The organism is Variovorax sp. PBS-H4, from assembly GCF_901827205.1.
Lineage (GTDB): Bacteria > Pseudomonadota > Gammaproteobacteria > Burkholderiales > Burkholderiaceae_C > Variovorax.
Map to the genome: position 1 here is coordinate 777943 of NZ_LR594675.1, position 112845 is coordinate 890787.

The 112845-nt window shown below is 65.6% G+C and carries 106 protein-coding genes and 1 pseudogene (2 of these 107 cut by a window edge); 69 read left to right on the forward strand and 38 right to left on the reverse strand.

All coding sequences use genetic code 11. The features are described from left to right. Positions 1–199, reverse strand: partial view of an ArsR/SmtB family transcription factor gene (locus E5CHR_RS03715; RefSeq protein ID WP_162578431.1) — the start only. The gene continues 491 nt to the left of window position 1, outside the view; the window shows 199 of its 690 coding nt (coding positions 1–199); the start codon lies at positions 197–199; its stop codon lies beyond the left edge, outside the window. A 52-nt stretch (positions 200–251) separates the two neighbouring features. Between E5CHR_RS03715 and E5CHR_RS03720 the strand changes: the two genes are divergently transcribed. Then, positions 252–1406 carry a cytochrome P450 gene (locus tag E5CHR_RS03720; protein ID WP_162578432.1) on the forward strand — a complete coding sequence of 385 codons (1155 nt, stop codon included), beginning with the start codon at positions 252–254 and terminating at the stop codon, positions 1404–1406. A 15-nt stretch (positions 1407–1421) separates the two neighbouring features. Here E5CHR_RS03720 and E5CHR_RS03725 read toward each other — a convergent pair whose 3' ends face one another. Continuing rightward, complete coding sequence (locus E5CHR_RS03725) at positions 1422–2378, reverse strand: pyridoxamine 5'-phosphate oxidase family protein (RefSeq protein WP_162578433.1); 957 nt, start codon at positions 2376–2378, stop codon at positions 1422–1424. A gap of 58 nt (positions 2379–2436) precedes the next feature. Next, positions 2437–3081 carry a glutathione S-transferase family protein gene (locus E5CHR_RS03730; RefSeq protein ID WP_162578434.1) on the reverse strand — a complete coding sequence of 215 codons (645 nt, stop codon included), beginning with the start codon at positions 3079–3081 and terminating at the stop codon, positions 2437–2439. Positions 3082–3188: 107 nt separating this feature from the next. Between E5CHR_RS03730 and E5CHR_RS03735 the strand changes: the two genes are divergently transcribed. From E5CHR_RS03735 to E5CHR_RS03745, 3 genes are all read left to right on the forward strand, one after another. Next, a complete protein-coding gene (locus tag E5CHR_RS03735; RefSeq protein WP_162578435.1) occupies positions 3189–4073 on the forward strand; it encodes a LysR family transcriptional regulator in 885 nt (294 codons plus the stop codon). A gap of 275 nt (positions 4074–4348) precedes the next feature. Next, the gene (locus E5CHR_RS03740) at positions 4349–5284 is read left to right on the forward strand and encodes an ATP-binding cassette domain-containing protein (protein ID WP_162578436.1); all 936 of its coding nucleotides are present in this window, start codon (positions 4349–4351) and stop codon (positions 5282–5284) included. A gap of 192 nt (positions 5285–5476) precedes the next feature. Then, positions 5477–6304 carry an ABC transporter permease gene (locus E5CHR_RS03745; RefSeq protein ID WP_162578437.1) on the forward strand — a complete coding sequence of 276 codons (828 nt, stop codon included), beginning with the start codon at positions 5477–5479 and terminating at the stop codon, positions 6302–6304. Between the two features lie 250 nt (positions 6305–6554). Here E5CHR_RS03745 and E5CHR_RS03750 read toward each other — a convergent pair whose 3' ends face one another. The 3 genes from E5CHR_RS03750 to argE form a co-directional block, all read right to left on the reverse strand. Beyond that, entirely contained in the window at positions 6555–6827 is a 273-nt protein-coding gene (locus tag E5CHR_RS03750; protein WP_162578438.1) for a hypothetical protein, read from the reverse strand. Between the two features lie 412 nt (positions 6828–7239). Further along, entirely contained in the window at positions 7240–8466 is a 1227-nt protein-coding gene (locus E5CHR_RS03755; protein ID WP_162583550.1) for a DUF445 domain-containing protein, read from the reverse strand. Beyond that, on the reverse strand, positions 8463–9674 hold the full coding sequence (gene argE, locus E5CHR_RS03760; protein WP_162578439.1) for an acetylornithine deacetylase: 1212 nt from the start codon (positions 9672–9674) through the stop codon (positions 8463–8465). Before argE ends, E5CHR_RS03755 begins: the two co-directional genes overlap by 4 nt. A gap of 75 nt (positions 9675–9749) precedes the next feature. On the opposite strand from argE, the gene E5CHR_RS03765 reads away from it, so the two are divergent. Next, a complete protein-coding gene (locus E5CHR_RS03765; RefSeq protein WP_162578440.1) occupies positions 9750–10961 on the forward strand; it encodes a M20 aminoacylase family protein in 1212 nt (403 codons plus the stop codon). Next, complete coding sequence (locus E5CHR_RS03770; RefSeq protein ID WP_162578441.1) at positions 10958–12070, forward strand: M14 family metallopeptidase; 1113 nt, start codon at positions 10958–10960, stop codon at positions 12068–12070. Before E5CHR_RS03765 ends, E5CHR_RS03770 begins: the two co-directional genes overlap by 4 nt. 104 nt (positions 12071–12174) lie before the next feature. Here the strand turns inward: E5CHR_RS03770 and E5CHR_RS03775 are convergent, their stop codons facing one another. Continuing rightward, positions 12175–13299, reverse strand: a complete 1125-nt coding sequence (locus tag E5CHR_RS03775; RefSeq protein WP_162578442.1) for an ABC transporter substrate-binding protein — start codon at positions 13297–13299, stop codon at positions 12175–12177. A gap of 71 nt (positions 13300–13370) precedes the next feature. On the opposite strand from E5CHR_RS03775, the gene E5CHR_RS03780 reads away from it, so the two are divergent. The 3 genes from E5CHR_RS03780 to E5CHR_RS03790 are packed head-to-tail and all read left to right on the forward strand — an operon-like array spanning position 13371 to position 16881. After that, positions 13371–15401 (forward strand): molybdopterin-containing oxidoreductase family protein, encoded by a 2031-nt coding sequence (locus E5CHR_RS03780; protein WP_162578443.1) that lies wholly within the window; start codon positions 13371–13373, stop codon positions 15399–15401. A gap of 9 nt (positions 15402–15410) precedes the next feature. Further along, entirely contained in the window at positions 15411–16553 is a 1143-nt protein-coding gene (locus E5CHR_RS03785) for an aminopeptidase (RefSeq protein ID WP_162578444.1), read from the forward strand. Beyond that, on the forward strand, positions 16546–16881 hold the full coding sequence (locus E5CHR_RS03790; protein ID WP_162578445.1) for a polyhydroxyalkanoic acid system family protein: 336 nt from the start codon (positions 16546–16548) through the stop codon (positions 16879–16881). Before E5CHR_RS03785 ends, E5CHR_RS03790 begins: the two co-directional genes overlap by 8 nt. 27 nt (positions 16882–16908) lie before the next feature. Here the strand turns inward: E5CHR_RS03790 and E5CHR_RS03795 are convergent, their stop codons facing one another. The 4 genes from E5CHR_RS03795 to E5CHR_RS03810 form a co-directional block, all read right to left on the reverse strand. Beyond that, positions 16909–17166, reverse strand: coding sequence for an acyl-CoA-binding protein (locus E5CHR_RS03795; protein ID WP_162578446.1), 258 nt, complete (start codon positions 17164–17166; stop codon positions 16909–16911). Between the two features lie 64 nt (positions 17167–17230). Further along, on the reverse strand, positions 17231–18061 hold the full coding sequence (locus E5CHR_RS03800) for a hypothetical protein (protein ID WP_174255689.1): 831 nt from the start codon (positions 18059–18061) through the stop codon (positions 17231–17233). A gap of 7 nt (positions 18062–18068) precedes the next feature. After that, complete coding sequence (locus E5CHR_RS03805; RefSeq protein ID WP_162578447.1) at positions 18069–18743, reverse strand: TetR/AcrR family transcriptional regulator; 675 nt, start codon at positions 18741–18743, stop codon at positions 18069–18071. 110 nt (positions 18744–18853) lie between these two features. Then, the gene (locus E5CHR_RS03810) at positions 18854–19348 is read right to left on the reverse strand and encodes a phasin family protein (RefSeq protein WP_162578448.1); all 495 of its coding nucleotides are present in this window, start codon (positions 19346–19348) and stop codon (positions 18854–18856) included. Between the two features lie 150 nt (positions 19349–19498). Between E5CHR_RS03810 and rfbB the strand changes: the two genes are divergently transcribed. The 10 genes and pseudogenes from rfbB to E5CHR_RS03860 all read left to right on the forward strand — a co-directional run bounded on the left by rfbB (position 19499) and on the right by E5CHR_RS03860 (position 28983). After that, positions 19499–20560 carry a dTDP-glucose 4,6-dehydratase gene (rfbB, locus tag E5CHR_RS03815; protein WP_162578449.1) on the forward strand — a complete coding sequence of 354 codons (1062 nt, stop codon included), beginning with the start codon at positions 19499–19501 and terminating at the stop codon, positions 20558–20560. Further along, entirely contained in the window at positions 20557–21447 is an 891-nt protein-coding gene (gene rfbD, locus E5CHR_RS03820) for a dTDP-4-dehydrorhamnose reductase (RefSeq protein ID WP_162578450.1), read from the forward strand. Before rfbB ends, rfbD begins: the two co-directional genes overlap by 4 nt. Before the next feature lie 20 nt (positions 21448–21467). Then, positions 21468–22355 carry a glucose-1-phosphate thymidylyltransferase RfbA gene (gene rfbA, locus E5CHR_RS03825; RefSeq protein ID WP_162578451.1) on the forward strand — a complete coding sequence of 296 codons (888 nt, stop codon included), beginning with the start codon at positions 21468–21470 and terminating at the stop codon, positions 22353–22355. Then, a complete protein-coding gene (gene rfbC, locus E5CHR_RS03830) occupies positions 22352–22900 on the forward strand; it encodes a dTDP-4-dehydrorhamnose 3,5-epimerase (protein WP_162578452.1) in 549 nt (182 codons plus the stop codon). Before rfbA ends, rfbC begins: the two co-directional genes overlap by 4 nt. A 135-nt stretch (positions 22901–23035) precedes the next feature. Next, positions 23036–25003 carry a glycosyltransferase family 61 protein gene (locus E5CHR_RS03835; RefSeq protein ID WP_162578453.1) on the forward strand — a complete coding sequence of 656 codons (1968 nt, stop codon included), beginning with the start codon at positions 23036–23038 and terminating at the stop codon, positions 25001–25003. Continuing rightward, positions 24997–25425, forward strand: a complete 429-nt coding sequence (locus E5CHR_RS03840; RefSeq protein ID WP_232061940.1) for a sugar 3,4-ketoisomerase — start codon at positions 24997–24999, stop codon at positions 25423–25425. The genes E5CHR_RS03835 and E5CHR_RS03840 overlap by 7 nt, the downstream gene beginning before the upstream one ends. Further along, positions 25422–26527: pseudogene (locus tag E5CHR_RS03845) on the forward strand (DegT/DnrJ/EryC1/StrS family aminotransferase). The gene E5CHR_RS03840 and the pseudogene E5CHR_RS03845 overlap by 4 nt, the downstream one beginning before the upstream one ends. Before the next feature lie 14 nt (positions 26528–26541). Next, complete coding sequence (locus E5CHR_RS03850; RefSeq protein WP_162578454.1) at positions 26542–27492, forward strand: glycosyltransferase family 2 protein; 951 nt, start codon at positions 26542–26544, stop codon at positions 27490–27492. A gap of 1 nt (position 27493) precedes the next feature. Then, positions 27494–28408: a GNAT family N-acetyltransferase gene (locus tag E5CHR_RS03855; RefSeq protein WP_162578455.1), complete on the forward strand. Its 915-nt coding sequence runs from the start codon at positions 27494–27496 to the stop codon at positions 28406–28408. Between the two features lie 17 nt (positions 28409–28425). Continuing rightward, the gene (locus E5CHR_RS03860) at positions 28426–28983 is read left to right on the forward strand and encodes an acyltransferase (protein ID WP_197893838.1); all 558 of its coding nucleotides are present in this window, start codon (positions 28426–28428) and stop codon (positions 28981–28983) included. 78 nt (positions 28984–29061) lie between these two features. On the opposite strand, the gene E5CHR_RS03865 is transcribed toward E5CHR_RS03860, so the two are convergent. The 7 genes from E5CHR_RS03865 to E5CHR_RS03895 all read right to left on the reverse strand — a co-directional run bounded on the left by E5CHR_RS03865 (position 29062) and on the right by E5CHR_RS03895 (position 39890). Beyond that, complete coding sequence (locus E5CHR_RS03865) at positions 29062–30177, reverse strand: acyltransferase family protein (RefSeq protein WP_162578457.1); 1116 nt, start codon at positions 30175–30177, stop codon at positions 29062–29064. Positions 30178–30331: 154 nt separating this feature from the next. Then, positions 30332–31369: a GDP-mannose 4,6-dehydratase gene (gene gmd, locus E5CHR_RS03870; RefSeq protein ID WP_162578458.1), complete on the reverse strand. Its 1038-nt coding sequence runs from the start codon at positions 31367–31369 to the stop codon at positions 30332–30334. Positions 31370–31438: 69 nt separating this feature from the next. Then, a complete protein-coding gene (locus tag E5CHR_RS03875; protein WP_162578459.1) occupies positions 31439–32917 on the reverse strand; it encodes a glycosyltransferase family 2 protein in 1479 nt (492 codons plus the stop codon). Continuing rightward, positions 32914–36693: a rhamnan synthesis F family protein gene (locus E5CHR_RS03880; RefSeq protein ID WP_162578460.1), complete on the reverse strand. Its 3780-nt coding sequence runs from the start codon at positions 36691–36693 to the stop codon at positions 32914–32916. Before E5CHR_RS03880 ends, E5CHR_RS03875 begins: the two co-directional genes overlap by 4 nt. 191 nt (positions 36694–36884) lie before the next feature. Next, positions 36885–37598: an ABC transporter ATP-binding protein gene (locus tag E5CHR_RS03885; RefSeq protein ID WP_162578461.1), complete on the reverse strand. Its 714-nt coding sequence runs from the start codon at positions 37596–37598 to the stop codon at positions 36885–36887. A gap of 7 nt (positions 37599–37605) precedes the next feature. Beyond that, the gene (locus E5CHR_RS03890) at positions 37606–38472 is read right to left on the reverse strand and encodes an ABC transporter permease (RefSeq protein WP_232061941.1); all 867 of its coding nucleotides are present in this window, start codon (positions 38470–38472) and stop codon (positions 37606–37608) included. After that, a complete protein-coding gene (locus E5CHR_RS03895; RefSeq protein WP_162578462.1) occupies positions 38469–39890 on the reverse strand; it encodes a mannose-1-phosphate guanylyltransferase/mannose-6-phosphate isomerase in 1422 nt (473 codons plus the stop codon). The genes E5CHR_RS03890 and E5CHR_RS03895 overlap by 4 nt, the downstream gene beginning before the upstream one ends. Positions 39891–40055: 165 nt before the next feature. Here E5CHR_RS03895 and E5CHR_RS03900 point away from each other — a divergent pair, with 165 nt between their 5' ends. The 3 genes from E5CHR_RS03900 to E5CHR_RS03910 are packed head-to-tail and all read left to right on the forward strand — an operon-like array spanning position 40056 to position 44916. Next, the gene (locus E5CHR_RS03900) at positions 40056–42074 is read left to right on the forward strand and encodes an acyltransferase family protein (RefSeq protein WP_162578463.1); all 2019 of its coding nucleotides are present in this window, start codon (positions 40056–40058) and stop codon (positions 42072–42074) included. Next, positions 42071–43933, forward strand: a complete 1863-nt coding sequence (locus E5CHR_RS03905; protein ID WP_162578464.1) for a glycosyltransferase family 2 protein — start codon at positions 42071–42073, stop codon at positions 43931–43933. The genes E5CHR_RS03900 and E5CHR_RS03905 overlap by 4 nt, the downstream gene beginning before the upstream one ends. Next, positions 43933–44916: a glycosyltransferase gene (locus E5CHR_RS03910; protein ID WP_162578465.1), complete on the forward strand. Its 984-nt coding sequence runs from the start codon at positions 43933–43935 to the stop codon at positions 44914–44916. Before E5CHR_RS03905 ends, E5CHR_RS03910 begins: the two co-directional genes overlap by 1 nt. Here E5CHR_RS03910 and E5CHR_RS03915 read toward each other — a convergent pair. Next, complete coding sequence (locus E5CHR_RS03915) at positions 44913–45677, reverse strand: glycosyltransferase family 2 protein (protein ID WP_162578466.1); 765 nt, start codon at positions 45675–45677, stop codon at positions 44913–44915. The two genes, E5CHR_RS03910 and E5CHR_RS03915, sit on opposite strands and share 4 nt — an antisense overlap. 58 nt (positions 45678–45735) lie before the next feature. Between E5CHR_RS03915 and E5CHR_RS03920 the strand changes: the two genes are divergently transcribed. After that, complete coding sequence (locus E5CHR_RS03920) at positions 45736–46830, forward strand: glycosyltransferase family 4 protein (RefSeq protein ID WP_162578467.1); 1095 nt, start codon at positions 45736–45738, stop codon at positions 46828–46830. Positions 46831–46976: 146 nt separating this feature from the next. After that, on the forward strand, positions 46977–47870 hold the full coding sequence (gene argB / locus E5CHR_RS03925) for an acetylglutamate kinase (RefSeq protein WP_068680954.1): 894 nt from the start codon (positions 46977–46979) through the stop codon (positions 47868–47870). Between the two features lie 27 nt (positions 47871–47897). On the opposite strand, the gene E5CHR_RS03930 is transcribed toward argB, so the two are convergent. Both E5CHR_RS03930 and galE read right to left on the reverse strand, forming a co-directional pair. Next, positions 47898–48851, reverse strand: a complete 954-nt coding sequence (locus E5CHR_RS03930; protein WP_162578468.1) for a hypothetical protein — start codon at positions 48849–48851, stop codon at positions 47898–47900. A gap of 132 nt (positions 48852–48983) precedes the next feature. Further along, complete coding sequence (gene galE / locus E5CHR_RS03935; RefSeq protein ID WP_162578469.1) at positions 48984–50000, reverse strand: UDP-glucose 4-epimerase GalE; 1017 nt, start codon at positions 49998–50000, stop codon at positions 48984–48986. A 117-nt stretch (positions 50001–50117) separates the two neighbouring features. Here galE and slmA point away from each other — a divergent pair, with 117 nt between their 5' ends. Beyond that, positions 50118–50771, forward strand: coding sequence for a nucleoid occlusion factor SlmA (gene slmA / locus E5CHR_RS03940; RefSeq protein WP_162578470.1), 654 nt, complete (start codon positions 50118–50120; stop codon positions 50769–50771). A gap of 63 nt (positions 50772–50834) precedes the next feature. Here slmA and E5CHR_RS03945 read toward each other — a convergent pair whose 3' ends face one another. The 3 genes from E5CHR_RS03945 to fusA form a co-directional block, all read right to left on the reverse strand. Beyond that, positions 50835–51359, reverse strand: a complete 525-nt coding sequence (locus E5CHR_RS03945) for a BON domain-containing protein (RefSeq protein ID WP_162578471.1) — start codon at positions 51357–51359, stop codon at positions 50835–50837. An 11-nt stretch (positions 51360–51370) separates the two neighbouring features. Further along, positions 51371–51628 carry a hypothetical protein gene (locus E5CHR_RS03950; RefSeq protein WP_162578472.1) on the reverse strand — a complete coding sequence of 86 codons (258 nt, stop codon included), beginning with the start codon at positions 51626–51628 and terminating at the stop codon, positions 51371–51373. Between the two features lie 122 nt (positions 51629–51750). Then, complete coding sequence (fusA, locus tag E5CHR_RS03955) at positions 51751–53811, reverse strand: elongation factor G (protein WP_162578473.1); 2061 nt, start codon at positions 53809–53811, stop codon at positions 51751–51753. 146 nt (positions 53812–53957) lie between these two features. Between fusA and E5CHR_RS03960 the strand changes: the two genes are divergently transcribed. Beyond that, positions 53958–54590, forward strand: a complete 633-nt coding sequence (locus E5CHR_RS03960; protein WP_162578474.1) for a LysE family translocator — start codon at positions 53958–53960, stop codon at positions 54588–54590. A 55-nt stretch (positions 54591–54645) separates the two neighbouring features. On the opposite strand, the gene E5CHR_RS03965 is transcribed toward E5CHR_RS03960, so the two are convergent. Further along, positions 54646–54846 carry a hypothetical protein gene (locus E5CHR_RS03965; RefSeq protein ID WP_232061942.1) on the reverse strand — a complete coding sequence of 67 codons (201 nt, stop codon included), beginning with the start codon at positions 54844–54846 and terminating at the stop codon, positions 54646–54648. An 89-nt stretch (positions 54847–54935) separates the two neighbouring features. Here E5CHR_RS03965 and E5CHR_RS03970 point away from each other — a divergent pair, with 89 nt between their 5' ends. Then, on the forward strand, positions 54936–55304 hold the full coding sequence (locus tag E5CHR_RS03970; protein WP_162578475.1) for a VOC family protein: 369 nt from the start codon (positions 54936–54938) through the stop codon (positions 55302–55304). 14 nt (positions 55305–55318) lie between these two features. Here the strand turns inward: E5CHR_RS03970 and ydiK are convergent, their stop codons facing one another. Next, positions 55319–56395 carry an AI-2E family transporter YdiK gene (gene ydiK, locus E5CHR_RS03975; RefSeq protein ID WP_162578476.1) on the reverse strand — a complete coding sequence of 359 codons (1077 nt, stop codon included), beginning with the start codon at positions 56393–56395 and terminating at the stop codon, positions 55319–55321. Positions 56396–56539: 144 nt separating this feature from the next. Here ydiK and E5CHR_RS03980 point away from each other — a divergent pair, with 144 nt between their 5' ends. The 5 genes from E5CHR_RS03980 to E5CHR_RS04000 all read left to right on the forward strand — a co-directional run bounded on the left by E5CHR_RS03980 (position 56540) and on the right by E5CHR_RS04000 (position 60440). Continuing rightward, entirely contained in the window at positions 56540–57214 is a 675-nt protein-coding gene (locus E5CHR_RS03980) for a response regulator transcription factor (protein WP_162578477.1), read from the forward strand. Further along, positions 57201–58613 (forward strand): sensor histidine kinase, encoded by a 1413-nt coding sequence (locus E5CHR_RS03985; RefSeq protein ID WP_162578478.1) that lies wholly within the window; start codon positions 57201–57203, stop codon positions 58611–58613. Before E5CHR_RS03980 ends, E5CHR_RS03985 begins: the two co-directional genes overlap by 14 nt. A 123-nt stretch (positions 58614–58736) precedes the next feature. Beyond that, a complete protein-coding gene (locus E5CHR_RS03990) occupies positions 58737–59456 on the forward strand; it encodes a TerC family protein (RefSeq protein ID WP_162578479.1) in 720 nt (239 codons plus the stop codon). 10 nt (positions 59457–59466) lie between these two features. After that, entirely contained in the window at positions 59467–59904 is a 438-nt protein-coding gene (locus E5CHR_RS03995) for a universal stress protein (protein ID WP_162578480.1), read from the forward strand. A 56-nt stretch (positions 59905–59960) separates the two neighbouring features. Next, positions 59961–60440: a VOC family protein gene (locus E5CHR_RS04000; protein WP_162578481.1), complete on the forward strand. Its 480-nt coding sequence runs from the start codon at positions 59961–59963 to the stop codon at positions 60438–60440. A 64-nt stretch (positions 60441–60504) separates the two neighbouring features. Here the strand turns inward: E5CHR_RS04000 and E5CHR_RS04005 are convergent, their stop codons facing one another. Beyond that, a complete protein-coding gene (locus E5CHR_RS04005) occupies positions 60505–61281 on the reverse strand; it encodes an SGNH/GDSL hydrolase family protein (protein ID WP_162578482.1) in 777 nt (258 codons plus the stop codon). A gap of 347 nt (positions 61282–61628) precedes the next feature. Here E5CHR_RS04005 and E5CHR_RS04010 point away from each other — a divergent pair, with 347 nt between their 5' ends. From E5CHR_RS04010 to E5CHR_RS04025, 4 genes are all read left to right on the forward strand, one after another. Beyond that, complete coding sequence (locus E5CHR_RS04010) at positions 61629–62288, forward strand: nitroreductase family protein (protein WP_443083059.1); 660 nt, start codon at positions 61629–61631, stop codon at positions 62286–62288. A gap of 56 nt (positions 62289–62344) precedes the next feature. Next, complete coding sequence (locus E5CHR_RS04015; RefSeq protein WP_162578484.1) at positions 62345–62887, forward strand: carboxymuconolactone decarboxylase family protein; 543 nt, start codon at positions 62345–62347, stop codon at positions 62885–62887. A 78-nt stretch (positions 62888–62965) separates the two neighbouring features. After that, positions 62966–63883 carry an NADP-dependent oxidoreductase gene (locus tag E5CHR_RS04020; RefSeq protein WP_162578485.1) on the forward strand — a complete coding sequence of 306 codons (918 nt, stop codon included), beginning with the start codon at positions 62966–62968 and terminating at the stop codon, positions 63881–63883. 95 nt (positions 63884–63978) lie between these two features. Further along, positions 63979–64935: an AraC family transcriptional regulator gene (locus E5CHR_RS04025; RefSeq protein ID WP_162578486.1), complete on the forward strand. Its 957-nt coding sequence runs from the start codon at positions 63979–63981 to the stop codon at positions 64933–64935. Positions 64936–64986: 51 nt separating this feature from the next. On the opposite strand, the gene E5CHR_RS31635 is transcribed toward E5CHR_RS04025, so the two are convergent. Further along, positions 64987–65628 (reverse strand): LapA family protein, encoded by a 642-nt coding sequence (locus E5CHR_RS31635; protein ID WP_232061944.1) that lies wholly within the window; start codon positions 65626–65628, stop codon positions 64987–64989. A 72-nt stretch (positions 65629–65700) separates the two neighbouring features. Here E5CHR_RS31635 and E5CHR_RS04035 point away from each other — a divergent pair, with 72 nt between their 5' ends. Together E5CHR_RS04035 and E5CHR_RS04040 are read left to right on the forward strand one after the other, a co-directional pair. Continuing rightward, complete coding sequence (locus E5CHR_RS04035; protein WP_162578487.1) at positions 65701–66006, forward strand: hypothetical protein; 306 nt, start codon at positions 65701–65703, stop codon at positions 66004–66006. A gap of 37 nt (positions 66007–66043) precedes the next feature. Further along, positions 66044–66697: a glutathione S-transferase family protein gene (locus E5CHR_RS04040; protein ID WP_162578488.1), complete on the forward strand. Its 654-nt coding sequence runs from the start codon at positions 66044–66046 to the stop codon at positions 66695–66697. A gap of 5 nt (positions 66698–66702) precedes the next feature. Here E5CHR_RS04040 and E5CHR_RS04045 read toward each other — a convergent pair whose 3' ends face one another. Together E5CHR_RS04045 and E5CHR_RS04050 are read right to left on the reverse strand one after the other, a co-directional pair. Continuing rightward, the gene (locus E5CHR_RS04045; protein ID WP_162578489.1) at positions 66703–68193 is read right to left on the reverse strand and encodes a flavin-containing monooxygenase; all 1491 of its coding nucleotides are present in this window, start codon (positions 68191–68193) and stop codon (positions 66703–66705) included. A 117-nt stretch (positions 68194–68310) separates the two neighbouring features. Further along, positions 68311–68631 (reverse strand): hypothetical protein, encoded by a 321-nt coding sequence (locus tag E5CHR_RS04050; RefSeq protein ID WP_162578490.1) that lies wholly within the window; start codon positions 68629–68631, stop codon positions 68311–68313. A 213-nt stretch (positions 68632–68844) separates the two neighbouring features. Here E5CHR_RS04050 and E5CHR_RS04055 point away from each other — a divergent pair, with 213 nt between their 5' ends. Then, entirely contained in the window at positions 68845–70359 is a 1515-nt protein-coding gene (locus tag E5CHR_RS04055; protein WP_443083060.1) for an ATPase domain-containing protein, read from the forward strand. Then, the gene (locus tag E5CHR_RS04060) at positions 70356–71891 is read left to right on the forward strand and encodes a hybrid sensor histidine kinase/response regulator (RefSeq protein ID WP_232061945.1); all 1536 of its coding nucleotides are present in this window, start codon (positions 70356–70358) and stop codon (positions 71889–71891) included. Before E5CHR_RS04055 ends, E5CHR_RS04060 begins: the two co-directional genes overlap by 4 nt. A gap of 16 nt (positions 71892–71907) precedes the next feature. Here the strand turns inward: E5CHR_RS04060 and E5CHR_RS04065 are convergent, their stop codons facing one another. From E5CHR_RS04065 to E5CHR_RS04090, 6 genes are all read right to left on the reverse strand, one after another. Continuing rightward, a complete protein-coding gene (locus E5CHR_RS04065) occupies positions 71908–72966 on the reverse strand; it encodes a malate/lactate/ureidoglycolate dehydrogenase (RefSeq protein WP_162578491.1) in 1059 nt (352 codons plus the stop codon). Between the two features lie 96 nt (positions 72967–73062). Further along, on the reverse strand, positions 73063–74589 hold the full coding sequence (locus tag E5CHR_RS04070; RefSeq protein WP_162578492.1) for a UxaA family hydrolase: 1527 nt from the start codon (positions 74587–74589) through the stop codon (positions 73063–73065). Positions 74590–74611: 22 nt separating this feature from the next. Further along, positions 74612–76006, reverse strand: a complete 1395-nt coding sequence (locus E5CHR_RS04075; protein WP_162578493.1) for a TRAP transporter large permease — start codon at positions 76004–76006, stop codon at positions 74612–74614. A 33-nt stretch (positions 76007–76039) separates the two neighbouring features. Continuing rightward, positions 76040–76597: a TRAP transporter small permease gene (locus E5CHR_RS04080; RefSeq protein WP_162578494.1), complete on the reverse strand. Its 558-nt coding sequence runs from the start codon at positions 76595–76597 to the stop codon at positions 76040–76042. Positions 76598–76634: 37 nt separating this feature from the next. After that, complete coding sequence (locus E5CHR_RS04085) at positions 76635–77624, reverse strand: sialic acid TRAP transporter substrate-binding protein SiaP (RefSeq protein ID WP_162578495.1); 990 nt, start codon at positions 77622–77624, stop codon at positions 76635–76637. Further along, positions 77621–78355, reverse strand: coding sequence for a FadR/GntR family transcriptional regulator (locus tag E5CHR_RS04090; RefSeq protein ID WP_162578496.1), 735 nt, complete (start codon positions 78353–78355; stop codon positions 77621–77623). Before E5CHR_RS04090 ends, E5CHR_RS04085 begins: the two co-directional genes overlap by 4 nt. Before the next feature lie 128 nt (positions 78356–78483). Here E5CHR_RS04090 and E5CHR_RS04095 point away from each other — a divergent pair, with 128 nt between their 5' ends. The 3 genes from E5CHR_RS04095 to E5CHR_RS04105 are packed head-to-tail and all read left to right on the forward strand — an operon-like array spanning position 78484 to position 80831. Next, complete coding sequence (locus E5CHR_RS04095) at positions 78484–79218, forward strand: SDR family oxidoreductase (protein ID WP_162578497.1); 735 nt, start codon at positions 78484–78486, stop codon at positions 79216–79218. Then, a complete protein-coding gene (locus E5CHR_RS04100; RefSeq protein WP_162578498.1) occupies positions 79215–79961 on the forward strand; it encodes an SDR family NAD(P)-dependent oxidoreductase in 747 nt (248 codons plus the stop codon). Before E5CHR_RS04095 ends, E5CHR_RS04100 begins: the two co-directional genes overlap by 4 nt. A 21-nt stretch (positions 79962–79982) precedes the next feature. Then, on the forward strand, positions 79983–80831 hold the full coding sequence (locus E5CHR_RS04105) for a fumarylacetoacetate hydrolase family protein (RefSeq protein WP_162578499.1): 849 nt from the start codon (positions 79983–79985) through the stop codon (positions 80829–80831). Between the two features lie 124 nt (positions 80832–80955). Here the strand turns inward: E5CHR_RS04105 and E5CHR_RS04110 are convergent, their stop codons facing one another. Further along, positions 80956–82494: a CoA-acylating methylmalonate-semialdehyde dehydrogenase gene (locus E5CHR_RS04110; RefSeq protein ID WP_162578500.1), complete on the reverse strand. Its 1539-nt coding sequence runs from the start codon at positions 82492–82494 to the stop codon at positions 80956–80958. Positions 82495–82612: 118 nt separating this feature from the next. Between E5CHR_RS04110 and E5CHR_RS04115 the strand changes: the two genes are divergently transcribed. From E5CHR_RS04115 to E5CHR_RS04235, 25 genes are all read left to right on the forward strand, one after another. Continuing rightward, complete coding sequence (locus E5CHR_RS04115) at positions 82613–83551, forward strand: LysR family transcriptional regulator (protein WP_162578501.1); 939 nt, start codon at positions 82613–82615, stop codon at positions 83549–83551. Between the two features lie 158 nt (positions 83552–83709). Continuing rightward, on the forward strand, positions 83710–84492 hold the full coding sequence (locus E5CHR_RS04120) for a GntR family transcriptional regulator (protein WP_162583557.1): 783 nt from the start codon (positions 83710–83712) through the stop codon (positions 84490–84492). An 18-nt stretch (positions 84493–84510) separates the two neighbouring features. Then, positions 84511–85713 carry an ABC transporter substrate-binding protein gene (locus E5CHR_RS04125; protein ID WP_162578502.1) on the forward strand — a complete coding sequence of 401 codons (1203 nt, stop codon included), beginning with the start codon at positions 84511–84513 and terminating at the stop codon, positions 85711–85713. Between the two features lie 485 nt (positions 85714–86198). Continuing rightward, positions 86199–87071, forward strand: a complete 873-nt coding sequence (locus E5CHR_RS04130; RefSeq protein WP_162578503.1) for a branched-chain amino acid ABC transporter permease — start codon at positions 86199–86201, stop codon at positions 87069–87071. Then, positions 87068–88039 carry a branched-chain amino acid ABC transporter permease gene (locus E5CHR_RS04135; RefSeq protein ID WP_162578504.1) on the forward strand — a complete coding sequence of 324 codons (972 nt, stop codon included), beginning with the start codon at positions 87068–87070 and terminating at the stop codon, positions 88037–88039. The genes E5CHR_RS04130 and E5CHR_RS04135 overlap by 4 nt, the downstream gene beginning before the upstream one ends. Beyond that, entirely contained in the window at positions 88032–88808 is a 777-nt protein-coding gene (locus E5CHR_RS04140; RefSeq protein ID WP_162578505.1) for an ABC transporter ATP-binding protein, read from the forward strand. Before E5CHR_RS04135 ends, E5CHR_RS04140 begins: the two co-directional genes overlap by 8 nt. Beyond that, entirely contained in the window at positions 88805–89515 is a 711-nt protein-coding gene (locus E5CHR_RS04145; RefSeq protein WP_162578506.1) for an ABC transporter ATP-binding protein, read from the forward strand. Before E5CHR_RS04140 ends, E5CHR_RS04145 begins: the two co-directional genes overlap by 4 nt. A 35-nt stretch (positions 89516–89550) precedes the next feature. Beyond that, positions 89551–90507: a tripartite tricarboxylate transporter substrate binding protein gene (locus E5CHR_RS04150; RefSeq protein ID WP_162578507.1), complete on the forward strand. Its 957-nt coding sequence runs from the start codon at positions 89551–89553 to the stop codon at positions 90505–90507. Continuing rightward, positions 90504–91778 carry a 3-isopropylmalate dehydratase large subunit gene (locus tag E5CHR_RS04155; protein ID WP_162578508.1) on the forward strand — a complete coding sequence of 425 codons (1275 nt, stop codon included), beginning with the start codon at positions 90504–90506 and terminating at the stop codon, positions 91776–91778. The genes E5CHR_RS04150 and E5CHR_RS04155 overlap by 4 nt, the downstream gene beginning before the upstream one ends. After that, positions 91775–92266: a LeuD/DmdB family oxidoreductase small subunit gene (locus E5CHR_RS04160; RefSeq protein WP_162578509.1), complete on the forward strand. Its 492-nt coding sequence runs from the start codon at positions 91775–91777 to the stop codon at positions 92264–92266. Before E5CHR_RS04155 ends, E5CHR_RS04160 begins: the two co-directional genes overlap by 4 nt. Then, positions 92256–93626 (forward strand): MmgE/PrpD family protein, encoded by a 1371-nt coding sequence (locus tag E5CHR_RS04165; protein ID WP_162578510.1) that lies wholly within the window; start codon positions 92256–92258, stop codon positions 93624–93626. Before E5CHR_RS04160 ends, E5CHR_RS04165 begins: the two co-directional genes overlap by 11 nt. Positions 93627–93628: 2 nt before the next feature. Continuing rightward, the gene (locus E5CHR_RS04170) at positions 93629–94600 is read left to right on the forward strand and encodes a tripartite tricarboxylate transporter substrate binding protein (protein WP_162583558.1); all 972 of its coding nucleotides are present in this window, start codon (positions 93629–93631) and stop codon (positions 94598–94600) included. Position 94601: 1 nt separating this feature from the next. After that, positions 94602–96290 carry a hydantoinase B/oxoprolinase family protein gene (locus E5CHR_RS04175; RefSeq protein WP_162578511.1) on the forward strand — a complete coding sequence of 563 codons (1689 nt, stop codon included), beginning with the start codon at positions 94602–94604 and terminating at the stop codon, positions 96288–96290. Further along, a complete protein-coding gene (locus tag E5CHR_RS04180; RefSeq protein ID WP_162578512.1) occupies positions 96287–98353 on the forward strand; it encodes a hydantoinase/oxoprolinase family protein in 2067 nt (688 codons plus the stop codon). Before E5CHR_RS04175 ends, E5CHR_RS04180 begins: the two co-directional genes overlap by 4 nt. 119 nt (positions 98354–98472) lie before the next feature. Continuing rightward, on the forward strand, positions 98473–99087 hold the full coding sequence (locus tag E5CHR_RS04185; RefSeq protein WP_162583559.1) for a cysteine hydrolase family protein: 615 nt from the start codon (positions 98473–98475) through the stop codon (positions 99085–99087). A 916-nt stretch (positions 99088–100003) separates the two neighbouring features. Continuing rightward, positions 100004–101416 (forward strand): FAD-dependent oxidoreductase, encoded by a 1413-nt coding sequence (locus E5CHR_RS04190; RefSeq protein WP_162578513.1) that lies wholly within the window; start codon positions 100004–100006, stop codon positions 101414–101416. Next, positions 101413–102279: an isocitrate lyase/PEP mutase family protein gene (locus tag E5CHR_RS04195; protein WP_162578514.1), complete on the forward strand. Its 867-nt coding sequence runs from the start codon at positions 101413–101415 to the stop codon at positions 102277–102279. The genes E5CHR_RS04190 and E5CHR_RS04195 overlap by 4 nt, the downstream gene beginning before the upstream one ends. A gap of 141 nt (positions 102280–102420) precedes the next feature. After that, a complete protein-coding gene (locus E5CHR_RS04200; RefSeq protein ID WP_162578515.1) occupies positions 102421–103107 on the forward strand; it encodes a TetR/AcrR family transcriptional regulator in 687 nt (228 codons plus the stop codon). 61 nt (positions 103108–103168) lie between these two features. After that, entirely contained in the window at positions 103169–104965 is a 1797-nt protein-coding gene (locus E5CHR_RS04205; RefSeq protein ID WP_162578516.1) for an acyl-CoA dehydrogenase C-terminal domain-containing protein, read from the forward strand. Positions 104966–104967: 2 nt separating this feature from the next. Beyond that, positions 104968–105402, forward strand: coding sequence for a DUF2147 domain-containing protein (locus E5CHR_RS04210; protein WP_443083061.1), 435 nt, complete (start codon positions 104968–104970; stop codon positions 105400–105402). 23 nt (positions 105403–105425) lie between these two features. Then, a complete protein-coding gene (locus E5CHR_RS04215; protein WP_162578517.1) occupies positions 105426–107825 on the forward strand; it encodes a 3-hydroxyacyl-CoA dehydrogenase/enoyl-CoA hydratase family protein in 2400 nt (799 codons plus the stop codon). A 10-nt stretch (positions 107826–107835) separates the two neighbouring features. Then, positions 107836–108117: an endonuclease domain-containing protein gene (locus E5CHR_RS32110; RefSeq protein ID WP_162578518.1), complete on the forward strand. Its 282-nt coding sequence runs from the start codon at positions 107836–107838 to the stop codon at positions 108115–108117. Further along, entirely contained in the window at positions 108114–109310 is a 1197-nt protein-coding gene (locus E5CHR_RS04225) for an acetyl-CoA C-acyltransferase (protein WP_162578519.1), read from the forward strand. The genes E5CHR_RS32110 and E5CHR_RS04225 overlap by 4 nt, the downstream gene beginning before the upstream one ends. A gap of 73 nt (positions 109311–109383) precedes the next feature. Next, positions 109384–110214 (forward strand): acyl-CoA thioesterase, encoded by an 831-nt coding sequence (locus tag E5CHR_RS04230; protein WP_162578520.1) that lies wholly within the window; start codon positions 109384–109386, stop codon positions 110212–110214. A 53-nt stretch (positions 110215–110267) separates the two neighbouring features. Then, positions 110268–111032 carry an enoyl-CoA hydratase gene (locus E5CHR_RS04235; RefSeq protein ID WP_162578521.1) on the forward strand — a complete coding sequence of 255 codons (765 nt, stop codon included), beginning with the start codon at positions 110268–110270 and terminating at the stop codon, positions 111030–111032. Between the two features lie 29 nt (positions 111033–111061). On the opposite strand, the gene E5CHR_RS04240 is transcribed toward E5CHR_RS04235, so the two are convergent. After that, entirely contained in the window at positions 111062–111478 is a 417-nt protein-coding gene (locus tag E5CHR_RS04240; protein WP_162578522.1) for an acyl-CoA thioesterase, read from the reverse strand. A gap of 41 nt (positions 111479–111519) precedes the next feature. On the opposite strand from E5CHR_RS04240, the gene E5CHR_RS04245 reads away from it, so the two are divergent. After that, positions 111520–112845: the 5' portion of an ABCB family ABC transporter ATP-binding protein/permease gene (locus E5CHR_RS04245; protein ID WP_162578523.1), read on the forward strand. 510 nt of this gene lie beyond the right edge of the window; only the first 1326 of its 1836 coding nucleotides appear in the window; its start codon is at positions 111520–111522; its stop codon lies beyond the right edge, outside the window.

The window sequence follows — 112845 nt, forward strand, 5'->3', positions numbered from 1 at the left end:
CCGATTCGACCAGCCGCTGCTCCTTCAGCCTTGCCAGGTGGGCGCTCGCGGTCGATGCCGCGACCTCGCCGACCACCGCCAGTTCGGTGGCTGTGCGGGCATGGCCGTCCAGCAGGCAACAGAGCATGCGCGCGCGGGCAGGCTCGGCGATCGCGCCGGCCAGGCGCGCCAGGTGGGTGTCGGCATTCGATGCATCCATACTTCGATGCTAAGCGAAGTATGGATGTGCTAGAAGTCCGACACTGCGCCCCATGGAACAACCGCACATCGACCCACCCGCCGACGCCGTCGCGGCCGTCACCCATCCCGACCCCTATGCCTGGTACGCCCGCTTGCGGGAAGGCCCGCCGCTCGCGCGCGACGAGCGCCTGGGCCTCTGGGTCGCGACCCGGGCCGAGGTGCTGCAGGAGGCCTTCGCCAACCCCGCGTTGCGGGTGCGCCCCGCCGCCGAGCCGGTGCCGCGCGCCATTGCGGGCGCGCCGGCCGGTGAACTCTTCGGCCGTCTGGTGCGCATGAACGACGGCGCCGCGCATGCCGCCCACAAGCCAGTGCTGCAGCGAGCGCTGGGCAGCCTCGATCTGGGCAGCGTGCGCGCGGCCATGCCGCGTATTGCGGCGCAGGTTCCGGCGGCCACCGCGGCGCAGGCCTGCTTCGACTGGCCGGTCGCGGCCGTGGCCCATCTGTTCGGCTTCGCGTTCGAGGAACTGCCCGTTCTTGCGGAGCGGACGCGCGATTTCGTCGCCTGCCTGTCGCCGCTGTCCTCCGAAGCCCAGCTGGAGGCTGCCAGCGATGCGGCGGCGGCGCTGATGGCGCGCTTCGAAGCCGTGGCGGCACGGCCGGCACGTGAGGGCAGCTTGCTGGTGGCGGTGCGCGCGCAAGCGCCGGGCGACACGTCGCGCCCGCTGCTGGCCAACCTGGCGGGCCTGCTCTCCCAGACCTGCGAAGCCACCGCGGGGCTGATGGGCAACAGCCTGCTGGCGCTCGCCCGCGAGCCTGGCGTCCACCATGCGATCGCCGCGCGCCCGGAATTGCTCCCGGCGCTGGTGGAGGAAACGGCGCGCCACGATCCCTCGGTCCAGAACACCCGCCGCTTCGTCGCGCAGCCGACCACGCTGGCGGGGACGCGGCTCGAAGCGGGCGAGGCGGTGCTGCTGGTGATGGGTGCGGCGAACCGCGATCCGCATCTGAACGCCCACCCGGATCGCTTCATGCTCGAGCGCGACGGTCGGCGCATGCTGGGCTTCGGCAGCGGTCCGCACGCTTGCCCCGGCCAGGCGCTGGCCTGCGCGCTGGCGGTGGCAGGGGTCGAGACGCTGCTGGCGCGTGGCCTCGATGGGGCCGCGCTGCGCGAGCGCGGCTGGTACTACCGGCCCTCGGTCAATGCGCGCATCCCCGTCTTCCGTTGAGAGGCGCGCTTTCCGTCAGCGCTCTTCCGGCCAGCGGCCCGTCGCCTCCAGAAAGGGCGAGAGGCTCGCCGGCCCGAAGCGCAAGGGCAGCGCGGCCGGGGCACGCTGCGCGGTCAGCACCTCCATGCGCAGCAGGCGTTCGGCACCCGCGAAGGCGTAGACCTCCGGACCCTCCCAGAGGATTGTGGCGCTCACCGTCAACTGCAGCAGATCGCCGGTGGCGAAGTCGACGAAGAGCAGTCCGGCCTTCGGATTCAACGCGATGTTGCCCAGCGTGTTGAAAAAGGCGTTGCCGGTGAAGTCCGGCACGGTGAGCGTGCCTTCGCCTTCGAACCTCACGAAGCCCGGCCGGCCGCCGCGGTGCGAGACGTCGACGCCTTCGGCCGGGGAGCGAGCGTCGCCGGCCGAAGGGTGCGCCGTGGCAATGAAGAAGGTATCGGCCGCGCGCACCATGCGCCGCGCTTGCGCGTCCAGGCCGTGCATGCGCGGGCCGAAGCCCGGCGCCGCCGCACCGCCGACGAACACCGGTTCGCGCGCCTGGATGTACTTCGGACAGTTGCCGAAACTCTGACCCACCTCGACCGAGAAGCCGCGCGCATCCAGCGCATCGACCGTGCCATTCATCCGGTTGCGCCGCCGTGTCTGCGGCTCGATGCCGAGCAGCCCGATGGGCGCGCCTACCGCCAACGCCGTCGCGAGCGGATCGTTGGCCTGCGGCAGCGCGTCGATGCGCAGATGCCGGGGGTCCGGCGAATGCGCGAAGCCGGGCGCGGCGGCCAGCACGCTGGCCCAGGGCTGGCCTGCGCTGTCCAGGCTGCCCGCGATCAGGAAAGGCAACTGTGCGAAGAAAGTGCGGTGCTGCTCGGGCATGTGGTCGCGCAGCACGCGCGGCCCGATCTCGGCCATGCGATGGGCGATGCCGGCGCGCGCCTGCAGCACGCGCTCGCCCTCATGCCATGCGAGCGCGGTCATCGGGCAAGCTCCGCACCATGCGCTGCGGCGCTGTTCGACCGGGGAGGGGCGCGGCGTCTCATGCCGCCAACCCGATGCGAGACGCGGCCATCGGCACGAAGCCTGGCAAGGCCTCGATGCGCTGCAACCACTGGCGCACCTTCGGATAGTCCTGCAGCGACACATTGCCTTCGGGAACATGGGCCACGTAGGTGTAGTTGGCAACGTCGGCCAGTGTCACGCTGTCGCCCGCGAGGAACGGGCGGTCGGAAAGCTCGCTGTCCATGACGCGCAGCAGGTTGTGCGAGCGCGCGATCACGTCGGACGGGTCGGTGGCGAGGCCGAACAGCACGATCACGCGCGCCATCGACGGGCCCTGCGCCAGCGGCCCGGCGGCGACGGAGAGCCAGCGCTGCACGCGGGCCGCGCCCAGCGCATCGCGCGGCATCCAGCGCGCCGGATCGGGTGCGTAGCGCTCGTTGAGGTAGTGCAGGATCGCGTTGGAGTCGGCGAGTGTCACATCGCCATCCTCGATGACCGGCACCTGGCCGAACGCATTGCGGCGCAGGAACTCGGGCCGGCGCTGTTCGCCGGCCTTCAGGTCGAGCTCGACGATCTCGAAAGGCAGACGGAGCAGCGACAGGAACAGCCGGACACGGTGGCTGTGGCCGGAAATGGACGAGCTGTACACGGTGATCGGGCGGGCAGGATGGACGGCGGTCATCGGCTTTCTCCTGGTGAGTGTGGATGAGCCATTGTTCTTCGATCCATCAGCCGGAGTAATGGTGCTGGTTGCATTTCACTGCTGCGCAATGCGGTCTAATCGTGCGCATGGACCGTCTCAAAGCCATGCAGACTTTCGTACAGATCGCAGAACAAGGCAGCCTGACCAAGGCCGCCGGTGCGCTCGAGAGCTCGCTGCCCGCGGTGGTCCGCTCGCTGGCCGCGCTGGAGGCGCACCTGGGCGTGCGCCTCTTCCACCGCACCACGCGCCGCATCTCGCTGACCGAAGAGGGGCGTCAATACCTGCAGAGTGCGCGCGAGGTGCTGGCTGCAGCCGATGCCGCCGACCGGGCGCTGAGCCAGGAGGCGGCCGAGCCCGCCGGGCAGCTCACCGTCACCGCGCCCGTGCTCTTCGGGCACATGTACGTGGCGCCGGCCATCGTGCGTTTCCTGAAGCGCTACGACAAGGTGCGGTGCAGCGTGCTGCTGCACGACCGCACGGTGAACCTGCTGGAAGAGGGCATCGATGTCGGCGTCCGCATCAGCCCGCTGGAGGACTCGTCGCTGGTCGCCCTGCAGCTTGGCACCATCCGCCGCGTGGCGGTTGCGAGTCCGGCCTACCTGCGCGCCCACGGCACGCCGCGGCACCCGCGCGAACTGCTCGAGGCGAATTGCGTGCGGGTCCAGCCGGGCGCCCCCGTGCAGTTCCGCGAGAACGGCCGCAACTTCACGGTCGCGGCCCGCGGCAACCTGGAGTTCAACCACATCGCACCCGCAGTGGAAGCTTGCGCCGCCGGCCTGGGCTTCGGATTCTTCTTCTCCTATCAGGTGCTGCCGCTGGTGCGGGAGGGGCGGCTTCGCATCGTGCTCGACGACTTCGAGCTGGCGCCGCGGCCGGTGAGCGTGATCTATCCGCACGCGCGGCTGCTGCCGGCGCGCACGCGGGCCTTCATCGACTGGATGAAGAACGAGTTCGAGGGACTCCATTTATAGCTCGCCCCCAGGTTGGCTCACTTCGTGTAGCCGCCCACCCCCTACCGGGGGCAACACAGCGGCCCGGCAAAGCCGGTTCCGCGGTGGGGATGTTGCTCGCCCCCAGGTTGGCTCACTTCGTGTAGCCGCCCACCCCCTACCGGGGGCAACACAGCGGCCCGGCAAAGCCGGTTCCGCCGTGTTCCTCGATGTTTGCCCGCTTCCAGCGTCGCGAAGATGCGTAGCGTGATGGAGCAAGGGCCGATGAATTTGATCGCTTGCGCCACAATGACCCGGTGCCAAGCCCTTCCGTTCCTCTCTTTCAAGCGAGCCGCCTGCACAAACGTTACGGCACGACCACCGTGGTGGACGACCTCTCGTTCAGCATCGCGCCCGGCGAGTGCCTGGGCGTGATCGGCCCCAATGGCGCCGGCAAGACCACCACCATCCGCATCTGCCTGGGGCTCACTGCGCCCGACGGCGGCAGCATCGAGGCGATGGGGGGCTTGTCAATGCCGCGCGACGCGCGCGCGATCAAGGCGCAGCTCGGCGTGGTGAGCCAGTTCGACACCCTCGACCCCGACTTCAGCTGCGCCGAGAACCTGATGGTCTACGCCCGCTACTTCGGCATGAGCCGGCGCCAGATCGCGCCGCGAATTCCGCAGCTGCTGGAGTTCGCGGCGCTGTCGCACAAGGCCGACGCCAAGCCGGGCGAACTGTCGGGCGGCATGCGGCGCCGGCTGTCATTGGCGCGATCACTGGTCAACGATCCGAAGCTGCTGATGCTCGACGAGCCCACCACCGGCTTGGACCCGCAGGCGCGCCATCTCATGTGGGAGCGCCTGCAGCTGCTGCTGCAGCAGGGCAAGTCCATCCTGTTGACCACGCACTTCATGGACGAAGCCGAGCGCCTGTGTTCGCGTCTGATCGTGATCGACCATGGACGCAAGATCGCGGAAGGCCGGCCGCGTGACCTGATCGCCGAGCATCTGGAGCCCGACGTGGTCGAGGTCTACGGCAACGGCGCGCTGGGGTTGGCGCAGTCGCCCCTCAAGGACTTTGCCGCGCGCGTCGAGGTCAGCGGCGAGACGGTGTTCTTCTACACGCAGGATGCGCGCGGGCTGCTGAATGCGCTCGACAGCCACAAGGGCCTGCGTACCTTTCATCGGCCCGCGAACCTGGAGGACCTGTTCCTCAAGCTGACAGGCCGGCAGATACGCGAGGACGGCTGAACATATGGCTCTCCCCCAGGTTGGCTCACTTCGTGTAGCCGCCCTGCGTGCTGCCGCCAGAGGCCTTGCCCTTCAGGCCGTCCAAGCCTGCGCAGGCAGGCTTGGAGCCGCGCCCCTCAGCCCCCTCACCGGGGGGCAACACCAGCGGCCCGGCAAAGCCGGTTCCGCGGTGTTCCCCGCATGGAGAAAGACATGAGCGCCTCGATCAATGACGCACTACAAGCCGTGCCCTCGGTGTGGCGCCCGCCCGAGCTCTCGATGCGGTGGTGGCCGGTGTTCCTGCGCAATTTGCTGGTGTGGCGCAAGCTTGCCATCCCCAGCCTCATCGGCAATATCGCCGAGCCGCTGATCTGGCTGGTGGCCTTCGGCTATGGCATGGGCGCGCTGGTGGGGCAGGTGACGGTTGACGGCGCGCGGGTGCCCTACATCCTGTTCCTTGCGAGTGGCTCTATCTGCATGAGCTCGATGAATGCTGCGTCTTTCGAGGCGCTCTACTCGGCCTTCTCGCGCATGCACGTGCAGAAGACCTGGGACGGCATCATGAACGCGCCGGTGGGGCTGGACGACGTGGTGCTCGCGGAGATGCTGTGGGCGGCCTTCAAGGCCATCTTCACCACCACGGCGATCCTGTTCGTGATGCTGGGGCTGGGCATCAGCCACAGCCCCAAGCTGCTGGTGGCGTGGCTGGTGCTCGCGGGCGTCGGCGTGACCTTCTCATGCATTGCGCTGATCTTCAATGCGCTGGCGAAGGGGTACGACTTCTTCACCTATTACTTCACGCTGTTCATGACGCCGATGATGTTTCTATCGGGTGTGTTCTTTCCGCTGGACCAGTTGCCCGGGCTCGTGCATCGGATCGCGAACTGGCTGCCGCTTGCGAATGCGGTTGCGCTGGTGCGGCCGTTGTTCATGGATCAGTGGCCGAGGGATTGGGTATGGCCTGCGGTTGTGCTGGTGGTGTATACGGTGGGAGCGTTCTGGGTGGCGTTGGCGTTGACGAGAAAGCGGTTTCGGGCTTGATGTTTTCTTGGCTCCCTCTCTCCTTTGGAAGAGGGCTGGGGTGAGGGCCCTCGGGGCCTTCGACGGGTACGTTGCGCCTTGTTTGAAGGGGGAGCCGGGATGTCGTCCCGGCAGCCGAGTCACTTTCTTTTGCTTCGCCAAAAGAAAGTAACCAAAGAAAAGGCGACCCCACTGCGCGCGTCCCTCCGCTTCGCTACGGGCAACCTGCGGTGCTCGCTTTTCGCGGGGTCCGCGCAAACTCGCCTGCGGCTCAAACACGCGCGGCCCTGATCCGCGAAAAGCTCCGCTCCTCGGCACGCGCAGAGGGGATAGGAACGGGCCGTTGCTTCGCTCGGCCACCAACGGCCTCGCTTCGCGAGGCCTGGAACAGGTGCGTGCGTATGCGCTCGCATGCGACCGTGATTGCGAGCACGAGCACGAGCACGAGCACGAGCACGAGCACGAGCACGAGCACGAGCACGGCACGGCACGGCACGAGCACGGACACGGACACGGACATGGACATGGACATGGACATGGACATGGACAGGCGTGTCCATGTGTGTGTGCGTGTGCGTGTGCGCGGAGTGCTAGCGTGAGCAAGGATCCAGAGCTCACGCCCATCTGCACACCACACAGGGACGCGCCATGGCGCGTTGGATTCCGGGTCCCCTCTGGCCGTAGCCGAGGAGCGGAGCTTTTCGCGGATCAGGGCCGCGCGTGTTTGAGCGAAGCGAGTTTGCGCGGACCCCGCGAAAAGCGAGCACCGGAGGCTTCCCGTAGCGAAGCGGAGGGCTGCGGCCAGTGGGGTCGCCTTTTCTTTGGTTACTTTCTTTTGGCGAAGCAAAAGAAAGTGACTCGGCTGCCGGGACGACGCCCCGGCCCCAGCCTCGACTGAAGCGCACCTTTCAAGTCGATCAATCCCTTCTCGTCATCTCTTTCAAGGAAAGAGCGACTCAAGCCAAAGCCTGGGTAATCGTATGAATCAACAGCCCCACCAACCCCCCGACAAGCGTCCCATTGACCCGTATGAACTGCAGATCCCGCCCGATGTGCTTCTCCAGTTCCACGCTCATCTCCTCGGCATTCCATTGCCCCACCCGCTCCACGATGTAACGCCGGATGTCCTCCCGGTACCGCTCGATGGCGCGCGGTGCCGCATCCACGATCTGCTCGTTGATCCAGCGCCGCATCGCCTCGTCGGCCTCCAGGCGGGCACCCAGCGTCCCCGCCATTGCGACGATGCGCCGCCGGATCTCCGAGTCGCTCTTCGCCAGGTCCTCGTGCAGCCACCCCAGCAGTTCACTCCAGAGCCCATGCAGGTATTCGCCGATGGCCGGATGCGCCTGCAGTTCCGCCCGGATGGCTTCGCCGCGGCGCTTGAACTCGGGATCGGTCTTGAGCTTGTGGACGAACTCGTGCATGAATGCATCGAAGCGCTGCCGAACCGAGTGCGCAGGGTCCCCCGCCATCTCCGTGACAGTGCGCGCAGCCGCGGCCACGATCTTGCGCGTGGCCAGGCGGGCCGTGACCTGGTCGAGGCCGACGTAGCGCAGCGCCCGGACCTCGCGCGCGATCGCCTCGGTGATCTGCACCTGCACCTCCTCGCCCTCCACCGCTGCCGCGACCTGGGCCAGCAGGTCGTCGAGCAAGGCCTGGTGCCGTCCATTCGCCGTCAACGCGTCCAGGGCCTGACCCGACAGCCGCGCAATGTCGACCTGCGCCAGGCCGGCGGCTGCAGCGCGGCCCAGGAATTCGCGCACCCGCGCGTCGTCGAAGGCCGCCAGGCCGTAGCGGGCCGCGCTCACCAGGTGCGCGCCGACTGTTGCGGCATGGGCCGGCTGCGCGAGCCAGCGGGCCAGCCGCGCGGCCGGATCGAGCTGCTCCAGCTTGGCCAGCACCTGCTGCGTGCTCAGGAAGTTGTTGCAGATGAAGCCGGCCAGACGCGCGCCGATGCGGTCCTTGTTCGACGGGATGATCGCGGTGTGCGGAATGGGCAGGCCCAGCGGATGACGAAACAGCGCGACCACGGCGAACCAGTCGGCAATCGCGCCCACCATCGCGGCTTCGGCGAAGGCCGCGACATAGCCCCAGGCCGGGTTGGGATGACGCGCCCCGAGCACCGTCGCCGCCGCATAGAGCAGGGCGGCGGCGCCGAGCAGGGCGAGGGCGAAGCGCTTCAGCGGATCTCCCGGGTTTCTGCGAGCCCTTGCAGGAACTGCTCGCAGCGTGCGAGCTGGGCCAACGTCACGTACTCGTCGGGCTGGTGTGCCTGGGTGATGCTGCCGGGCCCGCACACCACCGTCGGGATGCCGGCCTGCTTGAAGAGGCCGGCCTCGGTGCCGAAGGCCACGAGCGTGGTGCCCGCCTCGCCGGCCAGGCGTTGCGCGAGCCGCGTGACGGGATCCTCGGCCGTGGTCAGGAAGCTGGGGATCTCGCAGATCGTCTCGAAGCTGAAGCCCGCCTCGGGCGCGATCTTCTTCATGCCGGCCTCCAGGCGGTTGGCGTGCAGCCGCATTTCCTTCTGCATCTTCTGGGCGTCGGCCGTGGGCAGGTCGCGGAACTCGTAGCGGAACTCGGCGTCGCGCGGTACCACGTTGTCGGCGATGCCGCCATGGAACTGGCCGACGCTCGCGGTACTGAACGGCACGTCGAACCCGGCGTAGCGCGGCTCCTCGCGCTCGAAGCCCTCGGCCATGTCGCGCAGCTTGCCGACCAGGCGTGCCGCCATCTCGATCGCGTTGACCGAGCGCGGCGTGAGCGAGGAATGCGCCTCCTTGCCCCGAACGCAGCAGCGATAGCGGTAGACGCCCTTGTGCGCGATGGCCGGCACCATCATCGTCGGCTCACCGACGATGCAGGCCAGCGGCCGGATGCCCTGCTCCTTCATGTCGGCGATCAGCTCGCGCACGCCGAAGCAGCCGACCTCCTCGTCGTAGCTGAAGGCGAAGTGCACCGCGAAGGGCGAGTCGCTCTCGATGAAACGCCGGGCGTTCGCCAGCGCGATCGCAATGAAGCTCTTCATGTCGGCCGAGCCGCGGCCGTAGAGGCGGGGCTCGACCTGCATCGCCTCGCCGTCGTGCTCGTCCTGGGGCCAGTCCTGGACCAGGGCCGAGAGCGGGTCCACGCTCCAGGCCTGCCCGTCCCAGGGCACGGTGTCGGTGTGGCCGGAGACGATCACGCCTGCCGGCTTGCCCGCGCCCAGCGTGGCGAAGAGGTTGGCCTTGGTCCTGTCGGCGTTGTAGGTGAGCCGGCTGCGCACGCCCAGGCCGGCCAGGTGGTCGCGGGCGAAGTCGATCAATTCCAGGTTGCTCCGGGTGCTCACCGTGTTCATGCGCACCAGGCTCTGAGCGAAATCGAGGCTGCGGGTGGAAAGGTGGGGGAACGGCATGCGGGGATTGTCACGGAAGCTCTGCATCGACGCTTGGTCTGGCATGTGCTTTCCGCTGAGCCTAGACTCACTCATATGAAACTCATCGACTCATTGGTCACCCAGGCGGGCGGCATCGCCGCTGTGCGGCGTGACCTGCATGCCCATCCCGAACTCTGCTTCCAGGAGCAGCGTACCGCCGACGTGGTGGCGGCCAAGCTCACCGAATGGGGCATTCCGATCCACCGCGGCCTGGCCACCACCGGCGTGATCGGCATCGTGAAGAACGGCAGCAGCTCCCGGGCCGTCGGCCTGCGCGCCGACATGGACGCGTTGCCCGTTACCGAGCTCAACACCTTCGCCCATGCCAGCAAGCACCCCGGCAAGATGCACGCCTGCGGCCATGACGGCCACACCGCGATGCTGCTCGCCGCGGCGCAGCATTTGGCGAAGCACCGCAACTTCGACGGCACGGTCTACCTGATCTTCCAGCCGGCCGAGGAGGGCGGCGGCGGGGCGCGCGAGATGGTCAAGGAAGGCCTCTTCGAGCAATTCCCGATGGAGGCCGTGTTCGGCATGCACAACTGGCCGGGCATGAAGGCCGGGCAGTTCGCCGTCAGCCCCGGGCCGGCGATGGCCTCGAGCAACGAGTTCACCATCACCATCCATGGCAAGGGCGGCCATGCGGCGCTGCCGCACACCGGCATCGATCCGGTGCCGATCGCCTGCGAGATGGTGCAGGCGTTCCAGACCATCATCACGCGCAACAAGAAGCCGGCCGAAGCCGGCGTGATCTCGGTCACCATGATCCATGGCGGCGAGGCGAGCAACGTGATCCCCGACCGCTGCGAGCTCAAGGGCACGGTGCGCACCTTCTCACTGGAGGTGCTGGACCTGATCGAGTCACGCATGAAGAAGATCGCCGAGCACGTGAGCGCCGCGCACGACGCGGGATGCGACTTCCATTTCCATCGCAACTACCCGCCGACCATCAACACCGCCGCCGAGGCGAACTTCGCGCGCCGCGTGATGGCCGGCATCGTCGGCGAGGACAACGTGCTGGTGCAGGAGCCCGCCATGACGGCCGAGGACTTCGCCTTCATGCTGCAGGCCCGGCCCGGCGCCTATGCCTTCATCGGCAACGGCGACGGCAGCCACCGCGACCTGCACCACGGCGGCGGGCCCTGCATGCTGCACAACGCAAGCTACGACTTCAACGACGACCTGATCCCGCTCGGCGCGACCTGCTGGGTGCGCTTGGCCGAAGAGTTCCTCGCAGCGCCAGCGCTGGGGGAGCGGGGCGCATGATCGGCGTCGGCGAAGCCTTTGCGGGGCGCTACTTGCTGGCCCGCCAGAAGTTCCTGGAAGGCTGCGCCGCGGCCGGGCTGGCGGTACGCTCCCACGTGCACCCGCTCCGGGGCCGCGACGGCGAGGAACTGGCCATGGATGTCGCGCTCGACGGCGACCCGCAGGCCGAAAGCCTGCTGATCGTGAGCAGCGGCTGCCACGGCGTGGAGGGCCACTGCGGCAGCGGGGTGCAGGTGTTCGCGCTGCACGACGCCGAGTGGCGCGAGAAGGCGCGGGACCAGGGCGTGTCCGTGCTGTATGTGCACGCGCTGAACCCCTACGGCTTTTCCCACACCCGGCGCGTCACGCACGAGAACGTGGACCTGAACCGCAACTTCCTCGACTTCTCGCAGCCGCTGCCGGTGAACGAAGCGTACGCAAGCCTGCATGCGCTGCTGCTGCCCGAGCAGTGGCCACCCTCGGCGGCCAACCAGGCCGACATCGACGCCCTCATCGCGCGCGAGGGGCTGGGCTTCTACCAGGCCGCCGTGACCCGCGGCCAGTACCAGTTTGCCGACGGCCTGTTCTACGGCGGCAATGCGCCGACGTGGAGCAACAAGACGGTACGCGAGGTGCTTCGTACCCACGCGCGACGGGCGTCCCGCCTCGGCTGGATCGACATGCACACCGGGCTCGGGCCGAACGGCATCGGCGAGCGCATCTTCGCCGGGCGCGACGACAAGGCGGCGTACGCAAGGGCAAATGCGTGGTGGGGCACCGCAGCGGCGCCCGTTACCTCGATGTACGACGGCTCCTCGACCTCGGCCTTCCTGACCGGATTGATGTGCTACGCCCTGGACGAGGAATGCCCTCAAGCCGAGCACACCTCGATCGCACTGGAGTACGGCACCGAGCCGATGCTCGAGGTCACGGCGGCGCTGCGCGGGGACCACTGGCTGCATTGCCATTCGGAAGCGCCGGCGGAGCTGGCCGAGGCCATCCACGCGCGCATGCTCGCGGCCTTCTACAGCGACACCGACGCGTGGCGCGGGCAGGTGATCAGCCAGGCGCGGCAGGCAATGTTCCAGGCCGTGGATGGCCTGTCCGGGCTTGCTCCCGCTCCCGCTTGAGAGGGCAGGGGTGAGGGAATGCAGCGGTCGATGAAGCGCGGCGCCGGACCGACGGCCCGGTGCCCTCAACCCCACCCCCTCCAAGAGGGAGAGGGGGCGATACCTCAAGTCCTGATGCGGCCGTCGCCCGTGATCATCGACAGCTCCACGAACTTCGACGCCACGTGGTTGCGCGGCGAAAAAGAGACCTCGAAGCCACCGAACTGCTGACGGTCGATGCTTTCCAGCCCCGCGATCAGGCTCTCGCGCGTGAGCTTGCCGGGCGCGCGGCGCAGGCCCTCGGCGAGCACCTTGGCGGCCAGGTAGCCTTCCATGCTGGAAAAGTTGGACTGCACCGTGCCGCCGCTCTTCTTCACCGCTTCGTTGAACTCGCGCGTGATGCCGTTCGCCGCGTAATAAGGCGAGGGCACGACCTGGGTGACGACCACGCCCGCGCCGTCCTTGCCCAGTTCGTCGGCCAGGGCCTGCGTGCCGACGAAGGACACGTTGTAGAAGGTGCCCCCGTAGCCGGCCTTGCGCGCCTCGCGGATGAAGGCGGCACACGACTTGTAGGCGCTGACCTGGACCACGGCGTCCGGCCCGGCCGCCACGATGGTCTTCACCGCCGCCGTGACATCGACCGTGTTGCGCTCCACCGTGCCCAGGGCCGCCGGCTTCAGGCCGAGCTGCGAGAGCGCGAGCGTCACGCCGTCCAGGCCGGCCTTGCCATAGGCATCGTTCTGGTAGAACACCGCGATCTTCTTCAGCCCCAGGTGGGTGAGCTGCTTCACGATCAGCGCCGTCTCGTCGTTGTACGAGGCCCGCAGGTGGAACACGTTGCGGTGGAAGGGCTCCCGCAGCGCCATCGCGCCGGTAAAAGGTGCGATGAAGGGCACCTTCGCATTCACTGCCAGCGGCAACGCCGCGAGGCTGGTGGGGGTGCCGATGTAGCCGAAGAGCGCGAACGCTTCCTCGTCGATCAGCTTCTTCGTGTTGGCAGCGCAGCGCTCGGGCTCGTATCCGTCGTCGAGAAACTTGATCTCCACGTCACGATGGCCGGGCTGCGCGTTGTATTGGTCGAGGTACAGCTTTGCGCCCTGGTGGAACTGGATGCCGAGCTGTGCCGCCGGGCCGCTGAAGGGCGCCGACTGGCCCAGCAGGACGGGGGCTTCGCTCTGCGCCCTCGCGATGCCGAAGCCACCGAGTGCTGCAGCACCCGCCGCAACCGAAAAGTGCCTGCGATGAATCATCGTGAAAACTCCAGAGCGCCGCTGCGGCGCAGAACTTAGACTTGACCGGTCCACCCACTGCCCGGCCGCCCATGAACTCCCCGACCCAGGTGCTCGGCGCCTGCCCCCACGATTGCCCCGACACCTGCTCCCTCGTGACCACCGTGCAGGACGGGCGGGCCGTCAAGCTTCAGGGGAATCCGGCGCATCCCCATACCGCCGGCGTGCTGTGCACCAAGGTCTCGCGCTATATCGAACGCAATGAGCACGCCGAGCGGCTGCTGCACCCCATGAAGCGCGTCGGCCCCAAGGGCAGCGGCCGATTCGAACCCGTGAGCTGGGACGCGGCGCTCTCCGACATCGCCCATCGTCTGAATGTGCTAAGCGAGAACAATTCGTCAGAATCGATTCTGCCCTACAGCTATGCAGGAACGATGGGTCTTGTGCAAGGCGAGTCGATGGATCGTCGTTTTTTCCACAAGCTCGGGGCCTCGCTGCTGGATCGAACGATTTGTTCGACCGCCGGGGGTGAGGCCTTAAGTTTTACCCTTGGCGGAAAGGTTGGGATGCGGGTCCAATTCTTTGCCGAGGCACGACTGATCCTGATCTGGGGCAGCAACTCGATCGCCAGCAACCTGCATTTCTGGCGCCATGCGCAGGCCGCGAAGCGCGCCGGTGCCAGGCTGGTGTGCATCGACCCGCGCCGGACCGAGACCGCGGACAAATGCGACGAGCACATCGCGCTCCTGCCCGGCACTGATGCGGCGTTGGCATTCGCGCTCATGCACGAGCTGATCGTCAACGACTGGCTGGACCATGACTACATCGAGCGCCACACCCTCGGCTGGCAGCGGCTGCGCGAGCGCGCGTTGCAGTGGCCGCCCGCCCGCGCCGCCGCCGTCTGCGGTGTGCCGGAGGCGCAGATCGTCGCGTTGGCGCGCGCCTATGGCACGACGAGGCCGGCCGCCATCCGGCTCAACTACGGCATGCAGCGCGTGCGCGGGGGCGGCAACGCCGCGCGCGCCATCGCCTGCCTGCCGGCGCTGGTCGGCGCCTGGCGCGAGCGTGCGGGCGGGCTGCTGCTGAGCAGCTCGGGCCAGTTCCCGGTCGACCGCGCCACGTTGCAGCGGCCCGACCTGCTGGCGGGGCGGCGCCCGCGCACCATCAACATGAGCGCCATCGGCGATGCGCTGCTCGACACCGCGAAACCGATCCGGGCGCTGGTGGTCTACAACAGCAACCCGGTGGCCGTCGCGCCGGACTCGTCCAAGGTGGTGGCGGGGTTCGCGCGGGAGGATCTGTTCACCGTGGTGCTCGAGCAGTTCCAGACCGACACGGCAGACTATGCCGACTACCTGCTGCCGGCGACCACCCAGTTGGAGCACTGGGACGTCCACACCAGCTACGGCCACACCGATGTGCTGCTCAACCGGCCCGCGCTGGCGCCGCGCGGCGAGGCGCGCAGCAATGCCTGGGTATTCCGCGAACTGGCCCGCCGCATGGGCTTCGACGAGCCCTGCTTCTCCGACGACGACGAGGCGCTGTGCCGCAGCGCCTTCGCGCCCGGCGCGATCGATGTCGAGGAACTGCAGGCCCAGGGCTTCACGAGCCTGAAGCTTGCGGAGGCGCCGTTTGCCGAAGGGGGTTTTCCCACGCCCTCGGGTCGCTGCGAATTCTTCAGCGCGCGCCTCGCGGCCCAGGGCCAGGACGGACTGCCCGACCACGTCCCCAACTACGAGCCGGCCGGCAGCTCGACGGAATTTCCGCTCGCGATGATCTCGCCGCCCGCGCGCAATTTCCTCAACTCGACTTTCGTGAACGTGAAGAGCCTGCGCGCAATCGAGGGCGAGCCGCTGCTCGAGATCCACGAGGACGATGCCGCCGCGCGCGGCATCGTCGACGGCGCGATGGTGCGCGTCTTCAACCGCCGCGGCGAGCACCGCTGCCGCGCCGAGGTCTCTCGCCGCGCGCGGCCCGGCGTGGTGCACGGGCTGGGCGTCTGGTGGCGCAAGCTCGGCGCCGACGGCACCAACGTCAACCAGCTCACCAGCCAGCGACTGACCGATATCGGCCGCGGGCCCACCTTCTATGACTGCCTGGTCGAGGTGGCGCCGGATGTTTGAGGTGCTCGAATGAGCAAAGGGCGCGCTGCTCTGGCTGCCGTGGCCGCGCTGGCCGTGGCCGGCTGCGCCGACCTGGGCTACTACTGGCAGTCGGCCAGCGGCCACCTGGCGCTGATGCGCGCGGCGCGGCCGGTGCCGCAGTGGCTGCAGGACCCTGCCGCCAGCGACGCGCTTAAGGCCAAACTGGCGCTGACGCAGCGCATCCGCCGCTTCGCAGTCGCCGAGCTCGGCCTGCCGGACAACCCGAGCTACAAGGCCTACGCCGACCTGCACCGGCGCGCCGCGATCTGGAACGTGGTGGCAGCGCCCGCGCATTCGCTCACCCTCAAGACGTGGTGCTTTCCGGTCGCGGGTTGCGTCGGCTATCGGGGCTACTACGACGAGGCGGCGGCGCGCGCAGAGGCCGCCACCCTGGTCGCTCAGGGCCTGGAAGCGGCCGTCTACCCGGTGCCGGCCTACTCCACGCTGGGGTGGATGAACTGGGCTGGCGGCGACCCGCTGCTGTCCACCTTCATCGGCTACCCGGAAGGCGAACTGGCCCGCATCGTGTTCCACGAGTTGGCGCACCAGGTGCTTTACGTGTCGGGCGACACGATGTTCAACGAGTCCTTCGCGACCGCGGTAGAGCGCATCGGGGGCGCCCGCTGGCTGCAGACGCAGGCCGGCGAGGCGGCGCGCCTCGAATACGCACAGTTCGACAGCCGGCGCCAGCAGTTCCGCGCCCTCACGGCCGCCACCCGCCGGGTGCTTTGGGACATCTACGCTTCGAAGGAGGCGCAGGCCGGCGACTGGGCCACGGTCGATGCGCAGAAGAAGGCTGCGATGGAAGATTTTCGCCAGCGCTATGCGGCCCTGCGCGCCGGCTGGAGCGGCCCGCGGCAGGGCGCCTACGACGGCTGGGTGGCACGCGCCAACAACGCGCTGTTCGGCGCGCAGGCTGCGTACGACGAACTGGTGCCCGGCTTCGAGGCGCTGTTCGAGCGGGAAGGACACGACTGGCCGCGCTTCTATGCGGCAGTCAAGCGCCTGACCGCGCTGCCCAAGGACGAGAGAACGCTGGCGCTGCGGACTGGGGATGCCGTAGCGCCCTCGGCCCGCAGGCCGACCGAAGAACCCGGCCGAGGCGGCCGACAGGGAGGGCCCGGTGCCTGAAATCCACATCGAACGCAGCCATCGACTCGGTATCGAGGCCGCACGCGCAATTGCGCGCAAATGGGTCAGCGAGGTCGAGCAGGACTATGGGCTTTCTTGCAGCTACGAGGAAGGCCAGGCCCTTGACATCGGCCGCTTCAGCCGCGCCGGCATCGACGGCAGCGTGGAGGTCAGCGGCGACAGCCTCAAGCTGCGGGCGACGCTCGCCGGCCTGTTCGCGGGCTTCAGCGGGCAGATCGAGGAGCGCCTGCGGCAGAAGCTGGACGACCTGCTGGGCCGCCCCGACGACGAGGTCGACGACGGCTACAACGACAAGGACTGGCGCTGAGGGCCGCGCCGGCGCTGCTGCTGGCGCTCAACCGCGCAGCGACTCGATCAGGTCGATGTATGCCTGCTTGGCCTCGTCCGCACTCAGGCCCTTCCGGGCGGTCCAGGTGTCCCACTTGGCGCGCGCAACGATGTCGCTGAAGCTGGGCTTCTTTTCGGTGTTGTCGCCCAGTGTCGCCTGCTTGAACAGGCCGTAGATCTTGAGCAGCGTCGGATTGTCCGGGCGCTCCGCAAGCAGTTTGGAGTTGGCCTGGGCGGCTTCGAACTGGGCGTTCAGGTCGGACATGGTGTGGATGGGTTGCCTGGGGCCCGCATCTTAAGTGACGAGTTCGTCGATAAAGACGAGAGCCTCAGTCGGACAACCCTGCGCGCGCCAGTTCGACGTCCAGCCGCTCGCGCGCATCGGCCGGGTCCACAGTGGCCGCCGTTTCATACAGGCGGGTAGCGTCGGCCAGGCGCGCATCGCCTTCGAGCATGAGCAGGCCGCGGGCATATTCCATCAGTGCGCCGGGCGAGCGCGGGTGAAGCGCCAGGCCGCGCTCGAAAAGCACCAACGCGGTCTCGGCGCGCACGCCGTAGGTCATGCGGCCGACCAGCGCACCGACCTTGTCGATGACCTCGGCATGGAAGGCCGCGAGCGCCACATGGGCTGCGGCGTGCTGGGGCTCCAGTGCAATCACGCGTTCGAGCGCGCCCTTCACCTTGGTGCCCAGGCCCTGTGCCAGCGCCCGTGCCACGCTGATGCCCTGGCTGTAGCGGCCCAGGGCATAGGCTTGCCAGTAGAGCGCGTGGCAGTTGTCCGGCTCCTCGGCCGCCTGGGCGGCGGCACGCTCGGCCACCTGCTTGAACAGCGTCTGCCGCATCGCCTCGCGTGGCTCGAGGTAGTTGGCATAGATGGCCGTGGCCTGGTTGGCCAGCATCAGCCCGTCGCCGCCGTGCCGCAGTCCCAGGTTGGCCGCGCGTTCGAAGTCGCCGCTGTGGTAGAGCGCCCACCCCTCCGCCAGCGGGCCGGGTGGCGGTGGCGGCAGCGCATGCGCGACGTGCAGCTTCGCCCAGTGCTGCAGCACGCTGGCCGCATCGAAGCGCGGCGTGTCCCTGTAGGGCATCTGGACCCATGGCTCCCAGGCAGGCACCGCGCCGGTCGCCAGCAGCGAGAGGGGTTGCAGATCGGGATGGGCCATGCTGTGCTCAGACGGTTGTCGGCTGATCTTCGCCTGCGTAGGCGTCGCTCAGCGTAAGCAAATGCCGCCGCTGCTCGGCGTCGAGATAGGGCGCGAGCAGATGCAGCGTGTGGTGCGCGCCGCGCAGCAGGGCGCTCTGGGCATGGCCGGGCTCCAGGGCTTCCCGCGGGTTGCGCACGTACTCGTAGCTCAGCCAGTAGGTCAGCACCACGACCATGCTCTGGGCGAGTGGATCGACCTCGGGCGCGTCGATGTCCAGGTGACCCGACCGGCTCATGCCTGCGAGCAGCGCCCGGATTGCGCGCGCCTTGTTCTGGAGCACCAGCTGGAACTGCGTCTCCAGATGCCGGTTCTTGGAGAGCAGGTCGTTGAGGTCGCGGTACAGGAATCGGTAGCGCCAGATCAGCTCGAACAGGCTGTGCATGAAGAACCAGGCGTCTTCCACGTCGCGCACGCCGTCGCTCGCGTGCAGCAGCTCGTTGAGCTCGGCCTCGTAGTTCTCGAAGAGCCGGTTGATCAGCTCATCCTTGGCGGGATAGTGGTAGTAGAGATTGCCGGGACTGATGTTGAGCTCGCCGGCCACCAGGGTGGTCGAGACGTTCGGCTCCCCGAACCGATTGAACAGGTCCAATGCGGCTTCGAGGATGCGTTGTGCAGTGCGGCGTGGCGCCTTCTTGGCCATGAGCTCGTAGCCCCCGGTTTGTCTCCTGAAGCCACTCTAGCGCAAGTCCCCGCCCCCGGGGCGATTGCTGCACTGCAGTGCGTGCCGCGGCCGATCAAGGCCGCCTAGGATCAGGCGTCGCCGCTCGGCTTGCGCCGCCGCGAAGGCTTAGCCGCGGCTCCGGCCGGATGGCGCGCGGCCGTCTTCCGTGGCGCTCGCGCGGGCCGGGCGGCCGGTTCCTTGCGCATGAGCTGGGCTTCGAGCGCTTCGACCCGCGCCTGCAGTGCCGCGACCTCCTGGGCGGAGGGCATGCCGAGCTTCTCGAGCGCGCGCGCCACGCGGTCTTCGAAGATGGACTCGAGCTTGCCCCATCCACCTGCGGCGCGGCTGCCGAATTCGCTGGCGAAGCCGGCCATCCGGGCCTGGGCCTGGGCCAGTGTTTCTTCGGCGGCGTGCTGGGTTTTCTTCTGCACGCCAACGCCGTCCTTCACCAGTGCCTCGAAGGCCTTGCTGCCCTCCTGCTGCATCTTGGCGAAGGCACCGAGGCCCGCGAGCCAGATCTGCTGGGCGGAGTCCTTGATGCGGTCGGTCTTGTCGTCGGGTTTGTCGTCGTCCGTGCTGGCCATGGGTTTTCCTCGAAATTCAAGGAGGCACTCTAGCTGCGCAGGGCGCACTCCGTTAGGCACGGGCCTCTAGGTGTGTCGTGACGTTGTGCAGTGGGATAATCACCGCATGACCGCCTCTCGGCGGTCTTTCTCCACAACAAGGGAAGATTCATGATCCTGGTTACCGGCGGCGCCGGATTCATCGGCGCCAACTTCGTGCTCGATTGGCTCGCCCAGGGCGACGAGGCCGTGGTCAACCTCGACAAGCTCACCTACGCCGGCAACCTCGAGACCCTGGCCTCGCTCGAGAACGACCCCAGACACATCTTCGTGCAGGGCGATATCGGCGACAGCGCCCTGGTGGACCGCCTGCTCGCCGAGCACCGCCCGCGGGCGGTGCTCAACTTCGCGGCCGAGTCGCACGTGGACCGCTCGATCCACGGACCTGAGGATTTCGTGCAGACCAACGTGCTGGGCACCTTTCGCCTGCTCGAATCCGTGCGCGGCTACTGGAGCGCCTTGCTCCAGGAGCAGAAGACCGCCTTCCGCTTCCTCCATGTCTCGACCGACGAGGTCTACGGCTCGCTGTCGTCCAGCGACCCCGCTTTTACCGAAGAGAACAAGTACGAGCCCAACAGCCCCTACTCGGCCAGCAAGGCCGCCAGCGACCACCTGGTGCGCGCCTGGCACCATACCTACGGTCTGCCGGTGCTCACCACCAACTGCTCGAACAACTACGGGCCCTTTCATTTCCCTGAAAAGCTGATCCCGCTGATGATCGTCAACGCCCTCGCCGGCAAGCCGCTGCCGGTTTATGGCGACGGTATGCAGGTGCGCGACTGGCTCTACGTGAAGGACCATTGCAGCGCCATTCGCCGCGTGCTCGAGGCCGGCAAGCTGGGCGAGACCTACAACGTCGGCGGCTGGAACGAGAAGCCAAACATCGAGATCGTGCACACCGTGTGCGCACTGCTCGACGAATTGCGCCCGCGTGTCGATGGCCGCGGCTACAAGGAGCAGATCACCTTCGTGACCGACCGCCCCGGCCACGACCGGCGCTACGCCATCGACGCGCGAAAGCTCGAGCGCGAGCTGGGCTGGAAGCCGGCCGAGACCTTCGACAGCGGCATCCGCAAGACCGTCGAGTGGTACCTGGACAACGCCGCGTGGGTGCGCAACGTGCAGAGCGGCGCCTACCGCGACTGGGTGAAGAAGCAGTACGAGGCCGCATGAAGGTATTGCTGCTGGGCAAGACGGGGCAGGTGGGCTGGGAGCTGCAGCGCAGCCTGGCGCCGCTCGGCGAACTGGTCGCGCTGGACTCCAAGAGCACCGAGTTCAATGCCGACTTCCGCGACCCGGAACGCGTGGCGCAGACGGTGCTCGCGCTGCGCCCCGACGTGGTCGTCAATGCTGCCGCGCACACGGCCGTCGACAAGGCCGAGAGCGAGCCCGAGCTTGCGCGCACGCTGAATGCCACCGCGCCCGGTGCCATCGCCCAGGCCGCCCAGCAGGTCGGCGCGCTGATGGTCCACTACTCCACCGACTACGTGTTCGATGGCAGCGGCGAGCGGCCCTGGCAGGAAGACGATGCCACCGCACCCCTCAGCGTGTACGGGCGCACCAAGCTCGAGGGCGAGCAACTGGTCGCCGCCCATGCCTCGAAGTACCTGATCTTCCGCACCAGCTGGGTCTATGCCGCGCGCGGCGGCAACTTTGCCAAGACCATGCTGCGCCTGGCTAAAGAGCGCGAGCGCCTGACCGTGATCGACGACCAGTTCGGCGCGCCCACCGGCGCCGAACTGCTCGCCGACGTGACGGCCCATGCCGTCCGCGACACGCTGCGCGATCCGGCGAAGGCCGGGCTGTATCACCTGGCGGCCGGCGGCGAGACCACCTGGAATGGCTATGCGCGCTTCGTGCTTGCGCAGGCCGAGGCGGCTGGCGTCGCGCTGAAGGCCGGGCCCGCCATGGTCGACGCGGTGCCGACCAGCGCTTTTCCCACCCCCGCCACGCGGCCGCACAATTCGCGCCTTAGTACCCTGAAGCTGCAGTCCACTTTCGGCCTCAGCCTGCCGTCCTGGCAGACCGGCGTCGCGCGCATGCTGCACGAGACGCTCTAACTCACCACCGGAAAGAATCCATGACGCAACGCAAAGGCATCATCCTGGCTGGCGGCTCCGGCACTCGCCTGCACCCGGCCACGCTGGCGATCAGCAAGCAGCTGCTGCCGGTTTATGACAAGCCGATGATCTACTACCCCTTGAGCACGCTGATGCTGGGCGGCATGCGCGACGTCCTGATCATCAGCACGCCACAGGACACGCCGCGCTTCCAGCAATTGCTGGGCGACGGGAGCCAATGGGGCATCAACCTGCAGTATGCGGTGCAGCCGAACCCTGACGGGCTGGCGCAGGCCTTCATCATCGGCGACAAGTTCGTGGGCGATTCACCGAGCGCGCTGGTGCTGGGAGACAACATCTTCTACGGGCACGACTTCTTCCACTTGCTCTCCGACGCCGACCAGAAGCAGAGGGGCGCGACGGTGTTTGCCTATCATGTGCACGACCCGGAGCGCTATGGCGTGGTTGCCTTCGATACGAAGGGCAAGGCCAGCAGCATCGAGGAGAAGCCGGCCAAGCCCAAGAGCAGCTACGCGGTGACCGGGCTCTATTTCTATGACAACCAGGTCGTCGAGATCGCGAAGGCCGTGAAGCCAAGTGCGCGTGGCGAGTTGGAGATTACGGCGGTCAACCAAGCCTATTTGGAGTTGGGCCAGCTCAACGTGCAGATCATGCAACGGGGCTATGCGTGGCTGGACACCGGTACGCACGAAAGCCTGCTGGAAGCGGGCCAGTTCATTGCGACGCTGGAGCATCGGCAGGGACTTAAGATTGCATGCCCGGAGGAGATCGCATGGCGGAATGGCTTTATCGATGGGGAGCAACTGGCTCGACTTGCCGCGCCATTGCAGAAAAGCGGGTATGGCAAGTATCTCAGTCACTTGCTTGCTGAAGAGGTGCGCCTGTGAAAGTGACGCCGACGGCCATTCCGGATGTGCTCGTGATAGAGCCTAAGGTGTTCGGCGACCCTCGTGGCTTCTTCCTCGAAAGTTTTAACCAAAAGGCTTTTGATCAGGCTGTTGGAAAACACGTAGAGTTTGTCCAGGATAACCATTCGCGTTCAGTTAAAAGGGTGCTGCGGGGTCTGCATTACCAGATTCAGCAGCCGCAGGGCAAGCTCGTTCGAGTGATCCGCGGGGCTGTCTACGACGTGGCGGTGGACATTCGCAAATCGTCGCCTACGTTTGGCAAATGGGTGGGTATCGAACTCAACGAAGACAACCAAAGGCAGTTATGGGTGCCCATTGGCTTTGCACATGGTTTCATGGTGTTGAGTCAAACTGCGGATTTTCTCTACAAAACGACTGACTACTATGCACCTTTGCATGAGCGATGCATCGTATGGAATGATCCGGATTTGGCGATCATTTGGCCAAGCGTCGGTGGTGAGCCTCAGCTTTCTAAAAAAGATGCAGCTGGTTCAGCGTTCGCCGCTGCGAGCGTTTTCGAGTAGCAGCAATCATCGACCCTGGAACTACTTTCCTGCTGAATGTGGCAAGGTAGATGGTTTTTTAAAAAAGAGAGACAAGCCTTGACGATATTGAGTCGGCTCAGAAATCGAATCCTTGGGTGGAGAATTTCTGACGAAATGAAAAACGCAGAGTCGGTGCGTTTGGTGGAATTGCAGCGCGTCGCTGAAGAGGAGCGTCTTGAGTCGGAGCGAGTGGCAAATCTGATGCGTGAGATTTTTAACTCGAAGTGGTACGTTTTTAGATATTCTGATATCAGAGATGAGGGCGCTGCACTAGGTCATTATTTGGAGTATGGATGGCGCGAAAGGCGATGGCCGCATCCCCTGTTTGATCCCGACTTCTATACGGCACAACTACCTCCGGAACTGCAGGAAAATGCGAATCCCCTGCTTCACTACCTCGAAGCCGACTCACTTCTGGACCCTCATCCTCTTTTCAATTCCGCTTGGTACAAGCAAACCTACATGGGGACGGCTGAGTTATCGATCAAACCGCTGGTCCATTTTTCCCAAAAGGGAGGACCTGCAGGCAACAATCCGTGCTTGTTGTTCGACAGCAAATGGTATGGTGAGCAGCATCCCGATCTTGCAGAACTGGGATGGCTTCCTGTCTACCACTATGCGCATTTTGGTTGGCAAAAACTGACCCGGCCTCATCCGAGATTCGATTCGCGGTGGTATTCCGATAAATACTTAAACGGCCGTTCGATGGATCCCCTTGCGCATTATCTGCGCAAGGGTCTGCACAGCGCGAACGTCCCCCTGCAGGATTTTGACCCGCAAACATACTTGGATCTCAACCCTGATGTTCGGGACGCCGGGATCGATGCATATCTGCATTACGTAGAGTGGGGATCTAAGGAAGGCAGGCTGACACGTCAGCCAGCTCATTCCTACATGTTTACGGACTTCGGTCTCTTGACTCAGGCTATTCAAGGGGTTGGCGCCAATTGCCGGAAGAACGAAATTCGATTTTCCCTGCCGCTACGCAGGACCTGGGAGGCCGATGGTTGTCCGGGAGCGCTTGTGTATGAGTCTAAGGAAGAAGGAGTCGAAGGTATTTCAGACCCTGTGCCGTTTATATTGCGTCCGCGCGTTCTGGCGTTGAACTCCTCGTATGCAATCGGAGGAACTCGTTACGTAATCGATGAACACGGAATGCTGTTGAACGACGAGGAAAGCTATTTCTTTGACGATAAAAAAGTTGGAGTCAAATGGGGGGGGGCCACACGTGGCGACGGTTCGCGGATGAACATCCGCGCGCATCTGCGTGCGGGTAAATACATGGAAAGCGGCATCAATCTCATGCACGAACATTCGGAAAACTATTTTCACTTTATTGCAGAAACGTTGCCACGAATGATATTGGTAGAGGAGGCTGACATCTCCGCCGAAGTGCCTTATCTTTTTGAGACAGGGCTGCACGAGAATCTTCGTCAGCTGATCGATCTTGTCAATGTCAAAGGGCGTCCAATTGTTTGGCTGGAGCCTGGTTGCCTAGTGTTTTTCAAGACCATGTATTTGCCGGACAATGTATCTTGCGTTCCCAACGCATATGGCGGTGGAGCCGCTGCGACCAAAACCGCACTCGACATCAATAGAATCTCCGTCGCCGTACAGAGGTGCAAGCGTGCGCTAGTGCCTCAGGGTGATTTGCGGCGTCGAAAAATGTATGTCAGCCGGCGTGGGCGATATCGCAATATAGTAAACCAACAAATGATCGAACGTGTACTCTCGCGCTTGGATTTTGATTTGCGCTCGGTTGATCATCTGGATCTAAAGGATCAAGTCTCGCTATTTGATTCAGCCGAAGTGATTATTTCGCCTACAGGAGCGCAGCTGACCAATATTGTTTGGTGCAGACCGGGAGCTGTATTGAATTATCTTGTCGCCGATCATCCCAGTATGCAGCTTCATCTTTGGGGATTGCTCGGACTGGTTTCCGGCACTAAGGTCGTTTGGACAAAAGGTCCTCGCGCTCGACGTATCGAAGGCGAACACTCCGTGCACGACGACTATTTTATCGATGAAAGCTCGATTTTGAGATCGTTGGAAAATTTGGACCTAGGAGTTGAGAATTGTTAAAGTCGCTGGATGAGGAAATTTCCATTGTCGATCTGACCAAGATCACTGACCCTCGGGGAAGTCTTACCTTCATTGAAGGCGAGGTTCACATTCCCTTCCCGGTGCGTCGTGTTTATTACTTATACGACGTCACTTCTGGATCTGCAAGAGCCGGGCATGCGCATTTTGCTCTCGAGCAATTGGTGATTGCGGTTTCGGGTAGTTTTGATTTGGTGCTTGACAATGGGTACGACAGACGAACTATAACGTGCAATCGCCCTTGGATTGGTGTGCATATGAAATCGTTGATATGGCGAGATTTGAACAACTTTTCATCAGGTGCTGTTTGCCTGGTGCTTGCCTCCGAGCGATACGCAGAGCCCGATTACATCCGCAACTACGACAGTTTTTTGGAAGTCATTAAACAAAGAGACGCCAGATGATACCATTTGTGAATTTAGTCCAGCAAAATGGCGAGATTGCCACGCAGTTGCGCGAGGTGTTCTCTTCGGTTCTTAGCAAGAGCAATCTGATACTCGGCGACGAATTGAAGCTGTTCGAAGAAGAATTTGCCGCCTACTGTGGGGCAAGGTTTTGCGTCGGTGTTGGTAATGGACTTGACGCCCTCGCGCTTTCTCTCCGGGCAAAAGGAATAGGACCGGGCGACGAGGTCATTGTGCCCACCTGCACATTCATCGCCACATGGTTGGCAGTATCAATGGTCGGCGCTACCATCGTGCCCGTTGAAGTCAGTTCCGACACCTTGCTTTTGGACCCGGTCGCCGTCAAAGCTGCTCTGACGGAGAGAACGGCAGCTATCATACCGGTGCATCTGTTCGGACAGGTGCCGATATGGACGAAATCGCCAAACTGGCCAGCTCGAAAGGTGCCTTTGTTCTTGAAGATGCTGCACAGGCACATGGCGCAAGATACAGGGGCCGGGTTGCCGGTTCTCTGGGGCATGCTTCAGCATTCAGCTTCTACCCAACGAAGAATTTAGGTGCGCTTGGGGACGGAGGCGCAGTCGTAACTGACGATGCAGAACTCGCATCGGCGTTGAGGAAACTACGGAATTATGGCTCCTCGGTGAAGTACATTCACGAGTCGCCAGGAGTAAATTCAAGACTTGACGAGGTGCAGGCAGCGTTCCTAAGAGTTAAGCTTCGAAACTTGGATGCGCAGAATGCCCAGCGCCTCGAAGTCGCATCTGCATACAGCACTGGTCTTGCTGGAATTCCTGGGCTGGAGCTGCCGGTGACTCGGCCCGGAAACCAGCATGTTTTTCACTTGTACGTTATTCGCACGGCTCGCCGGGATGACTTGGCAGAGTACCTGCGGGTACATGGTGTGCAAACCGCTGTTCATTATCCGATACCCCCCCACGAACAGGCTGCGTATAAGGAATTCAGCGACGCGCACGGTGTAATCGCCCACCGCGCTGCTCAGACTTGCCTTTCGCTGCCTCTGTGGCCAGGGATGTCCTTGGCTAACGTACAGCACGTGATTGACACGATCCAGGGGTATTTTACGCGCATTGGCAGCTAATTGAGTTGTGTTATATGAATCAATTGCTCTCTGTCGTAATCGCAGCATTCAATCATGTTGAATATATCGACGATGCAATCAAATCGGCCCTAGCACAGTCTTATGACGAGTTCGAGGTCATCGTCGTGGACGATGGATCCGATGACGGCACACGGCAGGCAATCTCCAAATATGCATCTGCATTGACCATTGTTGACGTCGAGCGTGGAGGGCCGAGTGCCTGCTTGAATGCTGGCCTGAGAGTTTGCCGAGGCTCGTTCATCGCGGTGATGAGCGGGGATGACTTGTCCGAGCCCGACAGACTGACAGTTCAGTTGAATACCGCCTTCCGCTGCAATTCGGACATTTTGTTCTGCGTGCCGAATGTTGTAGATGGTTTGGGAAGGCCATTAACGGATTCACAATTTCCAGCTTTTTTGCCGCGATCAGCTTCATCGGACATTGATTTGTCAGATCTTTTTTACAATGGTAATTATCTATGCGCTACAAGCGCATTTATCCGTACTTCACTCCTGCAAGACGTAGGATTTTTTGATGAATCCTTGGTTCAGTTAAGTGACTACGAGTATTGGATGCGCGCCATGGGTTCGGGGTTTCAATTGAATCTTTCTTTGAATCGAAACGTGAAATATCGAAGACACAATCAGAATCTTTCCGGACCGAACACTATTTCAGGCTCGGATGCGGAGGCGCCCTATATTCTCGACAGAGTTCTAAAGTCGGCGAGGCCCGGCGTATTTCGAGATTCTTTTGCGAATTTTCTGCCTCCAGGGGAGAAGGGCGGGGCCCCTCTTTCGAATTTCGAGGCGGCTTTGATTCTTTTCGCTCATGATTCGGCGGCCGTCAGATCCATGGGGATCCCATACTATGATGCCGCCCGCCGGTCGGGGGAACTTGATGCGCTGCCGAACTTCTGCCGAACGAGCTTTCTTATCAATTCCCTGAAAAGGGACCCTTCAGCATGACATGCTAGTCGTCAACGATTTTCTTCCTCACTCAGACATTTCACTTTTCGATACACCTGAATTTTTCAGGTTGCATCAAGGTGACTCCGATGGCTTCTATTTTCAGTGGGTGAAAAAGGGTCGAGCTTTGGCCGGTGTTCATTTCACGGGTGCCGGTGATGGTCGCTTCATGAGCCCGCGCCGCGGGACATTTGGTGGCCTATTCTTTGGTTCCGATTTCGAGTCCAAGGACTTGAGCCAAATGATGATTGCTGTAATTGACCACTTGAAGCAGGCGGGGGCCTCTTCAGTGCATGTTGCAATGGCTCCTGAATGGCACGATCCAAGAGCGTTTGCTGTCCAGTTCTATGTTCTCAATGCATTGGGCTTCAAGGTGTCAAAATGCGATCTGGACTTTGGACGCAGACTGGCCGCCGCGCCATTTCTCGCCTCAACGTCTGCAGATATTAGGCGAAGAAACAGTTGCGAAAAGGCTGAAGAAGTCGAAGTCCGTCGTGTTGAAGACCGAGAATTTGCGGCTATATATTCGTTCATTGCAGAGCAGCATTTGCTGAAGGGTTATCCGATCAGCATGACCTTGGAGCAGCTAGAAAAGATGAGGAATTTGTTTCCCGGTCGCATTAGTGCGTATGCTGCGCAACGAAATGACGAATTGATTGCTGCCGCGATCTGCATTCAAATCCGCGAGTCGATGCAGCACATTTTTCTCATGAACAACAAGTCAGACAACGCAATGTACAACGCGGTCGCGCTTGTTGTGCAGCGAATTTACGAAGACTGTTTGAGCGATGAAATTTCGAAGCTAAGCTACGGAACGGCGACAGCCGACCGGGTCGCCAACGACGGATTGATCAGGTTCAAGCGTTCCCTTGGTTTCATCGAATCTTTAAAGATTTCTGTCAGTCTGACAATTTAGGGGACACAATGGCTTTCATGGCTCAAGAAGAACTTCGCCGGTTCGGCTTCCTGCAGGTGGGGGAGAACGTCAAGATAAGTACGCGTGCCGCAATTTATCATGCCGAGCGCATTGCGCTGGGCGATGGTTGCCGAGTTGACGACTTTTGCATTTTGTCAGGTTCAGTTAATATCGGCAAGCATGTTCACATTGCGGCCCATTCTCTTGTCGATGGGGGCGACGAAGGGATCGAGTTTCACGACTATGCGGTGTTAGCGTACGGGTGCTATGCCTTTGCCGTGAGCGACGACTATTCTGGCGAATCACTTACCAGCCTAACGGTTCCGGAGAAGTACAAAACAAATCTGATTCGAGGAAAGATCGTTTTCGGAAGATATTCGATTGCTGGGACCGGTACTATTATTTTTCCCGGCGCGTCGTTGGGCGAAGGAAGCGCCGTTGGTGCTGGTTCGATCGTTACAAGACCGACGGAGCCATGGTCTATGTATCGGGGCCGCCCTGCCAAAAAAACAAAAGATCGGAGCAAGAATATGTTGCATCTGGCATCCCGGTTGGCAGAGGATCAGCAGCAATAGCAGGCGGTGGATGACGGGGAACGTTCATACTATTCGCCAGCGTGCTGACGAAAGCGAAGGTCTAGACGGGAAGGCCGGTTACAAGGACAGACCCATGCGCGGTTGTTGACCCCTGTACCGTCTGATTAGGCGACGTGCAGGTTCTTCGATCAAGTGATGACTGAGCGCGGAGATGAGAAGGAGGACAACGAAAGTGACAATGGCAAGCAGAAGGTTGTTTTCCAACATCGAAAAGCGACGTACCCAGCGGTCGTGATAGTTGACCAGCATAAGAATGACCAAGGCTTGAAAAGAATAGAAGCTGTAACTGATTTTGCCAAGCCAGACGAACGGCCTTGTAGAAAGCAGGGCAGCCAAATAGCTCTTGCCATGTGCCACATTGAGAGTCACGAGAGCGATGACTGGAATGGAAATCCAGTTATGGCCTACGTATAGTGGCAACATTGGGCCGGCAATACCGAGATATATGCAGAACAGGAGAATCAAGACAAATTGACCGGCATTGCCGATGGGTTTAAGGCGCCCACTTTGCCAAGCAAGGCACACGCAGCAGCCGAGCAAAAACTCGGGCAGTCGAAATATAGGCATCGAGTAAAAAACCCCCGCCGAGGTCGTGGGGAACAGTTTAGCCGAGAGGCCTGGTAGGGCGGCGAGGACAACGCAAGCGAACATGATAAGCTTCTGTAGCCGCCATGAAAGCTTCACCAGTGTCGGTAAGAAGAATGGCAAAATCACGTAGCAAAACGCTTCGACTGAAATTGACCAACTGCTTCCGACATTCCAGAGCGGAAAGAGCTGAACGAACCAAGCCTGGATCAGCAAGATGTTGGCGAGAAGAAGAAATGCTCCGCGGGCGAACGAGGCCAAGATATCGCTCCAAGCACTGCCGTCGGAGGCTACGCCAAACCAAGGTAAGGTGACAACCGCCGCCGCAACATAAACTGGGTAGATGCGCGCAAAGCGATTAAGAAGATAGGAGCGAATGCTGGTGCTCCCATCTTGATAGCGATAGGTCAGAACAAAGCCCGAAAGCAAGAAAAATATGCTCATGCCGACGGCTCCTTGGTTGAGCATATTCTTGATAAGCAGGTTGTCCGACAGCGGCCACCGAATGTGTATGTGGAATAGGAAAACGTACAACGCAGCCACAAAGCGCAGTCCGGTCAGTGCAAGTATTTCTTTGTCTTCGTTCAATGGATTGACTCACGCCCAAGCAGCGATGCCGGCCAACGGAGCAGAAGAGGCGCAGCGGCCGTCGCGTACGACCGATCGGGAGCAGCGCTAAGATCACTGCTCCTGGATGGGAGTCGGATACCCGCCGCCAATATGGGGGTTCGGGGCCGTGCCTTCAAAACGATGTGCCCAGGGCGTTGCGCCGCAGATCGGCCTCGACCATCATCCGGCAGAGTTCCTCCAAGGTTGTTACGGGCTCCCAGCCGAGCTTGGCCTTAGCTTTGGAAGGATCACCGATCAGCAAATCAACTTCAGCCGGCCTGTAGAACTTCGGATTGACCCGGACGAGTGTTTTGCCAGTTTGACTGTCGATTCCAACTTCGTGCTGCTCATTGCCCTCGAAGCGAAGCTCGTAGCCGGCTGCCTTGAATGCCATGTCGACGAATTCGCGGACCGTCTCGGTACGATTGGTCGCTAGCACGAAGTTGTCGGGCTGGGTTGCTTGCAGCATTAGCCACATGCCCTCCACGTATTCTTTAGCAAAGCCCCAATCACGCTGTGCACTCAGATTACCGAGTTCCAGGGCGGCGAGCTTCCCCAGTTTGATCTTGGCCACGCCGTCTGTGATCTTCCTCGTCACGAACTCTCGTCCACGAAGCGGGCTCTCATGATTGAAGAGAATTCCGCTGCAGCCGAAGATGTCGTAGCTCTCGCGATAGTTGATAGTCATCCAATGGGCGAACAACTTCGCGACTCCGTAAGGGCTTCGAGGATAAAAAGGCGTTTCTTCGACCTGAGGAATGGCTTGCACTTTGCCAAACATCTCGGAGGTAGAGGCCTGATAAAAGCGGATAGCGCGATTGGTCAACCGAATAGCTTCAAGCAGATGTAAGGCCCCCATGGCGGTGATCTGTGCCGTTGCGTCGGGCTGGTTGAAGCTGACTCCCACGAAGCTCTGAGCTGCGAGGTTATAGACTTCGTCGGGTGCTGCATCCTTGATGAGAGTGAGGGAACTACCGAGGTCGGTCAGATCGTATTCGATCAGATGCAGATCAGGATTGTCTTGAATGCCTAGCTCCTCGATGCGCCAGAAATTAACTGAGCTGGTACGGCGATAGGTCCCGTAAACCACGTATCCCTTGGTCAGCAGCAGTTCTGCGAGGTAGGCCCCATCCTGACCGGTGATGCCTGTAACGACAGCGCGCTTCTTCATGGGTGTCTTTCTTGAAAATGTTTCGGAAAAGTGAGTGTGAGGAGTCAAGAACGCTTGGTTTTCAGACGCTCAAGCATCTACTTGCCACCATTCGTTGCGAAACTCAACAGGTTGAATTTTGTGGTGAATCTTTGAAAGTTTTGGATGAAAGGAGGGGTCATCTTCGAGAAAGCGCCCCCATCTGCTCAAAAACAACGCTAGCTCGCTTGCGGGCCAAGATGCTTCACCTCGTGAGCCTTTTTCGTGATGAACAAGCTCCGCATGCGGCGTGTAAACAATCCTGTAGCCGAGCATTCTCAGTTTTAGACAGAGGTCGATATCATTGAAGTCGAGGCGAAATCTTTCATCAAACCCATTCACTTCCTCGAGCAAGCTCTTGCGGGTTGCAAAAACCGCGCCTGTCACCATCGACCATTCGCGGTGAACGGATGCCCAATCCTGGTAGGTGGAGGCCGATGAGGGCTCCCCGATCCACGCATGGGTGACGAGTCCGAACACTCCGCCAGGCATGCCAGCATGCTGGATCTCTCCCGTGGGATACAGCAGTCTTGCCCCGACTCCACCCACATCGTTTTGCGTCGAGAACGTCAGTAGCGCCTGAATCCAATCGGAGGAACGTATTGTGATGTCGTCGTTCATGAGAATCACATACTCCGTTGTCGACTCGCGCCAGAGTTGATTCATTTTGGCGGCATAGTTGAAGGGTTCGCCGTCCGCTCTCCGTGTCACCATTCGCCGCAATCTGAACGGCCATTGGCGCCCCACATAGATGTCGTCACTTTCGACATCATCGCCGAGCAGGACGTGGATCCTGTCCATGGGGTATATCGAACTGGTCAGACTCTCGAGGAACTTGATGACGAATGGAACCCTCCCGTTCACCTCGGACCCACTGGCAGTCTGTCGTGTCGGAACCACGAGGGTGACCTCAGGCAGATCGGAAAGGTGCCGATCCACTCTGAGAGTTTCCGGTTTCAACCCTGGCAACACGTCGATTGGAAGGTCGGAAGTGCTCGCCGACCACGCCTTTATGGCAGACACGCGATCCTCAAGGGCGGCACGAACACGCTGTGTACCGATTTTCGCAAGGACCTCCGGGATGCGCGCAATGGTGATACCCGTTGCGCGCGCGCGTAGAAGCAGGTCGTAAGATGCAGCTGTACCTTGTTCTCCGTCGATATAGCCAAGTTGCTTCGCAGCAGCGGACCTGATGAACAGGGGCAATCCCACGTAGTCACTGGCTAGGAGCAGGGTGAAGTCCCAGTCGGGCTTCAAAGCAGCTTCCCAAGTATCGGAATGTGCGTCCAACGCAACATCGTCACCATAGAAGATGCCCACGTCAGGGCGCTGGTGCGTTGCCTGCGCCAGAATGTCCCAGACATGAGGATGAAGTTCTGTTTTCCGCGGACCGATTACGAGCCATTCGTCTGTTGGAATGCCGACGCTGAATTTTTTTGCCTCCTTTTGCGATATGACTCCATTCGCGCTGGTCAGAATTGAGTGAAAACCCTCGCGGTCCGATTGGCCGAGAATTACTATCTTGCTCATGACTGAACAACTTTCGCGATTGCTGAGGCTGAAATTTCGCCTGGGAGCAGTTGACGCAAACTCGCCTCCATGTATCCAGCGACTGATTGCGGAGAAAGTCGGTTTCGGATTCGTGTCCGAGCTGCGTCGCTCTTGGTCTTATCACCGATGTCAATCATTCTCGCGGCGCTGAGCAGGGCCTCAGCCAGCTTGTCTTCGTCTATCGCCGCCCAGGTACTGCCACTGTTATAGACCCCTTGGTCGTCCTTTAATGCACGCATTTGATACTCGACCGGGAATCCGCAGGTCGAATCCACGAAATCCCGAGTCCCGCTGTAGTCGGTCGAAATCACCAGCTTACCCATGGCCATTGCTTCAGCAACCGTCAACCCGAACCCTTCGGCGCAATGGGGAGAGGCATAGATGCTCGCCGCGGACATCAGGGCATTCATCGCCTCCTTGTCGAGTGATCTATTCAACATGATTGTACCGGGTGTGCGATCGACCAGATCGGCCAGCAAATTACCTTGTAACTGCGAGTCAAACACGTGCTTTGTCTTTAGGACGAGCGACCATCCTTCTTCATAAAGGCGCGCTTTGCCGAACGCACGGACAAGCGCAAATGGGTTTTTTCTCACCAAATAGCTGCTGCCGTCAAACGCATAAAGGATGATTTTCTCGGTTGCCACGTTGCCCAGCGCTTGGCGAACTGATTTTGGTTGCGCATCGAGCATCGAACTTTGACGCGCGGGAACCACATAGGGAACGACATGCACAGGCACGCCGATGGCTGCAGAGAAGGCGTCCGCGCAATACTGGGTTGGAGCCCATATTGCATCGACCTGGCTCATGACTTTCAGCCAACCGGCTGGTACCGTCGGAGTTTCCCAGACCCACAACCCAATTCTCACGCGAGCCTTGCGAATGACGTTCAACTGAGATTCGGTGAGCAACGACTCCCAGCCGTCCGGATTGAGTTGGATCAGTGCAACGTCGGTGTCCTCATTGAAATCGCAAATGTCGATCGGTGGCGTAATTTGCCGATGGACGTGAAAGGGGTGCTTGATCGGATGAAGATTCAGAAGAAATCCAGAGTGTCGCAATGCAGAAATGTACGATCTGCTGGCGACGCCGAGTCCGTTGTCAAAGTTCCATGGCGCAATGAGAGACACGCGTAGTGAAGTGCGTGACTGCACGACTGGCGTGGACGGCGCAGTGGAGAGTGGTGCTTTGGATCGTTCCGTTTGAAACTTCCTTCTCGCCTCCTTGAGCGTCTGAACCGCAATCGCTGGGTCAAAGCCGCGTGTGCGCAGGACCTCTGGCCAACCACTGACATCCACTCCTTCGAAGGTGTCTCGCAAGACCATGACCTTCACAAAAGGAAAGCCATCATCGATCAATTTGCGCCACTTGTAGATGGTGGGATTGCTGAGGCCCTCCGCAGGGAAGAGCGCTTCGCAACTGAGCCCGGCGACTCGCAACTTCGGTGCGAATTGCAGTTCGAATTGATTGATGATGTCGTCCTTATCCTGGAGAACGGTCACATCATTTATGAATGATTGAAAGACTACGGACGCCAGCGCTTTCTTCTTCAAGGCCAAAAAGAAGCTCTGGAGATGCCATCCTGTGCGCTCGTGATTCTCAGTCGCACCGACCAGATCCGCGGCGCTCCTGCGCACCCGGCTAAGCATGAGGTCAAAATCAGCCTGATTGAACGGCCCTATCAAACTGTCGTTGAGCAGATACAAGATGTCGGAATCCAGCAAATCTGGCCGAAGCCGGAGCACATGCGCCCATGCGGCAAAGTCGTATCCCTCGTTTCGCCGGACGAACAAACCGGAAACGATCGATGTCAGATTGGGAAGAGCCTCGAAAGGTGCATCTGCAGCAACAATCAAGGTGACGGCGATGTCGCTCTTTTTCAGGCTTTCAAGGTAGTGAGTGACGTGTGGTTTCAGACTTCCATCTGGTGAGTGCGCAACAAATAATGCATTCTCCTTGCCGAGCTTAGGCGGCATCACGCAGTGAATCTCTGATCTGAGGACAGAAATTCCCTGGCGTGCTGCGAAGGCTGCTACTGACGGACTACGGCCCTCGGCTAATCCGTGGGACAGAAAGTGAGCAAGGGGGTTGGCCCCGCTCTGTGCAACGTCGGGGTTTCTTTCAAGATACCATTTCGTCGCAAATTTTGGCGACGGATCTCTGCCTTCGGATGCGCCGAATTCAAAATAGTGAAGAAGCGGATTGATATTAGATGCTTCCACATCTGGGTATCTCTCGAGGTACCACTGCCCATCGAAAAAGGGATTGGGGCTCGAGTTCGGATTCTTCAGGTAGTGGGTGAGGGGGTTGATCCCCTTTGCAACTAGGAATGGGTACCTAGAAAGATACCAGCGCCCGTCGAATAGGGGGTGGGGATTGCGTCCCTCGACTCCTCCACGCATTACATAGTGCAGCAAGGGATTGCCGAGCGGAGCGACATCGGGATACTGTGCGCGATAATAATCTGCATCGAATAATCTGGACTCGGCCAGTTCGGCGGCAATTCCCTTGGCCTGGTGCCTCAGCTTGATTTCTCGATAAATCTGGGCGAACTGCATGGTAACGAGCAGTTTGACTGTTTTCGCCGATCTCCAGCCAAATCGGCTGAGCCGAGGAAATTTTTCGGCCACTAGTCTCAATTTCAGTGCAATGCGCCACGTGCGAGAAGCGGTGATCGCAGTCCGAGCTTCTTTGGCGGCCCTTAGTTCGTCCGCAATTTGGTCGAATCGCGCGCGTAAGGCCACGAATTCTCTTCGTTGCTTGCTGTTTGCAAGTTCAAGCTGTCTTCGGTCGCGGGCTTGGTCGGAGGTTTCACGGGTATGCTGTTCTTTCAAGCCCGCCATTTCCACGATCTGTCGTCGAAGATTTTCTTCGGCAGCTTGCATGGACTCTCGAAGCGTCTTGGCTTCGGTTCGAAGTTGTGCAAGCTCGACCTCGGGTAGAAGCCGCAAATCGCTCCATTGGTTCCTGCTCTCATCGACAGCCATGACCTCCGCGATGGTTAAACCGTTCAACGGGCGTTCTTGCGCAGAAATTAGGTCGATCTTTCCCGCGACTACGCGCGGGCCAAGTATCGTTTGAATCGCCGGCTTCTTGCGGATCAGGCACATCGAGTTTCGGAACTCGACTGAGTAGATGCCTTCCAGGTTTGCTGCGTCAAACGAACAACCATAGATCTGGGAAAATGCAGTGAGCGCGTCAGTGCGGCTGCCCCCGACTCCCCAGTGCTCGAAATTGATGACATCGGCCAAGCGCTTGAAGAAGCTCATCGAAGAATGGGGGTCGAACAACCCGCCTCCAAAGGCTTCCCAGTAGCTGCAATGAAGATCTTCTACGACGTACAATCCGTCATCTGTGAGGCACGGAAAGTAGCGAGCAAAGCTCGACACAATGTCGCGTGACTGATGAGAGCCATCGTCAAGAATGATATCGTATTGCTCTGAACAGGCCAGTATGTTCTTCTGAATGGCATCATTGTTCGCATCGCCGATAACTACATGAATTCGCTCGTCGTCATACTTCAGTGAGCGGCATGATTCATTGATGTCGCAGCCGACAAGCAGCTTCGAATTGAAGAAGTATTTCGACCAGATCTCGAGCGACCCGCCGTTTTGAATGCCGATCTCGAGAAGTCTTACCCGGCGGTCGCGGTAGTTGCAAAAAATATCATCGTAAGCATCCAGGTACAGGGACCATTTGTCGGAAGTCTTGTTTTCATGATCGCTATAAAGCTGACGTAGTGTAGGTAAACGCATATGCTCTTCGATTCGTGGAGGTGCTCAGCCCGGTCGGCTTGTAGCTACTTCAAGCCGAGGCCGGACCGCAGAACAGATGCGACTCCGAAACGCCTCAGATCGGCTCAGATCCTAAATCCCGTGCTCTCACAACGGGTGTCAGTTGCAAGTGGACTCGGGCTCAGAGCGACGCCTCGAATCTCGCTAGGCAACTAGCAAGAAATACTCATTTCGATGACTCGGCCATGCTCCAGGTGGATCACTCGGTTGCATTCCTTCGCGATCAGATCCGGCGAATGCGACGCGAGCACCAGGATGCCCGATTTGGATACTACGTCCTTCATTCGACGCTCTGCCTTCTCGGTGAACTCAGCGTCGCCGACGGACAGCCATTCGTCCATCAACAAGATGTCGGCTTCGACGCTGGTAGAGATCGAAAAGGCTAACCGCATCAGCATGCCAGTTGAATAAGTGCGCACCGGCATGTTGACGTACTCGCCCAATCCGCTGAACTCGCAGATCTCGGGGGTGAGCGCGTCAATCTGCTTCTTGCTCATTCCCATGACCAAGCCGCGCAGCATGATGTTCTCGATTCCTGTGGCATCGGATTCGATGCCAAGCGCCGGATCGATCAAGCTCGAGACGGTGCCCTGCCGGACGAACTCTCCTGAGGAAGGCTCGTAGACGCCTGCCAGCGCGCGCAGCAGCGTCGACTTGCCCGCGCCGTTGTGGCCCACCAGGCCCAGGCGGTCGCCGCTCTTGAGCTCCAGGTTGATGTTGCTCAGCGCTTGCACCACGTTGACGCCGGTTTCCTTGCCGAAGCGCCCGCCGGTAACGGATGCAGCCAGCGTCTTTTTCAGCGATGCGGCGCCTGCGCCGTAGATGGGGAAGTTGACCGAGACGTTCTTGAGGGAGATGAAAGCCATTGTTTTCTCAGAGCCAATAGACGACGCGGCGGCGGTACTTGGCGAACAGCAGGCCCGACGCGATGACGCTCAGCACCGTCCACGCCAGAATGCCCCACCAGTTGTGGGCGCCGGCAACGCCGCCCATCAGAGGCACTCGCAGCAGCTCGAGCATCTGGGCCAAGGGGTTGTACAGGATGTACTGCGCGCGGCCGGGGAGGCTCTCCGGGAGCCAGAAGACGGGCGTCAGGAACATTAGCATCTGCATCACGCTGGTGACGATCTGGGTCACGTCGCGAAAGCGCGTGCAGACCAGGCCGAGCGCCAATCCGAGAGCCTGGGCGTTGATCAGCAGCAGCAGGAAGGCTGGTATGAAAAGCAACGCCGACCAGGACAGCGAGATGCCAGCCCACAGCGCCACCGGAACATAGAGCACGATCTGGTGCGCGAACTGGATCAGGTTGCGCGCCATGCTGCGCCAGACGAACAGGCTGATCGGGAAGTAGCCCTGCTTCAGGTAGTTGCTGGAGCCGATGAAGGCATTGCACGCGTCGGTCACCATGCTGGAGAAGAAGGTCCAGAAGATGATGCCGAGCGCCAGGTGCGGAAAGAACTTCGACAGCTCGGTGCCGAACAGCGAGCTGTACAGCGGCCCCATGCCACCGATCATGGCGCCCATGCTGAGGGTCAGCCACAGCGGACCGAGCATCGAGCGGCGGTAGCGCAGCACGATGTCGAACCAGGCCAGCGTCCACCAGATGTCGGTGCGGCGGGAACCTTCCCACCAGTCGGACCACGCGCTGCGATGAAGATTGGAGTGCGCCTGGCTCACTGGAGTACCTTCGATTTGGGGTGCGGTGCCATTTGCCTTCGGAGCGGCGGTGCTGCTGCTCATACGCGTCCGTAGGTGTCTGCCAGGCGCACGATGTCGTCCTCGCCGAGGTAGCTGCCGCACTGGACTTCGATGAGCACCAGTTCGTCCTGTCCGATGTTCGTCAATCGATGCTTCTCCTTGAGCGGGATGTATCGGTACTCGCCGGGCAAGGTCTTGTGCTCCACGTCGCCGATCTGAACGATCGCGGTGCCTTGCACCACGACCCAGTGCTCCGCGCGCTTGTGGTGGTACTGCAGCGAAAGCGCCTCGCCTGGCTTCACGGTGATGCGCTTGACCTTGTAGCCGTCTTCTTCCTTGAGCGATGCGTAGGTGCCCCAGGGACGGTGGACCACGGCGGGCAACCGCACCGTCTCGTGGCTGCGCGCCTTCAGGATGTCGACCACCTTCCTGACCTGCTGGGCGCTGTCCTTGTGGGCCACCAGCAGCGCGTCAGGTGTGTCGACGATCACCAGGTCGTGCACGCCCAGCGCCGCAACGATCTTGGGTCCATGGCTCTCGACCTGGATGTGGGTGCCGGTGGTGTCCACCGCCAATACGTGATCGTCGGGAAAGGTGTTGCCACTCGGGTCGCAGGGCTGGGCCTGCGCCACGGCAGGCCAGGAGCCCACGTCGTTCCAGGCAAACTTGGCGGGTACCACGCGCACGTTGTCGGCGCGCTCCATGACCGCGTAGTCGATGCTGATGTCCGGCTGCAGGCCGAAGGCGTGCAGGTCGAAGTTGATCGCGTCGCCCTTGGTCTGCGCGCCTTCGAGCGCATGGCGTGCCGCGTCGAGCACCTCGGGCGCATGCTTTTCCAGGGCCGAGAGGATCGCGGCCGCGGTGAAGCAGAACATGCCGCTGTTCCAGTAGTAGCGTCCGGTCCCCAGGTATTCCACGGCGGTGGCCAGGTCCGGCTTCTCGACGAAGCGCTTCACCGGCTGGCTCTCGCGCGAGACCCGCTCGACCTCGACGTAGCCGAATCCGGTCTCCGGCACCGTCGGCGGGATGCCGAACAGCACGAGCGCGCCCTGCTGCGCCAGCCGGAAGGCTTCGCTCGCACTCGCGACAAACGCTTCCACATCGGGGACGAGGTGGTCGGCCGAAAGCACCAGCATCACCGTGTCACCGCTGAACTGGCGCTCGCACTGCAAGGCCGCCAGCGCGATCGCCGGTGCCGTGTTGCGGCCCCTGGGTTCGAGCAGGTAGGTGGTTGACGGCGGATCGCTCATCTGGCGCAGCACGTCCTTGGTGAGGAACTGATGGTCCTTGTTGGTGATGACCATCAGGTCGCCGGTGCCGCAAGCCTGTCCGCGCTCGATGGCCTGCTGCAGCAGGGTGGAGCCGCCCAGCCTCATGAAGGGCTTCGGCAGCGCCTGCCTGGAAACTGGCCAGAGCCTAGAGCCGGATCCTCCCGAGAGCACCACAGAAAGCAATCGCATTTTTGACCTTCTCTTTGAGAGCGGGCGATTTTACCGGCCGAAGCCGGGGCGCATCCGCGCGACGAGATGCGCGCCAGGGGCGCACCACGTTGCGAAGATAATCACGCGCTGCGCCGCGACGCCACGTCGCCGACCGACCCGACCCAGCCCAAGACCGCGTTCCGCATGCCCCGACAAGAAGAACAGTCCCTCCTTGCCCACCCGAAGTACCGACCGGACATCGATGGCCTGCGCGCCATTGCGGTGCTCTCGGTCGTGGGCTTCCATGCCTTCCCGGGCTGGGTCAAGGGGGGCTTCATCGGCGTCGACATCTTCTTCGTCATTTCCGGCTACCTGATTTCCACGATCATCTTCGGCAGTCTGGCGGGCGAGGGCTTCAGCTATCGCGAGTTCTATGCCAGGCGCATCCGGCGCATCTTCCCGGCGCTGCTGCTCGTGATGTCCGCGACCTTCGCGTTCGGTTGGTATGTGTTGCTGCCCGACGAGTTCCGCCAGCTGGGCAAGCATCTGCTGGCCAGCGCGGGCTTCGTGGTCAACCTGGCGCTGTGGAACGAGGCCGGCTACTTCGACACCAGCGCCGAGACCAAGCCGCTGCTGCACCTGTGGTCGCTGGCGGTGGAAGAGCAGTTCTACATCTTCTGGCCCGTGTTGCTCGGCCTGGCCTGGCGTTTCAGGGGGGGCAACGGCCGTCACCTGGGCACCTGGATGTGGATCGCGACGGGTCTGTCCTTCCTCCTCAACGTGTATGCCGTGCATCGCCACTCGACCGCGACCTTCTATTCGCCGCTGCCGCGCATCTGGGAGCTGGCGGCCGGCGCCTTGCTGGCCTGGAGCGCGCTGCGGCGCGAGCCGCATCGCAACTGGTACCGGCGCGAGCTGCGCAGCGTGTCCGGCCTGGTGCTGATCGGGCTGGGGCTGGTGCTGATCACCCGGGGCAAGTCCTTTCCGGGCTGGTGGGCTCTGCTGCCCGTGCTGGGCGCCTGCCTCTGCATCTCGGCGGGGCCGGGCGCCTGGCTCAACCGGCAACTGCTGGGCTCCCGTCCGATGGTGTGGGTGGGCCTGATCAGCTACCCGCTCTACCTGTGGCACTGGCCGCTGTTGGCCTACGCGCGCATCGTCGAAGGCGCCGATCCCGACCGCACCACGCGCATCGCGGCCGTGATCGCCTCGGTGCTGCTGGCCTGGCTCACGTATCGCTTTGTCGAGCTGGGGCTGCGCCGGCGCCGCAGCGAGGGCGTGGTCAAGGGCCTGGCCTCGGGCATGGTGGCGGTGGCCGTCATCGGCATGGTGCTGGCCGGGCGCCTGCTGCCACCGCGCAACGACGACCCGGGCGTCCAGGCCATCGTCGCGGCCGGCGGCGACTGGGCGTACCCCGACGGCCTGAAGGAGACCAAGGTCAGGGGCGAGACCGTCTACACCATCGGCGAGGGCAAAGAGCGCGTGCTGTTGCTGGGCGACAGCCATGTCGAGCAGTTCGGCCCGCGCGCCGTCGAACTCGCCCGCATTGCGCCCGGCGCGCTGAAGACCCTGTACTTCGGCACACGCGGCGCCTGTCCGCCGGTGCCGCAGCTCTTTGAGGACCGCGACCTGGCCTGCGGCCCGCGCCGCGAGCAGCTGCTGAAGTTCGCCTTCAGCGAGGACATCGACACGGTGGTGCTCGGCGCCTGCTGGACCTGCTACTTCGACATCGAGGAGACGACGCCGGGTTCCAGCGCGCCCCCACCGCCCGACCACTACTACTTTCTCGACCTCCAGGGCCGTCACATGCTGCGCGGCGGCGATGGCGTGGCGCGCTCGCTGGTGTCGCTGGAGACGCTGATCAAGCTGCTGCGAGCCGCCGACAAGAAGGTCTACCTCATCCTCAATCCGCCGCTAAGCACCAACTTCGAACCCCGAGGGCTGATCCACGGCAGCCGTCTCGGCACCATGACCGCTTCGACTTCACCCGTGTCGGCGCCGTTCCCGCCGACGCAGAAGCGACTGCAGGAGCAACTGCGTCAGCTGGGGCAGCGTGCGGGCGCCGTCGTTCTCGACCCGGCACCTACCGTGTGCGTCACCGACAGCCAATGCATGCTCACGGGTGTGGGCGGCGACCCCGTCTACAAGGACGGTGCCCACCTGCGCGCCGAGTTCGTGCGCAAGGCGGCGACCTTCCTCGACCCCGCCCTCACGGTGTCACCATGAAAGCCCTGATCCATCGTTTTCTCGTCAGCCCCTTCGCGCTGCTTTGCGGGCCGGGACTGTTGGGCCGCGTGCAGCGTGCCTGGCGCATCTTCGGCAAGTCGGGCTGGGCCGGCGTGCGCTGGGAGCTCAGGCGCCGCATCGGCGGCCAAAACGACTACGACAAATGGGTCCGCCGCTACGACACGCTGACCCCGGCGCTGCGCCAGAAGATCGAGCAGCGCGTTTCGCTCATGAAAGAGCGCCCGCTGATCTCGGTGGTCATGCCCACCTACAACCCCACTCCCGCCTGGCTGCGCGAGGCCATCGAATCGGTGCGCGCGCAGATCTATCCGGCCTGGGAGCTGTGCATCGCCGACGACGCCTCGACCTGCAGCGATGTGCGGCAGATCCTCGAGGAATACACCCGCAGCGATCCCCGCATCAAGGTCGTGTTCAGGCCGAAGAACGGCCACATCTCGGCGTCGTCGAACAGCGCGATCGAGCTCGCCAGCGGACCCTGGCTGGCGTTGATGGACCACGACGACCTCCTGCCCGCGCATGCGCTCTTCTGGGTGGCCGAGTGCATCGCGGCGCACCCGGATGTCCAGTTGATCTATTCGGACGAGGACAAGGTCGACGAGCACGGACACCGCTTCGGTCCCTACTTCAAGCCGGACTGGAACGTCGACCTGTTCCGCTCGCAGAACATGTTCAGCCACCTCGGCGTGCTGGCCACCGAACTGGTGCGGGAGGTCGGCGGCTTCCGTGTCGGGCTCGAGGGATCGCAGGACTGGGACCTGGTGCTGCGCTGCATGGAGCGCATCGAGACGCGCCAGATCCGGCATATCCCGCGCGTTCTCTACCACTGGCGCGTGCACGGCGAGAGCACCGCCAAGTCGATGGATGCCAAGCCCTACGCGGCGATCGCGGGCGAGCGCGCGCTCAACGAGCACCTCGCGCGCACCGGCGTGCGGGCCAGCGCGGAGCACCAGGGCTTCGGTTACCGCGTGCGCTATGCGCTGCCGGCGAGCCCGCCGCTCGTCTCCCTGATCATTCCGACCCGCAACGCGCTCGCGCTGGTGCGCCAATGCGTCGGTTCCATCGTCGAGAAGACCACCTACCCCAGCTACGAGATCCTGCTCGTCGACAACGCCTCCGACGATCCTGCCGCGCTCGCGTACTTTGAATCTCTGGCGCGGCAGCCCAACATCCGCGTGCTGCGAGACGAGCGCCCGTGCAACTACGCGCAGCTCAACAACACGGCAGTCGCGCAGGCGCGCGGCGAGGTGGTCGCGCTCGTCAACAACGACATCGAGGTGCTCACGCCCGACTGGCTGTCCGAGATGGTGAGCATCGCTCTGCAGCCCGGCGTCGGGGCGGTCGGGGCGCGCCTGTGGTACCCCAACATGACGCTGCAGCACGCCGGCGTGATCCTGGGCGTGGGCGGCACCGCGGCCCATTCGCACCGGGGCATGCCGGCCGGCCGTGAAGGCTACGGCGGCCGGGCCGCGCTGATCCAGTCCTTCTCGGCCGTGACGGCTGCCTGCCTGGTGATCCGCAAGGCGCTCTACGACCAGGTGGGTGGCCTCGACGAGGTGCGCTTCGCCGAAGCCTTCAACGACATCGACTTCTGCCTGCGCCTGCGCGAAGCAGGCCTGCGCAACGTGTGGACGCCCTATGCCGAGCTGATCCACCACGAGTCGGCCACGCGCGGCAAGAACGTGTCGCCCGAGCGCCAGGCGCGGTTCCAGCGCGAGCTCGCGGCGATGCGCGAGCGCTGGGGTGCGCTGCTGGAAAACGACCCCGCGTACAGCCCGAACCTCATGCTGGCGCGCGAGGACTTCAGCTACGCCTGGCCTCCGCGCCTGGCGCCCCTCTGATGGCGCTCGGCGTCTCGGTCGCGCTTTGCACGCGCAATGGGGCGCGATATCTGCCGGCGCAGGTGCGCAGCATCTGCACGCAGGAACCGCCGCCACGCGAGATCGTGCTGTCGGACGACAACTCCAGCGACGACAGCGTAGCCATCGTGCGCCAGGCCCTGGCGGAGTGCGGTGCCGCAACGAGCATCGCGCTGACTGTGTTCGAGAACGGTACGCCCCTGGGTGTCACGCGCAACTTCGAGCAGGCGATTCGCGCCTGCCGGCACGAGCTCATTGCCCTCAGCGACCAGGACGACATCTGGCATCCGGGCCGTCTGGCACGCATGGTCGCCCGCTTCGAAGCACAGCCGGAGCTGCTGCTGCTGCACACCGACGCCCGGCTGGTGGATGGCGAACTGAAGCCGCTGGGCGACACGCTGTTCCATGCGCTGGAAGTGCAGCCGGGCGAGCTCGAGGCCATTGCCCAGGGCCGCGCCTTCGAAGTGTTCCTGCGGCGCAACCTCGTGACCGGCGCGACCGCGATGTTCCGGCGCCGCCTGCTCGCGGCGGCACTGCCTTTTTCCGACGAGTGGGTGCACGACGAATGGCTCGCCGCGCTGGCCGCGGCCACTGGCCGCCTGGACGTGCTGCCCGAGGCCCTGATCGACTATCGCCAGCACGGCAGCAACCAGATCGGCGCCAAGCGGCCCACGCTGGCCGACAAGCTCGCCAAGGCGATGCAGGCGCGTGGCAGCAAGCATATGCAGCGTTGGCGCCGTGCGCAGGCGCTGCTCGATCGCCTGCTGGCGCTGCATCACCAGGTGCCGGCGCCCATCGTCGAGGCGCAGCGAGGGAAGGTGGCGCACCAGCGCTTTCGCGCCGAGCTGCCCGCGTCGCGCGTGGCGCGCCTGCTGCCGGTGTTGCGCGAGGCCGCAAGCGGGCGCTACGAGCGCTTCGGCCGCGGCAAGCAGGCCATGGCGCAGGATCTGCTGGAGCGCGGCTAGCGCCCGCCGGCGCGCGCCGCGGCCAGCCGCCGATAGCGCCAGAACGCCGCCGAGCTCCATACCTTCAGCAGGCTCGTGACGTGCCAGTACAGGTGCCGCCTGCTGCTGTGGCTCGCGCGCTGTGCATCGTGGCGGGCCTGCAGCTGCTCCGCGATCGAGAGCTTCCATCCGGCCAGCCGCAGGCGCGCGCAGATGTCGAAGTCCTCGCCGTACATGAAGAAGCGCTCGTCGAAGCCGCCGATCTGGCGGTACGCCTGGCTGCGGAACAGCATGAAGAGGCCGGGAATCCAGTCCGGCTCGGCCGGTATCGCGTAGCCCGGCCGCCGGCGCGTGAGGATCTCCAGCGGCGTGATGATGGCGCGGTGCTGCTCTGCCGTGGTCTTGCCGGGCTCTAGGATGCGCGGGGCCAGCAGGCCGGCATCTGCCGGGGCGTGATCGACCAGTGGCGCCAGTACATCGGCGTCGAAGCGGATGTCGGGGTTGAGCACCAGGAACCACGGTGTCTCGCAGCGCGCAAAAGCCTGGTTGTGGTTGGCGCCGAAGCCCATGCGCCGCGGGTTCTCGATCCGCTCGATGGGAAAGCTCCAGCGCCCGCCCGCCAGCGCATCGGGTTCGGGGATGTTCAGCGTGAGCAGCACCTTGGCCGTTGCCGCGCGGCTGAAGCGGTCGAGCTGGTCGAGCAGGGGGCGGATGAGTTCGAGCTGACCATGGCTCACGATCGAGACGGTAATGGCGGGGGGAGAGGGCAGGGATGTGGGCATGGTCTAATTTCGCCCGGGGATTCTAGGAGCAGCCTCCCGGGCTCCCCGCCTTCCGCCCATGCTCACCCTGATCGTCGTCAGCTTCCTCATTTCCGCCATTGCCGTGCAGCTGTTCATGCGGCGTGCGCGACGCCATGCGCGGCGCTACGGCACCGACATGCCGCAGCGCTTTCACAAGGGCCATGTGCCGCGGCTCGGCGGTGCCGGCATGTTCCTGGGCACCGGCATCGCCTGGCTGCTGGCCGGGTTGCCCTCCGATCCCTTCAACGTCAACTGGCCCGTCAAGGCCTCCGGCGTCGCGCTGCTGTGCATCGCTCCCGCCGTGCTCGCCGGCATCGTCGAGGACCTGACCCAGCGCGTCTCGGTGCGCTACCGGCTGGGCATCACCATCGGCTCGGCGCTGCTCCTGTGCTGGCTGCTCAAGCTCGGCGTTGGGCGCCTCGGCATTCCCGCGGTCGACGGCTGGCTGCAGGCCTGGCCCTATGCCGCGATGCTGTTCGCGGTGATCGCCATCGGCGGCCTGCCGCACGCCTTCAACATTATCGACGGGTACAACGGCCTGGCTGCCACGGTCGCCATCCTGGTCTGCCTGGCCATTTCGCACGTGGCCCTGCAGGTGGGCGACCGGCAGCTCGCCGCCATGGTGATCTGCCTGGTCGGCGCGACAGCGGGCTTCCTGATCTGGAACTACCCGCGGGGCAAGATCTTCGCCGGCGATGGCGGCGCCTATGTCTGGGGCATGGCGATCGCCTTGGCTGCAGTCACGCTGGTGCAGCGGCATCGCGTGGTCTCGCCCTGGTTCCCGATGCTGCTGCTGATCTACCCGGTCTGGGAGACGGTGTTCTCGGTCTACCGACGCTTCGTTCGCGGCCAGTCGCCGGGCGATCCCGACGCGCTGCACTTCCATCAGCTGATCTTCCGCCGCATCGTGCGCGTGGCCTTCGCCGATGACGAGGCGCGCCAGCTGCTGGCACGCAACAACCGCACCTCGCCCTATTTGTGGATCTTCGCGGCCCTCACGGTGGTGCCGGCCGTGCTGTTCTGGAACAACACGCCGGTGCTGATGGCGTTCTGCGCGCTTTTCGTCGCCACCTACGTGGCGGCGTATTTCATGATCGTGCGCTTCAAGGTCCCGCGCTGGCTGCGCCCCTAGACATACTGGCTCTCCCCCAGGTTGGCTCACTTCGTGTAGCCGCCCACCCCCTCACCGGGGGGCAACACCAGCGGCCTGGCAAAGCCAGTTCCGCGGTGTTCCCGGATTTGCCTGCAAAATCTCGTCGTCGTTTCAGCGTGAGTACCATGACCGATCCTGTCCTCAACATTCCCCCGCGCGACAAGGCCGAGATCCTGGCCCAGGCGCTGCCCTACATCCGCAAGTTCCACGGCAAGACCATCGTCATCAAGTACGGCGGCAACGCCATGACCGACCCGGCCCTGCAAGCCGACTTCGCGGAGGACGTGGTGCTGCTGAAGCTGGTCGGCATGAACCCGGTCGTGGTGCACGGCGGCGGCCCACAGATCGAGGCCGCGCTGAACCGGCTGGGCAAGAAGGGCCACTTCATTCAGGGCATGCGCGTGACCGACGCCGAGACCATGGAAGTCGTCGAATGGGTGCTGGCCGGCGAGGTGCAGCAGGACATCGTGGGCCTGATCAACCAGGCCGGCGGCAAGGCAGTGGGCCTGACCGGCCGCGACGGCGGCCTGATCCGCGCCCAGAAGCTCAAGATGGCGGACCGCAACGACCCGAACATCGAGCACGACGTCGGCCAGGTGGGCGACATCGTCGCCATCGACCCGGGCGTGGTGAAGGCCTTGCAGGATGACGCCTTCATTCCCGTCGTGAGCCCCATCGGCTTCGGCGAGGAGAACGAGAGCTACAACATCAACGCCGACGTGGTGGCCGGCAAGCTGGCCACCGTGCTCAAGGCCGAGAAGCTCATGCTGCTGACCAACACGCCCGGCGTGCTCGACAAGGACGGCAAGCTGCTGACCAACCTCAGCGCCCGCGAGATCGACGACCTGTTCGCCGACGGCACCATCTCCGGCGGCATGCTGCCGAAGATCGAAGGCGCGCTGGACGCGGCCAAGAGCGGCGTCAATGCGGTCCACATCATCGACGGGCGGGTGCCGCATGCGATGCTGCTGGAAATCCTCACGGACCAGGCCTACGGGACGATGATCCGGGCCCGGTAAGGCCCCTCTGGCTCGACGAGACGCAGCCTACAGTTCTTCGGGCGCCGCTCTCACCTTCAGTCGCGAGAGCGAGTCCGGCTGCGACCCCACGATGCATGCCAGCTCGTGCTTCATCGGCTCAGGCAACGGGCCGGCCTTCACCGTGGCGTTCGTGGTGACGCAGATCGAATTCGGAAAGGTGATGGGCGGCAAGTCGGAGGAGCCATTCGCAGAGAGATCCGCCTCGTAGGCACGAGAGGCCTTGTCCGCCTCCACGACCGCCTTGTCGAGGTCGATCAACGAGTACACCAGCTGAATGGAATCCCACGACTCCCCCGCCTGCTTCATCTCCATTTGAATGGCCGAAAGGTCCCCCTCGGTGAGTGCTTCAAGAGCTCCGTGGTGGTACTTGTCCGCGTAGGCATGCACCCGCTCCATGAAGGGATGGTTCTGCAAGTCGTTGCCATCGAGGGCCACGGCCCAGTTCCGCCCTTCCACCTTGAAGGTGCCAATCACCAGGACGGCATGGTGCCCGGCATACTGCGTTCCGCCCTGGTCGGCGGGAAGTATCCGCGCGAGGCTCAGCACGCAGGGGCCATGCTGTTCTACCAGCTCGACGACGTCGTTCACGGTCGGATCGTGACGGTACTCCCGCTCCAGTTCCGGAGCCTGGGCCACGCCGAAAACCTGTTGCAGCTGCTGAAGCAAACCCCCGCCCTTGTCCTTGCCGGCCGCAATCTCGACCTGGCGTTGCCTGGATAGAGCCTGCAGGACGTTGTGCTGCATGACTTCCGAATTCGTCACGCAGTCCCCCGGGCGCTGGAACTGGAAGTTGCGTACAAGCGCGGCGGCCCAGGGGCCGCGCTGGAGGACCATGAGCACCGACCAGCTCACGTAATGCCGGGTCTGTTGTCCGGCCCGAGCTTGCAGGGTCTGAGAGGCGGACGCGTTGCTGCGGAACACCGGCGGCCGAAGCTGAGCGGATTTGCTCAAGGTATGCATGTCGTGTCTCCTGGGACTGTTGTGAATTCCAGTCCCTCTGTGACACGCCCCGCGACCTTGGTTCCATGCCATCGCTGGCAGGCGGACGTCGTCGAGCCACCGATCGAGAACCAAGCTGCCGCAGCTCGGTGCTCAGGCGTAGCCCGTCGGATTCCCCTGTTGCCACCGCCAGCTGTCCGCGCACATCTGGTCCAGCCCCCGCCGCGCACGCCAGCCCAGCAGCGACTCGGCGAGCGCAGGATCGCCCCAGTAGGCCGGCACATCGCCCGGCCGCCTCGGCCCGATCTCATAGGCGATGCGCTTGCCGCTGGCCCGCTCGAAAGCCTTCACCACATCGAGCACCGAAGCGCCCTGGCCCGTGCCCAGGTTCAGCGTCACCAGGCCCGGTTGCTTCTCGGCGTGCCGCAGCGCTGCCACATGCCCCTCGGCCAGATCCATGACGTGGACATAGTCGCGCAGGCCGGTTCCGTCCGGCGTGGGGTAGTCGCCGCCGTGTACCGAAAGCTTGTCGCGCAAGCCCACCGCCACCTGGCTCACGAAGGGCATCAGATTGTTCGGCTTGCCCTGCGGATGCTCCCCGATCAGCCCGCTTTCGTGCGCGCCCACCGGATTGAAGTAGCGCAGCAGCGCAATGCGCCAGTCCGGGTGGGCACGATGCACGTCGCGCAGCGCGTCCTCCACCATCAGCTTCGACCGGCCATAGGGATTGGCGGGGCGCAGCGCCGCGCCTTCGGGGATGGGCGAACGGTCCGGGTCGCCGTACACCGTGGCGGACGAGGAGAAGATCAGCGTGCGCACGCCCGCCGCCTGCATGGCTTCGATCAGCACGAAGCTGCCGTGCACGTTGTTCTGGTAATAGGTGATCGGGTCGGCCACCGAGTCGCCCACCGCCTTCAGGCCCGCAAAATGAATCACGCCGGCGATGGCCTCCTCGCGGAACAGCCGGTCGAGCAGCGCACGGTCGCGCACGTCGCCCTCGACGAAACGAGGGGCGGTGCCGATGATCCGGGCCAGCCGGTCGAGCACGCGCACGTCGCTGTTGCCGAGGTTGTCCAGGATCAACGGCGCGTAGCCTGCCGCGGCCAGCGCCACGCAGGTGTGGCTGCCGATGAAGCCGGCGCCGCCGGTCACCAGAATCTTTGGGCTCATCATTCGCTTTCGAGGAGGTCGTTTGAAGGGTCGATTCTGCGCGACGTACAGTGCGGCGTCGGTTGGCACGCGCTCACTGCGCTGTGCGAGAATCAATTTTTTACATTTGTCCCGCCCATGCAGAACGAAGAGACAAGCGCCCCTGGTGCCCCGCTGAGTTCCGTGAGTCCAGAGCCGGCAGCCGCGCCGACGCGCAAGCGTCCCAAGCCCGGCGAGCGGCGGGTGCAGATCCTCCAGGCCCTGGCCTCGATGCTCGAACAGCCGGGTGCCGAACGCGTGACGACTGCGGCGCTTGCCGCCCGGCTCGAGGTGAGCGAGGCGGCGCTGTACCGGCACTTCGCGAGCAAGGCGCAAATGTTCGAGGGCCTGATCGACTTCATAGAGCAGAGCGTGTTCACGCTGATCAACCAGATCACCGATCGCTCCGCCCCGGGCCAGGAGCAGGCGGCGCGCATCATCGCGATGCTGGTCCAGTTCGCCGAGAAGAACCCGGGCATGACCCGCGTGATGGTGGGCGATGCGCTGGTCTACGAGAACGAGCGCCTGCAAAACCGCATGAACCAGTTCTTCGACAAGGTCGAGGCTACGCTGCGCCAGGCTCTGCGCGGCGCCGCGGCAGCCGAAGGCTCGGCGACGCCCAGCGTCGATGCGCAGGTGCGCGCCTCTGCGCTCGCGGCCTTCCTGGTGGGGCGCCTGCAACGCTTTGCACGCTCGGGTTTCCGGCGCCAGCCTTCGGAGCATCTCGAGGCTGCTGTTGCACTGATGCTTTGAAGCTGTTCCCGAGGCGGCAACATCACCCGCGAGATGAGCCGGTGAACCGCCAGAAGCTTTCGCTCAATTCGCCGCCGTCACCGTGATTCGGTTGTCGACCTTGTCGACGCCGTTCACAGTGCGGGCAATCTGCTCGGCGCGCGTCTTCGCCTCGGCGCTTGGCGCTGACCCGCTCAGCCGCACGGTGCCGGCGCTGGAGGCGACATCGATCTGCCGTGGACCGAGTTCCGGATCGCGCGCGATTGCGGCCGACACCGACGCGGTGACGGCCGCGTCGTTGGCCGACGAACTCAGTGCGCCGCCGGCGTTCTTCAGCGCCTGCTTGGCCGCATCGACGTCCTCCTTCACGCCCGGTGACTTGAAGTAGTTCACCGTGTTGTCGCGCGCCTTGTCTGCGAGGTCGGCAGCCTTGTGCGCGGCGGAGACCGTCGCGTCCTTGGATTTTTCGACGGCAGCGTCGACGTTCGCCCGGCTCTCCGCGGCCTCGCGATCGCTGCAGGCAGAGAGCGAAGCCAGGACCGCACCTGCCAGCACGAATGCATACGGCGATCGCAGCAGGCGCGGCAGCAGTGTGTCGTTCAAGCGCATCAGCGGTCTCCTCACCGGGGCCACCGGCCGCCGCGAAACTGCTGCAGCGTCGCGGCCAGGCGCGCCACACCGCCCGTGCCGCTGGCTGCGCGGCCGATGAAGGCGCCGGCCGCCGCACCGATCAGCACGCGGCCGACCAGAGAGCGGCTGCGTCCGGTTGCCATCATCAGCAGCACGCCGGTCGCCAGCACGATCAGGTGTTCGCCCGGCAGGTCGGGCCGGCGCGCGTCGGCTTCCTTCAGCGCGGCCAGCCAGGATTTCGGTTCCATAGGACTCCTCGTTCGGCTTCTTCATAGACGCCACGCGGCAGGTGCGGTGTAGGCCGGGTTCGACGATGGCACGGCGAATCGCGCCGCCACCCGCCGCGAGCTGCGGGCGCACCCTCCTGGACCTATTCGGTGTCGCGTACCTTGTGCTGCGAGGTCAGCTGCTGCTGGGTCGCGGGCGGCACTGGCTCGTAGTGAGACAGCTCGATGGTGTAGCGCCCCTGGCCGCTGGTCATGGCATTGAGCCGCGACTGATACCCCGACAGCTCCGACATCGGAACCTGGCCGCGCACCAGCACCATCCCTGCCGCGGCGTTGGCAGTGCCGCTGACCAGGCCGCGCCGGGAGGACAAGTCACCGGTGATGTCGCCGATCGCGCTGTCCGGCGCGGCGATGTCGATCTTCACCACCGGCTCCAGCACGATCGGCCGCGCCTCCTGGATGGCCGCGATGAAAGCCTTTCGCCCCGCAGTGGCGAAGGCGATGTCCTTGCTGTCGACGCTGTGGCTCTTGCCGTCGTACACCGTGACGCGCACGTCCACCACCGGGTAGCCGGCGATCGCGCCGTGTTCCAGCACCTCGCGCACGCCCTTTTCGACGGCGGGGAGAAACTGGTAGGGAATGGCCCCGCCCTTGACCTCGTCCTTGAACTCGAACCCTGCGCCGCGCGCCAGCGGCTCCACGCGCAGGAACACTTCGCCGAACTGGCCGGCGCCGCCGGTCTGCTTCTTGTGGCGATGATGGCCCTCGGCCGGCGCAGTCACCGTCTCGCGGTAAGCGATGCGCGGCGGCCGTGTGTTGACTTCGAAGCGGTACACCTCGCGCAACCGCTCCAGCAGCACGCGCAGGTGCAGCTCGCCCAGGCCGTAGACGATCGTCTCGTTGGTCACCGCCACGTGCTCCACGCGCAGGCAGGGGTCCTCGTCCACCAGTTTGCCCAGGATCTCCCACAGCCGCTGTTCGTCGCCGTGGCGCTGCGGCTCGATCGCAAGGCCATGCACCGGGATCGGAAAGTCCAGCGGCGCGAGGTGCACATGGTCGTCCTCGGCCGCGTCGTGCAGCACGGCGTCGAAGTGGGCGTCCTCGACCTTCGCCACCGCCACGATGTCGCCCGGCAGCGCGCGGCTCACCTCGCTGTACTCCTTGCCTTGCAGCATGAACAGATGGTTCACCTTGAAGGGCTTGCGGCCGTCGCCGATGAACAGCTGGCTGTCACGCGTGACGGTGCCCTGGTGCACGCGGAAGATGCCCATCTTGCCGACGTACGGATCGACCGTGACCTTGAACACATGCGCCAGCACGTGCAGCGACGGCTCGGGCCTGGCCTCCATCGGCCGCGCTGCGTCGCCCTCGCCGACCAGGAAGGCCGGCGGATTGGCTTCGGTCGGATCGGGCAGCAGCTTGACGATCACGTCCAGCAGTTCGCCCAGGCCGGCGCCGTTGCGCGCCGAGACGAAGCACACCGGAATCAGGTGCCCTTCGCGCAGCGCCTGCTCCAGCGGCGCATGCAGTTCGCGGGGGTCGAGGTCGCCCTGCTCGAGGTAGCGGTCGACAAAGGCCGCGTCCACCTCCACCACCTGCTCGACCAGCGCACGATGTGCCGTCTCCACGTCGCCCATCGTGCAGCCGCCTTCGCGGTTGTAGAAGCAGTCGAGCACCCGGGTTCCGCCATCGTCGGGCAGGTTCACCGGCAGGCACTCGCGGCCGAAGGCGGCCTGGATCTGCGCCAGCAGGCCCGTCATGTCCACGCCCTGCGAGTCGATCTTGTTGACGATCACCATGCGCGCCAGCTTGCGCCTGGCTGCATGCTCCATCATGCGCACCGCCATGGGCTCGATGCCGATCGCCGCGTTGATCACCACGGCCGCCGTTTCCACCGCCTCCAGCGCCGGCAGGCTCTGGCCGAGGAAGTCGGCGCCGCCGGGCGTGTCGAGCAAGTGGATGCGCGTGCCCGCATGCGCGAGATGCATCACCGATGAGTTGAGCGAGTGCTGCATGCGCCGCTCGAGCGGGTCGAAGTCGCTCACCGTGCTGCCGCGTTCCACGCTCCCCGGCGTTCCGATGGCGCCGGACTTGAGCAACAGGGCCTCGGCCAGGGTGGTCTTGCCCGAGGCAGGCGCTCCGACGAGCGCCAGGGTTCGCACCGCTTCCATTTCGGCCGCGAGGCCGTTCGATCGGCTTGGCATGGACATCTCCTTGCGTGCTCCGCCCGGTGGGCAGTTCAGGGTACGGGATTGCCCAGCAGGGCGCAAGGCGGGCAAACCGGGGCGCCCGGGTCGCGGCACGACGGCCCCGGGACTATCATGCTCGCCCGACCGGAGGACTCGCCCGCATGCACACGCCGACCCTGCTCGTCTTCGCTCTCGTGGCGCTCGTTGCCATCGCCACCCCCGGCCCCACCGTGCTGCTGGCATTGGCCAACGGTTCGCGCTTCGGCGTGCGCCGCGCGCTGCCCGGCATGCTCGGCGCCGTGGCTTCCGACTTCGTACTGGTGGGGGCGGTTGCACTGGGCCTCGGTGCACTGCTGGCTGCTTCCGAGTTCTGGTTCTCGGTGCTCAAGTGGGTGGGCGCGGCCTACCTGGCGTGGCTTGGCATCCGCCTGCTGCGTTCGCAGGGCAGCCTGGACCTGTCGCAGCGGGACGCGGCCAGCGGCCGGGGCAGCCCGCGCGCCATCTTCGCCAAGTCCTTCCTGGTGGCGGTGACCAATCCCAAGGGCTATCTCTTCTGCTCGGCGCTGATGCCGCAGTTCATCGACCCGAGCGCGCCGCAATGGCCGCAGTACGCCGCCATCAGCCTCGTGTTCGCGGGGCTGGACTTCTCCGTGATGCTGGCCTATGCCGTGATCGGCGCGCGTGCCGTCAAGCTCCTGCGCCGGCGCGCCGTGTTGTGGCTCGACCGCTGCTGCGGCGGCGCCCTGCTGGCGCTGGCGGGCTCGCTCGCTTTCTACCGCCGCGGCGCGAGCTGAGCTGCGTGGCTGCTCTTCGCCGGGCAGCAGCCAGTAGGGCTTGGGTGAGGGTGGCTCAGCTCTCGTCGAGTTCGAACGCGGGCACATGCCGTCCGTCGATATCCGTGAACCCGTACTCGTGCGCGAGATCCGCGACGCGGTACACCTCGCGCGTCTTGTCCAGCACGCCGATGTCGCGCGCCAGCGCCGCCACTGCACGGCCCAGATAGCGCGGCGACCACGCAATCGTGGAGGGTCGACTTTGAAACGTCGGCAAGGCTCGCAAAGATCCAGACTACTGACACGTTCTGACAGCAGCCCTTCCTAGCATCGAGCGCTCCATCCACACCGTCGCAGGAGCCTTCCATGTCCGACCCCAACTTCGTGATCCTCTATGTCCGCAGTCCCGCCGAGAGCGCCGCCTTCTATGCCGCACTGCTCGACAAGCGCCCGGCGGAAGCGTCCCCCACCTTCGCCATGTTCCCGCTGGATTCGGGCGTGATGCTGGGCTTGTGGGCCGCGCACACCGTGCAGCCGCCCGCCACCGCCGCGGGCGGCTCCGAGGTCGCGTTCGCCGTGGACGACGACGAAGCCGTGCGCGCCTTGCACGCAGCGTGGACGGCCAAGGGCATCGTCATCGCGCAGCCGCTGACCGGCATGGACTTCGGCTACACCTTCGTCGCACTCGATCCCGATGGCCACCGGCTGCGCGTATTCGCGCCGAGCAGCCCTTGACGCCCCCGATCCACCTACTGCTGCGCGGCATCCGCCGCCAGCGGCTCGGCATCGTGCAGCCAGGCATGGACCAGCGTGTACGACACGGCCAGCATGACCGGCCCGACGAAGATGCCGACCAGGCCGAAGCCGAGCAGCCCGCCGATCACGCCCGCGAAGATCAGCACCAGCGGGAGGTCGGCGCCGCGGCGGATCAATAGGGGGCGCAGGAAGTTGTCCATCGTGCCGACGATGATGGTCCACACCAGCAGGAAGATGCCCCAGCCCGTCGAACCGCTCCAGAAGACCCAGATCACTGCCGGCGCCAGCACCAGCGTCGGGCCGACCTGCACGATGCACAGCATGAACATCCCCGCTGTGAGCAGCGCCGCGAAGGGCACGCCCGCGATGGCCAGGCCGATGCCGCCCATCACCGCCTGCACGAAGGCCGTGACCCCCACGCCCAGCGCCACGCCGCGGATGGCCTTGCCCGCCAGGACCACCGCATCTTCCCCGCGCTGGCCGCCCAGCTTGAAGCCGAAGCGCCGCACCACATCCGCGGCCGACTCGCCGCCCGCATACATCATCCCGGCGATGACCACCGTGAGGAGGAACTGCAGTGTCAGTGCGCCCACCACGCCGGCTTGTGCAAGCAGCCAGGTGGTGACCTGCCGGATGTAGGGGGTGACCTTGGCCTCCAGGCCTGTCACGCCCGCGGCCACCAGCTCGTTCCAGGCCTGCGTCAGCCGCGCCCCGACCAGCGGCAGGCGCTCCACCCAGCCGGGCAGCGTCGGCGCACCCTGGCTGATCAGCAGCCGGACCCAAGCGACCACTTCCTCCGCGTTCGCCACGATGGTCGAGATCGCCAGCGTGAGCGGCAGCACGAACAGCAGCAGCAGGATCACCACCATCACCAGCACCGCAAGGCTGCGGCGCTTCCACAGGCGCGCCTGGATCCAGAGGAACGCGGGCCAGGTGGCGACCACGACCATGGCGGCCCAGATGGTGGCACCCAGAAACGGCCGCAGGATCCAGAGGGAGGAGCCGATGAGCAAGGCGAGCGTGAGCACGCTGAATGTTGTTCTGGCGAGGTCGGTACGGGGGGCGGACATGAGTGCGAGGCGGGAATGGGCAACCCGGAGTGTGCGCGAAGTGCGGCACCCCTGGTGTGCGTCCGCGCCGTGCCGCCACGCGGCCGGTGCGCGCAGGGGACTTGGGGTTAGCATCGCCCGGAGAGACACGCAGTCAGGAATTCAATGCGGATATTGCTCGTCGAGGATGACCGGGTGCTGGCGGATGCGCTCTCGCGGGCGCTGGTGCAGTCCGCGCATGCCGTCGATGTCGTCTCTACCGGCGAGGAGGCAGACCATGCGCTCGCCCCCGGCACCTACGACCTCGCCATCCTCGATATCGGACTGCCGGGATTGAGCGGGCTCGACGTGCTGAAGCGGCTGAGGGCGCGCAAGTCCACCATGCCCGTGCTGATGCTCACCGCCTTCGACACGCTCGCCGACCGCGTTCGCGGCCTCGACCTCGGCGCCGACGACTACCTGGCCAAGCCCTTCGACCTGCCGGAGCTCGAAGCGCGCGTGCGGGCGCTGCTGCGTCGCAGTGCCCAGTCCACCCCCGATCTCGAACACGGCCTCCTGCGCTTCGACACCGTGGGGCGCCGCGTCTTCCACGACAAGCGGCCGTTGGACCTGTCGCCGCGCGAGCTCGCGTTGCTGGAACTCCTGCTCATGCGCGCGGGGCGTGTCGTGAGCAAGGAGCACATGGTCAACCACCTCTATGGCTGGGGCGAGGAGGTGGGCGACAACGCGATCGAGGTCAACGTCTATCGTCTGCGAAAGAAGCTGGAGCCGCTCGGTTGCGAGATCCGGACCGTGCGCGGCATGGGCTACCTCATCGACAGCAGCGATGCGGATGGCTGAGCCTCGGCTGCAGCGCATGCTGCTGGCCTGGCTGCTCGGGCCGCTCGCCGTGCTGCTGGTGCTCGACACCGGCGTGGCCTACTGGAACTCGCTGCGCTTTTCCAACCTCGCGTACGACCGCGCACTGCACGAGATCGGACGCGAGATCGCGCTGCATGTGAAGCTCGACGGAACGCGCCCCCGGCTCGAGCTCTCGGAGCCCGCGGCCAATATCCTCTTGCTCGATCAGGAAGACCAGCTCTACTACCGCGTGCTCGGCGAGGACGGCTCCGATCTGGGCGGCGATGTGCAGTTGCCGCCGCGGCGCCTCGAGAAGACCGCCAAGCCGCTCTTCTATGGCGACGAGGTGCGCGGCGAGCCGGTGCGGATGATGGTGGCGTGGATGCCAATCGGCCCGGAAGCGGGGCCTCCGCTGGTCCTCGTGCAGGTGGCCGAAACGCTCAACAAGCGGGCGCGCTTCACCTGGGAGATGGTCGCCAACGTGGTGCTGCCGCAGTTGCTTCTGATCGTCATGGCGACCGCCGTGGTCTGGTTCGGGGTTTCGCGAGGGCTCGAGCCGCTGCAGCGCTTCCGGCGCGCCGTGTCAGACCGCTCGCACCTCGACCTGAGCCCCATCGACACGCATGGTGTTCCGGGAGAGGTGCGTCCGCTGGTCGACGACGTCAACGAACTGATGGCCCGCCTCGGGCGTACCTTCGACTTCCAGAACCGCTTCGTCGCGGACGCTGCGCACCAGTTGAAAACGCCGGTCAGCGGCCTGAAGGCACAGATCGAGCTGGCCCTGCGCGAGAGCGACCCGCAGCGCGTGCGCCACTCGCTCGCGCAGCTCTACATCAGCGCCGACCGGCTGTCGCGGCTGGTGCGCCAGCTGCTTTCGCTCGCCCGCAACGAGCCTGGCGCGCTCGACTCCATGCAACTGCAGCCGCTGGACCTGAACGCCCACGCCCTGGAGGTCAGCATGGACTGGGTGCCGCAGGCCATCAAGCGCAACATCGACCTGGGCTTCGAAGGTGCGGACCATCCGCTGATGATCGATGCCGACCGGGACCGCCTGCGCGAGCTGGTCAACAACCTCATCGACAACGCGATCCGCTACAGCCAGCCGGGCGGCCGGGTGACCGTGCAGGCCGGCCAGGCCGGCGGCGACCAATGCCGCCTGGCCATCAGCGACGACGGTCCGCGAATTCCGGTGCAGGAGCGCGCCCGCATCTTTCATCGCTTCCATCGCCTCCTCGGGACGCAGGAGGACGGCAGCGGCCTCGGTCTGGCCATCGTCAGCGAGATCGCGACGATGCACGGCGCACGCATCACGCTGGAGGAAGACGCCGATGGCGTCGGCAATACCTTCAGCGTCTTCTTCCCGCTGCGCAACGCCGACCCGACCGGCGGCGCCTTGTAAGCTTCTTGACAGCTGGCGGACAACCGGCTGTCAGCGCGCCGGCAGAAAGGTGACAGCACAGGTCTCTACGCTCGGACGAGGCGGAACCACCGTGGTTCCGGACCCATCCACCAAGGAGACACCGTGTCGTTTTTGTCGAGTCCCGATTTCTGGATCGCCCTGTCGCAGATCATCCTCATCAACATCGTCCTGAGCGGCGACAACGCCGTCGTCATCGCGATGGCCTCCCGCTCGCTGCCGCCGGCCCAGCAGAAGAAGGCGATCCTCTTCGGGAGCGTGGGCGCCATCGTGCTGCGCGTCGTCCTGACCTTCTTTGCCGTCTATCTGCTGACGCTGCCGTACCTCAAGCTGGTCGGCGCTGCGCTCCTGGTCTGGATCGGCATCGGCCTGCTGCGCGAGGAAGAAGAGGAGGCCAACCTCGAAGGCCACTCCGGCCTGGCCGCGGCCATCAAGACCATCGTGGTGGCCGACCTCGTCATGAGCCTGGACAACGTCGTCGGCGTTGCCGCTGCGGCCAAGGGCAACGTCCCGCTGCTGGTCTTCGGCCTCGTGATCAGCATTCCCCTGATCATCTTCGGCAGCACCCTCATCCTGAAGCTGATGGACCGCTTCCCGGTCATCATCGTCCTCGGTGCCGCGCTGCTCGGCTGGGTCGCCGGCGAGATGGCGATGTCCGATCCTTCCATTGCCGGCTGGGCTGCCAACCAGCACGCGCTGCACACGGTGGTCCCCGCGCTCGGCGCGATGTTCGTGGTGGCCATCGGCAAGTGGCTGAGCAGCCGGCGCGCAGCCCGCGCCGAGGAGCCGCAAGCAACCAAGGCGTCCAAGCGCCCGGCCGTCTGAAGGTGCCCGCATGACGCGCATCCTGGTCCCCGTCGATCCGGAGGAGCCGGCACGAACGCGCTCGGCCATCGAGCAGGTCGTGCGCATGCGTCGAAGCGACCGGGTCACCGTTCGCCTGCTGCGGGTGCAGCCCAAGGTCTCGGGCCACGTGGCGATGCTCTTCAATGCACGCGAGCTGCTCGAGCTGCAGCTCGAGGCAGGCGCCGAGGATCTGCAATACGCCCAAAGCCTGCTCGACCTGGCCGGCGTGCCCTACGCCAGCACCGTGCTGGTGGGGCGCACGGCCGAGACTATTGCCATGGCCGCGCGCGACTACGGCTGCGACCGCATCGTCTTCGGCCACGACCCACCGGGCGTGGCAGGAAGAATCTTCGGTTCGCTGGCGCAGCAGGTGCGCCAGCATCTGAGTGCGAGCGGCGACCCGCATCCGCAGGTCATCGGCTCCTGAATGCGTCTGGCGGTGACGGCGTACACTGCCGCCGGCAGACCCTTCAGGAGACACGAATGACCAGCAAGAACACGGTGTGCCTGTGGTACGACGGCACGGCCCTCGAGGCCGCGACCTTCTACGCCGCAACCTTTCCCGACAGCGCTGTCGGCGCCGTCATCCACGCACCGGGCAACTACCCGGATGGCAAGCAGGGCAACGTCCTGGTGGTCGAGTTCACCGTTGCCGGCATCCCCTGCATCGGGCTGAACGGCGGCCCGCAGTTCAAGCACAACGAGGCCTTCTCTTTCCAGATTGCCACCGACGATCAAGCCGAGACCGACCGCCTGTGGAATGCGATCGTCGGCAACGGCGGCCAGGAAAGCGAATGCGGCTGGTGCAAGGACCGGTGGGGCTTGTCGTGGCAGATCACCCCGCGCGTGCTGACCGAGGCGCTGGTCAACCCTGATCGTGCGGCCGCCAAGCGTGCGTTCGACGCGATGATGACCATGCGAAAGATCGACGTCGCTGCGATAGAAGCGGCGCTGCGGGGCTGAGACCCAGAGCCCACTGCCCTTCAGGCAGGGCTGCGCGGTTGCAGGGGACTTCTTCGACGTCCATTCATGACAGCACCAGTTCCAAAGGCGGGAGCAAACGGTTGTGCGCAATCCTGCGGAAGCCCTTGGGCGTCGGGTGCAACTCGTTGGCCCACCATCCTTCTGGCCCGGTTTCCGGCAGCTCTCCAGCCGTCTGGACGGCGATGATGGGCCCCAGGCCACCCTCCCGGGCCAAAGCGTCCTGGGCATCCCCGAGGGCCGCGATGAGGAATTTGAAAATGTCTCTGCGCAGCGGCGTGCCTTGCACCTTCGCGATGTCCATGGGCACCTTCAGCCAATCCGCTGGGCCGAAGAAACCCTTTCCGGTAGGCCATGCGTTGTCGTAGTTGTGGAGAACGACCGGGGCATGCGGGTTGTAGGCGCGGAAGCGGACGATGACTTCCCGATAGGCGTTCATGATGCCGGTGATGACGGCGCGGGGCTGGGTCTGGCGCCAGCACTCGGAGACAGTCTTGAAGGCCGAACAGTCGGGCTGAAGCAGACGAAGGAAATCGTCTTGCCCCGCGACGTCATTGCCGCCGCCGCTCAGGATCAGCGCCTTGCAACTGGAGGCAAACATCTCGAAGCCGAAGTCAATGGACTTTCGCGTGCCTTGCGACCAGTCTGCCGCCTCTGCACCGTTCTTCCCGATCACCACAAAGGTTTCGCTCGGAAAGAGGGAGCCCAGCTCCCTGGCCAAGTTGTCTACCGGGTACCAAACCCACGAATCCCCGATCACCAAGACAGAAGCAAATTGAACCTTGGTCAGGGCCGTGTGGACTCCCCAGAATACGTTCGACATCGATAACCCTTCAAAGTCTTCTTGCGACGCCGCTGCGTCCGAATGCTCCCTGGGGTCCGCGGTGATCTTCGCACCGGGTCGACGCCCAAGACATACCTCAAATGGATGAGCCGTCGATTTGCTGCAGGCGTTTGCTGCAGGCGCTGCTCAAGCCAAGCGCTGCCTTTCACGGCCTTCCGACACGCCGGGCTGGTCCGAACCGTATTTGCCGGCAAGTGATCCTTTCGAGCATAAAAACGATACCGAAAAGCATCGTCATTTGCATTTGCGGATCTTAAAGTTGCGGCTTCTATTGATGAAGAAGCCCAACCATGAGTCATGTTCCTGCCATCGAATCCCTACGCGGCGTGACCGCGATCGTCCGCGCATCAGTGCAGGACGGACTGCCCGAGACCAATGCCGTCGTCGAGGCCATCCTGAGTCGCAGCGCCGCCAAGTACTACGACCCGGCCGCCACCTTGAGCGACGAACAGATCAATGAGCTGGTGCGTATCACCACCACCGCGCCGACGTCCTTCCACTTGCAGAACTGGCGCTTCATCGCCGTGCGCACGCCCGAAGCCAAAGCTCGGTTGCGTCCGATTGCTTGGAATCAACCCCCGATCACAGACGCTGCTGTCACCTTCATCATCTGCGGCCAGTTGGCCGATGCGAGCGTGATTCCGCAGCGTCTCGCACCGCTGGTGCAGGCGGGCATCATGCCGGCCGCGATGGTGCCGGAGTGGGAGAACCCCGCTCGCAGTCTGTATGCCGAGGACCCACAGCAGCAGCGAGACGAGGCGGTGCGCACTGGCGCCATCGCCGCGACGGCACTGATGTACGTGGCCCGGTCATGGGGCCTTGGCTCGACGCCCATGATCGGTTTCGACGCCGAAGCGCTGGTCCGCGAGTTCGCGCTGGCCGAGAACGAAGTGCCGGTCATGTTGGTGACCGTCGGCGCCGAGCGAGCGGGAAATTGGCCGCAAAAGCCGCGCCGTCCCGTCGCCGATGTGTTGGATCTCGTATAGCCCGGCACCAGACCCTTGCCCCAATTTCCCAACCTTGAGATCCTGAGGAGCCTACGATGCCCAGAACCCTACCCACGTCGCAACAAGTGCCGGCAGAGTCGAAGCCGACACTCGATATGTTCACCAAGAACATCGGCTTCACCCCGAACATGATGACGACCTTCGCGCAGAGCCCGATCGCATTCAACTCATGGGCCACACTGCTCGGCTCGCTGAGCAAGGTGCTGGACGTGAAGACACGCGACAGCATCGGCCTTGCGGTCTCGGAAGTGAACGGCTGCGATTACTGCCTCACGGTTCACAGCTTTACGGCCGAGCGGATGGCCAAGATGTCTGCCGACGAAATCATCCTCGCTCGGCTGGGACGAGCCACCGACCCGAAGCGGCAGGCTGCTGTCCAGTTCGCGCGCAAAGTGATCGAGAAGCGCGGCAAAGTCGGTGACGCCGATCTGCAAGCCGTTCGCGATGCCGGCTACACGGAGGCGCACGTCATCGAAATCGTCGCACTTGTGGCCATGTACTCTCTGACCAACTTCTTCAACAACGTGTTCGATCCGGAGAAGGACTTTCCCGTCGTTGCCCCGGCCGGTTCCATCTGAACGCAACTCGTCGCCCTGACCACGTCCGAGGGGCCTCGGAGGCGCAATGGCCCGGGCGAGTCAACAAGGAGAGATCTCATGAAAGCGATTGTTGTGACGGACCGGGCGGCGGGAAGAGCCGGTATGAAGCTGGTGGATCGCCCCGATCCGGTGCCGGCGATCAACGACGTCGTCGTCCAGGTTTATGCGTCGGGGTTCGTCGGCACTGAGTTGGGGTGGCCTTCCACTTGGACTGATCGCGTCGGCAGGGACCGAACACCGTCCATTCCGGGACACGAGTTCGCCGGAGTGGTCAAGGCTCTCGGCTATGGCACGACAGGACTCTCGGTAGGCCAGCGGGTATTCGGCCTCACCGACTGGTATCGCAACGGTACCCTGGCGGAGTACGTGGCGGCCGAGGCCCGCAACCTGGCGCCTCTACCAGGGGATGTCGACTTTGCTGTGGGCGCCAGCCTGCCAATCTCGGGCCTCACCGCGTGGCAGGGACTGTTCGATCATGGCCGCCTTCGTGCGGGCCAAACGGTACTCGCCCACGGCGCTGCCGGTGCTGTCGGATCCATCGTCACGCAACTCGCGCGCGAGTTCGGCGCCTACGTCGTCGGTACCGGACGCGCCGCTGATCGTCAGGCTGCTCTGGATTTCGGCGCGAACGAGTTCGTCGACCTCGACAACGAGGTCCTCGAAAGCGTCGGTGGAGTGGATCTGGTGTTCGATCTCATCGGCGGCGAGATCGGGAAACGGTCTGCACGCCTGGTGCGAGCAGGAGGAACGTTGGTCTCCGTCGTAGGGCCTTCAGAAGCACGGCCCACCGACGGCCTGGCGGTCGACTTCGTTGTCGAGTCCGACCGTGCACAACTGGGTGAGATCGTCCAGCGGGTGCGGGACGGACGACTGCGGACGCACATCGCCAGGGTCGTGCCCTTCGAAAATGCTGTCGCCGCCTTCAACCGTACCGAGAGGATCAATGGAAAGACAGTCATCCGGATTCGTCCGTGACGACACGGCGGGAGCGCAGTTCCGCGTCCCTCCGGGGTCGTCGGTCACTTGCGCCACCGCATACGATTGTTGAGCACTCTCACGTCCCAATTTCCATGTCCGAAGTCGACTGGCTGAGCCAGCTCCTGCAGATGATCACCGTCACAGGCCGGCTGGAGGTCCGCTGCGCTTACGGCGCGCCTTGGCGCGTCTCCTGGCCCGAGGCCGCGGCAGACGAGATTCCGTACCACATCGTCCTCGAGGGCCGCGCCATCCTCAAAGACCCAAAGATGGAGACGGCCGAGGAACTTGTGGGTGGAGACATTGTGCTGCTGCCTCATGGCTCGGAGCACGTGCTGGACGATGGCAGTGGACAGGCCCCGGCGCCTACACACAATCGCCGAGATCCGGGAGGTTGGATGCTCAGCGAGAACGATAGGCAAGGCGAGCGTCTGGATCTGTTGTGCGGGAGGTTCTTTGTCAGGCAACCGCATCACCGCTTGATTCGCAACTACCTGCCAACGAATGTCGTCATACGGGCGTCCGACAGCAATGTCGACGAAGGTGCCAGCACCGCTTCACAGCACCTGAGCAGTCTGATGGGCCTGATGCGGCTGGAGTCCACCAGCCAAAAGCTCGGCGGGAATGCCGTGCTGAACGCACTCTCCACAGCGCTGTTCACACTCGTACTGCGCGCAGCAAGCGAATCCGAGCACGCCCCCGCAGGCTTGTTGGCGTTGGCCGGGCATCCACGCCTGGCACCGGCCGTTTCAGCCCTGTTTGCTGATCCGGCCCGCCCCTGGAAGCTGCCGGAGCTGGCCGACTTGTGCAGCATGTCTCGCGCCACGTTTATGCGGCACTTTCAGGAAAAGCTCGGACGCTCGGCCATCGAACTGTTGACCGATATCCGAATGAGTCTCGCCTCCAACGAGTTGACGAACCCGGGGATCACAACTGCGGCAGTGGCGGAGTCTGTAGGGTATCAATCCGAGGCCGCATTCCGGCGTGCGTTTGCCCAGTGGATGGGAATGACACCCGGGCAATGGCGCCGTTCGGCGCGTCAGGCTCAATAGTGGCGGCTTTTTGTCGGTAGGTCGGATTGGGATTGTTCGCGACTGCATCGCTCAGGAGGCCCGCTGTTCAAGCAATCCCTTCAACGTCGCCAAGTCTCGTTGTACATGCGCAATATCTGCCTCAGAGCTTTCCTGGCTGACGCCGTCCAGTCGAGGCACTACGAAAGTCAGCATGCAGCCTTCCCCACAGGGCGTGACCCGGAACGCGTTGTGGACGGTGGCGCCATTCGGTAGCGTCACATGGTGGTCGAGGACGCCAAATGGGTTGGCGGGAACCATCGCGACTTCAACCTCGCCCATCGGCGAGTCGGCAAACCATTTGCCCTCACGTTGGTCGATGCCCCTGGCCAAGCCGGACGCCCAAAACGGCAGATTGTCCATTCGACTGGCGAAGGCATAGGCGACCTCCGCTGGAACTCCGACTGCCTGGCTGACCACAGCCGGCTGTGACATTGGCGGCGGCGTCAGAGGGTCACTCGTTCGAATGCGGCGAACAACAAGCTCGTCAATCTCCAGCCGGCGAATACGAGCCCGGCCCACGAGAAGCCGGCCGATGGACAAGGCCCCGATGGCAAGCGCACCGAATGCCGCGGCGCCCATCAGGACAGAGCCCAGCGCAGCCGTACCGACGGCCTGCGCGCCCGTTGCGGCCGCCGGCATGGCACGTGTGGACTTTGATGACATCGAGTTCATTGGCACTCCTGTTAAACCGTGAGCCACTACGGGCGCAATCACGCGCCTGAAGAGGCTCACGCAGCCAACGGCATGTCGACCGAGGACATGGTCGCGAGCAGGGCGGAAGCTGTCAACGCGGTGCCGCAGCGCACCCCCGGCGATGCGGACTTCGAAGCCGCGAGGCAGCGCTTCAGTGATCGCGGACCTCTCGTTCGCCGTCTGCGCGATTCGCTCGTGGAACATGCTCAATGCCAGCTTTCGCATGCAAGTGCCGCAATCACAAGCGGCTTCGATTTCGCAGCGTTTGTTGAAGTTGGAGGGGTCAAAACTGCACCCCTGTTTACTGGTTCGGAGGCCGAAGCCCTCGAAATTTGCATGAATCTTGACGCCTCCTAGCCCTCCCACCGATGATTTCGACAGGAGAAGCCTCACGATGACCATCACCATTTCCGCCTTCGAACGATCGCCCGATGGCGGCAAAGGCTTGGCGCGCGACACGCGCGTTCGCTGGGCGCTCGAAGAAGCTGGCCAACCCTACGAGGTTCGTCTCGTTTCTTTCCGTGCAATGAAGGAACCCGCCCATCTGGCCCTTCATCCCTTCGGCCAGATCCCCACCTACGAGGAAGACGATCTCTCGCTTTTCGAGACAGGCGCGATCGTCCTGCACATCGCCGAGCGGCATACGGGCCTGTTGCCGGACGACGCGAATGCGCGAGCGCGCGCAATCATGTGGATGTTTGCCGCGCTCAATACCGTGGAGCCGGTGATCCTCGACCTGGTCACGGCTAGGATCCTGGAGCGCGACAAGCCATGGAGCAAGGAGCGCCTGCCGCTGGTCGAGGGTCGCGTGCGCGATCGCGCGGGCCAGCTTTCTGCTCGCCTCGGTGATGCCGAATGGCTCGATGGCGGGTTCAGCGCGGGCGACCTGATGATGGCGTCGGTGCTGCTCAGGCTGAGGCCATCAGGCATCCTGGACGAATTCCCGAGGCTTGCCGCTTATGTCGCCCGCGGGGAAGCGCGGCCCGCCTACAAGCGCGCATTCGCCGCCCAATGGGAAGTCAACGCAGGGAAGCCATCAGCCGCCTGATCGGATCAATTCATGGGCCCTGCCCCCAGTCGCTGGAGCTTCTGTAACTCCGCAGCAGAGAACTCCGGCGACTGCACGCACCCGAACGCCATCGCTTCGCTGGCAAACCGGCTCGCCGCCTCCGGCAGCGCGTCCCGGCCTTGCAGCCGGAATGAAATCGGCGCGAGTGGACCGAAGAGCAGGGCACGCTGAAGCTCGGGCCAGCGCGCGGGCTCAGGCTCGACGCCCGCAGCACGCGCGAAGAGCAGCGCGATCAGGTTCGCCTTCGTCTTCTGCGGCTGCCCGCGCCGCGCGCGGAAACCGGCAATGCCCCGCTGCATTTCTTCGTCGGTCGGCGCGGCAACGGCGCCGCTCCATGCGTAGGCCAGCCACCGCGCCTGCAATTCAAGCGGCGGAAACATCGGCCCGGACTGGTCCCACATGCCCACGAATGCGAGCCCCGGCAGCTCCGGATGAAAGGTGTGCTTGTAGAGGTCGATGTGCTGCGCATCCAGGTCGAGCGTGCGGCGGATCGCTTCGCTCAGAAAGGGCAGGCTCAGCTCGAAGCCCGTGCCGAAGAGGATGCCGTCGAACGCCTCCGTTCGCCCGTCGGTGAACCTGACCTGCGTGCCGTCGACCCTGTCGACCCAAGGCCGCACCTCGATGCGGCCCTCGGCAACCAGGGGAAGGTAATGCTGGCTCAGCGTCAGGCCAGCGTCGAAGATGCTGTCGGCGGGCTTCGGCGCGCCGTATTGTTCCGGGCTGCCTACCGCGTCGAGCACCAGTTCCTTCAGCATCGCACCGAATTCGGCGGGCGGCAGCGACTCCTCTGCGAGTGCCTGGTAGCGCGTGAACACGCGGTGGTCGGAGGGGACGCCGGCGATGAGCTTGGGAAGCACGTAGCGCTGTCGGCGGTTGCAGACGACGACGCGTTCCGCGCCGAGCATGCAGAGGTCGCTCGCAATCTCGAGGGCGCTGATGGCACAGCCGGCCACGAGAACGCGCTTGCCTCGGTACCGTTGAGGGTCCTTGTAGGCCCTGGTATGCGCCACGCCGGCATCGCCCGAGAACGACTCCAGGCCCTGCACCTGCGGCACGCACGCCTGCTGGAACCGGCCGCTGGCGACCACGACTTTCTCGAAGATTTCTTCCTGGGCGCCGTGCCGCACCGCCCAGCCGCCGCGCGCTGCCCGGATCTCGCGTACCGGCGTATTCAGGCGGGTCCGAGCCGGCAGGTCGAAGCGGGCCGCGTAGCGCTGGAGGTATTCGCCGATCTCTCGGTTGGAGGGATAGGTGGCCAGCCCCGGCGCGTGCGGCAGGTCGCTGAATTGCGTGAGCACGCGGCTGGTGTTCGTACGCATCGACGGCCATACGCCGCTGCAACTGGCGTCACCGCTCCACTGGCCACCCGGCGTCGCCGCCTGCTCGAACAACACGGGCGCGAAGCCTTCCGACCCAAGGTAACGCGCGGCGACCAACCCGCCCGGCCCGGCACCGATGACTGCGACTTTCTGCATGGCTTTCCTCCTCGGCGCATTGTCGACGCAGCACGCCGCCCGAGGTTTGCAACTGCCGTGCCTGATCGCAAAGCGCCGCCTCATGCCGCGAGGGTTCGCGCCCCCCCGAACACCGGCTCAGTTGAGCGCGGCGCCTCGGTACTCGGCCAACTCCGTGCGCTGGAACTCGCCGACGGGCAGCCTCCTGTCTTCCAGGCCCGGGAAACGACCGACGACCTCGCCGCGCTCCCGCACCCAGCAGCCTTTCAACGTCTCGCTGCCCCACCAGGTCAGGTAGGCGACACGAGCGAGGCCCTGGCAGTCGCCCTGGGCGTCGGTGAGGCTCATCACGTCGAAATCGGCACCGTTGGTGGTGTAGAGGATGCCCGGCTGCAGATTGCAGGCAGCGAGCAGCGCGCAGCCCAAGGCGAGCGCGGGGACGGAAAGAGGTGGCTTCATGTCATGCTCCCTGACGGTCGAACCCCTCGACCGCATAGGCCGATTGGGCATTCGGGCACCCGATCCGTCATCCTCCGGGAGGACGAGGAAACGAGCCAGGGCAGGCGCAGGCGGACAGAAGGTTGGGGATGAGCCCCTACAAGGCGTTCGACCGGCAAGCCTTAAATTCGACGGCTCTTCGATCTATTTTTACAACATCTTTCGGAGTTGGAAATGAGCGCAAGCACCCTGTCGCCGGGCGACAGCCACCAAGACGAGCACGAGGATGGGCTGCTCAGAATGGGCGTGCCCGGCCTCGACGACGTACTCGGCGGCGGGCTCACCGCCCACCGGCTGTACCTCCTCGAGGGCGCCCCGGGCGCCGGCAAGACGACGGTGGCGATCCAGTTCCTGCGCGAGGGCGTGGTCAGGGGGGAGGCGGTGCTGTACGTCACCCTTTCCGAAACGACGCAGGAGCTGCAGGGCGTGGCGACCTCCCACGGCTGGGATCTGAGCGGCATCGAAGTGCGCGAGATGCTGCCGGCGCAGGACGCTCTGGAGCCGGACGACCAATACACGATGTTCCATCCCTCGGAGGTCGAGCTCGGCGAGACCACGCTCAGGATCCTGGCCGACGTCGACAAGATCAAGCCCAGCCGGGTGGTGTTCGACTCGCTGTCCGAGCTGCGCCTGCTGGCGGGCGGGTCGCTGCGCTACCGCCGGCAGATCCTGGCGCTCAAGCAGTTCTTCACCGGCCGGCAATGCGCGGTCCTGCTGCTCGACGACCTCACGGCCACCGACCAGGACCTGCAGGTGCAGAGCATCGCGCACGCGGTGATCCGGCTGGAGCAGCTCAACCCCGATTACGGCGCATCCCGCCGGCGGCTGGTGGTCACCAAGTACCGGGGCAAGGAGTTCCGCGGCGGCTACCACGACTACAAGATCGCCCGCGGCGGGCTGCAGGTGTTTCCGCGGCTGGTGGCCTCGGAGCACTCGCTCCTGGTGCAGCAGACCCGCATTGCCAGCGGGCTGCCCGCGCTGGATGAACTGCTCGGCGGCGGCATCGAGAGAGGCACCAGCACGCTCTTCGTGGGTGCGCCGGGCACCGGCAAGTCGAGCGTGGCAGTCCAGTTCGCCGTTGCAGCGGCCAAGCGAGGCGAACACGCGGCCCTCTTCATCTTCGACGAGAGCATCAACACCCTGCGTACGCGCTGCGTGGGCCTGGGCATGGACCTGGAACCCTACCTCGCGTCAGGACACATCCAGGTCCGGCAGATCGACCCGGCGGAGTTGTCGCCGGGCGAGTTCGTCCATGAGATCCGCATGGCCGTCGAGCAGCAGGGCGCGACGGTGGTGGTGATCGACAGCCTGAACGGCTATCTCAACGCCATGCCCGACGAGCGCTTCCTGATCGTCCAGCTCCATGAGCTGCTGACTTACCTCGGTCAGCACGGTGTGGCCACCATGCTCATCGGCGCCCAGCATGGCTTGATCGGCATGCAGATGCAGACGCCGGTCGATGCAAGCTACCTCGCCGATTCGGTGGTGCTGCTGCGCTACTTCGAGGACGAGGGCGAAGTGAGGCAGGCGATCTCGGTGCTGAAGAAGCGCGGCGGTGCGCACGAGCGCAGCATCCGCGCCTTCTCGCTCGATGCGCAGGGCATCCATGTCGGGCCGCCGCTGCGCAACTTCAGGGGCATTCTCACCGGCATTCCGATCCCGATCGACGGAGTTCGGACGCCATCGTGAGCGTTGTTCCTTCCGATCTGGACGAGCGAATCCTTCTGCGGACGGCGACCTCGCGGGACGCGGCAATGGCGAGCGCGGTGCTGCACCGCGCCCATTTCGTTTCTCACGTCTGCGAGGACATGGGCTCTCTGGTGCAGCAGCTGTCGCGCGGTGCCGGCGCCATCATGCTGGCCGAGGAGGTGCTCGTCGGTCCCGCCCTGGTGGAGCTCACGGGCGCGCTGGGCGCGCAGCCGCCCTGGTCCGATGTGCCGGTGCTGGTGCTGGCGCGGCAGGGGGCCGATTCGCGCGCCGTTGCCAACGCCATGGACGAGTTCGCCAATGTCACCGTGATCGAGCGGCCGATGCGCGTGGCCGCGCTGGTGAGCGCCGTGCGCACCGCGCTGCGTGCGCGCCGCCGGCAGTACGAGCTGCGCAGCCTGCTCGAAGGGCTGCGCGACGCCGACCAGCGCAAGACCGAATTCCTTGCCACCCTGGCGCACGAGCTGCGCAATCCGCTGGCGCCCCTGGGCACCGCGCTGTCATTGCTGTCGCGCAAGAAGCCCCCGCCCGAAGAATCGGTGAAGTATTACGAGCTCATGAGCCGCCAGGTCGAGCACATGGTGCGGCTGGTGAACGACCTGATGGAAGTCTCTCGCATCACGCGCGGCAAGATAGAACTGCACCTGGGGCCCGTGCTGCTCGACGCGGTGATCGAAGATGCGATCGAGCTGAGTCGGCCGCTGTTCGATCGTGCCGGGCACTCGCTCACCCTCGAGCTCGGGGCCGACCCGCTGGTGGTGCGCGGCGATGCAGTGCGCCTCACGCAGGTCTTCTCGAACCTGCTGAACAACGCCGCCAAGTACACGCCGCCGGGAGGCCGCGTCACGGTGACGGCGCGACAGGAAGGACGGCAGGCGGTCGTCGCGGTGAGCGACACGGGAACCGGCCTTGCGCCGGACATGCTCAAGTCGATCTTCGAGATGTTCGTCCAGGTCAGCGGCACTTCGCGCGAAGCGCAAGGCGGGCTCGGCATTGGCCTGACGCTGGTGAAGAGCCTGGTCGAATTGCAAGGCGGCAGTATCGACGCCACGAGCGAGGGGCTGGGCCGCGGCGCGACCTTCACGGTGCGCCTGCCGCTGGCGAAGAGCACCTCCGTGTCCCGGCGGCGCTCGCGGGTGTCGCAGGACGGCTGGGCGCCCTCGATCGAAGGCACCATCCTGGTCGTCGACGACAACCGGGACGCAGCCGACAGCCTGGCCGAGCTGCTGGGCACGATGGGCGCAACCGCGCTGGTGGCCTACGGTGGCGAAGAGGCGTTGCAACTCGCCCGGGAGCACGAGATCGACATTGCCGTGCTCGACATCGGCATGCCGGGCATGGACGGCTGCGAGCTGGCGCGCCACCTGCGCGCCGGGCCTCGTGGCGCGGACCTCAAGCTCATCGCGCTGACGGGCTGGGGGCAGCAGGGCTACCGGGACCGCATCGCGGCGGCCGGCTTCGACCACCACCTGCTGAAGCCGCTGAACCTCAGCGAATTCATGGCGCTGCTGTAGGCGGGCGCGCGGCCGGTCAGCCGACCGCCACGCCCACCTTCGCGCCGGCCGCCACGATCTCGCTCCAGGTCGCGTCGTCGATCCAGATGCCCTCGCGCTCGCGCGCGGCGCGCGCCTTCCGCTCGGGCTCGCCGGCAATCTGCACGCCTTCGAAGCCCTGGCCCGGCGGGCTCTGGCGCAGCCAGTCGATGAAGGCGCGTGCCTCCTGCTCGAAGCTGGCCTGCGTGCCGAGTTTCGCCGGGTCGATGACGATGGCCAGCATGCCGTTCAGCACGGTGCGCGCCGTGTCCGGGGGACGGTGCCAGGTGCCGCTGCCCGTGAGCGCGCCGCCCAGCAGCTCGCACGCCACGGCCATGCCGTAGCCCTTGTGCTCGCCGAAGGTCATCAACGCGCCGAACAGGCCGTTGCCCTGCGGCACCACCACCACGCCCGGATCGTCGGTCGGGGCGCCGTGCTCGTCGATCAGGTAGCCCGGCGGCACCCGCTCGCCCTTGTTGTGGGCCACGCGCATCTTGCCCTGCGCGACGCGGCTGGTCGCGTAGTCGAGGATGAAGGGCGGGGCGCCCGCCAGGGGAATGCCGATGCAGCAGGGATTGGTGCCGAAGCGCCCGTCGCCGCCGCCCCACGGCGCGACCACGGGGCGCGAAAGCACGTTGACGAAGTGCATCGAGACCAGGCCCGCTTCGGTCGCCATCTCGGCGAAGTGGCCGATGCGGCCCAGGTGGTGGGCGTTGGCGAGGGAAAGAACGCAGGTGCCGTGCAGCTTCGCGCGGTCGATGGCCATCCGCATGGCCTGCACGCCGACGACCTGCCCGTAGCCGCGCTGGCCATCGAGGGCGAGCATGGGTCCGCTGTCGAGGTTGATCTTCACGGCGGCATTGGGCTTCAGACCGCCCTCGGCTGCTGCGTCGACGTACCGGGGGACCATGCCCACACCGTGCGAGTCATGGCCGCTGAGATTGGCGAGCACCAGGTTGGCAGCGACCTGCTCGGCTTCTGCGGGAGTGCTGCCGGTGCCGGCGATGATGGACGCGACCTGGGCGCGGAGCGTGGAGGCCTGGACAGTTTGAGGCATTGAAAATGTTCCTGGGGATTGGGTAATGGGTATTGAGTATTGGGCCGAGTGCCCCCAGTCCCGCCCTCCGCCGGAAGGGGAGGGTGCAAGACAAAATTACATCACCGCCCCGACCTGCCACGGCACGAACTCGTTCTGCCCGTAGCCGTGCTTCTCGCTCTTGCTCGGCGCGCCCGAGGCCGTCGCCAGCACCAGCTCGAAGATGCGCTGGCCCATCTCCTGGATCGACACGCTGCCCTCGACGATCTCGCCGCAGTTGATGTCCATGTCCTCCTCCTGCCGCTGCCACAGCGCGGAGTTGGTGGCGAGCTTGAGCGAAGGGGAGGGCGCGCAGCCGTAGGCCGAGCCGCGGCCCGTGGTAAAGCAGATCATGTTGGCGCCGCCCGCCACCTGGCCGGTCGCGCTCACCGGGTCGTAGCCCGGCGTGTCCATGTAGACGAAGCCATGCGCGCGCACCGGCTCGGCGTATTCGTAGACCGCCTCGAGGTTGCTCGTGCCGCCCTTCGCCACCGCGCCCAGGCTCTTCTCCAGGATGGTGGTGAGCCCGCCGGCCTTGTTGCCGGGGGATGGATTGTTGTTCATCTCGCCTTCGTTGATGGCGGTGTAGTGCTCCCACCAGCGGATGCGCTCGACCAGCTTCTCGCCCACTTCGCGCCGGACCGCACGGCGCGTGAGCAGGTGCTCGGCGCCGTAGATCTCCGGCGTTTCCGAGAGGATGGCAGTGCCGCCGTGCGCCACCAGCAAGTCCACTGCCGCGCCGAGCGCCGGGTTGGCGCTGATGCCGGAATAGCCGTCCGAGCCGCCGCACTGCAGGCCGATGACGATGTGCTCGGCGCTGCAGGGCTCGCGCTTCACCGCATTGGCCCGCGGCAGCATCTCGTTGATCAGCGCCACGCCCTTGTCCACCGTCTTGCGCGTGCCGCCCGTGTCCTGGATGTTGAAGACGCGCAGGTTCTCGCCCTCTTGCAAATTGCCGGTGGCCAGCCAGGCGTTGATCTGGTTCGCCTCGCAGCCCAGGCCCACCACCAGCACGGCCGCGAAGTTGGCGTGCGTTGCATAGCCGGTCAGCGTGCGTTCGAGCAATTGCATGCCCATGCCGCCGGTGTCCATGCCGCAGCCCGTGCCGTGCGTGAGCGCGACGACCCCATCGACGTTGGGGTACGGCGCGAGCGCCGAGGGATTGGTCTGGCGCGAGAAGTGCTCGGCAATGGCGCGTGCTGCCGTGGCCGAGCAGTTGACGCTGGTCAGCACGCCGATGTAGTTGCGCGTGGCCACGCGCCCGTCCGCGCGCCGGATGCCGAGGAAGCTCGCCTCGTGCCGCGCTGGCGCGGGCTTGACGTCGGCACCGAAGGCGTAGTCGCGCTCGAAGTGGCCCTTGTCGGGGCCCATGTCGAGGTTGTGCGTGTGCACGTGCTCGCCGGGCGCAATCGGACGGCTCGCGAAGCCGATGATCTGGTTGTAACGGCGCACCGGCTCGCCTTGGGCGATGGCGCGCACGGCAACCTTGTGGCCGGGTGGAATCAGGCCGCGGGCGGTCACGCCTTCGATGGCTGTGCCGCCGACCAGTTGGCCGCGGGCGATCACGACGTCGTCCGCCGGGTGGAGTCGGATAAAGAGATTCATCGCGGTGTCCTGCGTCTGGAATTCAGAAGAACATTTTCGGCAGCCACAGTACCAACTTGGGCATGTAGGTGATGATGGCCAGGCTCAGCAGCAGCGGCACCAGCCACGGCAGGATCGCCATGGTGGTGCGCTCGAAGCTCAAGCCCGCCACCCGCGCCAGCACGAAGAGCACCATGCCCATCGGCGGGTGCAGCAGCCCGATCATCAGGTTGAGCACCATCACCAGGCCAAAGTGGATCGGGTCCACGCCCAGTTGGGTCGCGATGGGCAGCAGGATGGGGACCAGGATCGTGATGGCCGCGGTCGGCTCCAGGAAGCAGCCGACGAACAGCATCAGCAGGTTGGCCAGCAGCAGGAACACCCAGGCCTCCTTGGTGAAGCCCAGCACCCAGTTGGCGATGTCGGTGGTGATGCCGGTGGCCGTCAGCATCCAGCCGAAGATGGAAGCGGCGGCGACGATGAAGAGCACGGTGGAGGTGGTCTCGATCGTGTCGAGGCACACCTTGACGAACATCTTCCACGACAGCGTGCGGTACCACCCGAAGCCGAGGATCATGGCCCACACGCAGGCGGCGATCGCGCCCTCGGTGGGCGTGAAAAGGCCCGTGCTCATGCCGCCGATCAGCAGCACCGGCGTCATGATGGGCAGCAGCGCCTCGAAGGCGAAGATCCGGTCGAGCACGAAGAGCATGGCCAGGCCGGCGAAGACCGTGATCTGCGCCGGCGCGCCCAGCTTCGTCACGGCGACCCACAGCAGCACCGGCCAGCCGATCACCACCGCCAGCTCGCACAGCGCCTTGAAGAGGCGCGTGCTCGAGAACTTGACGTCGCCGCCCCAGTTGTTGCGGTGCGCGTACCACCCGACGGTGAACATCATCAGCAGCGCCAACAAGGCACCGGGCAGGATGCCCGCCAGGAACAGCGCGCCGACCGAGACGTTGGCCATCATCCCGTAGATCACGAAGGGCAGGCTCGGCGGGATGATCGGCCCCAGCGTGGCCGAGGCCGCGGTGACGCCGACCGCGAATTCCGTTGCGTAGCCGTGCTCCTTCATGGCCTTGATCTCGATGGTCCCGAGTCCGGCGGCATCGGCAATGGCGGTGCCGCTCATGCCGGCAAAGATCACCGAGCCCAGCACGTTCACATGCCCCAGGCCGCCCTTGAGCCAGCCCACCAGCGCGAGCGCGAAGTTGTAGATGCGGGTGGTGATGCCGGCGTTGTTCATCAGGTTGCCGGCCAGGATGAAGAAGGGCACGGCCAGCAGTGGAAAGCTGTCGATGCCGCTGACCATGCGGTGGATGACGACGAAGGGCGGGAGGCTCCCCGACAGCAGGATGTAGACCAGCGAGGCGCCGGCCATGGCAATGGCAACGGGGACGCCCCCGGCCATGAAGAGCAGGAAGAAGATCTTGAGCATTTGTGGTGGGTGAAGGACGGTGCGGACGCGCGCTCACGAATCGGCCAGCGTCGACTCGGGGCGTTCGAGCACGCTGTAGCCACGACGCCAATGCGCCCGCGCCACCTGCAGCGAGCGCCAGGCCATGGCCGCGAAGCCGAGCAGGCACAGGCCGTACACCAGGTTCATCGGCAGGTCGACGATGGTCATGCGGGTCTGGTTGCCGATCTTCAGCATCATCTGCATGGTCATCACGACCGCCGCCACGAAGAAGGCCACGCGCAGCACGTCGACCCCGCGTGACAGCCAGCGGCCGATCGCACCGGGCAGGTAGCGGTAGAAGAAGTCGACCTGGATCTGGTTGTTCTTCGAGACGCCGATGGCCGCGCCGATGAACACGACGCCGATGAGCATGTAGCGCGCCACCTCCTCGGTCCACGCGGCGGAATCGTTCATCACGTAGCGGGTGATGAACTGGTAGAAGACGGTGAGCCCGAGCAGCCAGAAGATGGCCAGGGCGGCCCAGCCCTCGGCAATGGTGCCCGAGAGGTCGACCACCTCGTCCTCCGCATGGAAGTGGCCTTCGTCGTCGATGATTTTTTGTTCGGTCATGCTCTTGTCCCCTCTCCCGACGGGAGAGGGAGTGAAGTCACTTGATCGCCGTGATCCGGTCGTAGTCCTGCTGCCGGTACCCGTGGTCCGTCGGCTTGGTGTTCTTCAGCACGGCCTCGCGGAACGCGTTCTTGTCGACGGTGATCACGTTGTTCCCCTTCTTCTTGAACTCCTCCACGAGGCGCGTTTCCGAAGCGATGATTTCGCGCCCGGTCTTCTCCGCGGCCTCCTGCATCACCTCGGTGAAGATCTTCTTTTCATCCGCGGAGAGCTTGCCCCACAGCTGCCCCGACACGATGGTCAGCAGCGAATCGACGATGTGCCCGGTCAGCGAGATGTTCTTCTGCACCTCGAAGAACTTCTTCGCCTCGATGGTCGGCAGCGGGTTCTCTTGCGCATCGACCGTGCCGTTCTGCAGCGCGAGGTACACCTCCGCGAAGGCGATCGGTGTCGGGTTGGCGCCCAACGCCTTCGGGAAGGCCAGGTACGCCGGCGCATCCGGCACGCGGATCTTCAGGCCCTTCATGTCCTCGGGTTTCGCCACCGGCCTGGCGGCGCTGGAGGTGACGTGCCGCGCGCCGTAGTAGGTCAGCGCCGTGATGTGGTTGCCGCTCTTGTCGTCGTAGCCCTTGGCCAGCTCCTGGAAGACATCGCTCTTGGCGTACTTCAACTGGTGTTCGGCGTCCCGGAAGATGAATGGAAAGTACGAGACCGCCAGCGGCTGGTACGTGCGTCCCGCGAAGCTCGCACCCGAAAGGATGATGTCCACGGTGCCCAGCGTCAGGCCCTGGTTGATGTCGGCCTCCTTGCCCAGGCTGGACGCCGGGAACACCTGCACTTCGTACTTGCCGTTGGTGCGCTTCTTGATCTCGTCCCCAGCCCAGACCGAGTACTTGTGAAAGGGCTCCGAGGTCTCGTAGACGTGGGCCCACTTGAGCTTGGTCTGCGCCTGGACCACCCCGAACGCACCTGCGGCGAGAAGGCAGGCAGCGATCGTCTTGAGTGCGACACGTTTGGCAAGGGTCATTTTCTTGTCTCCATCTGTGGTTGAAAGAAGAGGTTGGCACGGCGCCAGCTGGCGCTGAAGCGCTGGTGCGACTTGTCCATGTGGGCGTGCATCGCACGGCGCGCGCCTTCGGCGTCCCGCTCGGCGATGGCATCGCGGATCGCCTCGTGCTCTGCGATGGCCGAGCGCCAGGACTTGACACTCTCGAAGTAGCCCCCCAGGCGCGTGAAGATCGGCCCGCGGCGCGAATCCCAGAAGCCCTGGACCGTCTCCGACAGCACCACGTTGCCGCAGCATTCGACGATCGCCAGGTGGAAGGCGCGGTCGCCCTCCAGCGGCATCACGTTGCGGTCGGCCAACCCGCGCATGAGCTCGATGGCGCGGGTCATCGCATCGATGTCCTTGCGCCTGGCCGTGGTCGCCGCAATGGCCGCGGTTTCGCCCTCGACCACGCGGCGTGCGCGAATCAGTTCGAGCGGGCCCCATTCGGTGCTGGTCTCCGGCGGGGGCGCGGGCTGCGGGCGGTCGAGCACGTAGACGCCGGAGCCGGTGCGCACCTCGACCCAGCCCTCGACCTCCAGCGCGATGAGCGCCTCGCGCACCGAGGGCCGGCTCACGCCCAACTGCTTGGCCAGGTCGCGCTCGGCCGGCAGGCGCGCACCCGCGGCGAACTCGCCCTTCGCGATCAGCGCACTGAGCTGGTCGGCGATCTGGCGGTAGAGGCGTCTGGGCTCGAGGGTCTGCAGCGGCACTTAGGGGTTGTCCTGGATTGGCCAGGTGGTCAGGCCAATTCAGAATACGAGGCGCTGCGCGATGCAGCCATCGGGCCAAACCCTGAACGCGCGCATCGTCGATCATTCCACTGCGACAAGGACATCCCATGAGACTCAAGGGCAAGACCGCGCTGGTCACCGCGGCCGGGCAGGGTATCGGCCACGCGAGCGCACTCGCATTGGCTGCCGAGGGCGCGCAGGTCTGGGCGACCGACATCAACGAGGCCCTGCTGGCGCGCTTCGCGGGTGTCGCCAACGTCACCGCGGCGAAGCTCGACGTGCTCGACAAAACCGCCATCGACGCTTTCACGAAGACGCTGCCGGCGTTCGACATCCTCTTCAACTGCGCCGGCGTGGTCCACAACGGCGCCGCGCTGCAGGCCACCGACGAGGACCTGGACTTTGCCTTCCGCCTCAACGTGCGGGCCCAGCTGTGGACCATCCAGGCGGTGCTGCCGGGCATGCTGGCCGCGGGGCGCGGCAGCATCATCAACATGGCGAGCGTGTGCTCCAGCATCAAGGGCCTGCCCAACCGCTGCGTCTATGGCACCACCAAGGCCGCAGTGCTCGGGCTCACCAAGAGCGTCGCGGCCGACTACGTGGGCCAGGGCATCCGCTGCAATGCCGTGTGCCCGGGTACGGTAGACACACCCTCGCTGGCCGACCGCATCAACGCCAATGCCGATCCGGTGGAGGCGCGCAAGGCCTTCATCGCGCGCCAGCCCATGGGCCGGCTCGCGCAGGCCGAGGAGATCGCGCCGCTGGTCGTCTTCCTCGCCAGCGACGAGTCGCAGTTCGTCACCGGCCAGGCCTATGCGGCCGACGGCGGCATCACCATATGAACCAGCTCGACTTTCGCGACCGGCATGCGGTCGTGACCGGCGGCGCCACCGGGCTGGGGCGCGGCATCGCGCAGCGGCTCATCGCCTCGGGCGGCACCGTCACGCTGTGGGACCGCGATGCCGAGGCCGCGGAGAAGGCGGCCTGGGCACTGGGGCCTGGGGCTTCCGCGCTGAAGGTCGATGTCGCCCGGCAGTCCGCGGTCGCCGGGGCGGTCGCGGCCACGCTGGCGCAGGCGGGGCGTATCGACGCGCTGGTCAACAGCGCCGGCGTCACCGGGCCCAACGTCAAGCTGTGGGACTACCCGGTCGACGCCTGGCGCGAAGTGATGGAGGTCAACCTCGACGGCGTCTTTCTCTGCTGCCGCGAGGTCGTGCCGCAGATGCGCAAGCAGGGCTACGGGCGCATCGTCAATATCGCCTCGGTCGCGGGCAAGGACGGCAACCCCAATGCCAGCGCCTACAGCGCGAGCAAGGCGGCCGTGATCGCGCTCACCAAGTCGCTCGGCAAGGAGCTGGCCGACGCGGGCGTGCGCGTCAACTGCGTGACGCCCGCCGCGGTCAAGACGGCGATCTTCGAGCAGATGACGCCGGAGCACATCGCCTTCATGCTCTCGAAGATTCCGATGGGCCGCTTCGGCACGGTGGAGGAGGTTGCCGCCATGGTGGCCTGGCTTTGCACCGAAGATTGCTCTTTTTCCACGGGCGCCGTGTTCGACCTGTCCGGCGGCCGCTCGACTTACTAGCCTGCAAGAAGAAAGGACCTCATGAAACTCGTTCGTTATGGCAATCCGGGGAAGGAGAAGCCCGGCCTCGTCGACGACAACGGCCAGTTGCGTGATCTCAGCGCGGTGGTCGCCGACATCGGTCCCGGGCAGCTCGGCGATGCCGCGCTGGCCAAGCTGCGCAAGCTCAAGCTCGACAAGCTGCCGCTGGTCAGGGGCAAGCCGCGCTATGGCTGCCCGGTAGCCAATGTCGGCAAGTTCATCGCCATCGGCCTCAACTACGCCGACCACGCGGCCGAATCGGGCCTGCCGATCCCGGCCGAGCCCGTGGTCTTCATGAAGGCCAACAGCTGCGTCCAGGGGCCGAACGATCCCGTCATGCTGCCCAAGAATTCGGTCAAGACCGATTGGGAGGTGGAGCTGGGCGTGGTGATCGGCGCGACCGCGCGCTATGTCTCGCAGAAGAGCGCGCTCGACTGCGTGGCCGGCTACTGCGTGATCAACGACGTGAGCGAGCGCGAGTACCAGATCGAGCGCGGCGGTACCTGGGACAAGGGCAAGGGCTGCGACACCTTCGGCCCCATCGGCCCCTGGTTGGTGACGCGCGACGAGGTGCCCAACCCGCAGCGGCTCGCGATGTGGCTGGATCTCAACGGCAAGCGCATGCAGACCGGCAACACGAAGACGATGATCTTCAACGTCGCCAGGATCGTGAGCTATGTGAGCCAGTTCATGACGCTGGTGCCCGGCGACGTGATCACCACCGGCACCCCGCCCGGCGTGGGACTGGGCATGAAGCCGCCGCTCTATCTGAAGAAGGGCGACGTCATGACGCTGGGGATCGAAGGGCTTGGCGAGCAACGCCAGGAAGTGGTTGCGTTCAAGGCTTGATGGGCTGATAGCGTGACGGCTTGCCTGGCGGTCCGCTGGGGCGCACTGCCGCCCCGCACACCCACAGGCGCCTTTGCAGCGCGCAATCACGCATCAATGCGCATCGTCGATAGCGCTTTGCAGCCTACTTGGCGGTCGGCATCACGAACTCGGCCCCCTTCGGCGTGCTCTCCGGCCAGCGCTGCATGATCGACTTCTGGCGCGTGTAGAAGCGCACGCCTTCTTCGCCGTAGGCGTGCATGTCGCCGAACAGCGAGCGCTTCCAGCCGCCGAAGCCGTGCCAGGCCATGGGCACGGGGATCGGCACGTTGATGCCCACCATGCCCACTTCGATGCGCCGCGAGAACTCGCGCGCCACGTTGCCGTCGCGAGTGAAGCAGGCCACGCCGTTGCCGAACTCGTGGGCGTTGACGAGCTCCACGGCCTCCTTGAGGTCGTGCACGCGCACGCAAGAGAGCACCGGGCCGAAGATCTCTTCCTTGTAGATGCGCATTTCGGGCGTGACATGGTCGAAGAGCGTGCCGCCCATCCAGAAGCCACCGGACGTGTCGGTCCCGCTGCCTTTGCCCGCTTGCCCGCCGTCGAACTTGCGGCCGTCGAAGACCAGCTTCGCGCCTTCCTGCTCCCCCAGCGCGATGTAGCCGGTGATGCGCTCGTGCGCGGCGCGGCTGACGATCGGACCCATCTCGGCCTCGAGGTTCATGCCGTCGAGTACCTTCAAGGTCCGGGCGCGTTCGGCCAGCATCGGCACCAGCTTGTCGGCCACGTCGCCCACCAGCACGGCGACGCTGATGGCCATGCAGCGTTCGCCGGCCGAGCCGTAGCCGGCGCCGATCAGCGCGTCCACCGCCTGCTCCAGGTCGGCATCGGGCATGACCACCATGTGGTTCTTGGCGCCGCCCAGTGCCTGCACGCGCTTGCCGAGCCGCGCGCCGGTCTCGTAGATGTAGTTGGCGATCGGGGTGGAGCCGACGAAGCTCACGGCCTTGACGTCGGGGTGCTCCAGCAGCGCATCGACAGCTTCCTTGTCGCCCTGCACCACGTTGAACACGCCGTCGGGCAGGCCTGCCTCCTTCAGCAGCTCGGCAATGCGCAGCGAAGGGCTGGGATCGATCGGGCTGGGCTTGAGGATGAAGCTGTTGCCGGCTGCGATGGCAACCGGGAACATCCACATCGGCACCATCACCGGAAAGTTGAAGGGCGTGATGCCTGCCACCACGCCCAGGGGCTGACGCATCGTCCAGTTGTCGATGCCGGTGGAAACCTGGTCGGTGTAGTCGCCTTTCAGCAGCTGCGGAATGCCGCAGGCGAATTCGACGATGTCGATCCCGCGCGCGACCTCGCCTTGCGCATCGGTGAAGACCTTGCCGTGCTCCGCGGTGATCAGGCGGGCCAGCTCGTCCCGGTTCTTGTTGAGCAGCTCCAGGAACTTGAACATCACCCGTGCGCGCCGGATCGGCGGCGTGTCGGCCCATGCCGGGAACGCCGCGCGGGCAGTGGCGACGGCTCCATCCACGTCGGCGCGCGCGGCGAGCGACACGCGGCCGGTGACGGCGCCCGTGGCGGGGTTGAAGACGTCCTGCGCGCGCTCGGAGGCGCCGCCGGCGCGCTGGCCGCCGATGAAGTGCGCGATGGGCGTGGGGGTGGAAGGCTGCTTGGTCATGGCGGTTCTCCTGCGGTTGCTTCCGAGTCCTGGAAGTCTGCCGAGTCTAGGAAGCACGACGCATCCTGCCTAGGCGACAGCACTGAATTGATTGTTCGCACGGGTGAACAATAGAGGCATGAATGACAAAAATATAGAACTGCTCTGGACCCATCTCCATTGGCTGACCGTGCTGGAGCAGCAGGGCAGCTTCACGGCTGCCGCGGCCCGCCTTGGCGTGAGCAAGGCGGCGATGAGCCAGCGCATCGCCGAGCTGGAGCGCGCCGCCGGCGTGCCCTTGGTGCGCCGCACAACCCGCAGCGTGCGCCTCACCGACGCCGGCCAGCGGCTGGTGGACGACACGCGCGCGCCCTTCGAGCAGATCGCCCATAGCTTTGCCGGCGTGCGCGACCTGGCGGGCGTGCCCCGCGGCCTCTTGCGGGTCACCGCTCCGGTGGCGTTCGCGCGCCAGCAACTGGTGCCGCGGGTGGCTGATTTCCTGCGTGCCAACCCCGAGGTGCGGCTGGCGCTGGACCTGTCGGACCGGCTCAGCGCGCTGGCGGTCGAAGGATTCGACCTCGCGATCCGGCATGCGGCTTCGGTGCCGGATACGCACGTCTGCTGGCGGCTGTGCGCCACGCGCTCGGTGCTGGTCGCGAGCCGGGCCTACCTGCGCCGCCGCCCTGCGCCGCAGACGCCACAGGAACTGTCGAAGCACGACTGCCTGCATTACCCGCGCGCGCAGGACCAGCCGGCGTGGACGCTGGAGTCGTCGAACGGGCGGCGCTCGGTCGAACGCGTCACGATTCCGGTCGCCGGGCCCTTTGCTGCCAACAACAGCGAGGCCCTGCGCGATGCGGCGCTGGCCGGCCTGGGCATCGCGCTGGTTCCGGACTTCAGCGCCCAGGCCGCGCTGCAGGCCGGCAAGCTGGTGCAGGTGCTGCCGCAGTGGACGCCGGTCGGCGCCTTTGCGGAGCAGCTCTTTGCCGTGCGCCCCTACGCCAGCCATGTGCCGCGCGCCGTGACGGTGTTCGTGGCATGGCTGAGGGACTCGTTGAAGGATGGGTTTGCGGCCTGAGCCGCTCGACGCGCCTGAAACTTCGCAACCCAAGCGTCCGGGATTTCTTGCCGGCCAGGCCAGCGGCATCGATGCATCAACGGCGTGCCGGAGGTGCGGCCTCAAATGTCCCATTGACAGCACATTCGAAGTGGTCAACGATCCCGCCCATGTCGCTGATGCCCTTGCCCAAGTACCACCAGATCTACCTGGTGCTGCGCGAGCAGCTGGGAGAAGGGCGCTTCGCCGATGGGGTGCCCGGCGAGCTGGCGTTGATGGCGCAGTTCGGCGTGGCCCGCGTGACGGTGCGGCGTGCGCTGGAGCGGCTGTCGTCCGAAGGCCTGATTTCGCGCAACCCGGGGCGCCGCACCCGCCCGGTGCAGCCGCCGGCAACGGCCGAGCCGCGCGAGGGTGAAAGCCAGACCCGTGCCAACCTGCACGGACTGCTCGAGAACCTGGTCACCATGGGCCTGCGCACCTCGGTCAAGGTGATCGACGTGGCGACCGTGTCGGCATCCAGCCAGGTGGCCGAGGCCCTCCAGATCCAACTGGGCGATGCGGTGCAGAAGGCGGTGCGCGTGCGCTCGACGCGCGAGGGACCGCTGTCTCACATCACCACCTACGTGCCGGGCGATGTGGGGCGGCGCTTCGGCCGCCGCGAGCTTTCCAAGAAGCCGATCCTGGTGCTCCTGGAGGAGGCCGGCGTCAAGGTCGGGCGCGCGCATCAGACCATTTCCGCCCGCCTGGCGGACAACGTGCTGGCCGAGCACCTCGAGATCTCGGTCGGCTCCGCCCTGCTCGCGGTGCGTCGCCTGGTCTACGACCAGGACGAGAAGCCGGTGCAGTGGCTGCACGGTTTCTACCGGCCTGACCGCTATGCCTACGAGATGCAGCTGTCCCGCGTGGGCAGCATCGATGCCAAGGTCTGGGTCAGCAAGGACGTCTCCGCTCCATTCAATTAACCCGTGAAGGAAAGCCCCATGAGCACTCGCCGCCGCTTCATCTCGCAGTCCGCCGCGATGGCTTCCGCCGTCGCTCTCCCGCTGGTGGCCGGGGCGCAGCCGAAGACCGTCAAGGTCGGCGTGCTGCACCCGGTGACCGGTGCGCTCGCCTATTCGGGGCAGCAGTGCCGGCTGGGTGCGCAGATGGCCATCGAGGACATCAACAAGGCGGGCGGCATCAAGTCGCTGGGCGGCGCGCAGATCGAGGCCTTGCTGGGCGATGCGCAGTCGCAGCCGCAGGCCGGCACGGCCGAGGTCGAGAAGATGAACGAGGCCGGCGTTGCTGCGATCGTCGGCGCCTACGCTTCGGCGATCTGCCTGGCGACCACGCAGGCGGCGGCCAAGTACAACCTGCCGCACGTGGTGGACGTGGGCGTGGCCGACCAGATCGTCGAGCGCGGGCTGAAGAACACGTTCCGCTTCGGCCCCGGCTACAAGAAGTCGACCGAGCTGTCGATGGCGAACCTGCTGGTGCTCAACAAGGCCGCGGGCAGCCCGGCCAAGACGGTGATGATCATCCACGAGGAGTCGCTGTTCGGCGCGGGCACGGCGCAGTTGCTGTCGCGCGAGCTGCCCGGCTATGGCTTCGACGTGAAGGAAGTGGTGAAGCACGCCAACCCGACGCGCGACTTCAACAACATCGTGTTGCGGATGAAGGCGGTCAACCCCGACATCGTGATTCCGGCCAACTACTACAACGAGTACGCGCTGCTGGTGCGCACCATGCAGCAGCAGAAGGTGGCGCCGAAGGCGATCTTCTCGGTGCTGGGCGGCGCGGCCTCGAGCTACAAGTTCGTGAAGGAGTTCCCGGATGCGGCCAACGGCATCATCGACTGCAATCACTGGTTCAACCCCAAGGACAAGCGCTCGCACGAGCTGAAGAAGCGGGTGGAGGCCAAGGGGCAGTTCTTCAGCTACGAGGTGTTCATGACCTACACCGCGATGTGGCTGTTGGCCGATGCGCTGGAGCGCGCGAAGTCCACGGAGCGCGCGGCGATCATCGATGCGCTGGAGAAGAGCACCTTCTCGAATCACATCATGCCGTACGGGCCCACGCGATTCGTCAACGGGCAGAACGAAGGGGCGCAGCCGCTGATGACACAGGTGGTGAAGAACGACATCAAGGTGATCATTCCGCGGGACTACCGGGAGGTGGAGCCGGTGTTTCCCTTGAAGGCCTGAGATGCGGTTGTCGAGTTCATGCGTGCGATGTCTCGCGGGCGCGTCGGCGGGCGGTATGCGCCTGGCCGGCCGACGTCACTGGCCCTTCGGGCTTCCCTGCGCTGCTCGCGGCAGGCGGGGTCCGCGCAAACTCGCTTCGCTCAAACACGCGCGGCCCTTATCCGCCTGCCGCTGCGCTGCTCGGCAGTGCCTCAACGGCCGGCCAGACGCATACCGCCCACCGACGTGGACAAGCGGGTGGTGCATCCCCGGCGGCGGTCGATCAACGGCTGAGCCCGGTATGCGGTGCGGGTCGGGCGATCCCCTCTGCGCCGCCGAGGAGCGCAGCCTTTCGCGGATCAGGGCTCGCGATTGTCTGAGCGAAGCGAGTTTGAGCGAGACCCCGCGAAAGGCGAGCACCGCAGGGCAGCCGCGAAGCGGCCGGCGCAGTGGGGTCGACTGGCCCGCACCGCATGCCGGGCGGACCCCAACCTGACGCGCAACACATGCTAGACCTCGGCATCCTTTTCCCCTCAGTCCTCAACGGCCTGACAACGGGCGCCGTCTACGCGTTGATCGCCCTGGGCCTCACGTTGATCTACGGCGTCCTCCACATCATCAATTTCGCGCACGGCGCCTGCCTGATGCTCGCGCTGTACGCGGTCTACTTCCTGAAAGAGCGGCTCGGCATCGACCCCTACCTGGCGCTGCCGGTCGTGGTGCCCGGCATGTTCGTGCTGGGCTACGCACTGCAGCGCATCGTGATCAACCGCGCCGGCCACGGCAAGGACGAGAACATCCTCCTGGCCACCCTGGGCATCGCGATCGTGATGGAGAACCTCGCGCTGATCTTCTTCAAGTCCGACACCCGCAATATCGACACCGCCTATTCGCTCGCCACCGTCGCCATCGGCCCCGCGATGATCGCCGTGCCCAAGCTGGTGGCCTTTGCGGGGGCGCTGGTGGTGTCCGCGCTGCTGTTCTGGATCATGGGCCGCACCGACCTCGGCCGCGCCATCCGCGCCGTCGCCAAGGAGAAGGAAGGCGCCAAGCTGATGGGCATCGACGTGGACCACGTCTATGCGATGAGCTTCGGCATCGGCCTGGCCTGCCTGGGCGCGGCGGCCTGCTTCCTGCTGCCGGCGTACTACGTCAATCCGCAGGTGGGCGGCGGCTTCGTCCTCGTGGCCTTCACCATCGTGGTGCTGGGCGGCATGGGGAGCTTCGTCGGTGCGCTGGTGGGCGGCTTCCTGGTCGGCGTGGTGGAGTCGCTGGGCGGGCTCTATCTCGGCGAGTCGCTGGGGCAACTCGGCATCTTCGCGATCTTCATCGGCGTGGTGCTGTTCCGGCCGCAGGGCCTGTTCGGAGCACGCGCATGAACGGCGGTCGCCAGCTCGCGCTCATTGCGCTGTTCGCGGTCGCGGTGGCCTGCGTGCCGCTGGTCACCCGATCCGGCAGCGCACTCAACTTCGTGATGATGGCGCTCTACGCCACGCTCATCGCCCAGGCCTGGAACATCCTCGGCGGCTTCGGCGGACAGTTCTCCTTCGGGCATGCGCTGTTTTTCGGCACCGGGGCCTACGTGCAGGCCATCGCCCAGCTGCAAGGCGGAATCAATGCCTGGGCGGCGTTGCCGCTGGCGATTGCGGGTGCAGCACTCGTCGGCCTGTTCGTCGGCGCGCTGAGCTTCCGCTACGGGCTCAAGGGCTCGTACTTCGCACTCGTGACGCTCGCCTTTGCCGAGGTGTTTCGCATCGTCGCGCTGTCGGTGCCCTTCACCGGTGGTGGCGTCGGGCTGATGGTGCCGCTGCGCGAGGCGGCCTCCAACTTCCAGTTCGGCTCGCGTGCCGGCTACCTGTGGGTGATGCTCGGCTTCGTGCTGGCCGCGCTCCTGGTGACATGGTGGCTGCGGCACAGCCGCTTCGGCGCCTACTTGCAGGCGGTGCGCGACGACGAGGACGCTGCGCGCGCCGTGGGCGTGAACCCCTTTCGCATCAAGCTCGCCGCCATCGGCGTCTCCGGTGCCTTCATGGGCGCGGCCGGCGCGTTCTACGTGCAGGTGTTCCAGTACATCGACCCGGGCATCGCCTATGGCGCTTCCACTTCGGTCGAGGCGCTGGTGGCGGCCATCGTCGGCGGCATGGGCACGGTGTGGGGCCCGGTGCTTGGCGCCGTGGTGCTGCACGTGCTGGCCGATCTCACGCGCAACCTGTTCGGCGAGCTGCCGGGCATCAACATGGTGATCTACGGCGTGGTGCTGGTGCTGATCGTGATCTTCGTGCCGCGTGGCATCGCAGGCCTCGGAGGGTCGGCACGGCAGCTGTGGAACGGAGGGCGCCGTGGCTGAGCCGCTGCTGCAGCTGCAAGGCATCTCCCGTTCCTTCGGCGGGCTGAAGGCAGTGCAGGACGTGAGCCTCGCGCTGCCCGAGGGACGCCTGGGCGCACTGATCGGGCCCAACGGCGCAGGCAAGACCACGCTCTTCGCGCTGATGTCCGGTTTCCTGAAGCCTGACACCGGCACCGTGCGCTTCGCGGGCGAGGACATCACCGGCCGCGAGCCGCATCGCAACGCGCGTGCCGGCATGACGCGCACCTTCCAGATCGTGAAGCCTTTCGCGGCCCAGACCGTGCGCGAGAACATCGCGGTCGGCGCGCACCTGCACATGCGCGGCCGCGCGCAGGCGCTGGCACAGGCGGAGCAGGTGGCGCAGTGGGTGGGCCTGGCGCCGCAGTTGGACAAGCCCGCCTCCGACCTCACCGTGGCGGGGCGCAAGCGGCTGGAGCTGGCGCGTGCGCTGGCCACCCGGCCGCGGCTGCTGCTGCTCGACGAGGTGCTGGCCGGCCTGAACCCGCAGGAGATCGCCGAAGTGATGCCGGTGGTGCGCAGCATCTGCGACAGCGGAGTGACGGTGCTGATGATCGAGCACGTGATGCAGGCCGTGATGCACCTGGCGGAGCATGTGTGGGTGCTGGCACAGGGCCGGCTGATCGCCGAGGGCAGCCCGCAGCAGGTCACCTCGAACGAGCAGGTGGTCGAGGCCTACCTCGGCCACGGGACGGCCGCGCGCCTGCGCAAGGCGGGCGCCGCGCCGGACGTCGCGGAGGTCGCCGGATGACCGTGCTGCTCGACATCAAGGACCTGCGCGGCGGCTACGGCCGCACCGAGGTGCTGCGCGGCGTCGACCTGCAGGTGCGTGCCGGCGAGATGGTCGCGCTGCTGGGCAGCAACGGCGCGGGCAAGTCGACGCTCAACAGGATGGTCTGCGGACTGTGCCCGGCCTGGTCGGGCACGGTGAACTTCGACGGACGGGACCTGAGCGGCGCCCACTACCGCGAGGTGGTGAAGGCCGGCCTGATCCAGGTGCCCGAGGGCCGCAAGGTCTTCCCCAACCTGAGCGTGCTGGAGAACCTGGAGCTCGGCTCCTTCACCCGCGCGCGCGAGCGCCGGGCCCTCAACCTGGAGCGCGTGTTCGCGATCTTCCCGCGCCTCAGGGAACGCCGCGCCCAGCATGCGGGGACGATGAGCGGCGGCGAGCAGCAGATGCTCGCGATCGGCCGCGGCCTGATGGCCGAGCCGATGCTGCTGATCCTGGACGAGCCGTCGCTCGGCCTGTCGCCGCTGCTGGTGGAAGAGATGTTCTCCCTGATCCGCCAGCTGCGCGAGGACGGACTCGCGGTGCTGCTGGTCGAGCAGAACGTGGGGCAGTCGCTGGAGATCGCCGACCGCGCCTACGTGCTGGAGAACGGCAGCGTGCGCTTCTCCGGCGAGCCGCAGGCGCTGCTGGCGAGCGACGAGCTGCGGCGCGCATACCTCGGGCTTTGAGCCCGGCCACCTACAACCTTGCAAGAGACGAAAGCATGAAACGCAGACACCTCCTGATCGCCCCCGCTGCCGCCGCGCTGGCGGGTGCCGCGCGCGCCCAGATCGGCGGCGCGCCCATTCGCATCCTGGTCGGCGCGCCCGCGGGCGGCTCCACCGACACGCTGGCCCGCACCCTGTCCGCGAGCATGGGCCCGCTGCTCAACAGGACGGTGATCGTCGAGAACCGGCCGGGCGCCGGCGGCAACATCGCGGCCGATGCAGTGGCCAAGGCGGCGCCGGACGGCAACACGCTGCTGCTGAGCTTCACCAGCCATGCGATCAACGCCACTCTCTATCCCACGCTGCCCTTCGACCCGGTGAAGGACTTCACGGCGCTGACCTGCGTGGCGACCTCGCCCTCGGTGCTGGTGGCGCATCCTTCGGTGCCCGCCAACAACGTGCGCGAGCTGATCGCGCTCGCAAAGGCAAAGCCGGGCCAGCTCAACTTCGCGATCGGCGGCATCGGCTCCTCGCTGCACATGGCGGGCGACGCATTCAAGATGCAATCGGGCACCTTCATCGTGAACATCCCCTACCGCGGCACGGCGCCGGCCGTGCAGGACGTGCTCGCCGGCCAGGTGCAGCTGATGTTCGCGGCAGTGGGCAATGTGCGGGCCCACATCAAGGCCGGCAAGCTGAAGGCCCTGGGCGTGACGACCGCGCGGCGCCTGCCTTCGCTGCCCGAGGTGCCGGCAATCGCCGAGACCTTGCCGGGCTACGAGTCGAGCGCGTGGTTCGGCCTGTTCGGGCCCGCCGGCCTGCCGCCCGAGGTCGCCAAGCGCATCAGCGACTCGGCGCGGCAGGCCATCGCCCAGCCAGAGATGCGCAAGCGCCTCGAGACCGAGGGCGCGATCCCCGTCGGCAATGCGCCGGAGCAGTTCTCGGCTTTCGTGCAGAGCGAGATCGTGCGCTGGGGCAAGGTCGTGAAGTTCTCCGGAGCGAAGCCGGAATGACCGCCGCCGCGCGCGCGCGCCAAACGCTGGCGCAGAAGCTGATCGCCCGCGCCTGCGGGCGCGAACAGGTCGCGGTCGGCGAGATCGTGACCTGCAACGTCGACCTCGCGATGTTCCACGACTCGTCGGGCCCGCGCCGCCTGCAACCGATGCTCGAGGAGCTCGGCGCCGAACTCTGGGACAAGTCGCGCGTGGTGCTGGTGATGGATCACTACGTGCCCGAGCGCGACGAGGATTCGCGGCGCATCGTGCGCATCGCGCGCGACTGGGCCCGCGACCAGCAACTGCCCCATGTCTATGACAGCCAGGGCATCTGCCACGTGGTGGTGCCCCAGCACGGCCACATCCGGCCGGGCATGCTGTGCGTCGGCGGCGATTCGCATTCGCCCACCGGCGGCGCCTTCGGTGCCTACATGTTCGGCGTCGGCAGCACCGAGATGCTGGGCGTGGTGGTCACCGGCCAGATCTGGCTGCGCGTGCCCGAGACCCTGCGCATGTATTGGGACGGCGCGCTGCCCGCCGGCGTCACCGCCAAGGACATGATGCTCTCCATGATCGGCCGCTTCGGCATGAACGGCGGGCGCTACCAGGCCGTCGAGTTCTGCGGGCCCGCGGTGACGGCACTGTCGATGCAGGAGCGCATGACCTTGTCGAACATGAGCGCTGAGCTGGGCGCGCAGGCCGGGCTGATCGCGCCCGACGCCACCACCGCGGCTTTCCTGGCCGAGGCCGGCGCCCCTGCCGTGGACACCGCGCCCTGGTTCACCGACGACGGCGCTGCCTTCGAGCTGCATCGCTTCGACGCCGCCGCGCTCGAGCCGCAGGTCGCCGCGCCGCACAGCCCCGCCAACGCACACGGCGTGAGCCGCGATGCGGGCACGCCGGTGGACGTGGCCTACATCGGCGCCTGCACCGGCGCCAAGCTGGACGACCTGCGCGCTGCCGCGCAGGTGCTGCGCGGGCGCAAGGTGGCCGCGGGCGTGCGGTTGATGGTGGCGCCTGCAAGCCTGCAGGACCAGGAACGGGCGCGCGACGAGGGCGTGCTCCAGGTGCTGATCGACGCCGGAGCCGAGCTCTTTCCCACGGCTTGCGGCGCCTGCTCGGGCTATGGCGATCCGCTGGGCGATGTCACCGTCATCTCGACCACGGCGCGCAACTTCAAGGGGCGCATGGGCTCGCCGAACGCGCAGGTGTATCTGGGGTCGCCCTACACGGTCGCTGCCTCGGCGCTGCGCGGATGCGTCGCCGATCCGAGGGAGGTCCTGGCATGACGCACCGGGTCTGGCGCCTGCCTGCGGACATCGACACCGACGCCCTGGCGCCCGGCCACGCGATGAAGCATGGCATCGACACCATCGCGAAGCATTGCCTCGAGGCCGTGCGTCCCGAGTTCGCGCGCGAGGTGCGCCCCGGCGACGTCATCGTGGCGGGGCCCAACTTCGGCATCGGCTCCTCACGCGAGCAGGCGGCCGCCGTGCTGGTGCACCTGGGGCTCGCGGCGGTGATCGCGCCTTCGTACAGCGGGCTGTACTTTCGCAACGCCTTCAACCTCGGGCTGCTGCTGCTGACCTGTGCCGAGGCCGAGTCGCTGCAGGAGCGTGAGCAGGTCTCCCTGGACGTGGAGCGGCCCGCGGTGCGCAGCGCCGATGGCCGCACGCTGGGCTGCGAGCCGGTGCCGGATTTCCTGATGGACATGGTGCGCGCGGGTGGCCTGCTCCCGCAGTTGCGGCGGCGCTTCAAGGGCGGCCATGAACAATGAGCTCGGTGATCCACGGCGCTGGGACGGCCACCTCGCGGTGCTGCGCGAGACGGTGGCGCGGCATGCAGCAGGGCGCGCGTCGCCCGAAGCGTCGCAACAGGCACGCCGGCTGCTGGTCGACACCGTAGGCTGCGCCATTGCAGGCCGCCATGCCGGCGAAGTGCGCCGGCTCGAGCAGGCGCTGGCCGCTTGCGAGCCTGGCTGTTTCCGGATTGCGGACGCGCCGACGCTGGGCGTGCAGGCCGCGGCGCAGGTGCTCGCCATGGCGGCCACGTGGGACGAGGCCTGCGAAGGCCACGCCCTCGCGCATGGCCGGCCCGGCGTGCCGCTGGTGGCGGCCCTGTTGCCGCTGGCGCTGCAGCGCGATGCACGGCTCGGCGAATTCGTCGATGCCTTCGTGCTGGGCTACGAGGTCGGCGCGCGCTGCGGCGCCTGGCTGCGCATCCGCCCCGGCATGCACGTGGACGCCAACTGGCCGGCGCTCGGCGTGGCGGCCGGCGTGGCCCGCCTGCTGGGCCTGCCCGCGGCGGGCATCGGGCAAGCCATCGACATCGCCGCCTGCCAGCTCGCCACCAGCGTGTACCTGCCGGTGGCGCAAGGCCGCACCGCGCGCAACACCTATCTCGGCCACAGCGCCTCGCTGGGGCTGCAAGCGGCCTTCGCCAGCGCCGCGGGCATCGACGCGCCGGCCGATGCGCTGGCGCACTACGCGAGCGCGCATGCCGCCGCTTCCTCCCAGGCGCTGCCCGGCGCCGACGCCATCTTGTTGCTGGATGCCTACCTGAAGCCTTTCGCCGCGGTGCGCCATGTGCACTACGGGGCAGTGGCAGCGCAGGCCCTGCGCCCGCAGCTCGAGGGCGGTACGCAGCCGATCGAAGGCATCGTGCTGCGGATCTACGAGGAAGCCATCACCTACTGCGGCAACCGCGCCCCGCGCACACCGATCCAGGCGCAGTTCTCGCTGAGCTTCGGGCTCGCGGCCATGCTGCGCTACGGCGACATCGACCCCGATGTGTACGAGGCGCCGCGCTTCGACGATGCCGAGCTGCGCAGGCTGGAAGCGCGGGTCGCCCTCGAGCCCGATGCCGGGCTCAGCGAGCGCCGCGCGCGCGGCGCCACGCTGACGCTTCGGCGCGCCTCGGGGCTGTTGCAGCACACCGTGCACACCATCCCCGGCGACGCGGGGCATCCACTGGATCGCGCCGCACTCGCCGCCAAGTTCCGCCACTACGCAGCGCGCAGCATCGACGCCGGCCGCGCAGCGCGCTTCTGCGATGCCGTGCTCGACGCGGACGACATCGCCCTGCGCACCCTCTGGCCACTGCTCGTGCCCGACACCGATTCCGCCACCTCCTCATGACCATGAAAACCCTCCGCCATCTTGCGATCCTGCTCGCCCTCTGCCTGCCGGTCGCCGCCGCTGCGCAAGGCGCCACCGATTTCCCGAGCAAGCCGATCCGCATCGTCGTGCCCTTCCCGGCGGGTGGCGCCACCGATGCGGCGGCGCGGCTGGTCGCCACCCAGATGAGCGAGAAATGGGGGCAGCCGGTGGTGGTGGACAACCGTGCCGGCGCCGGCGGCAACGTGGGTTCGGACCTGGTCGCGAAGTCCGCGCCCGACGGGTACACGCTCGTGATGGGGGTGACAGGCTCGCACGCGATCAACACCTCGCTCTACAGCAGGATGCCCTACGACCCGGTGGCCGATTTCGTCCCCATCAGCCAGGTCGCGGTGGTGCCGAACGTGCTGGTGGTCCACCCCTCGGTGCCCGCGAAGAACCTCGACGAGCTGGTCGCGCTGGCCAAGCGCGAACCCGGCCGGCTCAACTACGCCTCGCTCGGCAACGGGACCGCAGCGCACCTGGGCATGGAGATGCTCAAGTCGGCGGCCGGCATCGACGTCACGCACGTTCCCTACAAGGGCAGCGCGCCGGCAGTGACCGACCTCCTGGCCGGCCAGGTGCACATGATGGTCGACGGCTTGCCGTCGGCCCTGCCGCACATCAAGGCCGGCAAGCTGCGCGCGATCGCGCTGACCAGCCTGCACCGCGCGCCGTCGGTTCCCGATCTGCCCACCATCGCCGAGCGCTACCCCGGCTTCTATGCCGATGCCTGGTCGGGGCTGTTCGCGCCCAAGGGCACGCCGCAGCCGGTGGTCGACAAGCTCTCGGCCGAGGTGCAGCGCATCCTGAAGCTGCCCGAGGTGCGCGAGAAGCTGGCCGCGCTGGGCGCCGAGCCGGTCGGCTCGACGCAGGCGGAGTTCGCCGCGCATGTGAAGCGCGAGATCGACAAATGGGCAAAGGTCGTGAAGTCGAGCGGCGCCAAGGTGGATTGACATGAACGACCCGGCACTCGACCCCGTCACGCTCGCCGTGTTGCGCGGCCGCCTGGAGCAGGTCGCCGACGAGATGGACGCCACGCTCTACCGCAGCGCGTTCAACCCCATCATTGCCGAGGCGCACGATGCCTGCCACGGCCTGTACGACGCCCGCACCGGCGACACGCTGGTCCAGGGCAAGTCGGGCCTGCCGGTGTTCGTCGGCGCGATGGCGTTCGCGGTGCGCGCCACGGTGGCCGCCGCCGAGAAGCGCGGCGGCATGCGGGACGGCGACATCTGGATCAGCAACGACGCCTACGACGGCGGCACCCACGCCAACGACTTCAAGCTGGTGCGTCCGTTCTTCCGACACGGCAAGCTCTGGTGCCACATGGCCTCGGCCGCGCACTGGCACGACGTGGGCGGCGCCGTGCCCGGCAACTACAACCCGGCCGCCACCGAATGCTGGCAGGAGGCGGTGCAGATTCCGCCGGTGCGCATCGTGCGCAACGGCGAGCTCGACCTGGACGTGCTGGCCATCCTGCGCGCCAACACGCGCCTGCCCGAGAGCCTCTGGGGCGACCTCAACGGGCAGCTGGCCGCGCTGGAGCTCGGTGCGAAGCGGCTGAACGGCCTGCTCGACGAATACGGCGACGCGCTGGTGCTGCAGGCCATGGGCGAACTGCGCGGGCGGGCGCTCAAGCTGATGCGTTCGCACATCGCCTCGCTGCCCGACGGCCGCTACAGCTTCGAGGACCAGCTCGACAACGACGGCATCACGCCCGAGCCGCTCACCATCGCGCTGGACATGACGGTGGCCGGCGATCGGCTCGAGCTCGACTTCTCGCGCAGCTCGCCGCAATGCGCGGGGCCGGTCAACATCTCGCGCGCCACCGCGGTGGCGGCCTGCTATGTCGCGCTCAAGCATCTGTTCCCGGACGTGCCGGCCAATGCCGGCGTGCTGGACGCGGTCGACTTCCGCATCCCCGACCGGCTGGTGATCAGCGCCGAACGCCCGCGCCCGATGGGCGGCTACACCGAGACCATCCTGCGCATGATCGACGTGATCTTCAGCGCGGCGGCAAAGGCCGATCCGGCGCGTGCGGTGGCGCAGGCCTACGGCACCATCAATGCGCTGTCGATCGCGGGGCACCGCAGCGATGCCGGCCGCGAAGGCCAGCGCTGGGTGATGTTCAGCTTCTTCGGCGGCGGCCATGGGGCGCACTCGGGCGGCGACGGCCTGTCGCATGGCAATGCGCCGATCTCCACCGCCACCATTCCGCCGCTGGAGATCCTGGAGGCCGCCTACCCGGTGCGCTTCACCGAGTGGTCCCTGCGCGCCGACTCGGGCGGGGACGGCCGGTACCGCGGGGGCCTGGGCGCGGTCTACGAGATCGAACTGCTGGAGAAGGATGCCGAGGTCTTCGTCTTCGGCGAGCGCGGCAGCTCGCCGCCCAAGGGCATCGCCGGCGGTGGCCCGGGCGCGCTCAACGTCTTCCGCTACGAGAACGAGGGCACCTGGCATGTGCCGCCCATGGTGTCGAAGATGCGCGGCATCCGGCTCGCGCGCGGCGAGCGCGTGCGCCTTGAAACCCCGGGCGGCGGGGGCTGGGGCCCGCCGGCCGAGCGCCGGCCGGAGCAGCGCGAACAGGACCGCGCCATGGGCTATGTAGGTCCACAAGCCAGCGGCCAGAAGGAAAGCAAGTGACGACAGCAGCAGAAAAGTCCAGCGCCGGTGGCTCGCTGGTGGTCGGCGTCGATGTGGGCGGCACCTTCACCGACCTGTTCGTGCTCGACGAGGCGCAGGGCACGGCCCGCATCGTCAAGGTGCCTTCCACCCGCGGCGAAGAGGCGCGTGGTTTCATGAACGGCGTGGCGCGCGTGGCGGACTCGGCCGCGGCCATTGCCACCATCGTGCATGGCACCACCGTCGGCACCAACGCGCTGCTCGAGCGCAAGGTCGCGAAGACCGGCATCCTCACCACCCGCGGCTTCCGCGACGTGCTGGAGATGCGCCGGCGCGACCGCCCGCAGACCTGGGGCCTGCGCGGCAGCTTCGTGCCGGTGGTGCCGCGCCAGCTGCGGCGCGAGGTGGACGAACGCGTGCTGGCGGACGGCACGCTGCACACGCCGGTCGATCTCGAGCAGGTGCGCGCCGAGGCGCGCGCGCTGCTGGCAGACGGCTGCGAAGCGATCTGCGTGTTCTTCATCAACACCTATGCCAATCCCGAGAACGAGCGGCGCGCCGTCGCGGCGGTGCGCGAGCTCTGGCCCAATGCGCACGTGACCTCGGCCAGCGAGGTGCTGCCCGAGATCCGCGAGTTCGAGCGCTGCTCCACCGCCACGCTCAATGCGGCGCTTCAGCCGGTGGTCGGCAATTACCTGCAGCGGCTCGAGTCCGATCTGCGCGGGCAGGGCTTTGCCGGCGAGCTGCTGGTGGTGCAGAGCAACGGCGGCGTGATGTCGCGCGCCACTGCCGGCGAGCTGCCGGTGCGCACCGCGCTCTCGGGCCCCGCAGCCGGCGTGATCGCCTGTGCGGAAATCGCGCGCGCCGCGGGCTTTCCGAACGCGATCACCGGCGACATGGGCGGTACCTCCTTCGATGTCTCGCTCATCGCCGATGGCGAGGCCGCGCTGGCGGCGCAGACCGCGATCGACTTCGGCATGGTGATCCGCTCGCCGATGATCCAGATCGAAACCATCGGCGCCGGCGGCGGCTCCATCGCGTCGGTGGATGCCAGCGGCATGCTGCAGGTGGGTCCCGAGTCGGCGGGCAGTGTGCCCGGCCCGGCCTGCTACGGGCGCGGCAACATGCGGCCCACGGTGACCGATGCCAATGTGCTGCTCGGCCGAATCGCCGCCGACCGGCCCCTGGGCGGCGGGCTGCTGGCGGCGCTCGACGCGGGCAAGGCGCGACAGGCGATCGAGCAACACGTGGCGCAGCCACTGGGCCTGGAGGTGCATGCCGCGGCCGAGGCTATCCTCACGGTGGCCAATGCGCGCATGGCCGGTGCGATCCGGCTGGTGTCGATCGAGCGCGGCCACGATCCGCGCCGCTTCGCCTACATGCCCTTCGGCGGTGGCGGCGCCTTGCATGTGTGCGCCATGATGCGCGAGGTGGGTGTGGCCACCGGCATCGTGCCGCGCTATCCGGGCGTGACGTCGGCGCTGGGCTGCGTGATCGCCGACATGCGGCACGACGCGGTGCAGACCCTCAACCGTTCGCTGGACGAGCTCGACGTCGAGGCCTTGCGCGTGCGCGTGGCAGAGCTGGCGGAAGGCTGCCAGCAGCGGCTCGATTCGGCCGGCGTGCGCTTCCACGAGGTGCGCGAAGTCGTCGCGCTGGACATGCTCTACGCCGGCCAGACCCATACGCTGCCGGTGACGCTGCCCGGTGCCGAAGCGCTGACGCGCGCGGGCATCCGCGGCGCCTTCGAGGCCAGCTATGCGGCCGCTTTCGGCCGCGTGCTCGACGGTATCGGCATTCGCGTGATGAACCTGCGTTATGCGCGCATCGGCGTGCGGCCCAAGTTCGACCTGGCGGTGCTGGCGCCAGAGGGGGAGGGCAGCGTCGCGTCGCTCGGTACCCAGCGCGTCTTCCACCAGGGGGCCTGGCACGAAGCCGTGCGCTACGCGCGGCTCGCGCTGCCGGTCGGCACGCGGGTGGAAGGGCCTGCGATCCTGGAGCAGGCCGATACCACCGTGTGGCTCGAGCCCGGCTTCCAGGCCGAGGTCGATGCCTTCGGCAATCTGCTCGTGAGGCTCGCATGAGCCGCACGGCCGCTCCGAAGGCGAATAGCACCGCAGCCGAAGGCGAAGGTACTCCAGTGAGCCGCACGGCCGCTCCGAAGGCGAATAGCACCGCAGCGCGCAGCGCGGAGGCTACCCAAATGAACGCCGACAACCTCATTGCCGGGGCGAAGACGGCGCTGGTCATCGTCGATCTGCAGAACGACTTTTTGAACCCGAAGGGCGCCTATGCGCGCGGCGGCGACAGCAACCCGGCGGCGGCGCCGCTGCCCGAGCGCGTGGCCGGCGTGGCGCGTGCGCTCAAGGCGGTCGGCGGGCTGGTCGCGGCGAGCCAGTTCACGCTCTGGCCAGGCGCGGACGGCGAGCCCATGGTGTCGCCGCACCTCAAGGCGCTGCGCCCTTTCCTTCGCAAGGGCGACTTCGCGCCCGGCAGCTGGGGGCAGGCGAATGTGGATGCACTCGCAGGGCTGGTCGACGTCGTCGTTTGCAAGGTGGCGTATTCGGCTTTCTTCAACACCCAGCTCGACTGGGTGCTGCGCCGGGCGGGGATCGAGACCTTGGCGGTGTGCGGGATCGTCACCAATGGGGGTGTTGCGAGTACGGTGCGCGATGCGCACATGCGCGACTACCGAACGCTGGTGCTGGGTGATGGCTGTGCGGCCTTCGGGGAGGAGCGGCATCAGACTTCGCTGGCGGACATGGGCAATGTGGCCGAGGTGGTGGATTGCGCGGAGTTCGTGCGGCGGTTGGCATGACTCGAGCTTGGCCGTTGGGTGAAGGGCGGTCCTTCTTGCTCCCTCTCCTTACGGGGGATGGTTGGGGTGGGGGCACTGGGCGCTTGTTTTGGCGGTGTGGTTGGTTTGAGGCTGGAGCCGGGGCGTCGTCCCGGCAGCCGAGTCACTTTCTTTTGTCTCGCCAAAAGAAAGTAACCAAAGAAAAGGCGACCCCACTGCGCGCGTCCCTCCGCTTCGCTACGGGCAACCTGCGGTGCTCGCTTCAGGCGGGGTCCGCGCAAACTCGCTTCGCTCAAACACGCGCGGCCCTTTATCCGCCTGAAGCTGCGCTCCTCGGCACGCGCAGAGGGGAGTGGGACGGGCCATTGCTTCGCTCGGCCGCCAACGGCCTCGCTGCGCGAGACCTGGGACAGGTGCTTGCGTACATGGACGAGCATGGACATCGTCACGAGCACGAGCACGAGCACGAGCACGAGCACGAGCACGAGCACGAGTATGTGCATGTGCATGTGCATCTGCGTTCGAGCGAGAGTCGGCGTAAGTCGGGGCCCAGGGCTGACGCTCATCTGCAAACCACACAAGGACGCGCCATGGCGCGTTGGATTCCAAGTCCCCTCTGGCCGCGCCGAGGAGCGGAGCTTTTCGCGGATCAGGGCCGCGCGTGTTTGAGCGAAGCGAGTTTGCGCGGACCCCGCGAAAAGCGAGCACCGCAGGTTGCCCGTAGCGAAGCGGAGGGTCGCGGCCGGTGGGGTCGCCTTTTCTTTGGTTACTTTCTTTTGGCGAGACAAAAGAAAGTGACTCGGCTGCCGGGACGACGCCCCGGCTCCGGGCTCAAAAAAAGCGCAATGTATCAATCGAAGGCCCGATCCCCTCACCCCCGCCCTCCTCTGGAGCGGGAGGGGGCAACGAGGACATTGAGTCGGGAGGAGATCGCCCCATGACGCAGGCACCCCCGCGAAGCGTCCGTCGAGCGCCCCACTTCGACCCCGAGGCACAGCAAGTCAGCGTAGCCATCGTCGGCGCCGGGGCCTGCGGCCTGACCGCAGCGCTGATGCTGCACGACGCCGGCATCGAGTGCGTGGTGCTGGAGCGCGATGCCCGGCCGAGCGGCTCGACCGCGCTGTCCTCCGGCTTCATCCCGGCGCCCGGCACGCGGGTGCAGCGCGAGCACGGCATCGAGGACAGTGCCGAGCGATTCGCCACTGAAATCCAGGCCAAGGCGCACGGTCGCGCAGCACCTGCGCTGGTGCACGCCTACACCGAGGCCATCGGCCCTGCGCTCGATGCGCTGCAGGCACGGCATGGGCTGGACTGGGTGCTGCTCGACGGCTTTCTCTATCCAGGCCACGGCGTGCACCGCATGCATGCGCTGACGCAGAAGACTGGCGCCGCGCTCATGGCGGCTCTGCAATCTGCGGCCGAAGCTGCCGGCATCCCGGTGCTGACGCAGGCGCTGGTCGAAACCCTGTGGCTCGACGACGCGGACCGCGTGATCGGCCTCGGCTATCGCCGGCCCGACGGTCGCGAGGAGCAACTGGGCTGTGATGCCCTGCTGCTGGCCTGCAACGGCTTCGGCGGCAATGCGGCGATGGTGCGCGAGCTGCTGCCCGAGATGGCCGATGCCGCATTCGGCGGACATGTCGGCAATGATGGCAGCGCCATTCTCTGGGGCCGCGCCCTGGGCGCACGACTGCGCGACCTCGGCGGCTACCAGGGGCACGGATCGTGGGTCACCCCGCAGGGCGCGCTGATGTCCTGGGCCGTGATGATGGAAGGCGGCATCCAGCTCAACGGCGCAGGCCGCCGCTTCCACGACGAGACGCAGGGCTATTCGGAAGCGGCCGTGAAGGTGCTGGCACAGCCGGGCAGCATTGCCTGGAATGTGTTCGATGCGCCGCTGCTGGCGCTCGCGCGGGAGTTCCCCGACTTCTGCGAGGCGGAGGCCGCCGGGGCGCTGCGGCGCTGCGACACGGTGGCGCAGCTGGCGGCCTGCATCGGCTGCGATGCGACGACCCTGCAGGGCACGCTGGATGTGCTGCGCAACACCGGCCCACAGCCGGATGGCCGCGTGTTCAGGCGCGGCCTGTCCGCGCCGTACTTTGCCGTCAAGGTGACAGGCGCGCTGTTCCACACGCAAGGCGGCCTGGATGTCGCGGCGGACATGCGCGTATTGCGCAAGGACGGCTCGGCCCTGCCCAACCTGCTCGCCGCCGGTGGCGCGGCCGGCGGCGTCTCGGGCGATGCGGTGTGGGGCTATCTCTCGGGCAACGGCCTGCTGAGCGCGGTGGCCGGCGGCGCCATCGCGGCACGCACGGCGGCGGCGCTGCTGATCGGAAAGGAAAAGACATGACGAACAAGACTTCACTGAAGGCGCGGCTCGCCTCGCGCGAGATCGTGCTGGCGCCGGGCATCTACGACGCGCTCAGCGCGCTGGTGGCCGAGCAGGCCGGCTTCGAGGCGCTGTATCTCTCGGGCGCCTCGATCGCCTACACACGGCTGGGCCGCTCGGACGTGGGCCTGACCACGTACACGGAGGTCGCCGACACCCTGGCGCGCATCTGCGAGCGCGTCGCGCTGCCGGTGATCGTCGATGCCGACACCGGCTTCGGCAACGCGCTCAACACCCAGCGCGCCGTGCGCGGCTTCGAGCGCGCCGGCGCCGCCATGATCCAGATCGAGGACCAGGGCTTTCCCAAGCGCTGCGGCCACCTCGACGGCAAGACCGTCGTGCCGGTGCGCGAGATGCAAGGCAAGCTCGAGGCCGCGCTCGATGCACGCGACTCGGCCGAGACGCTGATCCTGGCGCGTACCGATGCGCTCGCGGTCGAGGGCCTGGAGGCGGCGCTGGACCGGGCCGAGGCCTACCTGGCCTGCGGCGTGGACGCGCTCTTCATCGAGGCACTGCGCTCGCCCGAGCAGATGGACGCGGCCTGCCGGCGCTTCGCCGACCGCATCCCGCTGCTGGCCAACATGGTCGAAGGCGGCAAGACGCCGATCCAGGACGCGGATGCGCTCCAGGCCCACGGCTTTCGCATCGCAATCTTTCCGGGCGGCACGGCCCGCGCGGTGGTGCACACGTTGCAGGGCTACTACGGCAGTCTGCAGCGGCATCGCACCACGCAGCCGTGGCGCGACCGGATGCTGGACTTCGATGGGCTCAACGCGGTGATCGGAACGCCCGAGCTGATGGCGCTCGGAAAGCGCTACGAATAAGCGGCGCAGGGGCCGACGGGTCGTGCCGCGCCGGCCGCGCGGCTCAATAACCTTCGCGCGCTGTCGGGCTTTCATCGGGCCAGGCATGAATGGACTGCAAAATAGCACGATCGTTCGTTTTATTGCCAGCCGTTCCAACTCATGCCAAACCCCGGCCCCTCCAAAGTCTCCCGCGCGCCGCAGAAGGGCCAGCAGACCAAGGCCGTCATCGTCGATGCGGCGTTGAACCTGGCCGCGCAGATCGGCCTCGAGGGCTTGTCGATCGGCGCCCTGGCCGAGGTCACGGGCATGAGCAAGTCCGGCGTGTTCGCCCATTTCGGCTCGCGCGAGGAACTGCAGATCTCGGTGGTGCGCGAGTACCACGCGCGCTTCGAGCAGGAGGTGTTCTATCCGGCCGTGCAGGCCCCGCGCGGACTGCCGCGGCTGCGCGCGCTGTTCGCCAACTGGATGAAACGCACCTCGGCCGAAATCGATTCCGGCTGCATCTATATCAGCGGTGCGGTCGAGTTCGACGACCGGCCGGGCCCGGTGCGCGATGCGCTGGCCGAGTCGGTGAACACCTGGCTGGCCGCCATGCTGCGCGCCGTGCTGCAAGCCCAGGAGGCTGGCCATCTGCACGCCGATGCCGACGCCAAGCAGATCTCCTTCGAGATCCACGCGCTGATCCTGGCGCTGCACTACGAGGCCCGCTTCCTGCGCTCGCCCGAGTCGCTGGCACGTGCCAACGCGGGCTTCGACAACATCCTCGCGCGCTGCGCAACGCCCGAAGCGCTGGGCGCCCCGGCGGCCACGTCCGCTTCGTCGCGCCGGCTGACGCCAGTGCGCTGAGCGCGGCGCCGCTCGACTGCTCTTTCAAACTCGCTTCTTCTTTTTTCCGGAGACTCTTCCCATGCCCGCCTACACCCCACCTCTTCGCGACATGCAGTTCGTGATGCACGAAGTGCTCAAGGTCACCGACGAATTCAAGGCGCTGCCCAAGCACGCGGAGGTCGATGCCGACACCATCAACGCGGTGCTGGAAGAGGGCGGCAAGTTCGCCGCCGAGGTGACGTTTCCGCTCAACATCAGCGGCGACGAGGAAGGCTGCGTGCTCGACAGGACCACGCACGAGGTGAAGACGCCCAAGGGCTTCAAGGAGGCCTACGCCAAGTACGTCGAGGGCGGCTGGGCAGCGTTGTCCTGCGACCCGCAGTTCGGCGGCCAGGGCCTGCCCTTCGTGGTCAACCAGTGCTTCTACGAGATGCTCAACTCGGCCAACCAGGCCTGGACCATGTACCCGGGCCTCTCGCATGGCGCGTATGAGGCGCTGGTCGCGCACGGCACCGACGAGCAGAAGAAGACCTACCTGCCCAAGCTCACCAGCGGCGAATGGACCGGCACCATGTGCCTGACCGAGCCGCACTGCGGCACCGACCTGGGCCTGCTGCGCACCCGGGCCGAGCCGCAGCCCGACGGCAGCTACAAGCTGACCGGCAACAAGATCTTCATCTCGGCCGGCGAGCACGACATGGCCGAGAACATCATCCACCTGGTGCTCGCCCGCCTGCCCGACGCGCCCAAGGGCAGCAAGGGCATCAGCCTGTTCGTGGTGCCCAAGTTCAACGTCAAGGCCGACGGCTCGCTCGGCAGCCGCAACGGCATCTACTGCGGCGGGCTGGAGCACAAGATGGGCATCCACGGCAACGCCACGGCGCAGATCGTGCTCGAAGGTGCCAGCGGCACGCTGGTGGGCGAGCCCAACAAGGGCCTGGCAGCGATGTTCGTGATGATGAATGCGGCGCGCCTGGGCGTAGGCAACCAGTCTCTGGGCCTGACCGAGGTCGCTTTCCAGAACGCGCTCGCCTATGCCAAGGACCGCCTCCAGATGCGCTCGCTGTCGGGCGTGAAGGCCAGGGACAAGGAGGCCGACCCGATCATCGTGCACCCCGACGTGCGCAAGATGCTGATGACGGCGAAGGCCTATGCCGAGGGCGGGCGCGCACTGGCCATCTTCTGCACGCTGCTGCTCGACAAGGAGCACCACCATCCCGACGAGAAGGTGCGCAAGGACGCAGGCGAGCTCGTTGCGCTGCTGACGCCGATCGTGAAGGCCTTCATCACCGACAACGGCCACATCTCGACCAATGCGTGCATGCAGGTTTTCGGCGGCCATGGCTTCATCAAGGAATGGGGCATGGAGCAATTCGTGCGCGACAACCGCATCAACATGATCTACGAGGGCACCAACACCATCCAGTCGCTCGACCTGCTGGGCCGCAAGGTGCTCGGCAACAACGGCGCCACGCTGAAGAAGTTCGGCAAGCTGGTCGCGAAGCTGGTCGAGGAGGAGGGCGTCAACGAGAAGATGAGCGAGTTCATCACGCCCATCGCAGTGCTCGGCGAACAGCTCACCAAGTTCACGACCGAGCTCGGCTTCCGCGGATTCCAGAACCCCGATGAAGTCGGCGCCGCGGCGGTGGACTACCTGCGCGTGGCGGGCCACTTCGTGTTCGGCTACATGTTCGCGCTGCAGGCGCGCGTGGCGCTCGCCCAGATCGCTGCCGGCAACACCGACAGCTTCTACCAGGCCAAGCTGCAGACCGCGCGCTTCTACTTCGCCAAGCTCTTCCCCGAGACGGCGACGCTGATGCGTACCGCGCGGGCCGGCGCGGCGCCGCTCATGAACACCGACGCTGCTCTGGCTTGATCATGATGAAGCATCTTCTTGCGGTGACGGCCCTTCTGGCAACCGGCTCGGCCTTCGCGCAAATGACGCCGGTCGGCGCCTGGCAGAGCATCGACGACAAGACCAGCGAAGCCAAGTCGCAGATCCGCATCGCCGACGCTGGCGGCGTGCTCAACGGCCGCATCGAGAAGCTGCTGCGCAAGGAAGCCAAGCAGGACGCCGTGTGCGACGAATGCACCGACGACCGCAAGGGCAAGCCGCTCGTGGGCCTCGAGATCATTCGCGGCGCGAAGAAGGTCGAAGGCAAGGAGGTCTGGGAGGACGGAAAGATCCTCGACCCCGAGAACGGCAAGAGCTACACGCTGCGGCTCACACCCATCGACGGCGGCAAGAAGCTCGAAGTGCGCGGCTCGGTGTTCGGCATCGGCCGCACGCAGACCTGGGTCCGCGTCCAGTAAGACATCCATCTGTTGGAAATTCCATGTCCAAGTCTCAAGTGAAGAAGGTCGCCGTGCTCGGCGCCGGCGTGATGGGCGCGCAGATTGCGGCGCATCTCGTCAACGTGCGCGTGCCGGTGGTGCTGTTCGACCTCCCCGCCAAGGAAGGGCCGAAGAACTCCATCGTGACGCGTGCCATCGACAACCTCAAGAAGCTCAAGCCCGCTCCGCTGGGCGACGCGGCCGATGCCGAGCTGATCGAACAGGCCAACTACGAAGAAGATCTCGCGAAACTCGGCGAGTGCGACCTGGTGATCGAGGCGATTGCCGAGCGCATGGACTGGAAGCTCGATCTGTACAGAAAGATTGCGCCGCATGTGGCCAAACACGCGATCCTGGCGTCGAACACATCCGGCCTGTCGATCACCAGTCTGAGCGAGGCGCTGCCCGAGGCGCTGAAGCCGCGCTTCTGCGGCATCCACTTCTTCAACCCGCCGCGCTACATGTTCCTGGTCGAGCTGATCAACACGCCGACGACCGAGCCGCAGGTGCTCGACCAGCTCGAGGCCTTCGTCACCAGCGCGCTCGGCAAGGGCGTGGTGCGCGCGCACGACACGCCCAACTTCATCGCCAACCGCGTAGGCATTGCCGGCATGCTGGCCACGTTGAAGGAGGTCGAGAAGTTCGGCCTCACACCCGACGTGGTGGACGACCTCACCGGCAAGAAGCTGGGCCGCGCGAGCTCGGGCACTTTCCGTACTGCCGATGTGGTGGGCCTGGACACCATGGCCCATGTGGTGAAGACGCTGCAGGACACCCTGAGTGCGGAGACCGATCCCTTCTACGCCAACTTCGCGACGCCGCCGGTGCTGGCCAAGTTGCTGGAGCTCGGCAACCTGGGGCAGAAGACGAAGGCCGGCTTCTACAAGAAGGCAGGCAGGGACATCCTGCGCTTCGACCTGGCCAAGGGCGACTACGTGCCCTCGGGCGAGAAGGCCGACGAGGTCTACGGCCGCATGCTCAAGAAGCCCGCGGCCCAGCGCCTGAAGCTGCTGCGCGAGAGCGAGGGCGCGCAGGGCCGCTTCCTCTGGGCCATCCTGCGCGACAGCTTCCACTATGCGGCGGTACACCTGGCGACCATCGCGGAGAGCGCGCGCGATGTGGACTTCGCCATGCGCTGGGGCTTCGGCATGAAGCAAGGCCCCTTCGAGCTCTGGCAGGAAGCAGGCTGGGCGCAGGTCGCCAAGTGGATCCAGGAAGACATCGATGCCGGCGAGGCGCTGTCGAGCGCGCCGCTGCCGAAGTGGGTGTTCGAGGGCCCCGTGGCCGAGGCCGGCGGCGTGCATGCGCCCGAGGGCTCGTGGAGCGCCTCTCAGAATCGATTCGTGCCGCAGCGCCGGCTGCCGGTGCACGAGCGCCAGCTCTTTCCCGAAAGCGTGTCGGGCAGCAATGCCGCCGATCCAAACCTTGCAGGCACGACGATCCAGGATGAGGGCGACGTGCGTCTCTGGACGCTGGATGGCGAGGTGCTGATCGCGAGCATCCACTCGAAGATGCACGCCATCAGCCCCGACGTGGCCGACGCGCTGTCAGCCGGGGTCGACCTGGCCGAGCGCGAATACAAGGCGATGGTGATCTGGTCGCCCGACGAGATGTTCTCCGTCGGCGCCGACCTGCAAGCCATGCTGCCGGCCTTCGTGGTCGCTGGCATCGGCGCGGTCGAAGGCGCGGAGCAGGAGTTGCAGAACGTGATGCTCAAGATCCGCTACGCCGGCGTGCCGGTGGTGTCGGCGGTGCGCGGCATGGCGCTGGGCGGCGGCTGCGAGCTGGCCATTTATTCGGCGAAGCGCGTCGCGGCAATGGAGAGCTACATCGGCCTGGTCGAGGTCGGCGTGGGCCTGGTGCCCGGCGCCGGCGGCCTGACCTACATCGCGCGCCGTGCGGCCGAGAATGCGGCGACCTCCACCGGCAGCGACCTGCTGCCCTTCCTGACCGAAGGCTTCACAGCTGCAGCCATGGCCAAGGTGGGCACCAGTGCGCTCGAATCGAGGAAGCTGGGCTACCTGCTCGACAGCGACGTGATCGTGCCCAACAAGGACGAGCTGCTCCACGTCGCCTTGCAGCAGGCGAAGGCCATGGCCGACGCGGGATGGCGCGCGCCGATGCGCCGGCGATTCAAGGTTGCCGGACGCAGCGGAGCCGCCACCATCAAGGGCCAGCTGGTGAACATGCGCGACGGCGGGTTCATCAGCGAGCACGATTTCCACATCGCTGGCCTGATCGCGGGCGTCGTCACAGGCGGCGACGTCGATGCCGGCAGCCTGGTGAACGAGGAGTACCTGATGGCGCTGGAGCGCAAGGCCTTCTGCTCGCTGATTCTTCATCCCAAGACGCAGGAGCGGATCATGGGGATGCTTTCCACGGGCAAGCCGTTGCGCAACTGAGCGAACGACCATGGCCGCCGAGGACGACGTCTCTGTTCCCCTCTCCCGCTCGCGGGAGAGGGTCAGGGTGAGGGCCAGGACCCTGCGAGAAAGCGCAACCGACGCTGAGACCCGGCTCTGGTGCCACCTCAGAGACCGCCGCCTCGCCGGCTACAGATTCCGCCGCCGGCGCTCCGTGGGTCCGTACTTCGCCGACTTCGTACCTTGTAAAGCGCAAGCGTTGCAGACCCTCACCCCAGCCCTCTCCCGCAAGCGGGAGAGGGAGCAAGACACCAAGGACCTATCGCCATGAAACAACTCCAGGACGCCTACATCGTCTCCGCGACCCGCACCCCGATCGGCCGCTCCCACCGCGGCTTCTTCCGCAACACGCGCCCCGACGACCTGCTCGCGACCACGCTGAAGGCGGCGCTCGCGGCGGTGCCGAACCTGGACCCGAAGCTCATCGAGGACATCGTCTGCGGCTGTGCCATTCCCGAGGGGCAGCAGGGCCTGAACGTGGCGCGGATCGGCGCCGTGCTGGCCGGCCTGCCCACCAGCATCGGCGGCATCACCGTCAACCGCTTCTGCGCCTCGGGGCTCTCGGCGGTGCAGATGGCAGCCGACCGTATCCGCGTCGGCGAGGCCGAAGTGATGATTGCCGCAGGCGTCGAGAGCATGAGCATGGTGCCGATGATGGGCAACTCGCCATCGCTGTCGCCCTCGATCTTCGAGCGCGATGGCGACGTCGGCATCGCCTACGGCATGGGCCTGACCGCCGAGAAGGTGGCACAGCAATGGAAGGTGAGCCGCGAGGCGCAGGACGCCTTCGCGCTGCAGTCGCACCAGCGCGCGCTGGCGGCGCAGCAGGCAGGCGACTTCGACGCCGAGATCATGCCGGTCGAGGTGACGGAGCGCACACCCGACCTGGACAGCGGCGAAGCCATCGCCAAGACCCGCACGGTAAAGCTCGACGAGGGCCCGCGGCCGGACACCAGCCTCGATGGCCTGGCCAGGCTGCGCACCGTGTTTGCCGCCCGCGGAAGCGTCACCGCCGGCAACAGCTCGCAGACTTCCGACGGCGCCGGTGCACTGATCCTCGCGAGCGAGAAGGCCTGCCAGCAATTCGATCTGAAGCCGCTCGCGCGCTTCGTCAGCTTCGCGAGCAAGGGCGTGCCGCCGCAGATCATGGGCATCGGGCCGATCGAGGCCATTCCGGCTGCCCTGCGCTACGCCGGCCTGACGCAGGACGCGATCGACTGGATCGAGCTCAACGAGGCTTTCGCGGCCCAGTCGTTGGCGGTGATCAACACCCTCGGGCTGGACCCGGCCAAGGTCAACCCGATGGGCGGCGCGATTGCGCTGGGCCATCCGCTGGGCGCGACGGGCGCTATCCGCTCGGCCACGGTGGTGCACGCGCTGCAGCGCAAGAAGCTCAAGTACGGCATGGTCACGATGTGCGTGGGCATGGGGCAGGGCGCCGCCGGCATCTTCGAACGAGTCTGATCACGCCACCCACCCGGGCGGCAGCGTCCCGCAGACGACTGCCCGAGTCCTTCAGCCGGAGCACACTTCCACCATGAGCACACACCCCCTGGACAAGGCGCTGGCGCTCGCGCACAGCGACATCCGTGTCGGCCACTTCACCGGCGCCACCAGTCCCGACTACTGGAACATGGTCGGACCCTTTGGCGGGACGACCGCGGCGGTGATGCTGCAGTCGGTGCTGAAGCATCCCGAACTGCTCGGAGCACCGGTCGCATTGACGGTCAACTATGCAGCCGCGCTCACGGCCGGTGCCTTCGAATTGCTGGCCGTACCGGTGCGCACCAACCGTTCCACGCAGCACTGGACGATCCAGTTGTCGCAGGCTGACGCGGCGGGGCAGGCGCAGATCGTGGGCACGGGCAGCGCAGTGACGGCCCTGCGGCGCGAGACCTGGGGCGCCAACGACCTGCCGATGCCCGAGGTGCCGCGGCCGATGGAGGTCGAGCGCCTGAGCATCGGGCCGGCCAAAGTGGCCTGGATCGACCGCTACGAGATGCGCCCGATCAGCGGAGCACTGCCCGTGCGCTGGGATGGCAGCGGCGATCAAAGCGAGACCCGGATGTGGGTGCGCGATGCGCCGGCGCGCCCGCTCGACTTCGCTGCGCTCGCGGCGCTGAGCGACTGCTTCTTTCCGCGCGTCTGGCTGCGGCGCGCCAGGCCGGTGCCGATCGGTACCGTGTCGATCACCACCTATTTCCACGTCGATGCCGCCCAGCTATCCGAGGTGGGCGACGGCCACCTGCTCGGCCGTGCCACCGGCCAGCAGTTCCGCAACGGCTACTTCGATCAGGCTGCGCAGCTGTGGAGCGAGGCCGGGGCCCTGCTCGCCACCTCGAACCAGATCGTGTACTTCAAGGAGTGAGAGCCTCCGCGAGGCGCCACACTCCGCCCACTTCTTTGCAGCAAGGACCTTCCATGAGCGACATCCTCGTGCACGCCGAAGCCGGCGTGATGACCCTGACCTTCAACCGGCTCGACAAGAAGAATTCAATTACCCGCGCCATGTACGCGGCGCTGGGCGACGCGCTGGCGAAGGCGGCCGAGGACAGCGCGGTGCGCGCGGTGCTGATCCAGGGCGACGCCACGATTTTCAGCGCGGGCAACGACATTGGCGACTTCCTGAATGCGCCGCCCTCGACGCCGGATTCGCCGGTATTCCGTTTCCTGCACGGCATCGCCGCCTTTCCGAAGCCGCTGGTGGCGGCGGTATGCGGACCGGCGGTGGGCATCGGCACCACCATGCTCTTCCATTGCGACCTGGTCTACGCGGGCGACAACGCGGCCTTCTCGATGCCTTTCGTCAACCTGGGCTTGTGTCCCGAGGCTGCGTCGAGCTTGCTGGTCCCGCAGATGTTCGGCTACCACCGTGCCGCCGAGGCGCTTCTGCTGGGCGAGCCCTTTATGGCGGAGGCCGCGCTCGAGGTCGGCCTGGTCAACCGCATCGTGCCGCCCACCGAGGCCAATTCCATCGCCCAGGCCCAGGCGCACAAGCTCGCGGCCAAGCCCCTGTCGTCGCTGATGGAGATCAAACGCCTGATGAAGAAGGGCCAGCAGGCGAGCGTCATCGAACGCATGGGTGAAGAGGGGGAGAGCTTCGGTCGCTTGCTGCGTGAGCCGGCGGCCAAGGAGGCGTTCACCGCGTTCATGGAAAAGCGCAAGCCCGACTTCTCAAAGGTCTGACGGCAGGAAGGTTCGAGGGTCTGACCCGGTCACTCCCTGGCGATCGCCCGCGGCCTCCCGTTGTCGTCGATCGCCACATAGGTGAACGTGGCCTCGGTCACCTTGATGTACTCGCCCTGCGCCTTGAAGCGCTCTGCGAAGACCTCGACCGTGACCGTCACCGAGGTGCGCCCGATCCGCACCAGCTTGGAATAGAAGGACAGGATGTCCCCCAGCCGCACCGGCTGCTTGAAGACGAATTCGTTGACCGCGACCGTGGCCATGCGGCCCTTGGCGTAGCGCGCCGGAATCACCGAGCCGGCCAGGTCGCACTGGGCCATGACCCAGCCGCCGAAGATGTCGCCGTTGGCGTTGACATCCGCCGGCAGCGGGATCACCTTGAGCACGAGTTCCATGTCGGCGGGCAGGCTCTTGAGGGTGGCTGAGAGGTTGGCGGGAACAGACATGGGCACAATCCGGGGAAAGCAACAGCCACGATTGTCTCCCCATGCGCCGCAGCGGCGAAGCCCTTTCCCCTCCTCATCATCCCTCGGCCAGCGAGCCGGCCCGGAGCGATCGCTCCGACTGGGCCACGCTGCGCCGGCTGTTTCCCTACCTCTGGCGCTACAAGTGGCGGGTGCTGGCCGCGCTGCTCTTCATGGTGGGCGCCAAGGTGGCCAATGTCGGCGTGCCGGTGCTGCTGAAGAACCTGGTCGACACCATGACGCCGAAGCCCGACATGGCGCAGGCGCTGCTGGTGGTGCCGATCGCGCTGCTGGTCGCCTACGGGCTGCTGCGCTTCTCGACCTCGCTGTTCGGCGAACTGCGCGAGCTGGTCTTCGCCAAGGCGACCGAAGGCGCGGCGCGCAGCATCTCGCTGGAGGTGTTCCGGCACCTGCATGCGCTGTCGCTGCGCTTCCACCTGGAGCGGCAGACCGGCGGCATGACGCGCGACATCGAGCGCGGCACGCGCGGGGTGCATTCGCTGATCTCGATGTCGCTCTACAGCATCGTGCCGACCATCATCGAGCTGACGCTGGTGCTGACCATCCTGGGCGTGAAGTTCGATGCGCTCTTCGTCTGGATCACGGGTGCCGCGCTGGTGCTCTACATCGCCTTCACCGTCACGGTGACCGAGTGGCGCACGCAGTTCCGCAAGACCATGAACGAGCTCGACTCGCTGGCGCAGAGCCGTGCCATCGATTCGCTGCTGAACTACGAGACGGTCAAGTACTTCAACAACGAGGAGTTCGAGGCGACGCGCTACGACGCAAGCCTCGACCGCTACCGGCGCGCCGCCATCAAGAGCCAGAGAACGCTGAGCCTGCTCAACACCGGCCAGCAGATGCTGATCGCGGTGAGCCTGGTGCTGATGCTGTGGCGCGCGACCGCGGGCGTGGTCGATGGCCGCATGACGCTGGGCGACCTGGTCATGGTCAACGCCTTCATGATCCAGCTGTACATCCCGCTCAACTTCCTGGGCGTGATCTATCGCGAGATCAAGCAGAGCCTGACCGACCTGGACAAGATGTTCGTGTTGATGGAGAAGGAGCGCGAGGTGCGCGATGCGCCAGGCGCCCGGCCGCTCGCGGGACGCGATGCCAGCGTGCGCTTCGAGGATGTGAGCTTCGCCTACGAGGCCTCGCGGCCGATCCTCAAGCATGTGAGCTTCGAGATTCCGGCCGGAAAGACAGTGGCGGTGGTCGGGCCCTCCGGGTCGGGCAAGTCCACGCTGGCACGGTTGCTCTATCGCTTCTATGACGTCCAGCAGGGCCGCATCCTGATCGGCGGCGAGGACATCCGCGAGGTGACCCAGGCCAGCGTGCGCCAGGCC

Bases quoted from the DNA above. Each gene is read 5' to 3' on its own strand.
- slmA (WP_162578470.1), top strand. From the start codon at position 50,118: ATGCAGAACGAAGAGACAAGCGCCCCTGGTGCCCCGCTGAGTTCCGTG.
- E5CHR_RS04075 (WP_162578493.1), bottom strand. From the start codon at position 76,006: ATGCTCAAGATCTTCTTCCTGCTCTTCATGGCCGGGGGCGTCCCCGTT.
- E5CHR_RS04085 (WP_162578495.1), bottom strand. From the start codon at position 77,624: ATGACCCTTGCCAAACGTGTCGCACTCAAGACGATCGCTGCCTGCCTT.
- E5CHR_RS04155 (WP_162578508.1), top strand. From the start codon at position 90,504: ATGACCGCCGCCGCGCGCGCGCGCCAAACGCTGGCGCAGAAGCTGATC.
- E5CHR_RS04130 (WP_162578503.1), top strand. From the start codon at position 86,199: ATGCTAGACCTCGGCATCCTTTTCCCCTCAGTCCTCAACGGCCTGACA.
- E5CHR_RS03910 (WP_162578465.1), top strand. From the start codon at position 43,933: ATGGCGCTCGGCGTCTCGGTCGCGCTTTGCACGCGCAATGGGGCGCGA.
- E5CHR_RS04070 (WP_162578492.1), bottom strand. From the start codon at position 74,589: ATGAATCTCTTTATCCGACTCCACCCGGCGGACGACGTCGTGATCGCC.
- E5CHR_RS03745 (WP_162578437.1), top strand. From the start codon at position 5,477: ATGAGCGCCTCGATCAATGACGCACTACAAGCCGTGCCCTCGGTGTGG.
- E5CHR_RS04205 (WP_162578516.1), top strand. From the start codon at position 103,169: ATGCCCGCCTACACCCCACCTCTTCGCGACATGCAGTTCGTGATGCAC.
- E5CHR_RS04185 (WP_162583559.1), top strand. From the start codon at position 98,473: ATGAACGCCGACAACCTCATTGCCGGGGCGAAGACGGCGCTGGTCATC.
- E5CHR_RS03915 (WP_162578466.1), bottom strand. From the start codon at position 45,677: ATGCCCACATCCCTGCCCTCTCCCCCCGCCATTACCGTCTCGATCGTG.
- E5CHR_RS03900 (WP_162578463.1), top strand. From the start codon at position 40,056: ATGCCCCGACAAGAAGAACAGTCCCTCCTTGCCCACCCGAAGTACCGA.
- E5CHR_RS04210 (WP_443083061.1), top strand. From the start codon at position 104,968: ATGATGAAGCATCTTCTTGCGGTGACGGCCCTTCTGGCAACCGGCTCG.
- E5CHR_RS04215 (WP_162578517.1), top strand. From the start codon at position 105,426: ATGTCCAAGTCTCAAGTGAAGAAGGTCGCCGTGCTCGGCGCCGGCGTG.
- E5CHR_RS04175 (WP_162578511.1), top strand. From the start codon at position 94,602: ATGAACGACCCGGCACTCGACCCCGTCACGCTCGCCGTGTTGCGCGGC.
- rfbA (WP_162578451.1), top strand. From the start codon at position 21,468: ATGACGCAACGCAAAGGCATCATCCTGGCTGGCGGCTCCGGCACTCGC.
- E5CHR_RS03875 (WP_162578459.1), bottom strand. From the start codon at position 32,917: ATGAGCAAGATAGTAATTCTCGGCCAATCGGACCGCGAGGGTTTTCAC.
- E5CHR_RS03780 (WP_162578443.1), top strand. From the start codon at position 13,371: ATGAACTCCCCGACCCAGGTGCTCGGCGCCTGCCCCCACGATTGCCCC.
- E5CHR_RS04025 (WP_162578486.1), top strand. From the start codon at position 63,979: ATGTCCGAAGTCGACTGGCTGAGCCAGCTCCTGCAGATGATCACCGTC.
- E5CHR_RS03855 (WP_162578455.1), top strand. From the start codon at position 27,494: ATGCTAGTCGTCAACGATTTTCTTCCTCACTCAGACATTTCACTTTTC.
- E5CHR_RS04110 (WP_162578500.1), bottom strand. From the start codon at position 82,494: ATGACCAAGCAGCCTTCCACCCCCACGCCCATCGCGCACTTCATCGGC.
- E5CHR_RS03765 (WP_162578440.1), top strand. From the start codon at position 9,750: ATGAAACTCATCGACTCATTGGTCACCCAGGCGGGCGGCATCGCCGCT.
- E5CHR_RS32110 (WP_162578518.1), top strand. From the start codon at position 107,836: ATGGCCGCCGAGGACGACGTCTCTGTTCCCCTCTCCCGCTCGCGGGAG.
- argB (WP_068680954.1), top strand. From the start codon at position 46,977: ATGACCGATCCTGTCCTCAACATTCCCCCGCGCGACAAGGCCGAGATC.
- E5CHR_RS03835 (WP_162578453.1), top strand. From the start codon at position 23,036: ATGAAAAACGCAGAGTCGGTGCGTTTGGTGGAATTGCAGCGCGTCGCT.
- E5CHR_RS03810 (WP_162578448.1), bottom strand. From the start codon at position 19,348: ATGGCCAGCACGGACGACGACAAACCCGACGACAAGACCGACCGCATC.
- E5CHR_RS04000 (WP_162578481.1), top strand. From the start codon at position 59,961: ATGACCAGCAAGAACACGGTGTGCCTGTGGTACGACGGCACGGCCCTC.
- E5CHR_RS04005 (WP_162578482.1), bottom strand. From the start codon at position 61,281: ATGTCGAACGTATTCTGGGGAGTCCACACGGCCCTGACCAAGGTTCAA.
- galE (WP_162578469.1), bottom strand. From the start codon at position 50,000: ATGAGCCCAAAGATTCTGGTGACCGGCGGCGCCGGCTTCATCGGCAGC.
- E5CHR_RS03725 (WP_162578433.1), bottom strand. From the start codon at position 2,378: ATGACCGCGCTCGCATGGCATGAGGGCGAGCGCGTGCTGCAGGCGCGC.
- E5CHR_RS03850 (WP_162578454.1), top strand. From the start codon at position 26,542: ATGAATCAATTGCTCTCTGTCGTAATCGCAGCATTCAATCATGTTGAA.
- E5CHR_RS04100 (WP_162578498.1), top strand. From the start codon at position 79,215: ATGAACCAGCTCGACTTTCGCGACCGGCATGCGGTCGTGACCGGCGGC.
- E5CHR_RS04150 (WP_162578507.1), top strand. From the start codon at position 89,551: ATGAAACGCAGACACCTCCTGATCGCCCCCGCTGCCGCCGCGCTGGCG.
- gmd (WP_162578458.1), bottom strand. From the start codon at position 31,369: ATGAAGAAGCGCGCTGTCGTTACAGGCATCACCGGTCAGGATGGGGCC.
- E5CHR_RS03770 (WP_162578441.1), top strand. From the start codon at position 10,958: ATGATCGGCGTCGGCGAAGCCTTTGCGGGGCGCTACTTGCTGGCCCGC.
- E5CHR_RS04190 (WP_162578513.1), top strand. From the start codon at position 100,004: ATGACGCAGGCACCCCCGCGAAGCGTCCGTCGAGCGCCCCACTTCGAC.
- E5CHR_RS03730 (WP_162578434.1), bottom strand. From the start codon at position 3,081: ATGACCGCCGTCCATCCTGCCCGCCCGATCACCGTGTACAGCTCGTCC.
- E5CHR_RS04080 (WP_162578494.1), bottom strand. From the start codon at position 76,597: ATGACCGAACAAAAAATCATCGACGACGAAGGCCACTTCCATGCGGAG.
- fusA (WP_162578473.1), bottom strand. From the start codon at position 53,811: ATGCCAAGCCGATCGAACGGCCTCGCGGCCGAAATGGAAGCGGTGCGA.
- E5CHR_RS03945 (WP_162578471.1), bottom strand. From the start codon at position 51,359: ATGCGCTTGAACGACACACTGCTGCCGCGCCTGCTGCGATCGCCGTAT.
- E5CHR_RS31635 (WP_232061944.1), bottom strand. From the start codon at position 65,628: ATGAACTCGATGTCATCAAAGTCCACACGTGCCATGCCGGCGGCCGCA.
- E5CHR_RS03885 (WP_162578461.1), bottom strand. From the start codon at position 37,598: ATGGCTTTCATCTCCCTCAAGAACGTCTCGGTCAACTTCCCCATCTAC.
- E5CHR_RS03890 (WP_232061941.1), bottom strand. From the start codon at position 38,472: ATGAGCAGCAGCACCGCCGCTCCGAAGGCAAATGGCACCGCACCCCAA.
- E5CHR_RS03775 (WP_162578442.1), bottom strand. From the start codon at position 13,299: ATGATTCATCGCAGGCACTTTTCGGTTGCGGCGGGTGCTGCAGCACTC.
- E5CHR_RS03950 (WP_162578472.1), bottom strand. From the start codon at position 51,628: ATGGAACCGAAATCCTGGCTGGCCGCGCTGAAGGAAGCCGACGCGCGC.
- E5CHR_RS04015 (WP_162578484.1), top strand. From the start codon at position 62,345: ATGCCCAGAACCCTACCCACGTCGCAACAAGTGCCGGCAGAGTCGAAG.
- E5CHR_RS04165 (WP_162578510.1), top strand. From the start codon at position 92,256: ATGAACAATGAGCTCGGTGATCCACGGCGCTGGGACGGCCACCTCGCG.
- E5CHR_RS03980 (WP_162578477.1), top strand. From the start codon at position 56,540: ATGCGGATATTGCTCGTCGAGGATGACCGGGTGCTGGCGGATGCGCTC.
- E5CHR_RS03805 (WP_162578447.1), bottom strand. From the start codon at position 18,743: ATGGCCAAGAAGGCGCCACGCCGCACTGCACAACGCATCCTCGAAGCC.
- E5CHR_RS03995 (WP_162578480.1), top strand. From the start codon at position 59,467: ATGACGCGCATCCTGGTCCCCGTCGATCCGGAGGAGCCGGCACGAACG.
- E5CHR_RS04125 (WP_162578502.1), top strand. From the start codon at position 84,511: ATGAGCACTCGCCGCCGCTTCATCTCGCAGTCCGCCGCGATGGCTTCC.
- rfbB (WP_162578449.1), top strand. From the start codon at position 19,499: ATGATCCTGGTTACCGGCGGCGCCGGATTCATCGGCGCCAACTTCGTG.
- ydiK (WP_162578476.1), bottom strand. From the start codon at position 56,395: ATGTCCGCCCCCCGTACCGACCTCGCCAGAACAACATTCAGCGTGCTC.
- E5CHR_RS04065 (WP_162578491.1), bottom strand. From the start codon at position 72,966: ATGCCTCAAACTGTCCAGGCCTCCACGCTCCGCGCCCAGGTCGCGTCC.
- E5CHR_RS04145 (WP_162578506.1), top strand. From the start codon at position 88,805: ATGACCGTGCTGCTCGACATCAAGGACCTGCGCGGCGGCTACGGCCGC.
- E5CHR_RS03895 (WP_162578462.1), bottom strand. From the start codon at position 39,890: ATGCGATTGCTTTCTGTGGTGCTCTCGGGAGGATCCGGCTCTAGGCTC.
- E5CHR_RS03795 (WP_162578446.1), bottom strand. From the start codon at position 17,166: ATGTCCGACCTGAACGCCCAGTTCGAAGCCGCCCAGGCCAACTCCAAA.
- E5CHR_RS03735 (WP_162578435.1), top strand. From the start codon at position 3,189: ATGGACCGTCTCAAAGCCATGCAGACTTTCGTACAGATCGCAGAACAA.
- E5CHR_RS04230 (WP_162578520.1), top strand. From the start codon at position 109,384: ATGAGCACACACCCCCTGGACAAGGCGCTGGCGCTCGCGCACAGCGAC.
- E5CHR_RS04135 (WP_162578504.1), top strand. From the start codon at position 87,068: ATGAACGGCGGTCGCCAGCTCGCGCTCATTGCGCTGTTCGCGGTCGCG.
- E5CHR_RS04055 (WP_443083060.1), top strand. From the start codon at position 68,845: ATGAGCGCAAGCACCCTGTCGCCGGGCGACAGCCACCAAGACGAGCAC.
- E5CHR_RS04225 (WP_162578519.1), top strand. From the start codon at position 108,114: ATGAAACAACTCCAGGACGCCTACATCGTCTCCGCGACCCGCACCCCG.
- E5CHR_RS03960 (WP_162578474.1), top strand. From the start codon at position 53,958: ATGCACACGCCGACCCTGCTCGTCTTCGCTCTCGTGGCGCTCGTTGCC.
- E5CHR_RS04160 (WP_162578509.1), top strand. From the start codon at position 91,775: ATGACGCACCGGGTCTGGCGCCTGCCTGCGGACATCGACACCGACGCC.
- E5CHR_RS04045 (WP_162578489.1), bottom strand. From the start codon at position 68,193: ATGCAGAAAGTCGCAGTCATCGGTGCCGGGCCGGGCGGGTTGGTCGCC.
- E5CHR_RS03970 (WP_162578475.1), top strand. From the start codon at position 54,936: ATGTCCGACCCCAACTTCGTGATCCTCTATGTCCGCAGTCCCGCCGAG.
- E5CHR_RS03800 (WP_174255689.1), bottom strand. From the start codon at position 18,061: ATGGCCCATCCCGATCTGCAACCCCTCTCGCTGCTGGCGACCGGCGCG.
- E5CHR_RS04105 (WP_162578499.1), top strand. From the start codon at position 79,983: ATGAAACTCGTTCGTTATGGCAATCCGGGGAAGGAGAAGCCCGGCCTC.
- E5CHR_RS03880 (WP_162578460.1), bottom strand. From the start codon at position 36,693: ATGCGTTTACCTACACTACGTCAGCTTTATAGCGATCATGAAAACAAG.
- E5CHR_RS03905 (WP_162578464.1), top strand. From the start codon at position 42,071: ATGAAAGCCCTGATCCATCGTTTTCTCGTCAGCCCCTTCGCGCTGCTT.
- E5CHR_RS03750 (WP_162578438.1), bottom strand. From the start codon at position 6,827: ATGTCCATGTCCATGTCCATGTCCATGTCCGTGTCCGTGTCCGTGCTC.
- E5CHR_RS03985 (WP_162578478.1), top strand. From the start codon at position 57,201: ATGCGGATGGCTGAGCCTCGGCTGCAGCGCATGCTGCTGGCCTGGCTG.
- E5CHR_RS03860 (WP_197893838.1), top strand. From the start codon at position 28,426: ATGGCTCAAGAAGAACTTCGCCGGTTCGGCTTCCTGCAGGTGGGGGAG.
- E5CHR_RS03920 (WP_162578467.1), top strand. From the start codon at position 45,736: ATGCTCACCCTGATCGTCGTCAGCTTCCTCATTTCCGCCATTGCCGTG.
- E5CHR_RS04115 (WP_162578501.1), top strand. From the start codon at position 82,613: ATGAATGACAAAAATATAGAACTGCTCTGGACCCATCTCCATTGGCTG.
- argE (WP_162578439.1), bottom strand. From the start codon at position 9,674: ATGCCGTTCCCCCACCTTTCCACCCGCAGCCTCGATTTCGCTCAGAGC.
- E5CHR_RS04195 (WP_162578514.1), top strand. From the start codon at position 101,413: ATGACGAACAAGACTTCACTGAAGGCGCGGCTCGCCTCGCGCGAGATC.
- E5CHR_RS04020 (WP_162578485.1), top strand. From the start codon at position 62,966: ATGAAAGCGATTGTTGTGACGGACCGGGCGGCGGGAAGAGCCGGTATG.
- E5CHR_RS03720 (WP_162578432.1), top strand. From the start codon at position 252: ATGGAACAACCGCACATCGACCCACCCGCCGACGCCGTCGCGGCCGTC.
- E5CHR_RS04240 (WP_162578522.1), bottom strand. From the start codon at position 111,478: ATGTCTGTTCCCGCCAACCTCTCAGCCACCCTCAAGAGCCTGCCCGCC.
- E5CHR_RS04040 (WP_162578488.1), top strand. From the start codon at position 66,044: ATGACCATCACCATTTCCGCCTTCGAACGATCGCCCGATGGCGGCAAA.
- E5CHR_RS04200 (WP_162578515.1), top strand. From the start codon at position 102,421: ATGCCAAACCCCGGCCCCTCCAAAGTCTCCCGCGCGCCGCAGAAGGGC.
- E5CHR_RS03785 (WP_162578444.1), top strand. From the start codon at position 15,411: ATGAGCAAAGGGCGCGCTGCTCTGGCTGCCGTGGCCGCGCTGGCCGTG.
- E5CHR_RS04120 (WP_162583557.1), top strand. From the start codon at position 83,710: ATGCCCTTGCCCAAGTACCACCAGATCTACCTGGTGCTGCGCGAGCAG.
- E5CHR_RS04170 (WP_162583558.1), top strand. From the start codon at position 93,629: ATGAAAACCCTCCGCCATCTTGCGATCCTGCTCGCCCTCTGCCTGCCG.
- rfbD (WP_162578450.1), top strand. From the start codon at position 20,557: ATGAAGGTATTGCTGCTGGGCAAGACGGGGCAGGTGGGCTGGGAGCTG.
- E5CHR_RS03930 (WP_162578468.1), bottom strand. From the start codon at position 48,851: ATGCATACCTTGAGCAAATCCGCTCAGCTTCGGCCGCCGGTGTTCCGC.
- E5CHR_RS04235 (WP_162578521.1), top strand. From the start codon at position 110,268: ATGAGCGACATCCTCGTGCACGCCGAAGCCGGCGTGATGACCCTGACC.
- E5CHR_RS04095 (WP_162578497.1), top strand. From the start codon at position 78,484: ATGAGACTCAAGGGCAAGACCGCGCTGGTCACCGCGGCCGGGCAGGGT.
- E5CHR_RS04050 (WP_162578490.1), bottom strand. From the start codon at position 68,631: ATGAAGCCACCTCTTTCCGTCCCCGCGCTCGCCTTGGGCTGCGCGCTG.
- E5CHR_RS04035 (WP_162578487.1), top strand. From the start codon at position 65,701: ATGTCGACCGAGGACATGGTCGCGAGCAGGGCGGAAGCTGTCAACGCG.